The organism is Tumebacillus flagellatus, from assembly GCF_000714935.1.
Classification (GTDB): domain Bacteria; phylum Bacillota; class Bacilli; order Tumebacillales; family Tumebacillaceae; genus Tumebacillus; species Tumebacillus flagellatus.
Genome location: NZ_JMIR01000015.1, coordinates 1 through 95,110, shown reverse-complemented (window position 1 = coordinate 95,110; position 95,110 = coordinate 1). Strand labels below are relative to the sequence as shown.

General features: G+C 57.6%; 92 protein-coding genes, 1 pseudogene and 1 riboswitch. Of the genes and pseudogenes, 72 read left to right on the top strand and 21 right to left on the bottom strand.

All coding sequences use genetic code 11. The features are described 5' to 3' along the window. The 3 genes from EL26_RS11750 to EL26_RS23750 all read left to right on the top strand — a co-directional run. Window positions 1-1,627 (top strand): ABC transporter ATP-binding protein (locus EL26_RS11750; RefSeq protein WP_152559252.1); only part of this gene is annotated, 1,627 nt, incomplete at its 5' end. After that, on the top strand, window positions 1,624-2,364 hold the full coding sequence (locus EL26_RS11745; RefSeq protein WP_038088671.1) for an ECF transporter S component: 741 nt from the start codon (window positions 1,624-1,626) through the stop codon (window positions 2,362-2,364). The genes EL26_RS11750 and EL26_RS11745, both read left to right, overlap by 4 nt. Next, window positions 2,348-3,874 carry an S-layer homology domain-containing protein gene (locus EL26_RS23750; protein ID WP_052036286.1) on the top strand — a complete coding sequence of 509 codons (1,527 nt, stop codon included), beginning with the start codon at window positions 2,348-2,350 and terminating at the stop codon, window positions 3,872-3,874. Before EL26_RS11745 ends, EL26_RS23750 begins: the two co-directional genes overlap by 17 nt. Before the next feature lie 134 nt (window positions 3,875-4,008). On the opposite strand, the gene EL26_RS11735 is transcribed toward EL26_RS23750, so the two are convergent. After that, complete coding sequence (locus EL26_RS11735) at window positions 4,009-4,569, bottom strand: RsfA family transcriptional regulator (protein ID WP_038088668.1); 561 nt, start codon at window positions 4,567-4,569, stop codon at window positions 4,009-4,011. A 236-nt stretch (window positions 4,570-4,805) separates the two neighbouring features. Here EL26_RS11735 and EL26_RS11730 point away from each other — a divergent pair, with 236 nt between their 5' ends. The 11 genes from EL26_RS11730 to EL26_RS11680 all read left to right on the top strand — a co-directional run bounded on the left by EL26_RS11730 (window position 4,806) and on the right by EL26_RS11680 (window position 13,782). Continuing rightward, on the top strand, window positions 4,806-5,606 hold the full coding sequence (locus EL26_RS11730; RefSeq protein ID WP_038088665.1) for a Cof-type HAD-IIB family hydrolase: 801 nt from the start codon (window positions 4,806-4,808) through the stop codon (window positions 5,604-5,606). A gap of 80 nt (window positions 5,607-5,686) precedes the next feature. After that, window positions 5,687-6,154, top strand: coding sequence for a ferritin-like domain-containing protein (locus EL26_RS23745; RefSeq protein ID WP_052036285.1), 468 nt, complete (start codon window positions 5,687-5,689; stop codon window positions 6,152-6,154). Between the two features lie 193 nt (window positions 6,155-6,347). Further along, the gene (locus EL26_RS11720) at window positions 6,348-6,941 is read left to right on the top strand and encodes a sigma factor-like helix-turn-helix DNA-binding protein (RefSeq protein ID WP_038088663.1); all 594 of its coding nucleotides are present in this window, start codon (window positions 6,348-6,350) and stop codon (window positions 6,939-6,941) included. After that, entirely contained in the window at window positions 6,938-7,198 is a 261-nt protein-coding gene (locus EL26_RS11715) for a helix-turn-helix domain-containing protein (protein ID WP_038088661.1), read from the top strand. The genes EL26_RS11720 and EL26_RS11715 overlap by 4 nt, the downstream gene beginning before the upstream one ends. A 204-nt stretch (window positions 7,199-7,402) precedes the next feature. Next, complete coding sequence (locus EL26_RS11710) at window positions 7,403-7,984, top strand: MgtC/SapB family protein (protein WP_052036284.1); 582 nt, start codon at window positions 7,403-7,405, stop codon at window positions 7,982-7,984. A 127-nt stretch (window positions 7,985-8,111) separates the two neighbouring features. Next, complete coding sequence (locus tag EL26_RS11705; protein ID WP_081857148.1) at window positions 8,112-8,906, top strand: 6-carboxyhexanoate--CoA ligase; 795 nt, start codon at window positions 8,112-8,114, stop codon at window positions 8,904-8,906. Continuing rightward, the gene (gene bioA, locus EL26_RS11700; RefSeq protein WP_052036283.1) at window positions 8,896-10,290 is read left to right on the top strand and encodes an adenosylmethionine--8-amino-7-oxononanoate transaminase; all 1,395 of its coding nucleotides are present in this window, start codon (window positions 8,896-8,898) and stop codon (window positions 10,288-10,290) included. The genes EL26_RS11705 and bioA overlap by 11 nt, the downstream gene beginning before the upstream one ends. Then, window positions 10,280-11,530, top strand: coding sequence for an aminotransferase class I/II-fold pyridoxal phosphate-dependent enzyme (locus EL26_RS11695; RefSeq protein ID WP_038088656.1), 1,251 nt, complete (start codon window positions 10,280-10,282; stop codon window positions 11,528-11,530). Before bioA ends, EL26_RS11695 begins: the two co-directional genes overlap by 11 nt. Before the next feature lie 53 nt (window positions 11,531-11,583). Next, window positions 11,584-12,288 carry a dethiobiotin synthase gene (bioD, locus tag EL26_RS11690; RefSeq protein ID WP_038088652.1) on the top strand — a complete coding sequence of 235 codons (705 nt, stop codon included), beginning with the start codon at window positions 11,584-11,586 and terminating at the stop codon, window positions 12,286-12,288. Window positions 12,289-12,336: 48 nt separating this feature from the next. Beyond that, the gene (gene bioB, locus EL26_RS11685) at window positions 12,337-13,332 is read left to right on the top strand and encodes a biotin synthase BioB (protein ID WP_038088649.1); all 996 of its coding nucleotides are present in this window, start codon (window positions 12,337-12,339) and stop codon (window positions 13,330-13,332) included. A gap of 87 nt (window positions 13,333-13,419) precedes the next feature. Then, window positions 13,420-13,782 carry a hypothetical protein gene (locus tag EL26_RS11680; protein ID WP_038088647.1) on the top strand — a complete coding sequence of 121 codons (363 nt, stop codon included), beginning with the start codon at window positions 13,420-13,422 and terminating at the stop codon, window positions 13,780-13,782. 74 nt (window positions 13,783-13,856) lie between these two features. Here EL26_RS11680 and EL26_RS11675 read toward each other — a convergent pair whose 3' ends face one another. From EL26_RS11675 to EL26_RS11665, 3 genes are read right to left on the bottom strand one after another with little or no spacing between them, the layout of a single operon-like run. Continuing rightward, the gene (locus EL26_RS11675) at window positions 13,857-14,186 is read right to left on the bottom strand and encodes a cupin domain-containing protein (protein ID WP_038088645.1); all 330 of its coding nucleotides are present in this window, start codon (window positions 14,184-14,186) and stop codon (window positions 13,857-13,859) included. A 60-nt stretch (window positions 14,187-14,246) separates the two neighbouring features. Then, entirely contained in the window at window positions 14,247-14,966 is a 720-nt protein-coding gene (locus EL26_RS11670) for a TetR/AcrR family transcriptional regulator C-terminal domain-containing protein (RefSeq protein WP_052036282.1), read from the bottom strand. Window positions 14,967-14,972: 6 nt separating this feature from the next. Next, window positions 14,973-16,163: an FAD-dependent oxidoreductase gene (locus EL26_RS11665; RefSeq protein WP_052036281.1), complete on the bottom strand. Its 1,191-nt coding sequence runs from the start codon at window positions 16,161-16,163 to the stop codon at window positions 14,973-14,975. 141 nt (window positions 16,164-16,304) lie between these two features. Here EL26_RS11665 and EL26_RS11660 point away from each other — a divergent pair, with 141 nt between their 5' ends. The 5 genes from EL26_RS11660 to EL26_RS25505 all read left to right on the top strand — a co-directional run bounded on the left by EL26_RS11660 (window position 16,305) and on the right by EL26_RS25505 (window position 19,934). Next, a complete protein-coding gene (locus EL26_RS11660; protein WP_038088642.1) occupies window positions 16,305-16,802 on the top strand; it encodes a mismatch-specific DNA-glycosylase in 498 nt (165 codons plus the stop codon). A 34-nt stretch (window positions 16,803-16,836) separates the two neighbouring features. Then, window positions 16,837-17,787: a D-2-hydroxyacid dehydrogenase gene (locus EL26_RS11655; protein ID WP_038088639.1), complete on the top strand. Its 951-nt coding sequence runs from the start codon at window positions 16,837-16,839 to the stop codon at window positions 17,785-17,787. 40 nt (window positions 17,788-17,827) lie between these two features. Further along, window positions 17,828-18,466, top strand: a complete 639-nt coding sequence (locus EL26_RS11650; RefSeq protein ID WP_038088636.1) for a YktB family protein — start codon at window positions 17,828-17,830, stop codon at window positions 18,464-18,466. Window positions 18,467-18,663: 197 nt separating this feature from the next. Beyond that, window positions 18,664-19,755 carry a tetratricopeptide repeat protein gene (locus tag EL26_RS11645; protein ID WP_038088634.1) on the top strand — a complete coding sequence of 364 codons (1,092 nt, stop codon included), beginning with the start codon at window positions 18,664-18,666 and terminating at the stop codon, window positions 19,753-19,755. 14 nt (window positions 19,756-19,769) lie between these two features. Further along, complete coding sequence (locus tag EL26_RS25505) at window positions 19,770-19,934, top strand: hypothetical protein (protein ID WP_161780715.1); 165 nt, start codon at window positions 19,770-19,772, stop codon at window positions 19,932-19,934. Between the two features lie 76 nt (window positions 19,935-20,010). Here EL26_RS25505 and EL26_RS11640 read toward each other — a convergent pair whose 3' ends face one another. Further along, window positions 20,011-20,853, bottom strand: coding sequence for a cupin domain-containing protein (locus EL26_RS11640; protein WP_038088631.1), 843 nt, complete (start codon window positions 20,851-20,853; stop codon window positions 20,011-20,013). Window positions 20,854-20,977: 124 nt separating this feature from the next. Here EL26_RS11640 and EL26_RS25810 point away from each other — a divergent pair, with 124 nt between their 5' ends. The 3 genes from EL26_RS25810 to nth all read left to right on the top strand — a co-directional run bounded on the left by EL26_RS25810 (window position 20,978) and on the right by nth (window position 23,362). Beyond that, window positions 20,978-21,148 carry a hypothetical protein gene (locus tag EL26_RS25810; protein ID WP_162835161.1) on the top strand — a complete coding sequence of 57 codons (171 nt, stop codon included), beginning with the start codon at window positions 20,978-20,980 and terminating at the stop codon, window positions 21,146-21,148. Window positions 21,149-21,242: 94 nt separating this feature from the next. After that, window positions 21,243-22,676 carry a bifunctional metallophosphatase/5'-nucleotidase gene (locus EL26_RS11635; RefSeq protein ID WP_038088629.1) on the top strand — a complete coding sequence of 478 codons (1,434 nt, stop codon included), beginning with the start codon at window positions 21,243-21,245 and terminating at the stop codon, window positions 22,674-22,676. Next, window positions 22,673-23,362 (top strand): endonuclease III, encoded by a 690-nt coding sequence (gene nth / locus EL26_RS11630; protein ID WP_052036279.1) that lies wholly within the window; start codon window positions 22,673-22,675, stop codon window positions 23,360-23,362. Before EL26_RS11635 ends, nth begins: the two co-directional genes overlap by 4 nt. Window positions 23,363-23,415: 53 nt before the next feature. Here nth and EL26_RS11625 read toward each other — a convergent pair whose 3' ends face one another. Then, window positions 23,416-23,757 carry a DUF2614 family zinc ribbon-containing protein gene (locus EL26_RS11625; RefSeq protein ID WP_052036278.1) on the bottom strand — a complete coding sequence of 114 codons (342 nt, stop codon included), beginning with the start codon at window positions 23,755-23,757 and terminating at the stop codon, window positions 23,416-23,418. A 113-nt stretch (window positions 23,758-23,870) separates the two neighbouring features. Here EL26_RS11625 and EL26_RS11620 point away from each other — a divergent pair, with 113 nt between their 5' ends. The 4 genes from EL26_RS11620 to EL26_RS11605 all read left to right on the top strand — a co-directional run bounded on the left by EL26_RS11620 (window position 23,871) and on the right by EL26_RS11605 (window position 26,516). After that, window positions 23,871-24,470, top strand: coding sequence for a DUF2140 family protein (locus tag EL26_RS11620; protein ID WP_161780714.1), 600 nt, complete (start codon window positions 23,871-23,873; stop codon window positions 24,468-24,470). A 195-nt stretch (window positions 24,471-24,665) separates the two neighbouring features. Beyond that, window positions 24,666-25,235 carry an N-acetylmuramoyl-L-alanine amidase family protein gene (locus tag EL26_RS11615; RefSeq protein ID WP_038088623.1) on the top strand — a complete coding sequence of 190 codons (570 nt, stop codon included), beginning with the start codon at window positions 24,666-24,668 and terminating at the stop codon, window positions 25,233-25,235. A gap of 125 nt (window positions 25,236-25,360) precedes the next feature. Beyond that, window positions 25,361-26,140 carry an N-acetylmuramoyl-L-alanine amidase gene (locus EL26_RS11610; RefSeq protein ID WP_038088620.1) on the top strand — a complete coding sequence of 260 codons (780 nt, stop codon included), beginning with the start codon at window positions 25,361-25,363 and terminating at the stop codon, window positions 26,138-26,140. A gap of 7 nt (window positions 26,141-26,147) precedes the next feature. Then, window positions 26,148-26,516 (top strand): phage holin, LLH family, encoded by a 369-nt coding sequence (locus EL26_RS11605; RefSeq protein ID WP_038088617.1) that lies wholly within the window; start codon window positions 26,148-26,150, stop codon window positions 26,514-26,516. 192 nt (window positions 26,517-26,708) lie between these two features. Here EL26_RS11605 and EL26_RS11600 read toward each other — a convergent pair whose 3' ends face one another. Further along, window positions 26,709-27,422, bottom strand: coding sequence for a YhcN/YlaJ family sporulation lipoprotein (locus EL26_RS11600; RefSeq protein WP_038088613.1), 714 nt, complete (start codon window positions 27,420-27,422; stop codon window positions 26,709-26,711). A 135-nt stretch (window positions 27,423-27,557) separates the two neighbouring features. Here EL26_RS11600 and EL26_RS11595 point away from each other — a divergent pair, with 135 nt between their 5' ends. The 8 genes from EL26_RS11595 (at window position 27,558) to EL26_RS11560 (ending at window position 34,070) form a co-directional block, all read left to right on the top strand. Then, entirely contained in the window at window positions 27,558-28,469 is a 912-nt protein-coding gene (locus EL26_RS11595) for an ABC transporter ATP-binding protein (RefSeq protein WP_038088611.1), read from the top strand. Further along, the gene (locus EL26_RS11590) at window positions 28,462-29,298 is read left to right on the top strand and encodes an ABC transporter permease subunit (protein ID WP_038088609.1); all 837 of its coding nucleotides are present in this window, start codon (window positions 28,462-28,464) and stop codon (window positions 29,296-29,298) included. Before EL26_RS11595 ends, EL26_RS11590 begins: the two co-directional genes overlap by 8 nt. A gap of 158 nt (window positions 29,299-29,456) precedes the next feature. After that, on the top strand, window positions 29,457-30,617 hold the full coding sequence (locus EL26_RS11585) for a YhgE/Pip domain-containing protein (protein ID WP_038088605.1): 1,161 nt from the start codon (window positions 29,457-29,459) through the stop codon (window positions 30,615-30,617). Next, on the top strand, window positions 30,618-31,211 hold the full coding sequence (locus EL26_RS11580) for a TetR/AcrR family transcriptional regulator (protein WP_038088601.1): 594 nt from the start codon (window positions 30,618-30,620) through the stop codon (window positions 31,209-31,211). An 8-nt stretch (window positions 31,212-31,219) separates the two neighbouring features. Next, the gene (gene rnhA, locus EL26_RS11575) at window positions 31,220-31,651 is read left to right on the top strand and encodes a ribonuclease HI (RefSeq protein ID WP_081857150.1); all 432 of its coding nucleotides are present in this window, start codon (window positions 31,220-31,222) and stop codon (window positions 31,649-31,651) included. A gap of 15 nt (window positions 31,652-31,666) precedes the next feature. Further along, the gene (gene queG / locus EL26_RS11570) at window positions 31,667-32,797 is read left to right on the top strand and encodes a tRNA epoxyqueuosine(34) reductase QueG (RefSeq protein WP_038088596.1); all 1,131 of its coding nucleotides are present in this window, start codon (window positions 31,667-31,669) and stop codon (window positions 32,795-32,797) included. A 13-nt stretch (window positions 32,798-32,810) separates the two neighbouring features. Further along, a complete protein-coding gene (locus tag EL26_RS11565) occupies window positions 32,811-33,284 on the top strand; it encodes a 2-thiouracil desulfurase family protein (protein ID WP_038088593.1) in 474 nt (157 codons plus the stop codon). Between the two features lie 15 nt (window positions 33,285-33,299). Further along, window positions 33,300-34,070 carry an SDR family NAD(P)-dependent oxidoreductase gene (locus tag EL26_RS11560; protein ID WP_038088592.1) on the top strand — a complete coding sequence of 257 codons (771 nt, stop codon included), beginning with the start codon at window positions 33,300-33,302 and terminating at the stop codon, window positions 34,068-34,070. A 23-nt stretch (window positions 34,071-34,093) separates the two neighbouring features. Here EL26_RS11560 and EL26_RS11555 read toward each other — a convergent pair whose 3' ends face one another. The 5 genes from EL26_RS11555 to EL26_RS11535 all read right to left on the bottom strand — a co-directional run bounded on the left by EL26_RS11555 (window position 34,094) and on the right by EL26_RS11535 (window position 40,783). Continuing rightward, a complete protein-coding gene (locus EL26_RS11555) occupies window positions 34,094-35,527 on the bottom strand; it encodes a CotS family spore coat protein (RefSeq protein ID WP_038088590.1) in 1,434 nt (477 codons plus the stop codon). Window positions 35,528-35,585: 58 nt separating this feature from the next. After that, window positions 35,586-36,698 (bottom strand): aminopeptidase, encoded by a 1,113-nt coding sequence (locus tag EL26_RS11550; protein ID WP_038088587.1) that lies wholly within the window; start codon window positions 36,696-36,698, stop codon window positions 35,586-35,588. A 105-nt stretch (window positions 36,699-36,803) separates the two neighbouring features. Beyond that, window positions 36,804-37,883 (bottom strand): isocitrate/isopropylmalate family dehydrogenase, encoded by a 1,080-nt coding sequence (locus EL26_RS11545; protein WP_038088585.1) that lies wholly within the window; start codon window positions 37,881-37,883, stop codon window positions 36,804-36,806. Window positions 37,884-38,002: 119 nt separating this feature from the next. Further along, a complete protein-coding gene (locus EL26_RS11540) occupies window positions 38,003-39,937 on the bottom strand; it encodes an aconitate hydratase (RefSeq protein ID WP_038088582.1) in 1,935 nt (644 codons plus the stop codon). A 99-nt stretch (window positions 39,938-40,036) separates the two neighbouring features. Next, window positions 40,037-40,783: an IclR family transcriptional regulator gene (locus tag EL26_RS11535; RefSeq protein WP_038088579.1), complete on the bottom strand. Its 747-nt coding sequence runs from the start codon at window positions 40,781-40,783 to the stop codon at window positions 40,037-40,039. A 188-nt stretch (window positions 40,784-40,971) separates the two neighbouring features. Between EL26_RS11535 and EL26_RS11530 the strand changes: the two genes are divergently transcribed. The 7 genes from EL26_RS11530 to EL26_RS11500 all read left to right on the top strand — a co-directional run bounded on the left by EL26_RS11530 (window position 40,972) and on the right by EL26_RS11500 (window position 48,713). Then, a complete protein-coding gene (locus tag EL26_RS11530; protein WP_038088575.1) occupies window positions 40,972-41,955 on the top strand; it encodes an amidase domain-containing protein in 984 nt (327 codons plus the stop codon). Window positions 41,956-42,066: 111 nt separating this feature from the next. After that, complete coding sequence (locus EL26_RS26455) at window positions 42,067-42,891, top strand: HD-GYP domain-containing protein (protein WP_152559251.1); 825 nt, start codon at window positions 42,067-42,069, stop codon at window positions 42,889-42,891. Between the two features lie 157 nt (window positions 42,892-43,048). After that, window positions 43,049-43,507, top strand: a complete 459-nt coding sequence (gene trmL / locus EL26_RS11520) for a tRNA (uridine(34)/cytosine(34)/5-carboxymethylaminomethyluridine(34)-2'-O)-methyltransferase TrmL (RefSeq protein ID WP_038088572.1) — start codon at window positions 43,049-43,051, stop codon at window positions 43,505-43,507. Between the two features lie 43 nt (window positions 43,508-43,550). Continuing rightward, entirely contained in the window at window positions 43,551-44,276 is a 726-nt protein-coding gene (locus EL26_RS11515; RefSeq protein WP_038088569.1) for an HAD family hydrolase, read from the top strand. A gap of 140 nt (window positions 44,277-44,416) precedes the next feature. After that, window positions 44,417-45,709: a tetratricopeptide repeat protein gene (locus tag EL26_RS11510; protein ID WP_038088566.1), complete on the top strand. Its 1,293-nt coding sequence runs from the start codon at window positions 44,417-44,419 to the stop codon at window positions 45,707-45,709. A 158-nt stretch (window positions 45,710-45,867) separates the two neighbouring features. Continuing rightward, window positions 45,868-46,494 (top strand): ATP-binding cassette domain-containing protein, encoded by a 627-nt coding sequence (locus EL26_RS11505; RefSeq protein WP_038088562.1) that lies wholly within the window; start codon window positions 45,868-45,870, stop codon window positions 46,492-46,494. Continuing rightward, window positions 46,491-48,713 (top strand): YhgE/Pip domain-containing protein, encoded by a 2,223-nt coding sequence (locus tag EL26_RS11500; RefSeq protein ID WP_038088559.1) that lies wholly within the window; start codon window positions 46,491-46,493, stop codon window positions 48,711-48,713. The genes EL26_RS11505 and EL26_RS11500 overlap by 4 nt, the downstream gene beginning before the upstream one ends. 79 nt (window positions 48,714-48,792) lie before the next feature. On the opposite strand, the gene EL26_RS11495 is transcribed toward EL26_RS11500, so the two are convergent. Further along, a complete protein-coding gene (locus EL26_RS11495) occupies window positions 48,793-49,362 on the bottom strand; it encodes a TetR/AcrR family transcriptional regulator (protein ID WP_161780713.1) in 570 nt (189 codons plus the stop codon). A gap of 296 nt (window positions 49,363-49,658) precedes the next feature. On the opposite strand from EL26_RS11495, the gene EL26_RS11490 reads away from it, so the two are divergent. The 7 genes from EL26_RS11490 to EL26_RS11460 all read left to right on the top strand — a co-directional run bounded on the left by EL26_RS11490 (window position 49,659) and on the right by EL26_RS11460 (window position 59,119). Further along, the gene (locus EL26_RS11490; RefSeq protein WP_038088556.1) at window positions 49,659-51,557 is read left to right on the top strand and encodes a PrkA family serine protein kinase; all 1,899 of its coding nucleotides are present in this window, start codon (window positions 49,659-49,661) and stop codon (window positions 51,555-51,557) included. A gap of 67 nt (window positions 51,558-51,624) precedes the next feature. Next, the gene (yhbH, locus tag EL26_RS11485; RefSeq protein ID WP_038088553.1) at window positions 51,625-52,791 is read left to right on the top strand and encodes a sporulation protein YhbH; all 1,167 of its coding nucleotides are present in this window, start codon (window positions 51,625-51,627) and stop codon (window positions 52,789-52,791) included. 37 nt (window positions 52,792-52,828) lie between these two features. Next, window positions 52,829-54,181 (top strand): SpoVR family protein, encoded by a 1,353-nt coding sequence (locus EL26_RS11480; protein ID WP_038088552.1) that lies wholly within the window; start codon window positions 52,829-52,831, stop codon window positions 54,179-54,181. Window positions 54,182-54,330: 149 nt separating this feature from the next. Next, window positions 54,331-55,536, top strand: a complete 1,206-nt coding sequence (locus tag EL26_RS11475) for an MFS transporter (RefSeq protein WP_038088549.1) — start codon at window positions 54,331-54,333, stop codon at window positions 55,534-55,536. A 122-nt stretch (window positions 55,537-55,658) separates the two neighbouring features. Beyond that, window positions 55,659-56,381 (top strand): transglycosylase domain-containing protein, encoded by a 723-nt coding sequence (locus EL26_RS11470; protein WP_038088546.1) that lies wholly within the window; start codon window positions 55,659-55,661, stop codon window positions 56,379-56,381. Then, window positions 56,378-58,360, top strand: a complete 1,983-nt coding sequence (locus EL26_RS11465) for a penicillin-binding transpeptidase domain-containing protein (RefSeq protein ID WP_052036275.1) — start codon at window positions 56,378-56,380, stop codon at window positions 58,358-58,360. Before EL26_RS11470 ends, EL26_RS11465 begins: the two co-directional genes overlap by 4 nt. A gap of 66 nt (window positions 58,361-58,426) precedes the next feature. Further along, a complete protein-coding gene (locus tag EL26_RS11460) occupies window positions 58,427-59,119 on the top strand; it encodes an FHA domain-containing protein (RefSeq protein ID WP_038088544.1) in 693 nt (230 codons plus the stop codon). A 61-nt stretch (window positions 59,120-59,180) separates the two neighbouring features. Here EL26_RS11460 and EL26_RS11455 read toward each other — a convergent pair whose 3' ends face one another. Then, the gene (locus EL26_RS11455) at window positions 59,181-60,644 is read right to left on the bottom strand and encodes an adenylate/guanylate cyclase domain-containing protein (protein ID WP_038088541.1); all 1,464 of its coding nucleotides are present in this window, start codon (window positions 60,642-60,644) and stop codon (window positions 59,181-59,183) included. Between the two features lie 302 nt (window positions 60,645-60,946). On the opposite strand from EL26_RS11455, the gene EL26_RS11450 reads away from it, so the two are divergent. The 10 genes from EL26_RS11450 (at window position 60,947) to glgP (ending at window position 74,579) form a co-directional block, all read left to right on the top strand. Continuing rightward, on the top strand, window positions 60,947-62,242 hold the full coding sequence (locus tag EL26_RS11450) for an ABC transporter substrate-binding protein (protein ID WP_038088538.1): 1,296 nt from the start codon (window positions 60,947-60,949) through the stop codon (window positions 62,240-62,242). A gap of 79 nt (window positions 62,243-62,321) precedes the next feature. Next, on the top strand, window positions 62,322-63,626 hold the full coding sequence (locus tag EL26_RS11445) for a carbohydrate ABC transporter permease (RefSeq protein WP_038088535.1): 1,305 nt from the start codon (window positions 62,322-62,324) through the stop codon (window positions 63,624-63,626). A 12-nt stretch (window positions 63,627-63,638) separates the two neighbouring features. Beyond that, window positions 63,639-64,466, top strand: coding sequence for a carbohydrate ABC transporter permease (locus EL26_RS11440; RefSeq protein WP_038088532.1), 828 nt, complete (start codon window positions 63,639-63,641; stop codon window positions 64,464-64,466). 139 nt (window positions 64,467-64,605) lie between these two features. Then, entirely contained in the window at window positions 64,606-65,487 is an 882-nt protein-coding gene (locus EL26_RS11435; RefSeq protein WP_038088529.1) for an esterase/lipase family protein, read from the top strand. Between the two features lie 32 nt (window positions 65,488-65,519). After that, the gene (locus EL26_RS11430; protein WP_152559250.1) at window positions 65,520-66,191 is read left to right on the top strand and encodes an ABC-three component system middle component 1; all 672 of its coding nucleotides are present in this window, start codon (window positions 65,520-65,522) and stop codon (window positions 66,189-66,191) included. Beyond that, window positions 66,172-68,949 carry an AAA family ATPase gene (locus tag EL26_RS11425; protein WP_038088524.1) on the top strand — a complete coding sequence of 926 codons (2,778 nt, stop codon included), beginning with the start codon at window positions 66,172-66,174 and terminating at the stop codon, window positions 68,947-68,949. The genes EL26_RS11430 and EL26_RS11425 overlap by 20 nt, the downstream gene beginning before the upstream one ends. 195 nt (window positions 68,950-69,144) lie before the next feature. Continuing rightward, window positions 69,145-70,689, top strand: a complete 1,545-nt coding sequence (zwf, locus tag EL26_RS11420; protein ID WP_038088521.1) for a glucose-6-phosphate dehydrogenase — start codon at window positions 69,145-69,147, stop codon at window positions 70,687-70,689. 9 nt (window positions 70,690-70,698) lie between these two features. Continuing rightward, window positions 70,699-71,337 (top strand): cyclase family protein, encoded by a 639-nt coding sequence (locus EL26_RS11415; RefSeq protein WP_038088518.1) that lies wholly within the window; start codon window positions 70,699-70,701, stop codon window positions 71,335-71,337. 58 nt (window positions 71,338-71,395) lie between these two features. Further along, entirely contained in the window at window positions 71,396-72,295 is a 900-nt protein-coding gene (gnd, locus tag EL26_RS11410; protein WP_038088515.1) for a phosphogluconate dehydrogenase (NAD(+)-dependent, decarboxylating), read from the top strand. A gap of 124 nt (window positions 72,296-72,419) precedes the next feature. After that, window positions 72,420-74,579 carry an alpha-glucan family phosphorylase gene (glgP, locus tag EL26_RS11405; protein ID WP_238546098.1) on the top strand — a complete coding sequence of 720 codons (2,160 nt, stop codon included), beginning with the start codon at window positions 72,420-72,422 and terminating at the stop codon, window positions 74,577-74,579. A gap of 162 nt (window positions 74,580-74,741) precedes the next feature. On the opposite strand, the gene EL26_RS11400 is transcribed toward glgP, so the two are convergent. Further along, complete coding sequence (locus tag EL26_RS11400; protein WP_038088509.1) at window positions 74,742-75,194, bottom strand: hypothetical protein; 453 nt, start codon at window positions 75,192-75,194, stop codon at window positions 74,742-74,744. A 275-nt stretch (window positions 75,195-75,469) separates the two neighbouring features. Here EL26_RS11400 and EL26_RS26450 point away from each other — a divergent pair, with 275 nt between their 5' ends. The 7 genes and pseudogenes from EL26_RS26450 to EL26_RS11365 all read left to right on the top strand — a co-directional run bounded on the left by EL26_RS26450 (window position 75,470) and on the right by EL26_RS11365 (window position 83,721). Beyond that, window positions 75,470-75,598, top strand: a complete 129-nt coding sequence (locus tag EL26_RS26450) for a hypothetical protein (protein ID WP_274518881.1) — start codon at window positions 75,470-75,472, stop codon at window positions 75,596-75,598. A gap of 214 nt (window positions 75,599-75,812) precedes the next feature. Beyond that, on the top strand, window positions 75,813-76,799 hold the full coding sequence (locus tag EL26_RS23740; RefSeq protein ID WP_052036274.1) for a DUF4912 domain-containing protein: 987 nt from the start codon (window positions 75,813-75,815) through the stop codon (window positions 76,797-76,799). Then, window positions 76,799-79,624, top strand: a complete 2,826-nt coding sequence (locus tag EL26_RS11385) for a 1,4-alpha-glucan branching protein domain-containing protein (RefSeq protein ID WP_052036273.1) — start codon at window positions 76,799-76,801, stop codon at window positions 79,622-79,624. Before EL26_RS23740 ends, EL26_RS11385 begins: the two co-directional genes overlap by 1 nt. Before the next feature lie 115 nt (window positions 79,625-79,739). After that, window positions 79,740-80,477: pseudogene (locus EL26_RS11380) on the top strand (nucleotidyltransferase family protein); the annotation flags it as partial. A 164-nt stretch (window positions 80,478-80,641) separates the two neighbouring features. Next, window positions 80,642-80,739: riboswitch (glycine riboswitch) on the top strand. An 84-nt stretch (window positions 80,740-80,823) separates the two neighbouring features. After that, complete coding sequence (locus EL26_RS11375) at window positions 80,824-81,117, top strand: ACT domain-containing protein (protein WP_038088500.1); 294 nt, start codon at window positions 80,824-80,826, stop codon at window positions 81,115-81,117. A 74-nt stretch (window positions 81,118-81,191) separates the two neighbouring features. Further along, window positions 81,192-82,553: a PFL family protein gene (locus EL26_RS11370; RefSeq protein WP_038088497.1), complete on the top strand. Its 1,362-nt coding sequence runs from the start codon at window positions 81,192-81,194 to the stop codon at window positions 82,551-82,553. 109 nt (window positions 82,554-82,662) lie between these two features. After that, window positions 82,663-83,721 carry a glycoside hydrolase family 15 protein gene (locus tag EL26_RS11365; protein WP_152559249.1) on the top strand — a complete coding sequence of 353 codons (1,059 nt, stop codon included), beginning with the start codon at window positions 82,663-82,665 and terminating at the stop codon, window positions 83,719-83,721. A 32-nt stretch (window positions 83,722-83,753) separates the two neighbouring features. Here EL26_RS11365 and EL26_RS11360 read toward each other — a convergent pair whose 3' ends face one another. From EL26_RS11360 to EL26_RS11350, 3 genes are all read right to left on the bottom strand, one after another. Then, window positions 83,754-84,068, bottom strand: a complete 315-nt coding sequence (locus EL26_RS11360) for a hypothetical protein (RefSeq protein ID WP_038088494.1) — start codon at window positions 84,066-84,068, stop codon at window positions 83,754-83,756. 64 nt (window positions 84,069-84,132) lie between these two features. Further along, window positions 84,133-84,963, bottom strand: a complete 831-nt coding sequence (locus EL26_RS11355) for a VanW family protein (protein WP_038088489.1) — start codon at window positions 84,961-84,963, stop codon at window positions 84,133-84,135. 114 nt (window positions 84,964-85,077) lie between these two features. Further along, window positions 85,078-86,043: a glycosyltransferase family 4 protein gene (locus EL26_RS11350; RefSeq protein WP_152559248.1), complete on the bottom strand. Its 966-nt coding sequence runs from the start codon at window positions 86,041-86,043 to the stop codon at window positions 85,078-85,080. Between the two features lie 120 nt (window positions 86,044-86,163). Between EL26_RS11350 and EL26_RS11345 the strand changes: the two genes are divergently transcribed. Continuing rightward, entirely contained in the window at window positions 86,164-86,982 is an 819-nt protein-coding gene (locus EL26_RS11345; protein ID WP_038088487.1) for a DUF92 domain-containing protein, read from the top strand. A gap of 139 nt (window positions 86,983-87,121) precedes the next feature. Here EL26_RS11345 and EL26_RS11340 read toward each other — a convergent pair whose 3' ends face one another. The 3 genes from EL26_RS11340 to EL26_RS23735 all read right to left on the bottom strand — a co-directional run bounded on the left by EL26_RS11340 (window position 87,122) and on the right by EL26_RS23735 (window position 90,147). Further along, window positions 87,122-89,095 (bottom strand): DUF4910 domain-containing protein, encoded by a 1,974-nt coding sequence (locus tag EL26_RS11340; protein WP_038088484.1) that lies wholly within the window; start codon window positions 89,093-89,095, stop codon window positions 87,122-87,124. An 82-nt stretch (window positions 89,096-89,177) separates the two neighbouring features. After that, window positions 89,178-89,729, bottom strand: a complete 552-nt coding sequence (locus tag EL26_RS11335) for an ImmA/IrrE family metallo-endopeptidase (protein WP_038088481.1) — start codon at window positions 89,727-89,729, stop codon at window positions 89,178-89,180. A 1-nt stretch (window position 89,730) separates the two neighbouring features. Continuing rightward, entirely contained in the window at window positions 89,731-90,147 is a 417-nt protein-coding gene (locus EL26_RS23735) for a helix-turn-helix domain-containing protein (protein ID WP_052036272.1), read from the bottom strand. Window positions 90,148-90,283: 136 nt separating this feature from the next. Between EL26_RS23735 and EL26_RS11325 the strand changes: the two genes are divergently transcribed. The 6 genes from EL26_RS11325 to EL26_RS11300 all read left to right on the top strand — a co-directional run. After that, a complete protein-coding gene (locus EL26_RS11325) occupies window positions 90,284-90,727 on the top strand; it encodes an ArpU family phage packaging/lysis transcriptional regulator (RefSeq protein ID WP_038088478.1) in 444 nt (147 codons plus the stop codon). A 284-nt stretch (window positions 90,728-91,011) separates the two neighbouring features. Further along, a complete protein-coding gene (locus EL26_RS11320; protein WP_038088475.1) occupies window positions 91,012-91,563 on the top strand; it encodes a hypothetical protein in 552 nt (183 codons plus the stop codon). 15 nt (window positions 91,564-91,578) lie between these two features. After that, window positions 91,579-93,096 carry a phage tail sheath family protein gene (locus EL26_RS11315; protein WP_038088473.1) on the top strand — a complete coding sequence of 506 codons (1,518 nt, stop codon included), beginning with the start codon at window positions 91,579-91,581 and terminating at the stop codon, window positions 93,094-93,096. A gap of 34 nt (window positions 93,097-93,130) precedes the next feature. After that, on the top strand, window positions 93,131-93,556 hold the full coding sequence (locus EL26_RS11310; protein ID WP_038088470.1) for a hypothetical protein: 426 nt from the start codon (window positions 93,131-93,133) through the stop codon (window positions 93,554-93,556). Window positions 93,557-93,614: 58 nt separating this feature from the next. Beyond that, entirely contained in the window at window positions 93,615-94,007 is a 393-nt protein-coding gene (locus tag EL26_RS11305; protein ID WP_038088467.1) for a hypothetical protein, read from the top strand. 219 nt (window positions 94,008-94,226) lie between these two features. Further along, a partial coding sequence (locus EL26_RS11300; protein ID WP_038088464.1) for a hypothetical protein occupies window positions 94,227-95,110 on the top strand: 884 nt, incomplete at its 3' end.

Sequence of the window (95,110 nt, the reverse complement as noted above, 5' to 3'; positions counted from 1 at the left end):
GGTCGGCGGGGAGGTGCGCTTTCGGGGGAAGTTGCTCTCTGAATTCGGCAACCGCCGCATCGCCGCGCATGTCGGCATGGTGTTTCAAGACCCGGAGAAGCAGTTGGTCATGACGGAAGTGGAGCGCGAAATCGCGTTCGGCTTGGAGAACGCACAAGTGCATCCGGCGGAGATGCGCCGCCGCGTGGCGGAGGTGCTGAATTTCTTCGATCTTGCCCCGTTGCGGCACAAGCGCACCGCCGACCTCTCCGGCGGCGAAAAGCAAAAAGTCGCCATCGCTTCGGTGATGGCGTTGCAACCGGACGTGCTCTTGCTCGATGAGCCGACGTCGCAACTCGACCCCGGAGCGGCGCAAGAGATTCTCGATTTGGTGAAGCGGCTCAATGAAGAACTGGGCCTCACCGTCGTGCTGGTGGAACAGCGCCTCGACCGCGTCGTTCACCTTGCCGACCGCGTGGTGGCGCTGCATCAAGGGCGGATCGAGTACGACGGGTCGCCGACCGGGTTTGCGCGCTTCGCAGCGGATCAACGCCCGGAATTGCTCGTGCCGGTGACGAAGCTGTTTGTCGAGGGCGGTCGTGCAGAGCGCCCGTTGACGGTGAAGGAAGCGCGGCAGATCGTGCGGCGCGAAGAGGGCGCGATGCAAGCGGCGTCTGCGTCGGACGAGCCCAAGCAACGGCGCGGGCTCTCTTCCAAACTCTCGCAAGTGATGCGAAACCTGTTTGGCGGAGGGAAGCTCGACCCGGCCGACGTGTTGCTGGAAGCGCGGGACGTGCATTTCAGCTATCCCGAGGGGCAGGACGTGTTGAAAGGCTTGCGCGTGAAGATCGGGCGCGGGCAGTTCACCGCCCTGCTCGGAGCGAACGGCGCGGGAAAAAGTACGCTGTTGCGCCACTTTGCGGCGCTCGCCAAACCGGAGGAAGGCAGGGTGTTTTTTGCCGGACGGGATTTGCGGGAGGTCGATCCCGCGGAGTTGGCGGGGAAGCTCGGCTATCTGTCGCAGAATCCGAGCGACTATCTGTTCCACGAGACGTTGCGCGAGGAGTGCGAGTTTTCGCGGAAGCTGGTCGGGCTGTCGGTCGGAGATGACGAAGGAGAGCGGGTCTTGCGGGATGTGGCGGAGAGTTTGGGACTTCTGGCGCATCTGGAACGCAACCCGCGGGACCTCAGCGGGGGAGAGCGGCAACGGGCGGCGCTGATGACCGTATTGGTGCAACAGCCGCACGCGTTGCTGTTGGACGAGCCGACGCGGGGGCTTGATTTCGGGCAGAAGGAGCGGCTTGGCGATTGGCTGACGGCGTACACGGCGGCCGGCGGGACCGTCGTGCTGATCACGCACGACATCGAATTTGCCGCGGAGTACGCCGGTCGGGTCTTGCTGCTGGACGACGGTCTCGTCGTCGCGGAAGGCACTCCGCAAGAGATGCTTACGCGCGGTCTGTTCTACTCCCCGCAGACGGCACGCGTCTTCCACGGCGTCCAAGAAGGTCTCGTCACCATCCGCGACGGCGCGGAGTTTTTGAAAAAAACGCCCGCCAGCGCATCGGGGCAGCGCGGCACGCAATTGGGCTCCGCATCGAACGATCTTGCCTTGCAACAGACTTCCAACGCGGAGGACTCCCGATGAAACGCCGACTGCTTTCTTGGCTTTTCGTCCTCCTCGCCCTCGGCGGCGTCTACGTCGCGTACACGCTTCTGCCCGACGGCGACCTGAACTGGTCGGTTGCGTCGCTCGTCTTGCTCCTGCTCGGGCTCGGACTTTTCTACTTGCGCTACGAACGCTCGCACGTCTCTTCCAAGGAGATTGCCGTCATCGCGTCTCTCGCGGCGTTTGCGGTCGTCGGGCGGATCATCTTCGCGCCGTTCCCGAACTTCAAGCCGACGACGTATCTCGTCATCCTCGCGGGCTACGTGTTCGGCCCGCGCGCGGGTTTCATGGTCGGCGCCACCGCTGCCGTCGTGTCGAACATCTACTTCGGCGAAGGGGGCTGGACCCCGTGGCAGATGCTCGCGTGGGGACTCGCCGGAGCCAGCGCCGGACTGTTCGGCAAATGGCGCGGCCCGCGCGTCACCTCCTACGAACTCGCCGCATTCGGCCTCGTATGGGGCTTTCTCTTCGGCTGGATCCTGAATCTCTGGACATGGCTGTCCACCGTCTACCCGTTGACGTTCAAAACGTGGCTGCTCACCAACACCTCTTCGCTGCTCTTCGACATCTCGCACGCCGCATCGAACGTCATCTTTGCACTCTTGCTGACCCGCCGCTTCCTGCCGATTCTCTGGCGGTTCCGAAAAAAACTAACTGTCACCACCCTGCAACCACTTCAACCCTTGGAGGTGCCGCCTCATGAAAACCGCAACTAAGACCGTCGCTGTCTCTCTGCTCGCTCTGAGTCTGTTCGCGCAACCGGCGCTTGCCGCGACCGCCAACGCGGGCGACCTCTCGATCGCCGATCAGCGCAACAGCGCTCTGAACTACCTCCATGACGCCCTGCAGAAAAACTCGTTCCACTACACCGTCGGCTGGCCGTCCGTCGCCCTCTACGCGGCAGGCGAATCTGTGACCGCGTCGAAGTGGAGCAACGCAGACGGCACGAACGGCGTCACGTACCGCGATTCGGAAGTCCGCCGCAACGTCAACCTCAGCGACGCGACCACCGACTTTGAAAGCACGTTGCTCGGTCTGCTCGCCGCAAACCAAAACCCGCGCGCGTTTGGCAAAAAAGACTTCGTCCAAGCCGTGCTCTCCTCGCAACGTCCGGACGGCAAATTTGCCGACACCATCTACGGCGACGGGGAAGACCTGCTGAACGCGCACATCTACGGCATTCTCGCGCTCTACTCGGCAGGGGTCGCGATCCCGAACGCCGACAAAGCCCGCGACTATCTGCTTTCCAAACAGCACGCCGACGGCGGTTTTAACTGGTCGGCGGGGACGGGCTCCAACCCGGACACGACGGCGTTTGCTCTGATCGCCATGAAAGCGCTGGGTCTGGACGCCGCCAACCCCTCCGTCCAAAAAGCCCTGACCTACCTCAAAAACATCCAAAACCCGAGCGGCGGCTTCTCCAACGAAGCAACGGACAACCCGGACTCCGCCGCCACGGTGCTGGAAGCGTTGATCTCCTACGGCATCGACCCGAAAAGCTACTCCAAGAACGGCCGCGACCTGTTCAGCTTCTTGAAGTCGTTTCGCACCGACAACGGCGGGTTTGCGTACACGCTTGGCGGCGACGCCAACGCGATGACCACGCAGAGCGTCGTCATGGCATACTCCGATCTGCTCAACAACAAAACGGTCTTCCAAAAACTCCACGACGAGAACGCCGTGAAATCGGCAACGTGGACGCCGGCGTTCCCGGACTTGCCGTTCTCGCACCCGTACTACGCCGATGACATCAAACTCGCCAACCTCGGCGTGATGGTGGGTCACACCGACGGCACGTACGGCACGAAGGAGCCGGTCACCCGCGAGCAATTCGCGAAGATCCTCGTCTCCGGCGCGCACTTGGACGACGAAGTGGGCGCGCCGACCCAGCAATTCTCCGACGTCGACGTTAACGGCTGGGCGAACCCGTATATCGCCGTCGCGCTGAAGCACAAGCTCGTCTACGGCACGTCGACGACCACCTACAACCCGCTCGGCGAGATCACGGGGGCGGAAGTGATGGCGATCCTCGTGCGGATGCTCGGCCCGCAATACGACCAAGACGCGCAAAGCCGCCCGAAAACCAACTGGTACGACGGCTACGTCTCGATCGCCAAGGAGCACAACCTGCTCTACCCGAACTTCAACGTCGACAAGCCCGCCACGCGTGCGGAAGTGGGCTACTCGTTCGTCCGACTCTACGACGACCAACTGAAAACCCGCTAACTGACAAACCCGCGGGCAAAAAAGAGTCCGTCAGCCTCGGAGGAAAACTCTCAGTGTACCGCTTCTGCAGGAACCGTTTATTTTTCCAAAAAAAAGAGAGTCCGTCACCCTCGGGAGTGGACTCTCTTTTTCTCTCATTCCGCATGTTCCGTCTGTTCCGTTCCTTGTTGTTCCAACTCAAGAATCTTGCGCGCCCGATCCATGATTTCAAGCAGGGTTTTAGAGTCTTCGTTCAAGGGGTTTTGTCCGGTGCGAAGCGAGTGGTTTTCCTCGGCGAGTTGTTGGAGCTGCACTTCCATCTCCATCACTTTCTGCTCCAAGAGGCGGGATTTCTCCTGCAGATTGAAGTATTCGCGTTCGTGGTTTTTCAGAGCGCGGATGATGCCGTCGAGCGACGTATCATCCAAGTCTGGACCATACACCCGACGCTGTTTGGCTTGTTGGCGGATGGTGAGGCGCTCTTTCTTGGCGGTCTTCGCCTCTTTGATGCCGTCTTCGTAATGCTTGCGGACGACACCGTTCCACCGATACCCACACGCAGCAGGTGTACGGCCCAGCAAGTTGGCCGATTCCACAAACGCATTGAGTTGCGTGCTGCCTTCGCGTATATGACGCAGAACAATTTCTGCTAACTTTCGGTCATCATCCGCCGTCCAAGCGTCTGAGCGGGTGGTCCAACGTTCAACTGTTTCCATCATATCGCCTCCAAAATCGTATACTACCTGTATGTCCCGTAGTTGGGAGATTGATACACTTCCAATCGTGAAATTTAGGTGTCTACTCCATTCATATGAGAGAGTCCGCTCAATCTGACACATTTCTTTGCAGAAACACAGAAAAAGTTTTCAAAAGGGAATTCCTTGACAGAAAACGAACATCTAAGGTATCATCTCGATAATTTAGGCTTCGATTCAGGAAGGGGAGAAACGCCATGACCAAAAAACTGATCGCATTGGATCTGGACGGCACGCTTTTGAACCGGGAGAAGCAAATTTCGCCTCGCACCAAGCGTGCGGTGCAACGCGCGGTCGTTGAGGGCCATCATGTTTGCATCGCCACAGGCCGGCCGTTTCGCTCCAGCGTGCAATACTACCGCGAACTGGGTTTGACCACGCCGATGGTCAACTTCAACGGAGCGCTCGTGCACCATGCCGACGATACCACTTGGGGGACCCACCACTTCCCGATGGAACGCGAGACGGCGTTTCGCATCTTGCAAGTGTGCGAACAGTTCCAAGCGGAGAACGTGATCGTGGAAGTGAAGGACGACTATTATCTGAAACAGCATGACGACAACTTGATTCGCTTCATGGGCGACGGACATTCGCCGCTCGGGATCGGGAACATTCCGGACTTGCTCACAGACCACCCGACGTCGGTGCTGATCTACCCGCAGAAAGAAACCGTCCACGAACTGCGCGAACACTTGTCTCAATTTCACGCCGACGTGATCGAACACCGCCTCTGGGGCGCGCCGTGGCACGTGATCGAAATCGTCAAAGCGGGCGTGAACAAAGCGACCGGCCTTCAAGTGATCGCCGACTCCCTCGGAATCGAGCGCGAGCACATCATCGCGTTTGGCGACGAAGATAACGACTTGGAAATGATCGAGTACGCCGGTTACGGCGTGGCGATGGGCAACGCCAACCCGATGCTCAAGAATGTCGCCAACCACATCACCGACACCAACGACAACGACGGCATCGCGTTCGTCTTGGAAAAACTGCTCTGACCCGATTCGGTCACGGCAGTTTTTTTGTGTCACGGGAGGAACTGGGCGAATACCCTGTAGGGAAAAAGGAGGGAAAGACCATGTACGGATTCTACCCGGCGCGCATGCCGCAGCCGGCGCAACCGCCTCGTCCCCCGGCGTTTCACGACCAGAACGCGTTTTTGCAAAGCACGCTCAAAGCGATCTTCAACGAACGCCAAGCGCAACTGAACTACCGCGCCCTCTACGCGCTCGCCGCCACCCCGTTTCAGAAAAAAATGATCCAGCACGCGCTCGACGACGAAATCAAACACGAGCGCCTGCTGACCCGCGTCTACCACACCTTGACCGGCCAGAACCCGCAAGTGCCGCAGCCGCAGCGGGCGACGGTCACGCAATTCAACGCCGGGGTGCGCGCCTCGTTTGAAGACGAATTGGAAGCGGCGGAACTCTACCGCTCGATGTATGTGAACACCCTGCTGCCGTGGCTGCGCGACATCCTCTTCGAGATCATGACCGACGAAAGCGAGCATGCCCAGCGCTTCACTTACATCCAAGCGGAACTGTAAACGTCCCAACTATTTGGAAAAAACGCCCAACTTTCGCAAGTTGGGCGTTTTTTATGGGAAACTTGCGGACGAGCAGGAATGAACAGGGGGACGGGCGTATATATAAATAAAAAACTTAGACGGTATACCGACACTTATTTGCTTAAAAAGATCGTTTACCGTCGGAAAAGTTCGAAAAAAGGGAGGGAGCATCATGTCGAACACACAGTTGCCCGTCGTGCCTTTTTTCAGCAATCCGTTGTTGCACCGCTTCTTGCAGTCCGCAGAGAACCGCAGGCTGTTCACCAACGTGATTTTAACCCGCAACGAAGCGGACCGTTTGGAGTTGGAAAGGCGATTCGCCGAACACTACTTTGAAATGCGCTTCCTCGGGTTTGTCCGCAAGCACATTCATTATGAAGCTCTGCACCTCTTGAACAAGTGCCGCGCCAAGGAAAGACAGGAAGCGCTGATCTTGAACACGCCGCTTGGCGACGAATCGGGCAGCCGGGAGCGCATTGAGCTCTTGGAAGACCCGGGGCTGTCGGTTGAGGAAACGGTCGTGGAGAGTTCGGAGGAATGGGTCGATCTGACCGGCAACCCGGCGTTGCATGAAGCGATTCAGGGGTTGACGCACAAGCAGCAGACGGTGCTGTACCTCCTGTACGTCAAGGAGCGCACAGAGGCAGAGGCCGCCCAAGAGTTGGGAGTTTCCCAGCAGGCGATCAACAAACTGAAACGGGCGTCGCTGGCCGTTCTGCGCGAGAAACTGGCGCAGGCGACGAGCGGGAGGTTGGTGGGGTTATGAAAGACGAATCGTTGCGCTCGTTGATTCTGCGCGCCAAGAGAGGGGACTCGGACGCGCTGGCGGAGATCGTGGAACGCTTTCGTCCCTTGATCAAAAAGTACACGCGCCAAGCAGCCGAGAGAGACGCGCATGACCTGGAGCAAGAATTGGTGATGCGGCTGATCGTGCTGGTTCGTTCTTATCGAGAGGAGTTGCCGTATGGATTCATGGAACTTGTGGAGCGGGAATGGGAGAAAACCCGCCGCCGCTCCAAATGAAACGTGATGCGTCTCGACCGGGGGTGGGGTCGGGGCGCTTTTTTTGCGGGCTGTTTTTGGGACTACTTTTGGTGGATGAACGGGAGGTTGTTGAATATGCATAGAGGTATGTCATTGAAAGACCTGAGAGCGGGTTGTATAATAGAGGTCATTATCCGAAGTTTTGTTAAGATTTTGTAAATATAGAGGCAGGGAGGGAGCAGGGTGACGGCCATCTGGCAGGATTTGTTGAAAGAGTTGTCCGTGATCGACATCGTCGCGGTGCGGTTGATCATCGCGTTTATTGCCGGTGCGATCATGGGGATGGAACGCGAGCGAAATTTAAAAGCCTCCCACACCGGAAGTGCGACGGGCGCTGGCTTTCGCACGTATTCGTTGGTCTGCCTCGGATCGTGCATGTATGCGTTGGCGTCGGAGTTCGGGTTTCCGACGATCGGTCCGACGATGGACCCCGGCCGCGTGGCGGCACAAGTCGTCGCGGGCGTCGGTTTTCTCGGGGCGGGCACGATCATCAAAGACAAGAGCGGATTCGTTCGCGGCTTGACCACCGCCGCCGGGCTGTGGGTGGCGGCGGCGATCGGTTTGATGATCGGTGCCGGCATGTATCTGAGCGGTCTGCTGTCTTCGTTGCTGGTGTTCGTGATTCTCGACGCGCACCATCTGTTCCCGCGCTTGTTCCGCAGATGGGGCTCGGCGGATACCGGCATGAACGAGCCGAACGATCATATGGGCGATGAAGACAGTCCGGATCAACCGAGGGAACGGCGGAAGGATTGCAAAGAGTAAAAAGTAAGAGTGTGTCGCATGAAGCGGCACACTCTTTTTTTGTTTGGCAAGGCGTGGTACACTTGGAAAAGCGATTGTTAACCTTGTGCTTTGTTTGGTTGACAAACGAACGGAGGTTGGGAAACGCATGGAATGGTTTAGTGTGCGAATGCGGGCGGCGGCGGGCGGGCCGCATGAAGCGGGCGGCTCGCATATCTCCGGCGGAGAGCGCTTGGTGCCTCCTTCCGAAGTGGAGTTCCGGGTGCAAGAGCTCGTCCGGCGCGCGCTCCTGCACGAGAAGGGAGAGCCCGACTTTCTCTGCGTAACGGTGGAGCGCGTGCCGCAGGAAGCCGTGCGGAGTCTGTCGGCGCTGCCGATTTCCAAGCGCGACGTGCGCGATCTGGAAGAGGGCCGCAGCGTTGCCGTTGAGATTTTGGCGGAAGCGGGGATTTCCCGCGAGGCGGCGTTGCGTGCGGTTGCGTGGCTTGCGCAAGGACCGGCTCCGGACGGCGGCGCGATGCGCGGGGCGATCGTGATGGACGCCGACACGGGCGAGCGGCTGGAAAGCGACCCGGCGCGCGGAGTTCGCGTGTCGCGCATCGACTGGCATCCGGACGAGTTGCCCGCTTGGCAAGACGAAGTGCGGCACCTCGGGATCGCCAACGAGCGCGTGGCGGAAGCGTTGGCGCTGGCGACGAAAGTGGTGCAGACGCCGGGCACGGTCGCCGAACTTTGCTGGTCGGACGATCCTGGCTATGTCACAGGATACGTGGCGTCGAAGCGGCACGGGTATGTGCGGATTCCGTTTTTGAAAGAGCGGGGGAGCCCGCTTGGAGGCAGGGTGTTTTTTGTCAGAGGGATTTCGACTGTCGAGGAATATGAAACGGCGTTGCAGACGCCGGTGTTGCTGAGAAGAGAGGAGAAGAAGCGTCATGACGTATGAGTATCAAGAGTTGGCAGAGAAGAGCCGCAAGCATCTGTGGAATTCGTTTACGCAAATGCAGGGGTACAACGAAGACCTGCCTGTGATCATCGAGTCGGGTGACGGCGTGAAGTTGCGCGACGTGACGGGCCGCGAGTTTTACGACGGCGTTTCGTCGATCTGGCTGAACGTGCACGGGCACAACGTGCCGGAGTTGAATGACGCGATCACGGCGCAACTGGGCAAGATCGCGCACTCGACGATTCTCGGCATGGCGAACGTCCCGGCGATCTTGGTCGCGGAGAGAATCGCCAACTTGACACCGCCCGGTTTGGAAAAAGTCTTCTATTCCGACTCCGGCGCCACGTCGGTGGAGATCGCCATCAAGATGGCGTTCCAATATTGGCAGCATCGGGGCCGGCCGGAGAAGCAGGCGTTCGTCACGATGAACAACGCGTACCACGGAGACACGATCGGCGCCGTTTCCGTCGGGGCGATCGACCTCTACCACAAAGCGTACTCGAAACTGTTGTTCCAGTCCTACCGCGTGGAGTATCCGTACTGCTACCGCTGCCCGCTGGGAGAAGAGCTGTCGACTTGCGCGTTCGCCTGCCTGCAGCAAGTGGAACAATTATTGGAAGAGAAAAGTTCCGAGATCGCCGGGTTCATCATTGAACCGATCGTCCAAGGAGCGTCCGGCATCATCACGATGCCGCACGGGTTTCTCGCCCGCCTGCGCGAGTTGTGTACGAAGCATGACGTGCTGATGATCTGCGACGAAGTTGCCACGGGGTTCGGCCGCACGGGCAAGATGTTCGCCTGCGAGTACGACGGCGTGTCGCCCGACATCATGTGCATGGGCAAAGGCTTGACCGGCGGCTATCTGCCGGTGGCGGCGACGGTGACGACCGATGAGGTGTACGACGCGTTTCTCGGGAGTTACGAGAGCGCGAAGACGTTTTTCCACGGGCATTCGTTTGCCGGGAACCAGTTGGGGTGTGCGGCGGCGCTGGCGAACTTTGAGCTTTTTGAAAAAAACGACTTGGTGCGCAACGTGGCTTTGAAATCGGAGCATGCGGCGGCCAAGTTGGAGAAGTTCCGCGAGTTGAAGCATGTCGGGGATATTCGCCAGCGCGGGTTGATGATCGGAATTGAGTTGGTGCGGGACCGCGAGACGAAGGAAGAGTATGAGTTCGGGGATAAGATCGGGCTGATCGTCTCCCGCCGCGCCTGCGAGTTGGGCATGATCATCCGTCCGCTCGGCAACGTGGTGGTGTTCATGCCGCCGCTGGCTTCGACGGTGGAAGAGTTGGACGCGATGATCGACATCCTGTATGAAGCGATTGCGGACATCACGGAGCGCGGCGTGCGCGTGCGTTCGGAGAAGTTGCCGTATGGACTTTAAGCGCGAGTTGGAGGGCATTCGCGAGGCGGGGCTGTATCGGAGTTTGCGGCGGATGGAAAGCGCGTCGTCGCGGACGGTGCGGGTGGAAGGGCGCGAGATGCTGATGTGCGCGTCGAACAATTATCTGGGCTTGGCGGATCATCCGCTGTTGCAGGAGACGGCGATGGAAGCGATCCGCCGCTTCGGCACGGGGTCGGGCGGGTCGCGGTTGACGACGGGCAACACGGCGTTGCACGAGAGTCTGGAGCGCGAGTTGGCGGCGTTTAAAGGCACGGAGGCGGCGGTGCTGTTCAACACCGGGTACATGGCGAACGTCGCCGCGCTGACCGCGCTGGTCGGGGCGGGAGATTTGATTCTGAGCGACCGCCTCAACCACGCCAGCCTGATCGACGGCGCACGCCTCTCCCGTGCGGAGGTGCAGGTGTATGAGCATTGCGACCTCGATGATCTTGAAAAAAAAGTATCTTCGGCGCGTGAAGGGAGCATGTCCACACGTGAGGAGCTCACCGGAGCTACCGCCCTTGATGAAGGGGACTCTACGCGCGGTTCTCAGGGACGGTATCGCCGGATCTTGATCGTCACGGACGGTGTCTTCTCGATGGACGGAGACATCGCGCCGTTGCCTGACATCTGCGATCTTGCGGAGCGCTGGGGCGCGGACGTGATGGTCGACGATGCACACGCCACGGGCGTTTTGGGCGCCAAGGGCGCGGGCACGGCCGATCACTTCGGCTGTCAACATCGCGTGGCGGTGCAGATGGGCACGATGTCGAAAGCGCTGGGTGCCGAGGGCGGGTACATCGCGGGGAGTCGGGAGATGATCGAGTTTCTGATCAACCGGGCGCGACCGTTCATTTTTTCCACGGCGCAGAGTCCGGCTGTGATCGGCGCGGTCTTGGCGGCGTTGCAGATCGTGCAAAGCGAACCGGAGCGCCGCGAGAGCTTGTTGCGCCGGGCAACGCGTTTGCGAAACGAAATGCTGGCGGCGGGCTTTGACGTGTTGCCGGGCGAGACCCCGATTCTCGGCGTCGTGCTGGGCGAAGCAGACCGTGCGGTCGCGTTCGCCCGCGAACTGGAGGCCCAAGGCGTGTTCGCTCCCGCCATCCGCCCGCCCACCGTGCCAGCAGGCACGTCCCGTATTCGCCTGACGCTCACGGCGGCGCATACGGATGAAGACGTCGGCACCATCACAGATGCCTTCACGAACGCGCGCCAAGCGCTCTCCACACACGCGCTGTAGAAGCCCATGAGGGAAAGTTTCTTTTTTACCATCATCAAGAGGAGGCGAGAGACATGTCTCTGTTCATCACCGCCACCGACACGGGGGTCGGCAAAACGCTGATCACCGGCGGCATCGCGCATGCTTTGCGCGAGCGAGGTCTGGATGCGGGCTGCTGGAAGCCGATGCAGTCCGGCGAATTGGCGCACGACCCGGCGGGCGACGCGATGCGGCTGAAAACGCTCGGCCTGCTTCCCGACACCCCCGAGCAGATTTGCGGCTGGGCGTTCGCGGAACCGCTCGCTCCGCGCTTGGCGGCTGAGCGCGCGGGCGTGAATCTCTTCCGCCGCGACTTGCTTTCCAAGTTTGAGGAAATCAAACCGCTGCACGACCACTGGCTGATCGAAGGCGCGGGGGGAATCGCCGTCCCGCTCACGTCCGACACCCGCGTCGTCGACCTCGCCCGCGAACTGGGCGATCCCGTTCTGATCATCGCACGCGCCGGACTTGGCACCGTCAACCACACCGTGCTCACCGTCCGCTTCGCCGAACAGTGCGGCCTGCGCGTCGTCGGCGTGATTCTCTCCGGCGGCGGGCGACCGGATGCCGAAATGAGCGAGCCGTTCAACGCCGCGTACATCGAGGAATACGCAGGAGTCCCGATTCTCGGAGCCGTCCCGTGGCTCGGCGACGCGCCAACTCCCGAACTCATCCGCGAAACGGTCGAGCGCCGTGTCGACATCGACCGGCTGGCGCGGTTTCTCTTCGGCGGAGATTGATCGCCGACACACCATCATTCGTTCTAAATTGAGAGGAGTCCAAAAACCATGACCACAACCACCCAAATCAACTACCGCGAACTCGCGCATGGAGTGCTCGCAGGCCACCAACTCACCAAGGAAGAAGCGCTCGCGCTGCTGCAAGCGCCGGACGAAGACCTGCTCGACATCATGCACGCCGCTTACATCATCCGCAAGCACTACTACGGCAACAAAGTCAAATTGAACATGATCATCAACGCCAAGTCCGGCCTCTGCCCGGAAGACTGCGGCTACTGCTCGCAATCGATCGTCGCCAATACACCGGTGGAAAAATACGCGATGCTCAACAAAGAATCGATCCTCGCCGGCGCCCGAGAAGCGATTAACCGCAAAGCGGGCACGTACTGCATCGTCGCATCGGGCCGCCGCCCGTCCGACAACGAACTGGACGGCGTGATCGAAGCGATCAAAGAAATCCGCGAAACCACCCAACTGAAGATTTGCGCCTGCCTCGGCTTCCTCAGCGAAACGCACGCGGGCAAACTCGCCGACGCGGGCGTGCACCGCTACAACCACAACTTGAACACCGACCAATCGAACTATGAGAACATCTGCTCCACGCACACCTACGACGACCGCGTCGACACCGTGCAAAAAGTCAAAGCGTCCGGCATGTCGCCGTGCTCCGGCGTGATCATGGGCATGGGCGAATCGGAGCAAGAACTTGTCAACGTGGCGTTCTCCATCAAAGCGCTCGACGTCGACTCCATCCCGGTCAACTTCTTGAACTCGATCGACGGCACGCCGCTGGAGGGCGTCCAACACCTCAACCCGCGCAAATGCCTGAAAGCGGTCGCGATGTTCCGCTTCGTCAACCCGACCAAGGAGATCCGTCTCTCCGGCGGCCGCGAAATCAACTTGCGCTCTCTGCAATCGCTCGGCCTGTACGCGGCAAACTCGATCTTCGTCGGCGACTATCTGACCACGCAAGGGCAAGAACCGACGGCAGACTGGGGCATGATTTCCGACTTGGGCTTTGAAATCGAAGAATGCGCGTTGTAATCGACGGGTAACAGACTTGCATCTGCCCTTCGTATAGTCTAGTCTAAGAGTGTTACCATATCTTCGGAGGAAGAAAGGAGAGTGCACATGGAAGCTAAAGCGATTAAAACGGTCTTGGGGCTGGTCACCAACCTGATGTTCTCGACGAGAATCGGTGAAGTGGCAAGCACGATGGGCGGGCTTGTGACTCTTGTGTCGTCGAATGAGGAACTGGAGGAGAAGCTGGACATTCACCCGTCGTTGATCATCTTGGATCTGACGGCTGTGCAACCGGGTTGGAAAGAAGCGGTCGCCAAAGCGAAAGCAGCCGGAATTCCTGTGCTCGCTTACGGACCTCACGTGGATGTGGAGGCTCACGAAGCGGCAACGGAAGCCGGATGCGACGAGGTGTTTGCCAACTCGAAGTTCCGGGTCGACCTCCCGAACATCTTGAAAAAATACCTCGCCTAACCCGCGACATCAAAAACCGACCCCTTCAAGCGAAGGGCGTCGGTTTTTTCGCATCGGACATGCGTTTGATTCAATTACTGCTGCGGATGGCAGACTTCGGTGCAGATCATCTCGCCCGCCCCGCTGTTGACGATGCGGCAGGAAACGCCCGTCGGGACGTACATGATCGAGCCGGGTGCCACATCGACCACTTCTTCGGTGCCGTTGTTGAGGTGGAACTGGCCGGAGCCGGAGAGACAGACATACACTTGATCGCCCGGACGGGTGCCTTGGTAGTTCATGGCTTGTCCCGGACGGAAGTAGTATGTGTTGGTGGTCAAGTCGGCTCCGGTGAAATTGTTCACTTTGCCGACTCCTTGCTCTTCAAATGCAGGGTTGTTGAATACAGTTTCCGCGCGGTTCATAACGGTCCATCCTCCTTCAAAAAAAGCCTGTGACGGTAGTGTTTGCAGAAGTGACGGGCATTATGAACCGTTTTGTCGTTCATGATGCTCTGCTCCTTTTTCGTTTTGTGTCTGCAAAATTCCCTGTAGAATCACCTGAAGTCCCCAGCGAAAACGATCCTGTGTCGACGTGTCTCCGGAGAACAGGGTTTCTCCCAGCGCCGTAATCTGCGGATATCGGGCGGGATCGGCGGACTGGTAAGAGGCTTTGATGGAGGCCAACTGGTCGGTGCCTTGTTTTTTCCAAGAGACATGTTCAAAGGCAACAGAGGAGACGTAGAACAGAATCAAGTCCACTCCCCAGGCCGCAGCCGTCGTGCGGATGCCTCCCTCCGCCAAGGCGGAGAGAATCGTCTCGGTCAACCGAAGCGAGTGTTCTCCCATCGGGAGAGTGGTGAGAGCTAACTCCGCGAGGCCGGGATGCTCAAACAACAAGTGCAGATACGCGGTCAATACGTCAAACAACCGCTCCTGCCAAGGTACTCCTGCGCCATCGGGATAGCGCAATTCACCCATCCCGTGATCGAGCACGAACGCGCTTAATTCTTGCAGATTTTTGACGTAGACGTACAGGGAGGAAGGCCCCGTATCCAGCGCTTTGGCCACTTTGCGCATACTCATTCCCGACATGCCTTCGTCCTTGAGTAAGCGGTAGGCAGTTTGTACGATCAACTCATGACTGAGCGGCTCCTTCGCCGGTCGTGATCGGCGACTTACAACGGTACGGTTGGTATTCATCATACTTCCTTATAACACGTCGGCCGGACCTTCGACAATCGGCGGCGTTTCTTCAAATTGAGACATCATCTCGCTGAGTTTTGCGGCGGCATTGTCGGAGAAGCACAGTCTGAGGCTCTCATCTGACTGACGGGCTTTCTCGGACGAGTATGCGTACATGTTCTGCTCATAAGAAGCGACTGCCTCGGCGATCGTTTTCTGTTCGTGGATCGCATTCGCCAGCTCCGCCGCATCGAGCAGGGCGAGGTTCACGCCTTCGCCCGCAAACGGCGACATGAGGTGAGCCGCGTCTCCGATCAGCGTCACGCCCGGACGGCGTTCCCACGTATAGCCGATCGGAAGCATGTAGATTCGTCGCGGCAAAATCGTGTCTTCCGCACAGCGGATGTAGTTTTTCACTCGTTCGTCCCAGTCGTGGAACAAGTCCAACAGACGGCGTTTGGCTTCGGTCGGTTGATCAAATGGGATGCCGCAAGTCTCCAGCCAATCTTGCTGTACCTGCAAGCTGACATAGACCCGAATGCGTCCGTCTCCGTTGAGTTGTCCGATGATGCATTTGTGATCTCCCATGGCGAACATCTTTCCGCGCTTGTTGAATTCCGCGAGATCGGGATGCGTTTTAGCCGCCTCTGGAATGTGCAGCTCCACCATCGTAACTCCACTGTATTCGACTTCGGTGTCGGAGAGCAAGGCGCGAACACGGGAGAACGCGCCGTCTGCTCCCACCAGTAAATCGACTTCCTCGACAGCCCCGTTGGCAAACCTCAATTGCGTCGACCCGTTGTCGAGCGGCACCGCTTCTTCCAGTTGATGTCCGTACCGAATGCAAGAGGTGTCGAGGGACTCGAGGATCAACTTGCTCAGGATGCCGCGGTCGATTTCCGGGCGGTCCCCAGGGTTTTCGTCGTCAGCGGTCTCGTCAATGTAAAAGGTTCCGCTATTGTCCAAGACACGGAAATCTTGATCCCCATAACGGGCAAGTTCCGAAAACTTCTCGTACAATCCTGCATCTCGGAGGGCTTTCTGCCCGGATTCTTCGTGAATGTCCAACGATCCCCCGCTCTCAGCGTTCAGGTCATGGGGCGCCCGTTCGTACACGACAGGTTGAAGCCCGCGGCGTTGCAAAAGCAAAGCCAACATCAGCCCGCCGGGACCTGCGCCGATGATGGCAATGCGTTTCTGTTTCGATAAGGTCGACATGTGATACACTCCCTTCCAGATTGACGAACGGTGTTCGTTCATGTGACTGTTATACCACGAACGAACGGTGTTCGTAAAGAACGATGTTCGTTTGGCTCGGCAAACAAAGTGTGTTATTTTTGAGTCGTGAGGAGGCATTTCATGATTCCTGACTCTTTGGCTCCAGATTTGCAAATCTTATTTATCGGCTACAACCCTTCGCTTCGCTCAGGCGAAGTCGGGCATAATTACGCAGGCAAGAACAACCGCTTTTGGAAGCTGCTCCACGAAGCGGGGCTGACCGAGCGGCGCATGAGCCCGACGGAAGACCATGATCTGCTCTCCGTCGGATACGGCTTCACCAACATCGTCGCCCGCCCGACGCGCCGCGCCGACGAGATCACCAAGGACGAGTACGCCGAAGGACGGAAGTTGCTGGCGGAAAAACTGCGGACATACCGCCCGAAGATCGCCTGCTTCGTCGGCAAGGGCGTCTACGAACAATACGCGTTGCGGAAAAACATCCTCTGGGGCGTGCAACCTCAGTCCACCGTCGACGGCGTGCTCGATTTCGTCGCGCCCTCTTCCAGCGGACTCGTCCGCATGCCGTACCCGGAACTTCTGGCGATCTACCAAGAACTCAAAAAACTGATAGAATGAAGAGAAAATGTAACACACAAAGGAGATGAACTCCGTGGTTCTGCTCACCACCTGTCCCGTCAGCGACCGCCACTTGGCGGCGATTCGGGAAATCGCCCCCGACCTCGACGTTCGCGTTTTCCAAAACATCGAAGCAGCGTTCCAAGACTTGCCGGACGCTGAGATTCTGATTACATACGGTGAAGACCTCACCCCGGAGCACATCAAGCGCTGCACGAACCTCAAATGGATCATGGTGATCTCCGCCGGCCTTGAACTGATGCCGTTCCCGGAGATCGACGAGCAGAACATCCTCGTCACCAACGCCAAGGGCATCCACAAAGGCCCGATGTCCGAATACACGCTCGGGATGATCTTGATGTTCTCCCGCCGCTTCGTCACCCTCTATCAAAACCAAACGAAACAGCTCTGGGACCGCACGATCCGCATCGACGAACTGGCGGGCCAGACGCTTGGCATCATCGGCGCGGGAGCGATCGGCTCCGAGATCGCCCGCAAAGCCAAAGCGTTCGACATGCACGTCCTCGGCATGACGGCGAGCAAGCGGGAAGTGGAGGGCGTCGACGAGATGTTTGACGCCGACGGCCTCGACGAAGTGTTGAAGCGCAGTGACTACGTCGTCGTCATCGTTCCGCTTACCGAACAAACCAAGGGCATGATCGGCGCGCGCGAAATCGGGCTGATGAAGGAATCGGCCGTTCTGATCAACATCGCCCGCGGGCAAGTGGTCGACGAAGACGCGCTGCTGCAAGCGCTGCGTGAACAGAAAATCCGCGGGGCGGGCTTGGATGTTTTTGTCGAAGAACCGCTGCCGCAATCGCATCCGTTCTGGGGTTTGGACAACGTCGTGGTCACGCCGCACTTGTCTTCCCGCTCGCCGAAGTACATGGAGCGGGCGCAAGAGATCTTCCAGCACAACTTGCGCGTCTTCACCACTGGCGCCGGCGAGATGATCAACGTCATCGACACGAAGAAAGGCTATTGAGCCGAGGCAAGCAGATCCAGCACACCGAAGGAGTGACACCATGAAGTTTACCGGCTTTGAACCTCAAGACTTTGACCTGTTCGCCATCGAGGGGTTGGAGCCGCGCATGGAGGCGTTGATTGCCCATTTGCGCGTCAAACTGACCCAACTGGGCGAAGACTTTGTCCCGATTCTGTCGGAGTTGACCGGCGACGAGATGTTCGCTCATGTCGCCAAGCACGCCCGCCGCACCACCAACCCGCCGCACGACTCCTGGGTGGCGTGGAGCAAGAACAAAAAAGGGTATAAGATGTACCCGCACTTTCAGATCGGCGCGTGGCAAACGCACGCGTTCGTCCAGTTCGGCCTCATCTACGAATCTCCCATGAAGGGCGTGTTCGCCGAGCAGATGATCGAGAATTTGGACGAGATCAAAAAACAGATTCCGAACCATTATCTCTGGTACCCGGACCACATGAACCCAAGCGGGATGGTCATGTCGGAAATGGAGCAGGAGGATTATGAGCGCATCGCCCGTCGACTGGCGAATCAGAAGAACGGCGAAGTGATGATCGGCATCAAAATCCCCCGCGACGAAGCGATTCAACTGTCGCCGGAAGCGTTCACGGCGAAGGCGACGGAGACGTTCCGGACGCTGGCTCCGCTGTATCAGTTGGCGTTTTCCACCGTGCAAGCCTAAAGCAAGTTGAGGAATTTCGAGACACCGTCCAAGTGCGTGACGGTGTCTTTTTTGTCGGATGATTTGTCGAATGTAAGCGAAACCTAAGAACCTTCGTCGTATAAATTAATAGTTTTAGAATATCTATTGAAGTCTACGTGACGTCGTCCTATAGTAAGAGTCACAGAACCACTTTGAGAAGAGGAGGAGGAAACAGCGTGGAGTCAACCGTACCTGTTCGGACGATTGAAGAGTTGCACCAAGAACTGCAGAAGCTGGAGCCATTGGTGGAGTCTCAACCGGAAGAAGCTCTCGAAATGATCGGCGACGTGATCGCCGATTGGGAGAAGCTCGTACGGCAGACCAACGACTTCCCTCTAGGTCTTCGCATCGCCGAGCTGTTGGAGAAAGTCCAACATTTCTGGCTCGCACTCTCTTGGTATCACTGGTGGTTGGAAGCGCAAGACGGCACCGCCGATTCTGTCACCCAACTGCGCGTGATGCGCTCCAAAGGCCGAGTGTACATCCGGCTTGGCATGTACCAAGACGCGCTGCAAATTCTCCAAGAGGTCGAAGGGATGATCCCGACCACTCCCGGTTCGCTTGATCTGCCGGTGCTCTGGCAAAACCTCTCGATGGTGCAAAACCAACTGGGGCACTACGAATCGGCGCTTCAGTACGCGGTGGAAGCTCTCAAACAGTTCCATAGCTTAGGAGAGACACACCGGGCGAGCATCGTCGAGTTCATGATCGGCACCAACCTCAAATCGCTCAAGCGGTTCGAAGAATCATTCAGGTATCTCACGAGTTCGCGTGACGGGCTGGAGCAGCACAGAGATTATTTCCACCTCGCGCGCGCTTGGCACAATTATGCGGAATTGATGAGGGATTGGGGACGAACGGAAGAAGCGGTCGCCGCATGGCGAATGTCGCTGGAAATCAAAAAACGGACCCAAGATCACGCTGGACAGGTCAACACGCTGCTCTCCATCGCCGAATACTTTATCAGTCGGTCGGATTGGCATGCTGCCCTGCGCTACGTCACCCAAGCGTTTCCTTTGTGCCACCAACACAGACTCTACGACCAAGAAGTGACTTCCTTAGATTGTTGGGCCACGATTCTGTTTGCGCTCGGGAGGACTTCCGAGCTGGAAGTGGTGGCAACTCGTGCTGCACACCTGCGAGAAAGTGTGACCGTCAAACATCAAGTGATCATGCTGATACACAAAGTGTCCGAGTACTTTCGACAGGTCGGTCGTGATGATCTGGCCGGGCAGTATGGCAGCAAAGCAGTCCAAAACCAAAGTTGAGGGAGGAATTTCCGATGAAACTGAAAGTTTGGATGGGGATCGCAGTGTTGAGCAGTCTTCTGATCGCAGCAGCAGGCGCTGTTTTGGTGGCAGCGGATGACCATCCGCTTCCGATGTCTAGTACCAACCAAGTCGCGGCGGATGATCCGCCGCTTCCGATGGCACCCAAAGCGGGTTAATAAAAAAACAAAGCAGAAGGTCCAGACCTTCTGCTTTTTACTGTCATCACATATCATGTAAGGCGATGTCATTTTTCTAGAGCCGCAACGGTTCGGTGGACAGGAGGAGTTGATCAGCCGTATGATTCCCCAATTTTTGACGAAGACCCGAAGACAAGAGGATGGACAAGACCAAGGCGGGCTCGCGGCTGTCGATGTTGATGGCGCTGTGGACCACTTGGCCTTGGATGATGAGGCTTTGTCCGCTGCGGTACACCTTCCGCTCCGCTCCGACGGACACTTCGACTTGCCCTTGCAAAAGCACGCTGATTTCGCGCCCGCTGTGGGTGTGCGCCGAAATTTGCGTGCCGGGCTGCATTTGTAACAAGAACACTTCCGCCGTCTCGGATTCCGCAAGAAAATCAATCTCAATCCCGTGCTTTTTCAATACTTCGACAATGTTCGACGCAGAATTCGACTGCGAGGGCTCTTCGGGAGAGCCTGATTTGTTGAAGAGCACCGTAAATCGGTACAAGAGGAAGAAGATCAACCAGTCGGCGATATAGGAACAAGCGATGCTCCACCAATCTTTGTGGACCATCCATCCTTGGAAGACGAACAGCGTCTCCAAGAGGATGACGGCAAGCGTCCAAGTCATAAAGTAACGGACTTGGCGGTTTGGAGACGGCATGTATTGCAAGAACAAGTAGGCGGTCACCGGGTACACGCCGAAATCGTCGATGAGACGGATCGCCAAATACGGCATCCACCCGGTCGTATCGTGATACGTCCACAACGGATAATGGTCGGTGACCGAATCGCTCGTCAAGCTCATCACCATGGAGAGGAGTACGGCAGGCAGCAGTCTTCTCCATTGACGAAGATCTCCAAACTTCCAAAACGCCGCCCAAGATACCAAAAACAAAATCAGAAACGGCATATCGGAAACCCCTTCCTCAATTAACATCCTAAGTGGCGGTGAAGAACACTGTTATCATTGCCGAAATCGAGTCGGATATTGCATTCGCGTACAGACGATAATAGGAACGAGGAGGTGTTCCGCAATGTTAGATCATAATCGACACGAGGAACCGTCGATCGCACCCGGTCTGGAAGACGATGAACTGCAGCGGGAAGCGACGCAAGAAGAGAAAGCGCAAGGCGATACGACGATGGTGACCACGTTGTCTCTAGATGAAAACGACAACGGGTCGCGCAATTCATCGGAGTCCTAAAACCGCGCAGGTGCGCGGCTTTTTTTGTTATGGTAAGATAGAGGGTACAAATTTCTAGCAGTTGATTTAACGGAGCGGGGAGTGGGGAAGCGTCGTGAAGGTCCACTTTTTCCATACAAACGATGTGCACAGTCACTTTGAAGAATATCTGCAAGTCGCCACCCAACTGCGCCGCCACCGGGCAGACGTTGCGGCGCAAGAGGAGATCGCTTTCACGTTCGACATCGGCGACCACGCCGACCGCAAACGCATGGAGACGGAAGGGACGCTCGGCCGCACCAACGCCGCGCTGCTGCGGGCGGTGGGTTATGACGCCTGGGTGTTTGGCAACAACGAAGGTTTGATCTTGCCGAAAACCTCGTGGCCGGACTTGGTGCGTGAATCGGGCGCGCCGGTGCTGGCTGCGAATTTGTTTGATGAAGAAACGCGCGAGGCGTATCCGTTTTTTGATCCGTATCTGGTGTTTGAGCGCGGCGGATTGCGGGTAGCGGTGTTTGGCGTCACGGTTGCGTTTTCTGATTTTTACAACATGCACGGAGTGTTTGCCGAACATCCGCGCGCGACGTTTGAACGCTTGCTGCCGGAGATTCAAGCACAGGGCGCCGATCTGATCGTGTTGCTTTCTCATCTCGGTTTGGGCGCCGACCGCCAAATCGCCGAGGAAGTGCCGGGCATCGATTTGATCCTCGGCGGGCACACGCACCAAGTGACACCGGAGCCGGAATTGGTCGGCAACACGTGGATTTGTCAAGCGGGCTGTTACGGCGCGTTCTACGGCCATGTGGAGATCGAATGGGACGAAGGGACGCGCACGCTGCAAAACGTCAGCGGCGGGGCGATTCCCCGCGACCGCGAGCTGATTCCGGACGAGGACTTGACCGGCTTGCTGAGCGAGTGGCAAGAGCGGGCGGCGGAGGAATTGAGCCAAGTCGTCGTGGAGTTGCCGGAGGAGATCGGGCACCGCTTGCTGGGGAACTCGCCGCTGGCGCATCTGTTGACCGACGGAATGCGCGCGTTGTCGGGGGCGGATGTCGCGTTGCTCAACGGCGGGATGTTCAACCACGGACTGTTGCCGGGGCCGTTTACGCAGCAGGATCTGCTGACATGCTTTCCTTCGCCGTCGCTCACGTGCATCGTGGAGATCACGGGAGCGCAGTTGCTGTCGGTTCTGCGCAAATCGCTGTTGCCGGGCTACTTCGAGCAAGTCGGCAAGGGCTATGGATTCCGCGGGCACTACATCGGCGGCTTGCAGGTGTCGGGCTTGCGGATTCGCGCCGTGGAAGTCGGAGCGTATCAATTTGAGTTGCACGCCGAGCACGACGGGGTATCGATTGAAGCGGACGCGTGGTACAGCGTTGCGATCTGCGATTATCTGTACTTCTCGCCTGTGTTTGAAGAGTTTAAGCAAGGGCGTTCGGCACGCTTTCAGTTGCCGTTTTTGCGCGAGTTGTTGGCGCAGGAATTGGTGCGGCGCAGAGATCGGGAGTATGTCGAGGACCGCTGGTTTTTTGAAGAGGTGGGCGCATGACGGAAGAGAAGAAACGCCCGGCTCTGCCGCGCGTGCCGACGCGCAAGATTCTCGATACGCTGCGCGAATGCTATCCGGACGCGCATTGCGAGTTGGATTTTCGCAATCCGTTTGAGCTGCTTGTCGCGACGATTCTCTCGGCGCAGGCGACCGATAAGAAAGTCAACCAGATCACGGGTCCGCTGTTTGCGAAGTATCCCGGACCGGAGGAACTCGGCAGCCTCACGCAAGCGCAATTGGAGCAAGAGATTCGTGAAATCGGTCTCTATAAGAACAAAGCCAAAAACATCTTGGAAACCTGCCGCCTGCTGATGGATCGCCACGGAGGGGACGTGCCGGATCGAATGGAGGATTTGGTGCAATTGCCGGGTGTCGGGCGCAAGACGGCGAACGTCGTGCTCTCCAACGCGTTCGGCGTGCCGGCGATGGCGGTCGATACGCATGTGCTTCGCGTCTCCAACCGCATCGGACTGGCCGCCGGAGACGATCCGTTGGTCGTCGAACAGCAATTGACGAAGCGCATTCCGAAACGCGAGTGGTCGGATGCGCATCATTGGTTGATCTGGCATGGACGCCGCGTGTGCGACGCCCGCAATCCCAAGTGCGGAACGTGTGCGTTGACGGAGTTTTGCCGACACTATCGAGGGTTGGGGCGCGCGGGGACGAGAAAAAAGACCGGCGTCTGAATAGACCCGGTCTTTTTTCGTATACATAGTGGAGGGGGAGTTGTCTCCCCCGTTCAGCGGCGGGCGGTTTTCTTGACCGGCACTTCGCCGTTCTGGACAGCGAAGAGGTTCTCTTCGTCGTCCATTTCGATGCGGATCGGAGTGTTGCAGTACATGCACCCGTCCTCCATCCCCATCACTTTCGTCATGCGATGGCAGTTCGGGCACTCCAGCGTCGGGATCTTCATCGACATGGCGCCGACGCGGAAGTAGATGAACACGCTCACCAAGATCATGATCGTCCCGATCACCAGCGCGAAGGGGAGGATCGCAGCGGAGAACACGCCTAAGTACATGATGAAAAATGCCGCAAAGATAAGCGCGAGCGCTACGGTGCGCAAACGGTTCAGTCTCAACGTGAACCATCCTTTCTATTCGAACGATTCTCTACACATGCTACCCGATTCTCTCCCGATTGTCCAATAGGAGAGACTTTTCAGACAGGGGAAAGGAGGCGGTTCCCATCGCGTTGCGAGTAAGTGAAGCACTACGTACAAATCCTTGGCGGACGGCGTTTTGGGTGCTGACGGCGCTGGTGCTGGCGGTGCTCGCCGCCGCGATGTACTTCTGGTTTTCGATTACGTCTCCGGGAGTTTCGGAGTCGAAAGGGCTCACAAACGGTCCGCCGCCCGCCGGCGGCATTCCGATTCAAGCGACGGTGCCGCTGGCGTCGATCAACCAATTTGTCGACCGCCAGCTGCAACAGAAAGAAACGCCGCTCCAAGGGGTGCAGCTCGGGTTTGATCAGAAGTTGCTGCGCGTGGATTCGAAGCTGACGTTTTTCGGCCGCGTGATGGACATACGCATCTGGATGAAGCCGGAAGTGCAACCGAACGGCGACGTGCGCTTGGTGGCGGAAGAGTCGAAGATCGGTGATTGGTCGATTCCGCTCAAGACGCTGTTCGGCGTGCTGGAAGGCATGCCGTGGCCGCAGTGGGTGCACATCCAGCCGGAGCAGCATCTGCTGGACGTCAAGCTTTCGGAGAAGAGCGGCGGCGGACCTGTCTATCGGGTGAAGAACATCGACACGTCGGGCGGCAAGATTCAGATGGAAATTCTGCTCGACTGAGGTGCGAACAAACACGAACAAATGCGAACAAACGTTCTTGCGTAATGCGAACATATGTGCTATTCTTGGGGTACCGAAACTCCAAGACATACAGACGTCATGTCAGTCACCAGGGGATCGGTGGAGCGGCATGGCGTCTTTTTTTGATCCATTCTTATGTAAGAGACAGTCAAGGGACAAAGGGAGGCAATTGTTTTGATCGTAAGACCACGCGTAGTACTCGACCCCGGTCATGGCGGCTGGGAGAACGGGTTTGGCTCGGGAGCCATTGTAGAGAAGGACGTCAACCTCGCTGTCTGTTTGCAAGTGCGGGACTTGCTGGAGGCGGAAGGCGTGCGGGCGCTGATGACCCGCGAGGAGGACGTGGAGATGTCGGCGTTGCGCCGAATCGAATTTGCCAACGCGCAGCAAGCGGATCTGTTCGTGTCTTGGCATTGTGATTATCTGGAAGACCCCACCGTGCGCGGGCTTTCCCTGTGGGTGGAGAGCCGTTGCACCGATCCGTGGCAGATGATGATCTTTGAGCAGTTGGGCGAACGCATCTCGGGCGTGACCAACCAAATCTCGTTGGGCGTGTTCCAGATGCGGGATAAAGTGTTGAACGCGGTGGAGGCACCGTCCGTGTTGATCAAGGGCGGGTTTCTCTCGCATCCGGAGGAATTGGCCGATTGTGTGAATCCGCAGTTTCAGAAATTGCAAGCGCAAGGAGCCGCTGAAGGCATCCTCTATGTGTTGAAACAGATGCTGCCGTTGCAGCCGAGATAATTTTTTTCTAACTACGTGGGCAATCTTGTCCCTGAAACGAGTACGTTTGTGCACGGAAGTAAGTGAGTGGGTGATGGAAAGTCAGAAGAATTGAAGTCAGAACAATTGAAGGAGGAAGTTTGAACATGGCATTGTTGGTGCTGGACCCGGGTCATGGCGGGCGCGATTCTGGCGCTCTTGGTCAGAATCTTCGGGAAAGTGATGTGAATTTGCGCGTCTCGCTGTTGTTGCGCGATGCGCTGGTGCGCTCGGGCGTGCGGGTGTTGATGACCCGCGAAACCGATACGGAGCGCGTGCCGGATGTCGCGGTCGGCGTGGATTTGAAAGCGCGGGCGATGCTGGCGAACACGTATGCGGCCGATCTGTTCGTGTCGTGGCACTATGACGCGGGGAGCAACCCTGATGTGTTCGGGGTGGCGGCGTGGATTCACCCGTCGCAGAAGGACAAGCCCTGCTATCACAAGGCCGAGTTGATCGCGCAAAGCATCGCGGCAAGCAGCGGGCAGAAGAACCGCGGCGTGTACTTCGGGGATTTTCAAGTCCTGCGGGACACGATGATGGACGCGGTGTTGATCGAGGGCGGGTTTATCACGTGTCCGGCGGAAGAAGAGAAACTGGCGAGTGAAGCGTTTCTGCGCCTGCAAGCCGAGGGCGCGGCGAAAGCGCTGTGCCGGATTCTCGGTGCGGTGTATGTCGAGCCGAAAGTTGCGGGTTCTGCGGAACCGGCAACTGCGTTGGAGCCGGAAACGGTGCACGTGTTGCTCGACGGGAAGCCGTTGCATGAATTGGGGCGCTTGATCGACGGCCGGACGTACGTGCCGGTGCGGGAGATCGCCGAACTGCTCGGCTGTTCGGTGCAATGGGACGGCTCGACGCAGACGGTCAACGTGACGAAGGTGGGGTGAGGAGAGGATGGATTTGCAGTTGAACACCGTGGTGCATGATGCGCTGTTGCTGCTGTTGCAGATTGCGGTGTTTGTGGCGATTGGGTTGTTGCAGAAGTGGAAGGCGCAAGCGGTGGAGTATTACACGAAGCACAGCACGACGCAACAGCGGGAATGGTTGCGGATGGTGGGGAACGAAGCGTTCCACTATGCCGAGCGCGTGTTTGCGACGTTTGACGGGCCGGGGAAACTTAATGAGGCGGTCAAGTACGTCCTCGACCGTGCGGATTTCCACGGCATCCACGTCACGTACCCCGAAGTTCGCGCCGTGATCGAGAAGGCTTGGTCGGAGTTCCAAGTGCAACAACAGCCCGGCGGCACCGAACAAGTCGCGTAAGTTTATGTAAGGAGCGAGCCTTTCCCTGCGGGTTTGCTCGATGTGAAAGCCAGTGAGCCTCTCCCTGGGGGCTTGTTGGAGGTGAAGTCTCGCGAGCCCTTTCCTGAGGGTTTGCGGATGTGTGAGTGTACTTTGGTTTTTGGACGAATGCATGGAGAAGCGGCACGCCCGGAGGAGGGGTGCCGCTCTTTTTTATGGGTATCGGGGTTGGGAGGGGGAGATGCGGGCGTTGTTTTGCAGCTGTTGGTTTTGTTGCTCGGGCGTGCTCGTGCCAAATGATTGCCGGATGAATTGGTTAAACTCTTGCAGGTGCGCCTTCATGTTGCCGCCACGCGAGATGTAGTGTTTGTACCCGCTCAATTTTTGCACGTGATCCACATTGCCTGTGAGGTAGACATTGCGTACGCCCTTGACGTTGGCACGCACGATGGCATCGACTTTTTTCTTCGTCGCGTCGTCGATATTGCCGCTCATCGTGCTGTACGGCCCGTCATGCGTATGCGCCGGGTCGAGACCCTCCGCCTGCATCTGCTGCACCGTCATCCCGGCTGCCGATTTCGGGTTTTGCTGTGTCCCGTACGGCATGTCGTTCCAGTTATCCCCCGATTTCATCGCCGCGTCCATCTGATGCTCTTTGCCGATGTTGATCATCCCGACATACGCGTTGCCGCCCTGCACCAACACCGTCGAGTTGCGGACGCCGTTGATCGTATCGAGTTTGCGCCCGATGTCCTGGCGCACTTGCACCCCGGCGCTCTGCACGTTCGTGCGCGAGGCATCCCGTGCACTCGGTTGGTCGAGGTTGTTCACACGAGCCCCAAGGTTTGCGTGGTTGCCGCATCCGGTCAACCCGACCGCCAACGTCAACGCCGTCAGCGCCATGCCGGTCTTGCGTAGGAGTGCCATCGTTCTCCCTCCTTTTGAAAGTAGAGTGGCTCGGGGATAGTGTGTCCGAAATTCCCTTGTGTAACAGCCGATCCTGTGATATCCTCGTCTTAGATTGTTAGAGAATTGTCTAAATCTCGAAGGGTGAGGTTGCCAATGAATTCTCCCTATATCGAAGTCTCAGGAGTCTCCAAGCGTTTCGGCACACAGCAAGTGCTGGACGATATGAATTTCACCGTGCGCCGAGGCGAGATCGTCGGCTTGCTCGGGCCGAACGGCTCCGGCAAGACCACGATGATCCGCTTGCTCAACGGCGTGATTTTGCCCGACGCGGGCAGCATTTCCGTCGGCGGGCACAACCCCGCCGTCGAGGGCGACCCGATCCGCCGCAAGAGCGGGATCTTGACCGAAGGGGCGGGCATGTACCACGAATTGACCGGCTTGCAGAACTTGGAGTTTTTCGCCAAGCTCTACGGCGTGCGCGACCAGAAGCGCCTCTACGAACTGCTGGAGCAGTTCGACCTCACCGCGCACATGCACAAACTGGCGGGCACGTACTCGACCGGGATGAAGAAACGCCTCGGTCTCGCCAAAGCGCTTCTGCACCGCCCGGAGCTGCTGTTCCTCGACGAGCCGACCAACGGTCTCGACCCGGAAGGCATCCAACTGGTCATGAAGTACATCCGCGAACTGAACCGTACGGAGGGCACGACGATCTTGCTGTGCTCGCATGTGCTGCATCAGATTCAAGAGGTGTGCCACGAGTTTATCTTCATGGAGTACGGCAAAGTGATCGAGCAGGGCACGAACCGCGAGATTGAAAGCAAGTATGTGACGGAGACGGTCTTGCGCGTCGAGACGGGGTTGCAGATCAATGCCGACCGCTTCGCCGGCGTATCGGTGCGCCGCGTCGGCGATGAAGTGTTGGAATTCCGCTTGCCGAACAAGGACGGAATCTCGCCGTTGCTCCAAGCGATTTTGCAAAAATCGTGGGTGCACGAAGCGGTGATCACCAACCGCGACTTGGAAGCGCTGTACTTCAAAGTGAGGGGGGAGCAGCATGAATAAGGCCGCGGTCTGGGCGATCGCCCGCAAAGACATGCGCTCGATGACGTCGAACAAGCAAGTTTGGATCTCGATGATCATCTTGCCGCTGATTTTCGGTTTGATTTTTCCTGTTGCCGCCGTGTTTCTCGGCAAGAGCATGGACATGACGACGGAGAAGAACTTGAAGTTCTACCATACGATCACGTCGAACATGCCCGATCAACTGCAAGCGCTCTTGAACGTCAACCCGAACATGCTGCCCAACGAGCAGATCGTGTATTTCATTCTAAACTTCATGTGCCCGTCGTTTTTCCTGATGATCCCGATGGTGACCACGTCGATGATCGCCGCCAACTCGATGGTCGGGGAGAAGGAGCGGCGGACGATGGAAAGCTTGCTGTTTGCCCCGATCTCGGTGTTGGATTTGTTTGTCGGCAAAGTGCTGTCGGCGTTTCTGCCCGCGCTGGCGGTGTCGTTCGGCGCGTTCTTCGGGTTTGCCGTGATCGTGGACGCTTTGACGTACAACACGTTCCACGCGCTGATCATCCCGAACGCCAACTGGCTGATGCTGATGTTCTGGGTGATTCCGACGATCACGCTGTGCGTGATTCTGTTCAACGTCTTGATCTCCGCCCGCGTGAAGACCTTCCAAGCCGCGCAGAACCTCTCCGGCGTGGTCGTGCTCCCCGTCGTCTTGCTCATCGTCTCCAACGCCAGCGGCCTGCTGCTGTTCGGCCCGCTCCCGATGTTGATTTTCGGCATCGTCGTGCTGCTGTTGAGCCTGTTCTTCCTCTCGCGCATCGCCAAGTGGAACCAACGGCACGTGCTGTTTGAAAAACAAATCCATTGATCGTTTGCTCAGATGCAAGCGCTAAGAACCAGATGAGAAATCGTCCGGTTCTTTTTTTGTTGACACAGAGGAAAAATCCGGAATATAATCTAAACAGTTGTTTTAAACATATGTTTTAAACGTTCGTTTCGAACGAGAGATCAAAGGGGGAACGGGAAATGATACGCACGTTGAAGCTTTTTTTGCAGCAGAAAACCACAATCGTCGGCATGGTGCTGCTGTTGTTTTTCCAGTTGACGTTTGGCATCGTTTGGATGAACGCGTATGACGGCGTCTCTGATCGCATCCACGACTTGAAGATCGGAGTGGTATCCGAAGACAAGCAAATCGGGCAAACGGTCGCCGAGCAGTTGGTGAAGAATCTGCCCTTCCAGATGCAAGCAGGCTCGTCTCTGACGGAAGCGCGGGAAAAACTGAACAGCCGCGACTGGAAAGCGGCGATCGTCATTCCGGCGGACTACACCGCCAAGGTGCAGGACGTCCAACAGCAAGCCATCCTCGACGTGCTGGTCAACGAATCGAATCCGCAGCTGGTGAAAAGCATCGGGCAACAGGTATTGAGCCTCGTGACGGCGAATGTGAATACAGAGAGCACGAAACAGGCAGTTGAAGGCGTTTTGAAAAATCTGCATGTCCCCGAGCCGCAAGCGACGGCGATGGCAGCCGGAGTATCGAGCCGTGTGAACGGTCAATACCAAGCGCTGAACCCGATTTCGAACTTCTCCTACCAGATGGTTCCGATGATGCTGGTGCTTGCGTCGTACGTCGGCGCCATGTTGATGTCGATGAACTTGAATGCATCGGCGACCGCGCTGCGGGAGCAGACGACGCCGTGGAAACGCTTTGCAGCCCGCCAACTGCTTAATCTTGCGGCGACGCTCGTGGTCACGACCAGTTCCGTGTTGACGTTGAAGGCGTTCGGCGTGATGCCGGTCGAAGGGTACGGGGAAGTGTTCGGCTTGCTCTTGCTCACGTTGCTTGCGTTCGTCTCCACGGCGCAGATGTTTTTGTTCCTGTTTGGAGAAGCGGGCATGATGTTGAATATCGTCGCGCTGTCGTTGCAGTTGGTGACGTCCGGCGTGATGACGCCGCGCGAATTGCTTTCGTCCGCGTTCCAGCAGATCGGGGATTGGTTCCCGGCGACGTACGCGTCGCTTGCGTACATGAACTCGCTGTTCGGCGGAAGCGGCACGGGTGACGCGGTGCAGAAGATCTTGGTGATCACGGTGGTCACGCTGCTTCTCTCGATGATCGGGGTGGCGGTTCACAGTGCGCTCGCCAAGCGCAAACACGTATCGGAGACAAAGGTTGTGGCATAGATGAATGAAGATGTAAAAGCCCGAATTCTAGCGGCGGCGAAAAAATTGTTTGCCGAAAAAGGATATTCGGCGACCAGCATTCGCCAAATTTGCGAAGAGGCAGGGGCCAATGTGGCCCTTGTCTCCTATCATTTTGGGGGCAAGGAGAAATTGCTCGACGCCGTGTTGCGGAATTTTTTCCCTGACGAGATGCGGTATGCGGTGATGGAGCGGTTGGAGAATCCGGTCGATCGGCTGAAATTTTTGATTCGGGAGTTTCTGATCGCGATGCGGACGGACCCGGAAGTCACGCGGATCCTCATGCTGGAGATCATGCTCGGCGCGGAACGGTTGAAAACGATTCTCCCCCACACGCTGTCGTTTTGGCAGCGGTTGCGCGAGGAGATTCGCGCCGCCACGGAGCAGGGGCTGTTTGACATCGACTCGCTCGATCATGCGCTGGTGCAGACGATGGCGGTGATGATCTACCCCTTGCACTCGTCCGGCTTCCAGCCGCTGATGGAGTCGTGGCCGCCCGATTTGGAAACGGAGATCGCCCAGCGCACCCGCTTTGTCTTGCGGGGATTGGGCGCGCGCACGGAGGATGCACAATGAGCGAAATCATGAGAGAAGTGACGATCTACACCGACGGAGCTTGCTCCGGCAACCCCGGCCCCGGCGGGTGGGGCGCGGTGCTGATGTACGGGGAGCACCTGAAGGAAATCTCCGGCGGCGAGAAGACCACCACGAACAACCAGATGGAGTTGCAAGCGGTGATCGAAGCGCTCAAACTGCTGAAGTACCCGTGCAAAGTCGACGTGTACAGCGACAGTGCGTATGTGATCAACTGCTTCAAGGGAAGATGGTATGTAAATTGGGAAAAAAACGGATGGGTCAACTCCAAAAAAGAACCGGTTTCCAACAAAGAACAATGGATGGAGCTCCTCAAACTCTTCCGCCAGCATAAAATCACGTGGCACAAAGTCAAAGGCCACGCCGGCAACAAGTGGAACGAACGCTGTGACGAACTGGCACGAGGAGCCGTCCCGCGCTAGCAGGAGGGGTGCGAGATGACACACTACGAAATCGACAACGCCGCCATCCAGCGCCTCGCCGAAGAACTCGGCATCGACGGCATCGGCGTGACGACCGCCGACCCGTTTCAAGAGACGATGGAGCACTTGCAGATGTACCGCGAACACGGACACGAGTCCGGCTTTGAGCATCCGGTGATCGAGGAGCGCATCGACCCGCGCCTGACCTGGCCGAACGCCAAGTCGATCATCGCGATTGCCCTCGCCTACCGCACCGAACAAACCCAAGGCGCGAAAAAACCGGAAGGGCTGCGCGGGCAGATGTCGGTCTACGCGTGGGGGATGGACTACCATCTGGTCTTAAAGCAAAAACTCGAACTCCTCGGAGCCCGCCTCCAAGAGCTCGTCGGCCGCCCGATTGAAATCTACAACACCGTCGACACCGGCCCGCTCGTCGACCGCGCCGTCGCCCAGCGCTGCGGGATCGGCTGGCTCGGCAAAAACTGCTCGATCATCACGGAGAAGCACGGATCGTGGGTATTTCTCGGGCAATTGGTTACCGACGTGAACATTGAACCCAATGTTCCGTCACCTCCTCCGCAGTGCGGCGACTGCCCCGACCTGTGTTTGAAAGCCTGCCCGACCAAAGCATTGGTCAACCCGTTCATGACCGACTCCAGCAAGTGCCTCTCTTACATCACGCAGATGAAAGGGTTGATCCCGGAGGAGTACCGCTCGAAACTGGGGCGGCGGTTGTGGGGCTGCGACACCTGCCAAGTGGTCTGCCCGAAAAACCGGGAAGCGGCGTTTGGCACGACGGTCGAGTTTGATCCCGAGCCGGAGTTTGCGTTCCCCGACCTGATGCATTTGCTCGACCTCTCCAACAAGCAGTTCCGCCGCGAGTACGGCAACTCGGCGGCGGCGTGGCGCGGGGCGAAGGTGATGCAACGAAACGCGATCATCGCGCTTGGCAACATGCGGGAGAAGCGAGCCCTCCCGCGCCTGCTCGAACTCTTGGCGAAGGACGAACGCCCGGAGATTCGCGGCACCATCGCATGGGCGCTGAAAAAAATCGACCCCGACGCCGCTCGTGACGCTGTCAGAAACGCCTACGAGCGCGAAGAGCACCCGGAAGCCAAGCAAGAGATGGCGTGGGCGGTCGAGTAGGAGGATGTCTACAATGAAACTGATTTCTGCCTGCCTCGTCGGGTGCCATTGCCGCTATGACGGCGGAAGCAACGCTGTCGACCCGTTTGTGAAGATGGTCGAGAACGGTGAGGCTGTTTTTGTCTGTCCGGAGCAGTTGGGCGGCTTGTCCACACCGCGTCCGCCCGCGCAAATCGTCGGCGGAACCGGCGAAGACGTGTTGGACGGCAACGCCAAAGTGCTCACCGAAAGCGGGGCGGACGTGACCGCAGAATTTGTGCGCGGGGCACAAGAAGCGCTGCGCATGGCGAAGCTCGTCGGCGCCAAGGAAGCGATTCTCAAAGAGCGCAGCCCGTCGTGCGGCTCCGCGCTGATCTACGACGGCACGTTCACCAAGGGCAAGCGCCCCGGCCACGGCGTCACCGCCGCGCTGCTTGAGCGCAACGGCATCAAAGTCTGCTCGGAAGAAACGTACGAACCACCGAAAGCAAAACCAGACGACAAGTAAAAGGAGACCTGCCCCATGTACCTCCCGTCCTTTGATCTGACCGACAAAACCGCGCTCGTCACAGGCGCCGGCCGCGGCATCGGCCGTGCGTTGGCGATCGGGCTGGCGGAAGCGGGTGCCAACGTCGCGATCGTTGCCCGCACACCATCCGACTTGGAAGAAGTGGCGGCCGAAATCCGCAAGCTCGGCCGCCGCGCCTACACGGTCACCGCCGACCTGACAAAAAAAGACGACGTCGAACGCATCGTGCGCTCCGTCGTCGATCAAGCGGGCTCCCTCGACATCCTCGTCAACAACGCGGGCATGAACATCCGCTCCAAAGCGCTCGATGTGACGGAAGACGAGTGGGAGACGATCATGCAGACGAACTTGAAGTCGGCGTTCCTGCTGTCCCAAGCGGCCGCCAAGGAAATGAAAGAGTCCGGAGGCGGGCGAATCATCAACATCGCGTCGGTCGGCGGAGCGGTGGCACTGCGCACCGGCGTTGTCTACGGCGCGAGCAAAGCGGCGCTGATGCACATGACCCGCATCCTGTCTCTGGAGTGGGCGCAGTACGGCATCCGCGTCAACGCGATCGGCCCGTGGTATTTCAAAACCCCGCTGACCGAAAAACTGCTGAACGATCCGCAATACCTCGGTGAAATCCTCGACCGCACGCCGATGAAGCGCGTCGGCGAACTGCCGGACCTCGTCGGCCCGACTGTGTTCCTCGCGTCGGACGCGTCAAACTACGTGACAGGCCAAGTTCTGCTGGTGGACGGCGGGATGAGCGTGTACGGTTTCTAAAAAACGCCCTCGCCCAAGCCCCGTCACCGCCTCATCCGCTCCACCTGCTGCCCGAAGTTTTTCAAAAACGCTTGGCGTTGCTCTTCTTCCGCTTCCGCCAACTCGTAATACCCCAGATGGTGCGGGTCGTGCCCGATCTCGTAATGCTGGTAGGATATCCGCCAGAACCGATGCGGGAACACGAGCAGCGCGTAGAGCATGACATACTCCTGCACCGTCAACAGCCGCACGGCGTTGTAGTTGACCAACACATGCCGCATCACGTCTTCCTCCCACTCCGCCCGTTGCAGCGCGCGGCGCACCAGATGCGCGAGGTCGAGCGTGCGCGGGCCGAACGCGGCGAAATCGAGGTCGATCAAGCAGATTTGCCCGTTCGTGGTGTAGACCATGTTGTACGGCGTCAAGTCGAGGTGGCACAGCGGCGGATCGTCTTCTTCGTGAAGCAAGTGCGCCCGGACGGCGGGGCGCTTGAGGATCGAGAGCGCTTCGTCGCACTGTTTGATGTACGGGTCGACGAGCGCGAGGAATTTTTGATCGAGGAGGTCGGGACGGCTTTTCACTTTGGCGCGCTTTTTCCAGAGTACGAGTTCGTCGCGGCGGTCTTGGAAGCGGTCGGCGAGGTCGAAGAGCATCGCCGGGGCGTAGCCCTTGGGCTCAAACCCGCGCGACGCTTCGTGAAACTCGGCAAGCGTCCTCGCGGTCAACGCCAATTGGGGCCGCGAACGGAAATCGACTTCCTGTCCGCGCACCCATTGCGTGGCGTAATACATGTCGCCGCCGACTTGCACGTACGGCAAGCCTTCGGTGGAGAGGAGAAACGGAGCGAAGCGCGTGAACTTGCGCTCTTCCAAATAGAGAAACGACTGATGAAGGAACTGCACCTGCTTGGGTGTCAGTTCCGTTTTTTTTAGGGCGATCAGGCCTTTGGGGGTGCGCAGGCGCAAGACGGGACCGAACGGTTCGCACTTGGTCGCCGTCAAGCCGTACGCTTTGAGCACTGCGGGAGAAAATCCGTGCCGACGGATGATCGAATGGACGGTGCTCAGGGAATCGTCATGGTCGCGACCGAGATCGCTTTTGCCGTGGCCGACGGGTGTGCGGGGGGATGATTTGGACTTGGATTTCGCTTTGTTGGGAGCGTTGGATTTGGAAGTAGAGGGAGCGGGAGCGGGAGCAGGTTCGGGTGCGGATTCGATGCGGGATGTTTTCTTCGAGGGGGTGCGTTTTTGCGGGACGCCGTCGGAGGTGGACCAAGACCACCAAGAAGGAGGCTGACGCTTCTTGGGCGTGGAAGCGCCAGCCTCATTCTTTTTTCCGTCATCCTTGCCTTTTCCGGAAGATGGTTTGGACGCGTCTTTCATCCACTTCGGCGGTTTGGTCATTTCGCCCCAGAAGTGTTTGAACACGTCGCCCGGTTTGGTGCCCGGCTTGCTGGTGTTTTTGTTGTCATCTGCCACAGGAGATCACCTCCACTGCCATACTATGCGTGGGGAGGGAAGAGCAGTGACAAGGGAGTTATTTCAGGTTTTCCGGGTTCAGGGCTTCCAGTTCCGGCAGCACGAACAGGCCGTCCTTGCGGATCAGCACGTCGTCAAACCAGATTTCGCCGCCGCCGTATTCCGGGCGTTGGATCAAGACGAGATCCCAGTGCACGGCGGAACGGTTGCCGTTGTCGGCCGCTTCGTACGCGGCGCCCGGCGTGAAGTGCAGGGAACCGGCGATCTTCTCGTCAAACAGGATGTCTGCCATCGGTTCGAGGATGTACGGGTTGAAGCCGATCGCGAATTCGCCGACATAGCGCGCGCCTTCGTCGGTGTCGAAGATTTCATTGAGCTTCTCGGTGTCGTTGGCGGTCGCTTCGACGATCTTGCCGTCCTTGAAGACGAGACGGACGTTGTTGAAGGTGAAACCGCGGTTCGGAGACGGAGTGTTGTATTGAATCACGCCGTTGACCGAGTCTTTGACCGGGGCGGTGAAGCATTCGCCGTCCGGGATGTTGCGCTTGCCGTCCGCTTTCAACGTATTGATGTCCTTGATCGAGAACGTCAAGTCGGTGCCCGGCGAGATGATGCGGACGCGGTCGGTGCGGTCCATCAGTTCCTTGAGCGGTTGCATCGCGCGCGACATCTTGGCGTAGTCGAGCGTGCAAACGTTGTAGAAAAACTCTTCAAACTCTTCCGTCGACGAGTTCGCCGCTTGCGCCATCGATGCGTTCGGAACGCGGCAGATCACCCACTTTTTCTTAACGCGGGTCTCCATGTGCACCGGCACGAGGTATTTCGACGAGTGGAGGTTCAGCTTCTCAGCGGGTATGCCTTTGGTTTCATTGGTGTTGTGCAGGTACCCGACGCAAACGTACGCGTCCATTTGCTCCATGAATGCTTGGTCGTTTTCAGCCATCAGTTGGACTTGCTCTTCGGTCAGCCCTTTGAGCAATTCGCGCTGGGTGCGCGCCATGGCGTTTTTCACAAACGGAAGGCCGCCGACGGCGTACGCTTTGCGGACGAGCGCGTTGGTCAGTTCGATCTCTCCGTCATACGCTTCGATCAAAATTTTCTCGCCCGGTTGCAGCGAGCAGGAATATTCAATCAAATTTGTTGCCAGTTGTTCAATGCGCGGATCTGCCATAACTAGTGCTCCCCCTCGTGCGTTGATCGAGATCTAAATAGAAAACAGCAGGCACCGCCGCAAGGACGGAGCCTGCTGTTTCTCTAGTATACCAAAAAATTCCGTTTACGCGAGAGACTTCCACACTTCGAGTTTGGTGCGGATGCGGCGGATGACTTCGTCGGTGAAATCGGTGGTCGAAGAAGAGCCGCCGAGGTCAGCCGTGCGGGTGCCGTCTACGATCGCTTCGAGGGTGGATTCGTAGATCGCGCGCGCCGCGATGTCTGCGTCCTTGTCGCCGAAGAAAGTCAGCATGGAAGCAGCCGCGAGGATCATCGCCATCGGGTTGGCGACGTTTTTGCCAAACAGGCCCGGTGCGGTGCCGTGCGGGGCTTCTGCCATCACGGTTTGCACGTTGCCGGTTTTTTCGTCAAACGAGAGCAGGATCGATTCGGAGCCTGCGATCGTGCCGTACATTTGCAGCACGAGGTCGGAGAGGCAGTCGCCGTCGCGGTTCAGAGCCGGGATGACAAGCGGTTCGCCGGTGGTGTTCATGAGCAGCGCGTAAGTTGCGTCGATCAGTTGCGGGTCGTACTTTACGCCTGCGTATTTTTTCGCCGCTTGGTCCATTTCTTCTTTGAGCATGCCTTCGTAGACCGGGGAAACGGTGTATTTCGGGCCGCCGAAGACTTTGGCGTTCATTTTCTGCGCTTGTTGGAACGCGTATTCCGCAACACCGCGGCACACTTTGCGGGAGATCTTCTCGGTGCGGTACGCGTACTCTTCGAGGCCGTCGCCTTCACGCCATTCTTTCGCGCCGTACGCGTCGTCGACCGCCATGCGGATGACGGAGATCGGAGCGTTGATGCCTGCAACCGGGTTGATGCCCGGGATGCGGCGGCCGGTGCGGACGATGACGGTGCCGTCGATGCCTTTGCGCAGGATTGCGTTCGGAGAGCCGACGTCGCCTGCGATTTCCGGGGTGATGGTGGCTGCTTTGTAGCCGAAGCCGTGTTCTTTCATCGCTGCTGCTGCGTCATGCACGACTTGGTTTTTGGTCGCGCGGCGGTTTTCCAGCGACAGGTCGAAGCGGAGGAATTCGACGTCAATGCCCGTGACGGACGGGTCGAGGACGCGCAGGCCCTCTTCGAGCAGTTCTTGACCGGTTTGGTCGCCTTCCATAACGACGATCGTTTTCTTTTCCATGGTGTCACCTCATCTAAGTATCGGAAGAAGACTGTAAAAAAACAATTGGAGGACAAAAGGAAGGGGAGAGCATGAGCCCCCCCTTAGTGTTTGCAAAGCCGGGTCAAACCATCAAACAATTAGATTGCTTGTTGTTTGGTGTAGTTGAGCAGACCGCCGGCGAGGATGATGTCGATTTGACGGCCGGTCAGGTCGTGGGTCACGGTGAAGGTGGTGCCTTTGGTTACGTTCTTCACGGTGATCTCGTTGCCTGCTTTGATTTGTTCGGTCAGGTTGTCGATTGCGATTTCGTCGCCTTGCGCGATGGTGTCGTAATCGTTCTCGTTCACGAAGGTGAGCGGGAGCAGACCGAAGTTGATCAGGTTCGCACGGTGGATACGAGCGTAGGACTTCACGATGACAGCTTTTACGCCGAGGTACATCGGAGCGAGCGCTGCGTGTTCACGGGAAGAACCTTGGCCGTAGTTGTGGCCGCCGATGATCACGGACTTGCCGAGTTCTTTCGCGCGAGCCGGGAATTGCGGGTCAACGCGCACGTACACGTGCTCGGAGATCGCCGGGATGTTGGAACGCAGCGGCAGAACTTTTGCACCAGCCGGCATGATGTGGTCGGTGGTGATGTTGTCGCCGACTTTCAGGGAAACCGGAGCGGTCAGGACGTCAGCCAGCGCGGTGTTCACCGGAAGCGGCTTGATGTTCGGGCCGCGAACGACTTCAACGTCAGCCGGGTTTTCAGCCGGAGCGAGCACGAGGCGGTCGTCGACGAGGTATTTTTCCGGGAGGTCGATCGCCGGGAATTCGCCGAGTTCGTTCGGGTCTGCGATGTAGCCGAGAACGGCAGCAGCCGCGCAGGTTTCAACGGATGCGAGGTAAACGGACGCATCCGCGGTGCCGGAACGGCCTTCGAAGTTACGGTTGAAGGAACGGACGGAGACAGCGCCGGAGGACGGTGCTTGACCCATACCGATGCACGGACCGCAAGCGGACTCAAGCAGACGAGCGCCTGCTGCGAGGATGTCAGCCAGTGCGCCGTTGCGCGCGATCATTTCGAAGACTTGCTTGGAGCCCGGGGAGACGACGAGGGACACGTTCGGGTGAACGGTGCGGCCCTTGAGGACTTCCGCCAGACGCATCAAGTCAACGTAGGAAGAGTTGGTGCAGGAACCGACTGCAACTTGTTGAACCGGGATGCGCTTGGAAGCGAGTTCCTTCACAGCGACAACGTTGTCCGGGGAGTGCGGTTGCGCGATGTTCGGTTCGAGGGTGTTCAGGTCGATGATCAGCTCTTCGTCGTAGGTTGCGTCTGCGTCAGCAGCCAGCGGAGCGAAGTCTTCGCCGCGGCCTTGCTTTTCGAGGTAGATGCGGGTTGCTTCGTCGGACGGGAAGATCGAGGTGGTCGCGCCGAGTTCAGCACCCATGTTGGTGATGGTTGCGCGCTCCGGAACGGACAGCGATGCAACGCCTTCGCCGGTGTACTCGATGACGCGGCCCACGCCGCCCTTAACGGTCAGGTGACGGAGGACTTCGAGGATGATGTCCTTCGCAGCGGTCCACGGCTTGAGTTTGCCCTTCAGTTCAACTTTGACAACTTTCGGCATGTTCAGGTAGAACGCGCCGCCAGCCATTGCAACTGCGATGTCCAAGCCGCCTGCGCCCATTGCCAGCGAGCCCATGCCGCCTGCGGTCGGGGTGTGGGAGTCGGAACCGAGCAGGGTTTTGCCCGGCTTCGCGAAACGCTCCAGGTGAACTTGGTGGCAGATGCCGTTGCCCGGACGGGAGAAGTGGATGCCGTGTTTCGCTGCAACAGTTTGCAGGAAGCGGTGGTCGTCCGCGTTTTCGAAGCCGGATTGCAGGGTGTTGTGGTCAACGTAGGAAACGGAGAGTTCCGTTTTTACTTGCGGAACGCCCATCGCTTCGAACTGCAGGTATGCCATCGTACCGGTCGCGTCTTGGGTGAGCGTTTGGTCGATGCGGATTGCGATTTCCTTGCCAGCTACCATCTCGCCGGAAACGAGATGTGCTTCAATGATTTTCTGAGTCAGGTTCTTAGCCATCAGAAAAACCTCCTATGAAACCTATAATCAGTCTCTGCAATCTAGCCTCTCCAAAAAGGAAGGTTAGAGGTGCAGGAAAAACAAACTAGAAATAATCTGCTAGTGGGCGAGCATCTTGGTCATAATGTCCGCCGAACGCCTGACCGCTTCAATATGTACATTGAGCATGTCAGGGGTGAAACGATCCACAGGCCCGGAAACGGAAAGCGCTGCGATGACATCTCCTTGGCGGGAGAAAATCGGCGCCGCAACCGCTGCTGCACCCGGTTCGCGCTCTTCAATGGAGATCGCGTATCCTTGGGATCGCGTGGTGACCAAACTCTGCAAGAACTCCATGCGGTTGATGTCGTTCGGACAGCAATCGCGCACCAGTTCTTCGTACGAGTCCTTGGAGAACGCGAGCAAGACTTTGCCGGACGCTCCGACATGCAAGGGCAAGCGCATGCCGATATTCGCCACGCGTCGCACCGGTTGGTTGCTCTCCACCGCTTGGATGCGGATGCGTTCCGTTCCCGAGCGGACATAGAGCGAAATCGTCTCGCCGATCTGATCGCGCAGACGCGTCATCTCCGGCAGAACGATCGAAGAGAGCGCATCCGATTGGTAGACGTTGCTGACCAATTCGAGAATGCTCCAACCCAAGCGGTACTTCTCGGTCGAACTGTGCCGACGAATGAACCCCTTGCTTTCGAGGGAGGCCAACAATCGGTGCACTGTGCTCTTATGCAACCCGAGGCGCTTCGAAATGTCGGAAAGCCCGAGTTCCGCATCGCTGCCGGCGAAGCACAGCAAGATGTCCAGCGCTCGCTCGACGGCGCGCACCGTGCCTTTTTCCTGTTCAGCCACAACCCTCAACTCCCTTCGGAGGTCTTTCTTAGTGTTTCGTACGGTGAAACCCTGTTTCATTACATAGTATATCACGCGTCTCTAACGCATGGGAACCCTTTTGTCAAAAATGATTCAAATTCCGAGCAAAATGGACTTCTGCCCCGCATATAACATGTAGAACGAGCAGGAGGGAGGGGGAGTCGTAGATGGTGCAACGGGAATGGTTCCAAACAGTGGAAGCGTTTTTTCGGGAAAAAAACCGGGCATGGCTGACCGGCGATGAAGAGACGCTGTTGCATTTCTTGGCGGGCACGCCGGCGGATTGCCACTCGTGGCAAGAAGTGCGCTTGATGCGCGACGCGTCCGCCGAGCGCGAAGGCGTGAAGTTTCGCAAAGCGAAAACCTCCTTAAAAATCCACGGGGCTTCTTGGCAAAAGGAAGGCGAGCTCGCCGTGGTCGACGCTGCGGAACATGTCCGTTTTTATTATGAACAAGGCCGTGAACTTCAACACGAAGAACGAGCGGTCAGACACCGCATGACGCTGTTGATGTTCGGGGGCAAGTGGCGCGTGCTCCAAGACGAGACGATCCGCGAAGGGAGCTCCGCGAACTTCCGCCCGGAAGAAGAAGAGGCGGGCGCTGCGCTGGCGTCGGTGGACGCTTTGTCCGATGCGCCGGAGTTTCCGGAACGCTCTTTGCGCGGACGGTACGACCGCGTGCGGGCGTTTCGATATGCCGAACTCTGGTGGAACAAGTTCAATCCTGTTTTCAAAGAAATGAAGGGCAACGACTGCACGAACTTCATTTCGCAAGTGCTCTACGCGGGCGGCATGCCGCTCGTGACCGGAGGCTCGCGGTCGAACGGCTGGTGGTACGATGTGCGGACACACAATTGGAGTTACTCGTGGGCGGTGGCGCATTCGCTGAAACTCGCTCTGTCGCGCATCTTGCACGCTCAAGAAGTCGGCGATCCCCGTCAATTGAAGATCGGCGACGTGATTTGCTACGACTGGGACGGAGACGGCCGCTGGCAGCACAACACCGTCGTGACCGATTTCGATTATGCGGGTCAGCCGTACGTCAACGCGCACACAGTGGCGTCGCACCGCCGTTTCTGGACGTACCGCGATTCGTACGCGTGGACGCCGCGCACGAGATATGCGTTCTTCCATATCGCGGATCAGTTTTAGCGTGCGGACAATCTAGACAAAAGTTATAGAGGGTTTTTGACACAGATGTCGAATGTAAAAAGTGGAAATTCCGAAGTGAGTTACACTCATCAATAGAGGGGAGGGTCTCTTGTGTTCGCCTCCAGGTGGATGTATGGAAGCGTCGGCTTTTGGGTCGGGGCACTGGTGGAAACTGCAGATATCTTCATCAATGGAACCGCTCGCGGAACGCTCTTCATCTTCGAATTGATCGTGTTCGGACTTTTGGGCATGATCTTCGGGCTGGTGCTGCATCGTTCGCGGGAAAACAACCGTCGGATCGTCCGCTCGTACCATACGTCGCTGGAATCGTTGGCGAACGCAGTCGCGGCGAAGGATGACGAAACGAACGGGCACAGCAAGCGCGTCGTTCGCTACTCGGTCCTGATCGGCCGTGAGATGGGACTTCAACATCGCCTCTTGCAACAGCTCGAATGGGGCGCTCTCTTGCACGACATCGGCAAGATCGCCGTCCCCGATGCGATCCTCAAGAAACCGGGAGCGCTGACAGACGACGAATGGACGATCATGCGCGAACATCCGCAGATGGGCTATCTGATGGTCAAGAACATCGACTTTCTGAAGGAAGGCACCGATGTGGTGCTGCACCATCATGAGCGGATGGACGGCCGCGGGTATCCGCACAAGCTCGTTGGCGAGGAGATTCCGCTGCTCGCCCGCATCTTCGCCGTCGCGGACACGTTTGACGCGATCACGTCCGACCGGCCGTACCGCAAGGCGCAGTCGATCGAGCACGCCCGCGAAGAGATCGCCCGCCATGTTGACACACAATTTTGCCGCGAGTGTGTCGAGGCGTTCCTGCGTTTGGACACAGATGATTTGCTCCGCGTCCAAGAAGAAGCGAAGATACTCGATTACGAAACGGTGCAGCTGCAAAAGCTCAAGCATATTTCCTAGGAAAGTAGGAAAAGTGCAAGATCATACAGTTGTGGGAATATTCGAGGAACAACCTGTCTAGTTGCGGCAGGCTGTTCCTTTTTGTATGCTAGAGACTTAGAGCATTACTTTTTTCAATCGGTTTTTGGTAAGGTTTTTGAAAAAGGAGGACGTCGCCATGCACATCGTTTTGGTTGAACCGGAGATCCCGGCAAACACCGGCAACATTTCCCGCACCTGCTCTTGTACCGGAATCACGCTGCATCTGGTGCGTCCGCTCGGTTTTTCGGTCGACGACAAACAGTTGAAGCGGGCGGGGCTCGATTATTGGCACCTGTTGGATCTGCATTATCACGACAGCTTTGAGGAGCTGCGCGCGAAGTACCCGCAAGGACGCTTTTTTTATGCGACGACAAAAGCGGAGAAATCCTATACGGATTTTACATACGGTCCTGATGACTTCTTCGTGTTTGGCAAGGAAACCAAAGGCCTGCCCGAAGAGTTGGTAAAAGCTAATCTGGAGACGGCGATTCGCATCCCGCTCTTGCCGGACGCCCGTTCGCTCAACCTCTCGAACTCCGTGGCGATTGTGGTGTATGAAGCGCTGCGCCAACAAGGGTTCCCGAATTTGATCTAAGCTCCGACCCAAATCGATTCCGATCGAGAAAGAGGCGAATTCCATGCAAACTCTCAACACGCTGTTGTTCGACTTGGACGGCACTCTGCTTCCGATGGACAACGATCATTTCACGCGCGGCTATTTCAAAAAGCTCGTGCCGCACGTGGCGCATCTGCTACCGCCGGAAACGTTTTTGGCACAATTGATGAAATCGACGGAACACATGGTGCGCAACAACGACCCGGAATTGACCAACGAGCAAGCGTTTAAGCAGCATTTCGTAGCAGCGGTCGGCGGTTTGGAAGAGGACTTCTGGCCGGTCGTGGAAGATTTCTATGCCGGCGAGTTTGGCGAGTTGATCGAACTGTCTCAGCCGAACGCCCTCGCTCGCGAGATCTGCGAAGCGGCGGTGGCAAAAGGCTACCGCGTCGTCTTGGCGACCAACCCGCTGTTCCCGCGCGCGGCGACGGAGCACCGCATGCGCTGGGCGAACGTCCAAGACATCCCCTTTGAATTTGTCACCACGTACGAGAACAGCCATTTCTGCAAACCGAATCCAAATTACTATGCGGAGATCGTACAGAAACTCGGAGTGTCCCCCGAAAACTGTATGATGATCGGGAACGATGCCTTCGAGGATCTGATCGCAGGCACTCTTGGCATGCAAACGTACTTGGTCACCGATTGCCTCAAGGAAGGGGAAAAACAACTGCCGTTTACCCACAAGGGGACGCTTGCTGACCTTTTGATGTTTGTACGTGACGAATTGCCGCACGTGAAGTCATAAAAAGTTCGGTCTACGGAACTCTACTGAGGTATACAATGAATTAAGTGAGTTAATAATGATCGGGTAAAGGGACCTTTTTAATTAACTTCTAACTGAAAGAGATAGTGTATGATTGATCCACATCGAGAGGAGAGATTGTGATGCCAGCAACTCTTGGACAAAAGATAAAGGAATTGCGCATTCAAAAAGGCTTGACCCAGAGCGACCTCGGCGCAGGCATGGTCACACCGTCCATGATTTCGCAGATTGAGGCCGATAAAGCAAACCCGTCTCATAAACTTCTGCAGGCGATTGCCGAAAAGTTAGAAACCCCGATCGAATACTTCCTCACCGACATGCAGATGCAAATCGAGCAAATCGCCACTTATAAAGTCGCGCGCTCGATGATGGAAGCGGGTGAATTCCAACGCGCCGTTCCGATTCTGGAAGGCCTGATGGAAGATTCCGTTCCGCAACTGCACTCGGCGGAAATTCAATTCGACCTCGCGGAGTGTTTGCTGGAAGACGGCAAACTCGACGAAGCGCTGGACGGGTTTGACAAAGTGCTCTCTTCGGCGACGACCCGCAAGGACGTCTACATGCAAGTGCTCGCCCTGAAACAACTCGGCTACGTCGAGGAGAAGCGCCACAACTACCCGCTGGCGATCTACCATTGGCAGAAAGCGCTCGATTTGATGGCGAAAGTGGAAGATCACGACCCGTTCCTCGCCGCGGAAATTTTGCGTCAACTCGGCAAAGTCTACGGCTACCTCGGCGAGAAAAAAGATGCGCTGCATGCGTATGAACGCGCGCACACCTATTTGGAAGCGACCGCATCGTTCCAAAAAATCGCCGACCTCTACCGCCGCCTCGGCGAATCGTTCCGCGAACAGGGCGATTTCGACCGGGCGAGCGAATACGCGCAACACTCGATTTCGCTGTACCGCGGCTTGAAAAACATCAAGCTCGCCATCGAAGTGAAGGAAAACTTCGGCATCGTCAAGGGCGAAGAAGGAAACGCCGACGAAGCGCTGCAAACGCTGTCCGCTTGCTTGGTGGAATACCAAGAGTACGGCTACACCGAGAAAGTCGCGCACACGCACGGCGAGATGGCTCGCATCTACCTTGGCAACGGCGATTACGCCCAAGCGTCCACTCACTGCGACGAAGCGCTGAAACTCTTGGCGGAAGACTCTTTGGAGCGCGGCTTCGTCTACCGCACCTACTCGACGATTCGCAAAGAGCAAAAGCAATTTGCCGAAGCGGTCGACTTCATGGAGCAATCGGTCAAAATCTTCGAGATCGCCGACCTCCCGCGTGAAATCGCGAAGTCGTACTCGATGCTCGGCGACATCTATAAGGAACAAGGCGATCTGCAAAAAGCGATTCATTCGCTGGAGCAGATGAAGCGCGCGATGGAAAGCAACCTCAAGGAACGCGGCATCGTGCTGTAAGTTTTGCACAGCAAGAAGAGGGCCCGGTGACGGGCTCTTTTTTTATGGCTGAATTAGTGTTGACAGCGTGTCAGTGCGTTGGTAGAATGATCGAAGTGAGATTTTGTACTAAGTGGTCAGTTTATTCGTAAGTATAGGAACGAAAGGAGGGATTTCCTGTGGCAACGGTACAATTTCAAGGCGTGGAGTTGCGCGACAAGCGCAAACGTCTCTATCAGAATTTAACCTTCACGTTGGAGAGCGGGCAGATGGGTGCGGTGTACGGTCCGTCCCGCACGGGGAAGTCGTCGCTGCTCTTGTTGGCATCCGGGCATCTGCGTCCGGACAGCGGACAGGTGTTGGTCGACGGCAAACAACCGGACAAAAAGCGCGCCGGAGTCGGCCCGATTCAGGACCTCTCGCCGATGTTTGATACGTTGACGGTCCAAGAGGCGCTGGTGTTCCAAGCGCGGTTGTTCGGCGTGCGAAACGCCAAAGCGCGGGTGAAGGAACTCGTCATGAAGTACGGCCTGCAGGAAGTTTGCACATACAGAATCAAGGACGTCGGGCGCATCGAGCAATTTCGCGTCGGTTTGGTCTCGGCGTTGGTGCATCGCCCGGACGTCGTGTTGATCGACGAGCCGGAGAGCGGCTTGACCAACGAGGAATGGGAAGCGGCGTACCGCGATTTGCGGGCGTTGGCGGAGGACGGGCATGTTGTCCTCTTGACCACGGTGCTCTCGCAAGTGGCGGAGCGTTGCGACTTGGTTCTCTCGTTGCCTGATGGAGAGGTGAAAACGAAATGAACACGTTCTGGATTTTCCGGACGGAGATGCGCCGTTTGCTGCGCTCGCGTCTGGGCCGGGCCGCGATGGTGGTCGGGATCATCATCCCGCTTTTGTACAGCGGATTGTATCTCTACGCGTTTTGGGACCCGTACAACCAGATGGAGCAATATCCGGTCGCGCTGGTCAACCTCGACCAAGGCGGGACGAAAGACGGCAAGCATGTCGCGTACGGCCAAGACTTGGTCGACGAACTGGTCAAAGACCACGCCGTCGGTTGGAAAGTCGTCTCGGAGGAGGAAGCGAATCGGGGCTTGGAGGGCGAGGGTTATTATTTGAAAGTCACGATCCCTTCGACGTTCACCGAAGACGCGCTCTCCGTCACGGGCGACAACCCGAAACACGCCGTGATTCAATTCACGCAAAACGAAGGCAAAAACTACATCGCCTCCACGATCTCGAAGCGCTTGGAGACGTCTCTGCGCGAGGAAGTCGGCAACAAGTTCTCCAAGGAGTACATCAAAGGAATCTTCGACATCATCGGCGACGCGGGCGACGGTCTCTCCAAAGCGGCCGACGGCGCGAACAAGTTGGCGGACGGCGCGGGCCAAACGCACGACGGCGCTGTCAAGCTGAATGACGGCATCAACGATGCGCACAGCGGAGCGGCGAAATTGGCGGACGGCGCAAAGCAAGTTGCCGACGGCGCAGCGAAAGCGTCGACGGGCAGCGCGCAAGTCGCCAGCGGCAACCAGCAGATGCATGAAGCCCTGCAACAAGCGGACGGCGGAGCGGCGAAGCTCCAGTCGGGAGCAAACTCGCTGCAATCGGGCCTCGGGCAGCTTTCGCAAGGCGCGGCGCAACTGGCTCCGGGCCTGCAAAGTGCCAACGACGGTCTGAAAAAAATCCAATCCGGTCTCACCTCGGCAGGGGAGCAAACGGCTCAACTGCAAGGCGGACTGCAACAGATGCAAGGCGCACTCGGCACGGTTGACGCATCGGGCAACCTCACCGGCGCGAACGATTCGGCGCTGAGCTTGCTGGATTCGCTTGCCAAGCAGTACGGGTTCGCAAGCGACCCGCGCTACGTCGGCGCGATGAAAAAAATCGGCGGCGTCTCCTCCAACCTCGGAAGCACCGCCGCTCAAGTCGGCGCGTCCAAATCGGGTCTCGATCAAGCAACCGCCGGCATCGGCCAAGTCGTTGACGGGCAAGCGCAATTGATCGCCGGCGCGAACAAAGTCGCGGACGGCTCCAAGCAATTGCAAACCGGAGCGGTCGATCTCGCGAAGGGCATTACCGACTTGAAAACGGGCACGTCGACGCTGGCACAGAAATCGGGTGACCTCGCCGTCGGCGCGAAACAAGTGGCAGACGGCAACGCGCAACTGGCGACCGGCTCCCGCGATGTGGCAGACGGCAACGCGCAACTGGCGACCGGCACGGCGCAGCTCGCGGACGGGTCCAAGCAATTGTCGGACGGCACGAAACAAGTGGCAGACGGAAACCGGGAACTGGCGGGCAAACTGACGGACGCCACCAAGGACTCCACAGTCAAGAATCCGGACGCCAAAGCGGACGCGATGTCCAACCCGGTGGAAGTGGACTCCAAGCCGATTCACCCGGTTTCCACGTACGGCATGGGCTTTGCGTCGTACTTCATCCCGCTTTCTCTGTGGGTCGGAGCGGTCGTGCTGTTCTTCATGCTCTCGTGGAAGGAATACCGTTGGGTGATGGCTCCGGTCTCCACCACGTCGTTTGTGCTCGGGAAGTTCTTCACGCTCGGCGCGGTCGGGATTGCGTCCACCGTCGTCTCCGGCCTTGTGCTGACGAAGGGACTCGGCTTGCAAGTGCTGCATCCCGTCGAGTTCTACGCGATCATGATCTTGCTCTCGTTTGAATCGATTGCGATCATCGGGTTCTTGATCGCGCGCCTCGGCTCCGGGGCGGGTCGCTTCTTGGCGATCTTGATCTTGATCCTGCAGCTGACCTCGTCGGCGGGCACGTTCCCGATCGAGATGGTACCGGACTTCTTCAAAGCGATTCACCCGTTCCTGCCGATGTCGTACGGCATCGAAGGGCTGCGCGCGATCATCGCGACAGGCGACCAAGCGCTGGTGCAAAAAGACATGCTGATCCTCGGCGGCATCACCGTCGTCGTGTTGATTCTGCAAGTTCTCACCACCCGCCGCACGCTCAAAGTCGGCGACCTGCATGACAAAGACGTGCTGGCAGGATAAGTTCACAAGCCCCCATGCCGGGCACAAAAAAGTCTCTGCTCCTCGACCGGGAGCAGAGACTTTCTTTTTTGAAAAGGGGTTATTTCAGCAGGCCGCCAAGCGCCAACTGTTTGAGATCGGCGAACAGGCCTTCTTCGTTGTACTCGCCCTTGCCAAGCAGGATGTGCAGCGAAGCGATCGCGCCCATGCCGAACAGCGCGGACGAGGCGTTCTCGGCGGTGACGTCGTGGAACGAACCGTCTGCAATGCCTTCTTGGACGATTTTCTCGATGACAGACATATAAGAACGAAGCATCTTGCGGAATTCGAGTTGACGGTCTTCCGCCCCCCAGGATTCCCGAAGCAAGATGACGCAGAAATCGCGGTATTGACCAAAGAAAGCGATCTGTTCGCGCAGAATCAATTCGATCTTCTCGCGCGGCGTCATGTCATCGATCAACTTTGACTCCACGCCTTCGCGAAGCAACTCCATGCCTTCCTCCACCAAGAACAGGAACAGCTCTTCCTTGCTTTTGAAATGGTAGTAGATCGTGCCTTTGGCGACGTTCGCGCGCGCCGCGATGTCATCCATCGTCGCTTTGTCAAAGCCCTTCTCCGAAAACACATCGATGGCTGCTTGGAAGATCAAGCTGGTTTTGCTTTTGCGCAACAACATCACCTTCATTTGCTATAAAGTAGGTTTGGGCATATGAAATTAGTATAGCACAGCTTGTAAGGGTTTTCAATTTCGACGGTATGCAACAGATGACAGCCATCCGCATATCTATAAAATACGATCAGGACAATATTCACTCCACATCGACACGAAACAAAAGTTTCAGAATTTTAAATCAATATTCTCTCCCAAGGTCTAGGGCAAGCCACTGTCCGAATAAGATGAAGAAACTCAGGCACCCGGCGTCAAGCTTGGGCACGGGCCCGTACGAAAAAGGGGGATGATGACACATGGATTTCCTGAACCGTTTAACCGCTTACCGGGCTCAAGAGGAAAAGCTTCGGTGGGAGGGGACTTTTCTCGACTACCTGGAGGTCGTTCGCAGCAACCCCAAAGTCGCCCAGACTTCACACTCCCGAATTTATGACATGATCGCATCGGCGGGGATCAAGACCGACGAAGCCGGGCGCAAAGAGTACTTGTTTTTCAGCAATGAACTGTTTGGGTTGAATGACTCCATCGAGCGTTTGGTCGAAGAGTACTTCCACTCGGCGGCCCGCCGATTGGACGTCCGCAAGCGGATTCTGCTCCTGATGGGGCCGGTCTCCGGCGGCAAATCGACACTCGTCACGATGTTGAAAAAAGGCTTGGAGCGTTACTCGCGCACGGAAGACGGCGCCCTGTACGCGATCAAAGGCTGCCCGATGCATGAAGAGCCGCTGCATCTGATCCCGGATGAGTTGCGCGGAGACTTTGAGAAAGAGATCGGCGTGCGCATCGAGGGCAACCTCTGCCCGCACTGCCGGATGCGCCTGCAAACGGAGTGGGGCGGCCAGATCGAGAGCGTTCCGGTCGAGCGCATCTTGCTCTCCGAAGACGAGCGCGTCGGCGTGGGCACGTTCTCGCCGTCCGACCCGAAATCGCAGGACATCGCCGACCTGACCGGCTCGATCGACTTCTCGACGATCGCCGAGTTCGGTTCGGAGTCCGACCCGCGCGCCTACCGCTTCGACGGGGAGCTGAACAAAGCCAACCGCGGTCTGATGGAATTTCAAGAGATGCTGAAGTGCGACGAGAAATTCCTCTGGCACTTGCTCTCGCTGACCCAGGAAGGCAACTTCAAAGCCGGTCGTTTCGCGCTGATCTCGGCGGATGAAATGATCGTCGCCCACACCAATGAAACGGAGTACAAATCGTTCATCGCCAACAAGAAGAACGAAGCGCTCCAATCGCGGATGATCGTCATGCCGATTCCGTACAACTTGAAAGTTTCCGAGGAAGTGAAGATCTACGAGAAGCTCGTCAAGCAGTCCGACATGCGCCACGTGCACATCGCGCCGCACGCGCTGAAGACCGCGTCGTTTTTCTCGATCCTCACCCGCCTCAAGGAATCCAAGAAGAACGGCGTCGACTTGTTGAAAAAACTCAAGCTCTACGACGGGGCCACCGTCGAGGGATTCAAAGACAAAGACATTCAAGAACTGCGCACGGAGTCCCCGGATGAAGGGATGTTCGGAGTCGACCCGCGCTATGTCATCAACCGCATTTCGTCCGCCCTCATCCGCCGCGACACCAACTGCATCAACGCGCTCGATGTGCTGCGCGCGATCAAGGAAGGACTCGATCAGCACGCGTCGATCACCAAGGAAGACAAAGAGCGCCTGATGAACTACATCGGCATCGCCCGCAAAGAGTACGACGAAGAGGCGAAAAAAGAAGTTCAGAAAGCGTTCGTCTACTCCTACGAGGAGTCGGCGAAAACCCTGCTGGAAAACTACCTCGACAACGTCGAAGCGTACTGCAACTGGCAGAAAATTAAAGACCCGATCACCGGGGAAGAAGTCGATCCGGATGAAAAGCTGATGCGCTCCATCGAAGAGCAGATCGGCATCTCCGAGAACGCGAAAAAAGCGTTCCGCGAAGAGATCCTCATCCGCATCTCCACCTACGCCCGCAAAGGCAGAAAGTTTGAATACAACTCCCACGAACGCTTGCGGGAAGCGATCGAGAAGAAGTTGTTTGCCGACCTCAAGGACGTCGTCAAGATCACGACCTCGTCCAAGACACCGGATGCGCAACAATTGCGCAAGATCAACGAAGTGACCTCGCGCCTGATCGACGAACACGGCTATTGCCCGGTCTGCGCCAACGAGCTGTTGCGCTACACCGGCAGCCTCTTGAATCGTTAATACGCACGCCGAGGGACAGGAGGAGAATGCCTGTCCCTTTTTCCAAAAGAAGAAAGGAGGAGCCGCGATGATCCATCGACCGTCCTTCATCCTGTCGCGCGAAGACTGGTCGCTCCATCGCAAGGGGGAGCAGGACCAACAGCGCCACCAAGAGAAAGTCCGGGAAGCGATCAAGAAGAACTTGGCCGATCTCGTCACGGAAGAGAGCTTGATCATGCACGACGGGCGGCAGATCGTCAAAGTGCCGATCCGCTCGCTTGACGAGTATCGGTTCCGCTACAACTACGGCAAAGGCCAGCACGGCGGCCAAGGCGACGGCGATTCGCAAGTCGGCGACGTGCTCGGCAAAGACCCGTCCGCCAAACAAGCGGCAGGCCCCGGCAAAGGCGAAGGGGCGGGGGAGCAGCCGGGCATCGATTATTACGAAGCGGAAGTGTCGCTTCAAGAGATCGAAAACATGCTGTTTGCCGACTTGGAGCTGCCAAACCTGCAACGCAAGCAGCACGACGAAGTGACGACGACCGACGTGCGCTTCAACGACATCCGCAAAAAAGGACTCGCCGGCAACATCGACAAGAAACGCACGCTCATCGAAGCGATCCGCCGCAATTCGTTGGCGGGCAATCCGGGGCTGCACAACATCACCAACGACGACCTGCGCTACAAAACGTGGGAGGAGATCCAGACCCCGCACTCGCAAGCGGTGGTGCTGGCGATGATGGACACCTCCGGGTCGATGGGGCAGTTTGAGAAGTACATCGCGCGCAGTTTCTTTTTTTGGATGACGCGGTTTCTCAAAACGAAGTACGAGCATGTGGACATCCAGTTCATCGCGCACCACACGGAAGCGAAACTGGTGACGGAGCACGAGTTTTTCACCAAGGGAGAGAGCGGCGGGACGATCTGTTCCAGCGCGTACAAGTTGGCGCTCGACCTGGTCAACTCCAAGTACAACCCCGACCGCTACAACATCTACCCGTTCCACTTCTCCGACGGCGACAACTTGACCAGCGACAACGACAAGTGCATCAAGCTGATCAAGCAGTTGATGGAGGTGTCGAATATTTTTGGGTATGGGGAAGTCAATCAGTATAACCGTTCTTCAAGCCTCATGAACGCGTACAAGAACATCCAAGACGAGAAGTTCAAGTACTCGATCATTCGGGAAAAAAGTGAAGTGTACAAAGCCCTCTGCCACTTCTTCACCGCCAAGGACAAGATTCGGGCCTCGTAGGGGCCCTTCCCTTTTTTTTTGAGAGAGGAGGATTGGCATGACGAACGACGAGATGCAGCAGTTGGAAGCCGCGATTGAGGAGATTACGATGCTCGCCCGCGACTTTGGACTGGATTTTTACGACATGCGCTATGAGGTTTGCCCGAGCGAGATCATCTACACGTTCGGGGCGTACGGGATGCCGACACGGTTCAGCCATTGGTCTTTCGGAAAATCCTTCCACAAAATGAAGATGCAATATGACTTCGGCTTGTCAAAAATCTACGAGCTCGTCATCAACTCCGACCCGTGCTACGCGTTTTTGCTGGACGGCAATACGCTGTTGCAGAACAAGTTGATCGTGGCGCACGTGTTGGGGCACTGTGACTTTTTCAAAAACAACAGCCGCTTTGCCAACACGTCGCGCTACATGGTCGACTCGATGGCGGCGTCGGCGGAGCGGATTCGCCAGTACGAGGGAGAGCACGGGAAGCTGGCGGTGGAGGAGTTTATCGACTCGGTGCTGGCGATCCAAGAGCACATCGACCCGACGTATGTGGGACGCAAGCTGCGAGCGCGCCAAAATGAAGGGCCGATCGAACCGGCGACCGCGCCCGATCCGTACGCCGACGTGTTTGAGTGGACGGAGAAGAAAAAGGAGGAGCCCAAACCCGCCCCCCGCTTTCCGGCGCACCCGGAGAAAGATCTGCTGTTGTTCATCTTGCAAAACGCCAAAGGGATGCCGGAGTGGCAGCGGGATATCCTCACGATCATGCGCGAGGAGATGCTGTACTTCTGGCCGCAGATCGAGACGAAGATCATGAACGAAGGCTGGGCGACGTACTGGCACTTGCGGATCATGCGCGAGTTGGACTTGGATGAGGGCGAGACGATCGAGTTTGCCAAGATGAACGCGGGCGTCATCATGCCGTCCCGGACGTCGTTGAACCCGTACCATGTGGGGCTGAAGATCTGGGAAGATATCGAGAAGCGGTATGGACGGGAGCGGATGTGGGAGATTCGGGAGTACGACTCGGACAGCTCGTTTTTGCGGAATTACTTGACCCGGGACTTGGTTGAGGAGATGGATTTGTACTTGTACGGGAAGCAAGGCGACGAGTGGAAGGTGATGGAGAAGGACTGGGAGAAAGTGCGCGACCAGCTGTGCGCCTCGCGGGTGAACGGCGGGTTCCCGGTGCTGTTGGTGCATGACGGCGACTACTTGAAAAACGGCGAGCTCTACCTCAAGCACCAATTCGAAGGCCAAGAACTCGACGTCAAATACCTCGAAAAAACCCTCCCCCACGTCTACAACCTCTGGGGCCGGACGACGCATCTCGAAACCATGCTGGATAACCGGGCGGTGGTGTTTACGTTCGACGGGAAGAAGAGCCATCGGCGGTTTGTGTAAGGCAAGTGGGAAAAAAAGCAACGAACGCGAACTCTCTCTGTTCTGCAGAGGGAGTTTTTTTGCATGGGACGGCAAGGGATTTCCTTTTGTATCCAGAAGAAGGTAGACAGTAGAATTTGCATTCCTTGCCAAGAAAGCGTGTGATTGGAATGAACAAAAACTTCGCCCTCTATCTCTTGGGGACGAAAGTACAGGACTTTCTCGCTTCTTCGATGAGTTTTACGTTTTTGTTGGTGATCTATCAGATTTCAAATTCCGCTTTGTATTCGGGCTTTCTAACGGCGACCACGGTGGCGGGGTCACGGATTTTGATGTTTTATTTGGTGCCGGTCTGCAAACCGTTCTCTCCGTTCAAGGTCGTCTCCAGCATGAGTTTTACCGTGACCGTCGTTTCACTGTTGGCTGTTTTGGGCTCCCTGTTTTGGGGGGATTCCATCTTGTTTTACTTCGTTTGTTCCATCCTGTTTGCGATCTTGCAAGAGATGCGGACTTCGTTTGCGTCCTCGATCATCCCGCGTCTGGTGGACAAGGAGTATCTGTTCAAGGCGAATTCTGTGAGCAGCATCTTCTTGAACGTGTCGATGATTTTGGCGCCGTTGGTGAGTTATCTGTTTACAGCCCGCAACATCTCGGTGTTTTTTGTGTTCTATGCGGCGGTGAGCTGCGGAGGGGGTCTCTTGGTCAGATACTTGACACGTCTCACCGGAGACGAGCGTCCGGAAGCCCCGGCTGCTCCTGCGAAGAAAAAAATGAAGTTTTTCTCCGATCATTGGGTGGTTACGATTCGGATGATCGGTGGCAACCAGACGATTTTGTACTGCATCTCGATCGGCGTATTGATCAACATCGTGTTCGCCGGAATCAACGGACCGTTTTTGCTCAAGGAAGGTCATGGAAGTCTCGGGTCCACGCTGATCAAAATCTGTTTGTCGGGAGGCTCCTTGCTCGGTGTGTACGGCGCGTATGCGCTCAAAGTCAAAGAGCACTACAAACGCTATTTGAACATTTCGATTGCGGGCATCGTCTTGGCTTTGCTCGTGCCGGTTTTCGTCGAGAACCTGTATGTGCTGTTGGTGTGCATGGTGTTTTTGACTCTGTTTGTGATGTTTATGATGAACACGACGGGAACGCTCTTGCAGTTGGCGACTCCGTTGCCGGAATTGCCCGCCGTCTATGAAATTCGATCAACTTTATACGCGGTTGTGGTTCCGCTTTCGTATATTGTGATCGGATGGGTGCTGGAGCGCTGGGGGTACAAACCCTATTTTCTGGCGGGGGCCGTCCTGCTCTTCGTCTGCAGTTTTGCGGTTCGCAGGAAGACGGGAACTCCGACTCCCGAAACCGCCGCCCTGTAAAAAGAGCAAGGACGTACACCTCCTGTACGCCTTGCGCTTTTCGTTTTTTATCAGAAACTTGATACTCCGCTATCATGGTATCCACACTCTCCCAGCCGTACACTTTTCATGAGGTGAGTGTTATGATACGCAAACTGCTGCGGGGACTGGCTCTGGGAGCCGTGTTGATCCTGTTGGTGGGGTGCACCCTGCAAGAACATGCCAAATCCATGATGGAAAATCACGAACATACACAGACCATTCCGGAAAATCAAGCCGCACTGCAAGACATCCCCAACTCGCTCAAGATGGCGATCCTTGATGTGGAGGACGTCCGTTTTTATGAACACGGCGGGCTCGATCTCTACGGCATCGGGCGGGCGGTGTACAACGATGTCACCACGAGGAGCGCCGCGGAGGGCGCAAGCACCTTGACCCAGCAACTGGCCCGCAGCGTCTATCTCTCGCAAGACCGCACCATGACCCGCAAACTCAACGAGATCGTGCTCGCATTCGAACTCGAACACAACTACAGCAAAGACGACATCCTCACGATGTATCTCAACAACGTCTACTTCGGCAACGGCGCAACCGGCATCCGTGCCGCCGCCGACACGTACTTCGGCAAGGGGCAAGACTTGAAAAAACTCACCCTCGCCGAATCCGCTCTGCTCGCCGGACTCCCCAACGCCCCGTCGGCGCTGAACCCGTGGATTCCGGAGAACGTCCCGAACGCCATCGAACGCCGCAACCACGTGCTGGACGCGATGTATAAGAACGGCGATATCACGCAAGATCAACTGACCCAAGCCAAGAACGAACCCCTGAAACTCTTCGGCCAAGGAGAAGGGAGTGACACCCCGTGACCAAAACCAAAAAGCCCCGGAAAAAACGAATCTGGCTCCTCCTCGCTCTCGTCTTGACCGCCGGCTCCGCCGGCACCGTCTACGCCGTCACCGGAGACTCCGAACAAGCAGCCGTTCAGAGCTTCCTCCAAAACTGGCAAACCGGGCAGTACGCCGCGATGTACCAAGCCCTCTCTTCCGACTCCAAACAGTCGATGACCGAAGAGCAGTTTACCACCCGCTACACGTCGATCTACGACGGGATTGAAGCCAAAAACCTGCAAGCCAGCCTGCTCTCGATGAAGGACGCCTCCTTCACGTTCCACCTCCGGATGGATTCGCTCGCCGGTCCGGTCGAGTCCACGGAAACCGCTTCCGCCGTCAAAGAAGGCCGCCATTGGATGATTCAATGGACGCCGTCGCTGCTCTTCCCGGACTTGAAACCGGGCGAGAAAGTCCGCGCCCAAGTGCTGCACGCCGAACGCGGGCAACTCTTCGACCGCAACGGCGCAGGCTTGGCGATCAACGAAGAACAATTCAGCATCGGCCTCGTTCCGCAAGACATAACCGACGCCACGCTCCCGCAGATGGCAACGCTTTTACATATGAACAAGCAAAGCATCGAAGACAAACTCCACGCCTCTTGGGTGCGTCCCGACACGTTCGTCCCGGTCAAAACCCTGCCGAAAACCGACACGCTCGTGAAGAAGCTGACCGCCCTCCCCGGCGTGACCACCCAACCGCAAAAAGTCCGCGCCTATCCGCTCGCCAACGCCGCCGCGCATCTGATCGGCTACACGGGAGACGACGGCCAAGGCAAAACCGGTCTCGAAAACCTGCTCAACGACCGCTTGAGCGGACGAGACGGCGGGCGCATCGACATCGTCAACGCCGAAGGAAAAGTCCGGCAGACGGTCGCCGAGAAAAAACCGATCAACGGCGACGCGATCCAACTGACCCTCGACGCCAAGCTTCAACAAAACGTCTACGAACAACTCCAGCACGAATCCGGCGCCGGCGTCGCTCTCCACCCGCTGACAGGCGAAGTGCTGGCGATGGTCTCCACGCCGAGTTTCGACCCCAACGAGATGGCGCACGGCGTTTCGGATGAGCAGTGGAAGGCGTGGAACGACGACCCGAACCATCCGTTCCAAAACCGCTTCGCCGATGTCTACCCGCCGGGCTCGGCGTTCAAACCGCTCACCGCCGCGATGGCGCTCGACACCCGGACGATCACGCCGCAGGACGTGCACGAGATTTCCGGTCTCAAGTGGCAAGCCGACGCCGCTTGGGGCGGCTACTACGTTACCCGCGTCTCGGACACCTACAAGTCCGTCGATCTGGAAAAAGCGTTGATCGCTTCCGACAACATCTATTTCGCCCAAACCGCGCTCAAGATGGGCGCGCAACGCTTCACCACGGAAGCGGCGAAGTTCGGCTTCGGTGAAAAACTGCCGTTTCCGTATCCGGTCGACACGCCCACACTCTCCAACGACGGCCAAGGTCCGACCCGCGACATCCAATTGGCGGATTCCGGCTACGGGCAGGGTGAAGTGCTGATGAGCCCGCTGCACGTCGCCGCTGCCTACACCGCGTTCACCAACGGAGGCGACATCCTCGCTCCGCAAATATTAAAGGAAGAAAAGGGAGCCCATGCAGCCGTCGCCGCCAAAACGGTCTGGAAATCCCGCGCCCTCACGCCCGAAACCGCCAACTTGCTCACCTCCGACATGGTGCACGTGATCGACAACCCGAACGGCACGGGCCACGGTGCCAAGATCGACGGTTTGCAACTCGCCGGGAAAACCGGCACCGCCGAGTTGAAGCAGGCGCAAAACACGACAGGCAAAGAACTGGGCTGGTTCGTCGCGTACGACATCGAGAGCCCGCATCTGCTGCTGACGCTTTTGGTGGAAAACGTGCAGGGACGAGGGGGAAGTCACCTGCTCGGGTCGAAGATGCGGACGCTTTTTCAAGAGGCACAAGGGCTGCCCCACTAGCCTCAACTCCCATTTTCAGTTAAGATGTGCTTGAAGGTTTGTACGAGATATGAGAGGAGAATCTCGGTGGTACCTTTTGCCTGTCTCTATGTTGAAAAGGGAGAGCCCTATCACGCCGGTTCGTGCCTGCTCTTGGAAGCGGACGAAACCGTGGTCGGCCGCGCGACCCAGCATGAGGTGCCGGACATCGCGTTTCAGAACGTGTTTGTCTCGCGCCGCCATCTGAGCATCCAAAACGTAAACGGCAAGGCAGTGTTGCAAGACCTCGGCTCAAAGACCGGCACCTACATCGGCGACCGCAAGCTTGAAGCGCACGTTCCCTACGAGTTGCAAAACCTCGATATCATCCGGCTTGCGGGCGGTATGGTGTCGTTGCGTTTTTCTTATGAACTGACGGAGATGACGCTCGAACTCGATTTGAACGCGTTGCCGATCGACGACATCTCCGACTTGCGCATCGACCGCGAAAAACGCGTGGCTTGGGTCGGCGCAGATTGCGTCACGATGTCCGACAAGGAGTGGCGTCTGTTCCTCATGCTCTACGAACACGCCGGGTCGCTCGTCTCGTTTGAAACGATCAAGCGGACCGTGTGGCCGGAGCGCGCCCTCGATGAGCACGGCGTGCCGGACGTGGGCAACGACGAACTGAGCTCGCTCGTCTACCGCATTCGCAAAAAACTGCATCACAGCCGTTATACCATCTCGACCGTGCGCGGAACCGGGTTCATTTTCGAACCGAAAGAGGGCAGCGAGAGATGAAAAAAGGAGCCTGTTGGACAACAGGCTCCTTTTTTGTTGCGTTTTTTATGCTGGATGCACATCAGGCGGTGACGCAGCGGTAGATGGTCGAAGGCGAGTTGACGCCCTTGAGCGTCACGGTGTGCTTCTCCGCGCGGCAGCCGTTTGCCGCGAGCACGTCTTGGACGGCGGGGTCGGATTGAATGGCTTCGGAAATCCACACTTCGCCCGCTTCCGCCTGTCCTTGCACGCGGGCGGCGAGGTTGACTGTTTGTCCAAAGAAGTCGATCGTCTCGTTCGCTTTGACCGCCAGCGCAGGTCCCGTGTGCAAGCCGATCTTCAACTCCAGCGTCGTGTCGAGATCGACGATGGAGTCGTTGAGCGCCTTCATCTCCCGCACCATCGCGAGCGCCGCCGTCACCGCGTCGCCCGGCGTGGAGAACGACGCCATGATCGCGTCGCCCATCGTCTTGACGGTCGCCCCGTCATGTTGCGACACCACGTCGGTCAAGAGGCGGAAGTGGTCTTGGACGAGGCGGTACGCTTCGACGTCGCCCGTTTTTTCGTAGAGAGAGGTGGAGCCTTTGAGATCGGTGAAGAGGATCGTCAAGTTGGAGATCTTCAGGTTCATGCCGTTGGGCAAGTTCTCCACGAGGAAGCTCTCACGGAATTTCTGGTTGTTCAAGAGCATCTTGCCGGAGAGAAACGGTTTGACTTCCATCAAGGAGTTGCCCGCTTCGCAATTCAAAAGCGACGAGAGGTGCTCCCAATCGGAAAGCATCAGCGCAAACGCCGTCTCCTGCGCGTCTTGGTTGGTGACGCGGATCTCCAGCGGACCGGAACCGATTTCGATTTCCGTGGGGCGCAGTCCGTTCGACCCGGCTTGCAGGTCCACCGTGTGCAGCGCGGTACGGACTTCGTCGGTGAATTGAACGGTGGCGACCGAATGTTTGTCGAGGGAAATCAAGCGGTAATGCTCGCCCGGTTTCCCGTTGATCGTCAACGTTACAGAGCCGTTCGGCGGGAGGGGGGCAAATTGTTTGATCGATTGATGCAGGAGGTAATCGACAAACGCTTGCGGGCGGACGAAGTTCTGCGAGAAGAAGTACCGGAAGTACGAGTCTTGATCGGCAAACGGATGGATGTCCAACTCCCGAACTTGCGGAGAGAGGTTGAAGGAGACTTCCACGAAGTTGTCGAGCTCCGTTTCGATATGCTCGTCGCACAGCGTGCAGTAAAACGTGTCGCCCATCGCGATTTGGTTCAGCGAATCATACGTGTGCTCGACACAGCCGCACATCGGGCAAATCAAGTTCCAATCCAACTCGAACAGGCCGGCTTTGGTTCCGTAGATGAACAGGTTGACCGTCTGCGTGGCGTCCAGCCCGTGACGGGCCGCAAAGCGCAGCGGGTTGATGCGAAACGAGTCCCAATCGCTTTGTTCCTCCACGAGTTTGCCGAACGTGTTCGCCAGTTCGCGGTCCACCGCAAACTGCGCTTGCAGCTCCTCGATTTTGTTCCACAGATTCGTTGCCGTAGCTTTCATGGCCGACATCTCCCTTACCCCAGGTAATACTTAAAATCTTACCTTGTTTTTGCATGTCTTTCCAGAGGTCACTTTTCGGGGGCTGTGCTTGGGAATTGTAAACGAGTATGCCGCTTAATAAAAATACAATACTTACTGCTTAGCTGTAATCTACTTACTAATTGCTTGACAATTCAGAAGAACGGATAGTATGATTTGGGTGGAAAAAGCGTGAAATCGTTTGCATATCTATCTGGTAGGAACCAACTGCAACGCAACGATAGGAGCAGAAAACAGAGAAATGAGAGGGGACATGTGATCCAATGAAAGGCTGGAAGAAGGTCACTACGGCAGGTCTTGTCACGATGATGGCAGTCACGATGGTAGGTTGCTCGAGCAATAACACCGCCGACAACAACAAATCCACAGACACCGGCTCCAAGGATGAGAAGGTCAAATTGGTTTTTGCACGCGGCAAAGACACCACCGCCGCCTCGAACCACATCGTCGAGGAATTCAACAAAACCCATCCGAACATCCAAGTCGAACTGCGCGAAATGCCGTCTGACACCGGCCAATCGCACGACCAGTACGTGACGATGTTCTCCGCCAAATCGTCCGAGATCGACGTGTTCGACCTCGACGTCATCTGGCCGGCAGAGTTTGCGCAAGCGGGCTATCTGCTGCCTCTCGACCGCTTCATTCAGCAAGACAGCATCAACATGAACGACTACATCCAAGGCGCTGTCCAAGCCGGCAACTTCAACGGCCAACAATGGACGATGCCGAAGTTTATCGATACCGGTCTGCTGTTCTACCGCACCGACCTCGTCAAAGAAGTTCCGAAGACGTGGGATGACTTGATCGCGCAAGCCAAAGCGACCAAGGGCCAAGGCGGCACCCAATTCGGCTACTTGATGCAAGCGAAGCAATACGAAGGACTCGTCTGCAACTTCGTCGAGTTCGCGGCTGCGTACGGCGGCAAGATCCTCGACGACAAAGGCCAAGTTGTCATCAACAACCCGGGCACCGTCAAAGGTCTGAAGAAGATGATCGAAGTGGTCAAATCCGACTTCGTACCGTCGAACATCACCACGTTCACCGAAACCGAATCGGCGACCGCGTTCCAAGAAGGCCAATCGGCGTTCATCCGCAACTGGCCGTACCAGTTCGCCGCGGCGAATGACACCAAGCAATCGAAGATCGCCGGCAAAGTCGCGCTCGCTCCGCTTCCGGCAGGCGACGCAGGCTCCGCGGCGACGCTCGGCGGCTGGCTGTCCGGCATCAACAAGAACTCCAAGCATCCGAAGGAAGCGTGGGAGTTCCTGAAGTACCTGACCGGCAAAGAAGGTCAAAAAATCACCGCGGTCGACGGCGGTTCCGCCCCGACCCTGCTCCCGGAATACGACGACGCCGACGTGCAAAAAGCGTCTCCGCTGTTTGCGAACAAGGACTTCGTCAACGGGATCTCCAAAGCGGTGCCGCGCCCGACTTCGCCGCAATATCCGAAGATCTCCGACATCATGCAAATCGAGATCTCCAAAGCGATCGCAGGCCAAGAGACCGCGGAAGAAGCGGTTCAAAACATGGATGCCAAGATGAAGGAAGTCGTGAAGTAAAACTAGATCCTAAACAGCCTGGGTGCTCCTCTGCGAATAACGGAGGAGCATTCATGGTATGTGGAAGTGGTGAGAGAACATGGCAAAAAGCAAACGCCGGATGTCGGAGAAACAAGCCGGCTATCTGATGGTGTTCCCTGCGCTGCTGATCATCCTCGTGATCGCGATTTGGCCGGTCGTCCGCTCGTTCTGGATCTCGCTCTACGACGTGCGGCTCAACGACCCGACCAAGTCGCAAATTCACAGCGCGTACGGGATCGATATGGAACGGTACGCCAACGGGCTGCCGCTTCTGAAGTCGAACATCGCCAACGAGAAGAAACAAGTCGAAGCCCCCGCCGCAGGAGAACTGGACGCAGTTCTGCAATCGGTTCTGGCGGTGGACAAAGAGTTGAACCAAGACCCGAAATTTACCGACCGCTACACCCAAGTGGACGACCTGCTGAACAACATGCAGCCCGTCCCGGACGACGTGAAGTTTCTCGACGCAGAGCAAGTCCAAGCGCAGAAACTCAAAGACACGCTCCAAGACGCGGAGAAAAAAGTCCTCGCGCTTTCCAACGACAAACAGCTGAAAACGGAAAACGTGCTCGGCATCGTGCGCGGGCTGGAGGGCTCGGTCATCGAGCCGAACTTCGTGGGCTTGGCGTATTACAAGCAATATCTCACCGACTCCCGGATGTGGGCGTCGCTTGGCAACACCGTGCTGTTCACCGTCCTCTCCGTCGTCTGTGAACTGGTGCTCGGACTCTGGATTGCCGTGTTGATCAACAAGCAGTTTATCGGACGCGGATTGGTGCGCGCCGCCGTCTTGATCCCGTGGGCGATCCCGACGGTCATCTCGGCGCTCATGTGGAAATTCATGTACGACGGGCAAAACGGCATCTTGGCGCACGTGTTCTGGAAGATCGGATTGATCTCCGATCCGGGCGTGCTGCTGACGACGAAGTGGGGCGCGATGTTCTCCACGATCTTCGCCGACGTGTGGAAGACCACGCCGTTCATGGCGCTGCTCCTGTTTGCGGGGCTCCAGACGATTCCGGAGTCGCTGTACGAAGCGGCGGAAGTGGACGGGGCGACGAAACGCCAGCAGTTTTTCCGCATCACGTTGCCGATGCTCAAAACCTCGATTTTGGTTGCGCTGTTGTTCCGAACTTTGGACGCGTTCCGCGTGTTCGACCTCGTGTATGTGCTGACCGGCGGCGGCCCTGCCAACTCCACGGAGACGATTTCGATCTACGCGTACAAGACGATGTTTGCTCAGATGAACTTCGGCGCGGGCTCCGCGCTGTCTGTCCTCGTCTTCCTCTGCGTCGCGCTGATCTCGATGGGCTATATCAAAATCCTCGGCGCCGATTTGATCGGCGAAAACAGCGGGAAGTAGGGGGGAAGGACGATGCAGAAAAAAGCCGGGCCGCTGTTTTACGTATTCCTGATTTTGTTCCTGTTCGCCGTCATGTTCCCGTTTCTGTGGCAGATGCTGGCTTCCTTCAAACCGCCGGGCGAGCTGTTCGGTGAGAGCGCGTTTTCCATCGCGATCAAGGAACCGACGTTCAACAACTACAACCTCGTGTTCACGGAGCGGCCGTTTGGCACGTATCTCTGGAATTCGCTGGCCGTCGCAACGCTGACCACCGTGTACGCGATCGTCGTGTCGGTGTTTGCTTCCTACGCGATCGCGTGGCTGAACTTCAAAGGCAAGACGGTGATCCTCGGCATCGTGCTCGCCGTCTCGATGTTCCCGCAGATCGCGACGATCTCGCCGATCTTCATGTTCTTGCAATCGGTGGGGCTGACGAACTCGTGGCTCGGTCTGATCATTCCGTACACGACGTTCGCCCTGCCGCTGGCGGTGTGGAACTTGACGATCTTCTTCCGCAAGTTGCCGCTCGATTTGGCGGAAGCGGCGAAGATGGACGGCGCTTCGATCTGGCAGACGCTGACCAAAGTCTTCCTGCCGCTGGCGATGCCGGGCGTGTTCACCACGGCGATCCTCGTGTTCATCGCGGCGTGGAACGAGTTCCTGTTCGCGCTGACGATCAACACGGAAGAATCGATGAAGACCGTTCCGGTCGGGATTGCGATGTTCCAAGGGCAGTTTACGATCCCGTGGGCGGAAATCTCCGCCGCTTCGATCGTCGTCACCGTGCCGCTGGTCGTCATGGTGCTGATCTTCCAACGCCGCATCGTCTCCGGGTTGACGTCCGGTGCGGTGAAAGAGTAGTTTTTTCCTTACTAGGTGTAAAAAAAGTCTCCGTTGCGCTGTGGCGTGCGGGGGCTTTTTTTGTTGGGGGAGTTTAAGCGTGTGTAAGGAAAGGAAACCTGTTAAAAGAGACAAGAATCTGAAAAAAGGAGGGACTGCCATGAGTTTGCGATTGCACACATCCCGTCGAGAGGAGACGGGCAAAGGCAGAATTCTGGCTGTGTTGATCCACGGTCTCGGCGCGCCGGAAACATGGGAGCCGTGGAAAGAGTTGCTCTTGCAAGACCCGCATTTGCGAGGTGTTGATGTCGCCCTCGCCCGTTTTGATACCGCGCATCTCGTCAACGGATTGATCGGCGGGGTGACCGGCGTGCTGCGCTTGTTTAAGCGCGAACTGAAAGTCAGTCGGGAGAACGTGACCGATATCGCGACATTGGCGGCGGAGTTGAAGTTTGAACTCGATTCGCGCGAGTACCGCGATTATGACAAAGTGGTTCTAATTGGACACAGCATGGGCGGTTTGGTCGGCATTCATTATCTGTTGCAGGAGATGGAAGCCAACGTCCCGTTGCGGGTGGGCGGCTACATCTCGCTTGCCACTCCATTTAACGGGGCTGCGTTGGCACAGTACAACAAACTGTTGGAATGGGCGAACCACAATCAGCAGATCCAAGAATTGCGTCCGAACGGCAAGTTTTTGGACGATACGATCCGATTGTGGACGAAGCATAAGGACAATTCCGCGTTGGAGAACGTGCGGTTCCGGTTCTGCTACGGGCAGACCGATGAGATCGTGGAACGTACGTCGGCGCTTCCGCACGTGGTTCACTCGTTCTGGCGGGACAGTGTCCCGTTGCCGGGCGATCACAGCGGAATACTCGACGTGGCGGACGGGGCGCAAAGCGTCGCCTACATCCGCGTGCGCGATCACATCTTGGATGTGCTCGACCAGTTGGAAGCGGTGCAAAGCCAAAGCGAGACTCCCAAGCAGTACAACGTCATCTCTCTGCTCGACTCGTTTCCCTTCCAAGCAAACCCCTGATCGTCCCATCGGAGTCCTTGGACACCGAACCGATGGGACCGCATCAGGTGTCTGATCGGGCGGAGTTGGTGGAGCAAGTTCGCCAGATGATGCGACCGCGGGTCAAGAAGCTGTTGAACGAATTGCATGATTTTTTTCAAAGCAGGACGAATTTGGTGTTGCTGGATCGCCTGATATACCGCCATATTCAAGCGGTGTATGGCTCGCCTCAACAACTGTTCGCCGTTTCGTGTTATGAGAAGGAGGCCGAACTTTGGCACAATTGGCAACGAGCGGCCCATCAACTCGGCTATAAAGTGCGGAACCATCTGCCGGTGGAACTGGACGCGTTGCGCCATGATTTGTACCTACTGCTGGTTGTGGATGCAGACCGGGTCTCGACGGAGCTTCGCAAACAGATCGAAAACAACCGTGTCGGGTTTCGCATCTACGTGCTGACCCGCGCTGATCTTCAGCATCCCGACCGTCTGTTGGAACGGCTCCCGTTTGGCAACGGGTTGCATCGTGCGGGTGCTCGATCGCCGGAAGCGTGGTTTCAAGAGGGACACTTTTTGCGGAGGTTGCAAGAAACGGTGGAGGAGCGGGCTGCGGCGAAGCTGACACCGGATTTTTTTGCAAACGGTGCAGCCGATGTGCAAGGGTTGTTGCGCTTGTTGGGAGAGCCGATGACGGGAGGTGTGGAAGATGCGCTTGCAAGCGATTGAGATCGAGGCGTTTCGCGGGTTTGGCGAGACGTTTTCGTTTTCCTTTCAAGATGCCGATGTGCTGGTGCTGTACGGACCGAACGGGCACGGCAAGACGTCTTTTTTCGATGCGATCGAGTGGGCGCTGACAGGGAAACTGTTTCGCTACGAGGAGGAAGAGACGCAGGAACGCAAGCAATACCGCTATGTCGGCAACAAGTTTCATCAAGCCCGCAACCCCCGAGTGCGCCTGGAGGCAGGCATGGAAGACGGGCAGGTCGTGGTTTTGACGCGGACGGGCACCGCCAAGCCCACTGACACGACCGACGCGGAAAAAAGCAGCTTGGTGCTGACCGTGGACGAAGTGTCTTATACAGGCGAAGAGGCGGAAGTTCAACTTCGCGACCTGTTGGTGCATCGCGGTTGGCAAGAGGTGATGACAGATGTGGGGAAGGGGCTTTTTCTGACCCATCTGTTGAGCCAAGAACGGATGAACCGGTTTCTACGCGGCATGAAGGAAAGCGAGCGGTACGAGAATGTGTCCATGGTGTTTGGGACGGAGCCTTACAACAATCGATACCGGAACTTGTTTCAAGAAGCGAAAAAGGTAATGGAACGCAGGCTGGGTGATTTGGAAGCTCAAAAGCAATCGTTGCTGGCGGAACACCGAGCGCTTCAACCGCAACTTGCGGAACTCGCTTCCTTGGTCGCGGATGTCCTTCCGGAACAGAGCCAACTTTCAGCGGTGGAAGACCTTTCTGTCGAACGAATTCACGAAGAACGGCGGGCTCTGCAACAGGAGCAAGAGAAGTTGCAGGGAGTTCAGGTCAAACTCACGCGGGCACGTCAGGCGTACAACGAGTGGCAGGAACGGAAGCCTGTCTATGAAGCGAACCTGCAAGAACTCAAACGATACCAGAGCCTTGAGGAACTCGACACCCGACTGCGAAAATTGGAATGGCTGCAACAGCGCGTGCCGGAGTATGAAAAAAACGGCAACCGCCAGGCGGAGCTGGTGCAGAACAGGGCAATACGAGAGCAGTCCGTCCAAGATTTGCGAGAAGAACAAGCGACAGCCGAACACGTCTTCAACTTGTTGAAAAAAGCAGGACTCTCGCCTGAGCCAGCCGCTCGCATCGAATGGCTCGCTCACTTGCGGAGGACGGTCGTGGACGATCTTCGCGCCGAATCGGCGTGGGCTCCATGGAAACGATTCGCGGCTCTTGTGCAAAGCATGGAGCAAGCCGCCATGCAATCGATTCAGTTGCAGAGGTTGCGGAAGCAAGCGCACTGCGGGAGGGAGGACGCGCAGTCCGCGCTGACAGCCTACCGGTCCGTGCAAGAGCAGTACAACAGGTTGCTCATCTCTTTGCGGGATCATGTCAACGGGCACCAAGATCTCCAGGCATGTCCCGCCTGCGGAACATCGGGAATCACCGCCGCGCACATCCTCGCCCATGTCCAACACCAACAGGAACAAGTAGACCCGCAGCTGATGCAATTTCAAGAGCGGTTGGATCAAGCGGCGCACCGCTTGCAAACGGTTCAAGCGGAATGGGAAGCGGCGGAGGCGTTTTTTCAAACGCAATACGGGCAGTTTGCCAAGGAACTGGAAAGTTGGCAGGCACAACTTCTGCAAAGCCAGAGCGAGATGAAACGCCAGCAACAGACGGCGAATCTTGAACAAGCGGAACTGTCCGAGTTGGAACAGTCCTTGGCCGATTTTCAACACCGCGCGCAATCCCTCGGACTTCAAGCGACAGGAGCGGATCTTGGGGAGGAAATCCAACAGCAGCTCCGGCAAACCCGTCAGCAATGGGTCGATTTGGCGGCAGAGGAACGGAACACGTGGCGCGAGTCCTGCGAATCTTGCAAGCAAACTGTCCTGCAAGCGAAAGAAATCCGCCACGCGCTGAAGGAATCCTTGCAAGCACTTGCCTTACACCCGAAGGAAGCGGAAGCGGCGTCGTTGCTGTTGGAGGGAGCCGAACAGGAGTACCAAGCCCGCCAAACCGATTTGATTTCCCGCATGATACAGGTCGATTCCCTTTTGCATCAGTTGGAAACCGTTTCTGCACTGCGTCGCTACCGGCAACTTTTGCAGCAAGAACAAGCCTTGCAAGCCCGACTCCAAGCGGTGGAATCCCGTGTTGGCGAACTGACGGAGCGAATTGAAGTGGTGAAGTCTGTGCGCAACAAAGTTCCGGAGGCTGTCGCGAAGATGAACAACGAAGTGATGGAAGGGCTGTTTTCCACGATGCGCTCGATTTTCCTGAAACTCAATTCGCACCCGTTGTTTTGCGAACTCGATCACGACACCGTGAAAAAACGCAACCTCAACCATCTGTTCCTGACCGTCTTGACAGGGGAGCAGAGCGGCGAACTTGTGGAAGCCAACCCTTCCTACATTTTCAGTTCCGCGCAAGTCAACGCGGTGGCCTTGTCGTTTTTCCTCGCGATGGCGTTGCAACAACAATGGTCGCCGTTGCAACTGATCGCGCTCGACGACCCGGTGCAGAGCATGGATGATCTCAATGTCCTGGCGTTGATCGACCTGATCCGCAACCTGTTGCAGGACCCGTCGAACACGCGCCGCCAATTCATCATCTCCACGCATGACAGCTCGTTCTATGAATGGATGCTCAAGAAGTTCCGTTTTCTGCGCGTCGGGTTTATCGAATATGAAAGCTATTCGGAAAAAGGCCCGCAGACGTACCGCGATGTCGTGCCGCCGCTCCACTCGGATTTCGACATCCGCACGGCAGCCTGGAAGTCGTGAGATAAGACACCCGCCCCCGTCGCAGGTGTCTTTTTCTCATGGACAACGCATTCCCGAAGCAGCCTCAAAAATTTTTCCTCTCCATTCGACGATTTTGTACATTTTTGGCAGGAGATCAGGGAAAAAATAAGCTATACTAGTAGATGTTGTGTTTTCGGACTTGTAAAAACAGGCTGATGGGAGTGCGTCTAGAGTATGCGAGAGAGTAAGCAGCCGTTTGTGATGGTCTTGTTTGGAGCGACGGGCGACCTTGCGAAACGCAAGTTGTTTCCCGCCCTCTACGCGTTGGTGCGCGACGGGTTGATTCATGAACAATTCGCCGTCGTCGGCGTCGGTCGTTCGGAAATGGACACCGCCGATTTTCGCCAGATGGTGCAGGAGGCGATTCGTGAAAACAGCCGCTTGTCTATCCAAGAAGGACAGCAGTGGCAAAACTTCATCAACTCCATCGACTATGTCGCCATCGATGTCACCAAATCGGATACATACGGAAAACTGAAAACCGTCGTCGACGGCCGTGAGAAACTGATGGACGGGTCGTCGAACCGCCTGTTCTACCTGTCGCTCGCTCCGGAGTTGTTCGGCACCGTGGCGACCAACCTCCGCCTCGGCGGGCTGACCCAGAACCAAGGCTGGAAACGACTGATCATCGAGAAGCCGTTTGGCAAGGACCTCGAATCCGCCCAAGCGCTCAACGAAGTGATCTCGCAATCGTTCAAGGAAGAAGAGGTCTACCGCATCGACCACTATCTCGGCAAAGAGATGGTGCAGAACATCGAAATTCTGCGCTTCACCAACATGCTCTTTGAACCGGTGTGGAACAACCGCTACATCGACAACGTGCAAATCACCGCCAGCGAAACGCTCGGCGTCGAGGACCGCGCTTCCTACTACGAACACTCCGGCGCGCTGCGCGACATGGTGCAAAACCACATGCTGCAAATGCTCATGATGGTTTGCATGGAACCGCCCTCCAAGTTCGAGACGGAAGCGATCCGCGACGAGAAAGTCAAAGTTCTGCGCTCGCTGCGCCGCTACGGAGAGGACGAAGTTTCGCAATACGTCGTCCGCGGCCAATACTCCGCCGGCCAGATGAAAAACCAACCGGTGCTCGGCTACCGCGACGAACCGAATGTGGCACCGGACTCCGACACGGAGACGTTTGTGGCGGCGAAGCTCTTCGTGAACAACTTCCGCTGGTCGGGCGTGCCGTTTTTCATCCGCACCGGCAAGCGCATGCCGAAGAAAACCACCGAAATCGTCATCCAGTTCAAAGAAGTGCCGACCCTGAACAACTTCCACCACGGCGGCAACATCGGACCGAACTTGCTCGTCATCAACATCAACCCGTCGGAAGGCATGACGCTCTATCTGAACGCCAAAAAACCCGGCACCGACGACGAAGTCGTCACGATCGCGATGGACTTCTGCAACAACTGCGAAATCGAAGGCGGCTCGCCGGAAGCGTACGAACGCCTGATCAACGACGCCATCCACGGCGACTCCACGTTCTTCACCCGCTGGGATGAAGTGTCGCTCGCGTGGAAATTCGTCGACCCGATCCGCCGCGCCTGGGACAAAAACCTCGTGCCCCTGCACGAGTACCAAGCCGGCACCTGGGGTCCGAAAGCGGTCAACTACCTGCTCTCCGAAGACAACACGCAATGGTGGTATGTCAACGAGAAGGAAGCGTTCACGCTGCCGGCGCAGATGCAGGACGGCGTTTTTTCAAGGAGGTAATCAGCCCGCATGATCCCCACCCACTACAAAGTGTTTGACGTGTCCATGCCGATCTTCAACGGCATGCCCGTCTACAAGGACAAACCGGCCAAGCAGCCGAACATCTCCGTCGTGCAGGATTTCGACACGGCAACCGCCCGCGAATCGCGTCTCGACATGGACGTGCACTGCGGAACGCACATCGACTCGCCGTTGCACATGGTGCCCGGCGGCGGCACGATGGAAGTCATTCCGGTGGAAACGCTGGTCGGCCCCTGCCGCGTGCTCGACATGACGCACGTGGAGGGCGGCATCTCCCGCGCCGACCTCGAAACCCAAAACATCCAGCAGGGCGAATTCCTGCTTTTGAAAACCAAAAACTCCGCCGAGAGCGTCTTCAACCTCGAATTTGTATATCTCGCCGTCGATGGAGCCGAATACTTGGTGGAGCGAGGCATTCGCGGCGTCGGCATCGACGCGCTGGGCATCGAACGCGCACAGACGGGCCACCCGACGCACAAAACGCTGTTCCAATCGAACATCGTAATCATGGAAGGACTGCGCCTCGCCGACGTCCAGGCGGGCGACTACTTCCTGTGCGGCGCACCGATCAAAGTGCTGGAGACGGAAGCGGCTCCGGCGCGCGTCTTGCTGTTGCAATTCAGCTAACCCCCGCTGCACCCCTGAAAAAACAGAGACAGAACACACAACGAGGAGTGACCAGAACATGAAGCTCGGACTGATCGGTCTTGGCAAGATGGGCTACAACTTGGCGCAAAACCTGCTCGACCACAACCACAGCGTCGTCGGCTACGACGTGAACGCTCAAGCGGCGAAAGAACTGCAAGGCTACAACGCGAACGCCATCCCGGCGGACAGCATCGAAGACCTCGTCCAAAAACTCGAAACGCCGCGCATCGTCTGGGTGATGGTTCCGCACAACATCGTCGACAACGTGCTGGAAACGCTGACCCCGCTGCTCTCCGAAGGCGACATCGTCATCGAAGGCGGCAACTCGCACTACAAAGAATCGGTCGAGCGCGGCGAACGCCTCGGTCAACACCGCATCTACTACTACGATGTCGGCACGTCCGGCGGCACGGAAGGCGCGCGCCACGGCGCCTGCTTCATGATCGGCGGCAACGCGGACGTGTTCCCGACGATCGAACCGCTCTTCCGCGACCTCTCCGTGGAAAAAGGCTACCTCTACGCGGGCGAAGTCGGCGCGGGCCACTTCCTCAAGATGGTGCACAACGGCATCGAGTACGGCATGATGCAAGCGATCGCCGAGGGCTTTGAAGTGCTTGAGAAGTCCAAGTACGACTACAACTACGAAGACGTCGCCCGCGTCTGGGCAAACGGCTCCGTCATCCGCTCTTGGCTGATGGACCTCACCGAGCGCGCGTTCTCCAAAGACCCGAAACTCGAAGGTCTGCGCGGCGTGATGCAGTCGTCCGGCGAAGGCAAATGGACCGTCGAAACCGCGCTGGAACTGCAAGCGAACGCGCCGGTCATCGCGATGTCGCTGTTCATGCGCTATCGTTCGCTGGAAGACGACACCTTCCACGGCAAAGTCGTCGCCGCTCTGCGCAACGAGTTCGGCGGACATGCCGTCGTCAAAAAATAATACATCGCCCAAAAAGGAACCGTCCTGCACAGACCGCGTGCGGGACGGTTGCTTTTTTTTGTCGAGAAAAATGACTTCAAAGTGCAATCGGTTTCACATAGTCTTTCTTATAAAGAGTGGAGAGGTGAGCCGATTGCAACCGAAAGTTGCGTATTTTTCTGCGGAGTTTGGCTTGAGCGAGTCCCTGCCGATCTATTCCGGAGGTCTGGGCATCTTGGCGGGCGATCATGTGAAAGCCGCCAACGATTTGGGACTTCCGCTGGTCGGGGTCGGAGTGCTGTATCGCCGGGGGTATTTTCAACAGCGCATTCAGGAGGACGGCGCGCAAGAAGCGCTGTATCCGCCGATGAACCCGGAAGAGTTGCCCGTTCAGCCGGTGCTCGATGCTTACGGGCAGCCGTTGTTCGTCGACGTGCCGATCGGCAAACGCATCGTGCACCTGCGTGTCTGGCAAGCGAATGCGGGCAACGTGCCGGTCTATCTCATGGACGCGGACAACGACCGGAACAATGATCACGACCGCCGCTTGACCGACCGCCTCTACGGAGGCGACCAAGAGACGCGCATCGCTCACGAGATCATCCTCGGCATCGGCGGCGTGCGCGTGCTGCGGGCGGTGGGGTTTGAGCCGGACGTCTGGCACATGAACGAAGGGCATGTTGCGTTTCTCGCGCTGGAGCGCATTCGCGAGTATTCGGCGGAAGGGTTTCCGTTTGAAACCGCGCTCGAAGCGGTGAAAGCGAGCACGGTGTTTACCACGCACACGCCGGTTCCGGCGGGGCACGACCAGTTCAGTTTTGAGCTGATGGACCGCTACTTGGGCGATTACTTCTGGCAACTGGGGTCGGATCGCGACAACATCCTCGGTCTCGGCCGCCACAACGACAAATTCAACATGACCCGCCTCGCCGTGCAGACCTCCTCGAAGGTCAACGGCGTATCGAAATTGCATGCGGAAGTGACCAAGGAGCTTTTTCATAAATGGAGCCCGGACATCCCGCCGCAAGACGTTCCGGTCGATGCGGTGACCAACGGCGTGCACACGGAGACGTGGCTGTCTCCGGAGCTGCGCGAGCTGTACGACCAGCATCTCGTCTACAATTGGACACGCGAAGTGGCGAACCCGGAGACGTGGACGAAAGTGGAACAGATTCCCGACGAGAAGATCTGGGAGGCACACCAAGCGGCGAAGCAGCGCATGACCGACCGGTTGTCGCTGCCGAATCTGCAAGACGTGCTGACGATCGGGTTCGCCCGCCGCTTTGCGACGTATAAGCGGGCGTATCTGCTGTTTCAAGACTTGGAGCGGCTGGAGCGGATCGTCCATCATCCGGAGCGGCCGGTTGCGTTCGTTTTTGCCGGCAAAGCGCATCCGGCTGACGGGCCGGGGCAAGACTTGATCCGGCGCATCGTGGAAGTGTCGAAGATGGAGAGCTTCCGGGGCAAGGTCTTCCTCGTGGAGAACTACGACATGAACATCGGCCGTCACTTGGTGCAGGGCGTGGACGTGTGGCTGAACACGCCCGTCAAGCCGATGGAAGCGAGCGGCACTTCCGGGATCAAAGCCGCCATCAACGGCGTGCCGAACTGCTCGGTGCTCGACGGTTGGTGGGATGAGGGGTACAACGGCGAAAACGGTTGGGGCATTGAAGGAAAAACGGACGGCGGGCGCGGTTACCAAGACTGGGTCGACGGCGAAACGCTGTACAACGTGCTGGAAGGGGAAATCGCGCCGCTGTACTACGAACGGGACGACGACGGCGTGCCCTGCGAGTGGGTCGCAGTGATGAAACACTCGATCCGCTCGATCACTCCGGAATTCAGCACAGCACGGATGGTCGGCGAGTATTGGCGCAACGCGTACGTGCCGGTGGCGGAGCGGGGCCGACGTTTTGCCGCGAATCGGCTGGAAGTGGCACAGCGGGTCGGCGCGTATAAAAAATTCGTGCGCAATTCCTGGGACAACGTGTATGTGCAAGAGATCAAACTCCAGCCGCATGAAGACGGCACACGGGTGCAAGCGAGCATCCGGCTCGGATGTATCTGGCATGCGGACGTGCGTGTGGAAGCGGTGGGGTCGGACGGACACGGCGGCATCTGGAAGTTGGAGTTGCGTCCGGTGACGGAGTTTTTGACGGGGGAGTATCTGTATGAGGGCGTGTACCCCGACCGCATGGAAGTGTGGAGGCGCTCGAACGCCAACGTGCGCGTGGTGCCGGTCTCACCGGACTTCTGCAACGAGTTCGAGTTGGAGCTGACCTGCTGGGGGACGCATTGGCGATAAGGGTTTTTTGAAAAAAGTGACGGGGCCGAGCGGGGTTCATATCCCTCTGGGCCCACCATCCACTCTGTGACGTTGTTTTGTAGAAGGTTCACGATTTCGGTAATTTGTCTACACGCTTAGACGTCCTCTCCCGGGGGAGAGGACGTCTATGGTCAGACAGGATCAATTGTAGTTGAGGGACAAGAGGTAGTAGGAAGAAGCGCTGTATCCGGAATACGAGTACACTTTCGCGTAATATGTGGCACCGGGGACGATCGGAAATTTGACCGTTTCATCGGTATTGCCGGCGTTCGTCGATATGCCGACCAGTTTGTTGTTTTGATCGTATACCATGAGGTCGTAGTCCTTGCCGCTCGGAATGTTGCTCAACGTGAACGTTGCGGTCGGCGAGGTTTGCAAAGAGCCGATCGTCAAGAAGTACCAGTCGACATCGTCAGCCGTGCTGATCGTGCCCATGCGTTGGCTGACGGAGTCAATACGTGTCGCGCTGGACATGGTGTCATTCGGTTCGCTTTCCATCTTGATGTCTTCGGTGCTGACGCTGGCGGAAGAGGCCGTCGGAACCAACATAACCGTCAAAGCCAGTGCAGAAAACAGAGTCGCAAATTTTTTCATAATGATCATCTCCTAATTCTATGATTTCCAATCTATGTAATTATTTTATGAAAATAGAAATTGGTATAACAATAGTAATTTGTTTAAAATTTTAACAGAAAATCGGGATATTTTACCTTTTTTTGCTGTTTTGGACGTTTTCATCTGTTTTTTTTTAGGAAATAGGAACTAGTTCGTTCGATTCATTTTTAAATATACCCACTGACGATCTGTCCACAAACGCCAAGCTCAATCTTCCGGCGATCGATTCGCCGGTCAAACGGAGTTTTGGAGTCATGGACCTCCGTGCCGTCGGCGATGGAAACGAGAATTTCATCGAGGCTTACCCGGCGGTTTATGACCAAATGACAAACATCGGCGGGTGTTTTAACGAGATCATGGAACGCGAAGCATTTGATGGATGATTTTTTTCGTGTCGAATGGGAGAAAGTTTCTCTTTTTCTCGTGCGGATTCGACAGGGAATGCGAGGGGAGTTGGAAATGGCTGGAGATGGGAGCGGATTCACGTGTCGAGCGCTGTCTGGTGGAGGCGGAGGGCGTGATTTTTGTCAGAAAGGAATCGGGTGAGAAGGCGCGAAACTTAGCACTACCAAGAGAACTTTCACGCTGGAGGAAAACATGAACGGAAACCAAGAACACGCAATGTGGATGGAGATCATTCAACGACTCCAAGCGGGCGAGATGCAGTCCGAAGTGGCTCGGGCGTACCGCATGTCCCGCGGGAAGTTCAGATATCGTTTGGCTAAATTTATGGAACAAGCCGGCATCGCCGAAATCGCCGTGACACGCTCTACGCTGGAAGAAGAGCAGGAGCCGACGGTACAGGAGCATGGAGAAAGAGCACCGGGTGTAGAGGCATCGGCTTCTGAGGAAGCGCTAGGTTCCGAGGAAGCTGTGGTTTCCGAGGAAGCTGTGGTTTCTGAGGAAGCTGTGGTTTCTGAGGAAGTCGCCGTTTCTCAGGAAACTTCGCCTTCGTCTGAAAAACGGACTCCGACCCAAGTCGCGCTCCACCTCGACACTCCGCTCATCGACCTGTCCCTTCGTGACGCTTCGCTCGTCGACGAAACGTGGCACCGCAATCACGGGCTGAACCGCCTCGTCGCGATGGTCAAAGAACCGCGCACGCTGTTCGCCTACTGGGAGGTCAACGAATCGCGCAAACACCTGATCCAAGAGCACTTCCGCGCCGACTGGAACCAACTGCCGTTCTGCCTGCTGGTTCACGACGTCACCGACCTGCACTTCAACGGCTCGAACGCGCATCACACGATCCGCATCGACGTCAACCCGCGCGCCGAAAGCTGGTACATCCACGGCGTCACGCCGGGCCGCCGTTATCAGATCGACTTCTGCACGCAGACGATCACCGGACAACCGTTCGCGATCCTGCGCTCGAACATCGTCGAGACTCCGCCGCTCCCCAAACCGGGGAGCGAAGAGCCGCAGCTGAAATTCGGCACCCTGCACCAAGAAACGCCGGACTTCCTGCGCGCCAAGGACGCCGAACTCGCGCCGTCCGCCTTGCACCAAGAACCGTGGCACGACCAGTTCACCGGCTACAACCTCACGGAAACGCAAGCTTCCGGGGAAGGAGACAAGCTCTAATGGTAAAAGGCTACCTCGCACTCGTCCTGCACGCCCACTTGCCGTTCGTCCGTCACCCGGAAAGCGAGGCGTACTTGGAAGAGCGCTGGCTGTTCGAAGCGATCACCGAGACCTACATCCCGCTCTTGCAGGTCTACCAAGGACTGCTCGCCGACGGCGTGGAATTCCGCGTCACCATGTCGATCACGCCGACTTTGCTGTCGATGTTGACCGACCCGCTTTTGCAAAAGCGCTACCTCAAACACATCACGAAGCTGATTGAACTCGCGGAAAAAGAAGTCCTGCGCACCGAAGCGCAAGACCCGCAGTTCAACGGTCTCGCGTTCAAATACCTGAACCGCTTCACCACCCTGCGCGAGTTCTACCTGCGCTATCACGGCAACTTGATCACCGCGTTTCGTGAACTGCAAGACCTCGGGAAGCTGGAGATCATCACGTGTGCCGCCACGCATGCTTTCCTCCCGAACGTGATGACGGAGGAAGCGATCCGCGCGCAACTGCAAACGGCTGTCGACTTGCACACCCGCCACTTCGGCCGTGCTCCGCAAGGCATCTGGCTGCCGGAGTGCGGATACGTGCCGGAACTCGACGCGCTCTTAAAAGAAGTCGGCCTGCGCTTTTTCTTCACCGACGCGCACGGCGTGACGACCGTCGAACCGGCTCCGGTGTTTGGCACCTGTTCTCCGGTGTTGACTCCGCACGGCGTGGCGGCGTTCCCGCGCGACATGGAGTCGTCCAATCAAGTTTGGAGCACCCAAGAAGGCTACCCCGGCGATTTCAACTACCGCGAATACTACCGTGACATCGGCTTCGACTTGCCGTTTGAAGACGTGCGCGACTACATCCATCCGGACGGCATCCGCATCAGCACCGGCGTCAAGTATTTCCGCATCACGGGCAAAACAGGCGAGAAGGAACCGTACAACCCGCAATGGGCGCGAGAAAAAGCTGCCGAACACGCCGGCAACTTCCTGTTCAATCGGGAGCGGCAAATCGAGCATGCGTCCGCGCACATGGGCCGCCGACCGATCATCGTCGCGCCCTACGACGCGGAATTGCTCGGCCACTGGTGGTACGAGGGCCCGATCTGGCTGGACATGCTGTTGCGCAAACTGCACTTCGACCAGACGACCGTGCAAACGATCACGCCGTCCGAATATCTCGGGCTCTACCCGGATTTCCAAGTGTGCCGTCTGCCGATGTCGTCGTGGGGGAGAGGCGGGTATGCGGATGTTTGGCTGCGCGGAGAAAACGACTGGATCTATCCGGCGCTGCACCGTATGGAACGCCGCATGATCGACCTCGCCGACTCCTTCCCGCAGCCGTCGGAGCTGCAACGCCGCGCCTTGAACCAAGCGGCGCGCGAGTTGATGTTGGCGCAATGCAGCGACTGGGCGTTCATCATGGACAACAAAACGATGGTCGAATACGCCGTCAAACGCACCAAGCACCACGTCAACCGCTTTGACGCGCTGGACGGGATGCTCTGCAAAGGCAACATCAACGAGATGTGGCTCGCGAAGGTCGAATGCCACGACAATATTTTCCCGGAAATAAATTTCGAAGCGTACCGTTCCCGCCATGAACGTCGCCGTTTCGCTCCGGCTGCGCGTCCGCGCGTGCTCGTCCTCTCGTGGGAGTTCCCGCCGATGACCGTCGGCGGTCTGTCGCGCCACGTCTACGATCTCACCCGCTACTTGGTGAAAAACGGCTGGGACGTGCACGTCGTAACCACGGAAGCGGAAGGGGCTCCCTATGAAGAAGTGGTCGAGGGCGTGCATGTGCACCGCGCGCACGTGTTGAAACCGGACGGAGCGGAGTTTGTGCACTGGGCGTTCCAGCTCAACTTGATGATGATCGACACCGTGCAGGGATTGCTCGACGCGGGCCTGACATTCGACTTGATTCACGCGCACGACTGGCTGGTTTCGTACGCCGCCGAATCTCTAAAAAAACAAACGGGCACCCCGTTGGTCTCGACGATCCACGCGACGGAGCACGGGCGCAACCACGGCATTCATACGGACTTGCAGCGCTATATCCACGAATTGGAGTGGAAGCTGACGTACGAATCAAAGCGCGTGATCCTCTGCTCGACGTACATGAAGCGGGAAGCGGAGCAGGTGTTTGAACTGCCATCGGACAAGCTCGACGTGATCCCGAACGGCGTCGACCCGGAGCTGTTGCAACCAGTCGGGACGGCGGAGGGAGGCAAGTGTGTTTTTGCCCGAGAAGGCGAGCGCTTGGTGATGTTCGTCGGACGTCTGGTGCGGGAGAAGGGCGTGCACACGCTGTTGAACGCCGTCCCGATGATCCTCGACGAATTCCCGAACGCGCGGTTTGTCATCGCGGGCAAAGGCCCGGCGATGGAGTCCCTCCAAGAACAAGCCCGCGCGATGGGGATCGCGGATCGGGTGCGTTTTACGGGATTCATCTCGGACGAAGAGCGCAACACGCTGTTCCAAGAAGCGGATGCGGCCGTTTTTCCGAGCCTGTACGAGCCGTTTGGCATCGTGGCGCTGGAAGCGATGGCGGCGAACACGCCGGTGGTCGTGTCGGACGTCGGCGGGCTTGGTGATGTCGTGCAGCACGGGCACAACGGGCTGAAGATGTACGCCGACGACGCGTATTCGCTCTCGTTGCAAGTGCGGGATTTATTGCGCGACCCGGCGTATGGAGAACGTCTGGCGAGAACGGCGTTGGAAGAGATCGACCGCTACAACTGGCATGCGATCGCAGAGCAGACGATTGCGGTGTATCGCAGGGTGTTGGGATTGGAAGTCCGGGTGCCGCACGTGCTGGAAGCGGCGGCGGCCTTGGAGTAGAGAGAAGAGAATATGTGAGGGAGGCCGTCTGCAGGGAGAGCGGCGGTCCAACAGCTACCGGATGTGACAGTTGTTTTTTTCGGAAAAAACGAACATCGAGGAGGAGCAGACCCGCATGAAAGCTGTGATCATGGCCGGCGGCAAGGGAACCCGCCTGCAACCGTTGACGAACCGAATGCCAAAGCCGATGGTGCCGTTGTTGGAGCGGCCGTGTATGGAGTATATTGTGGACTTGCTCAAGCGCCACGGCATCACCGACATCGCCGTCACTTTGCAATACTTGCCGGACGTGATCAAGCAGCACTTCGGCGACGGTTCTGCGCATGGAGTGCGTCTGCACTACTTCGAAGAGCACACTCCGCTCGGGACAGCGGGCAGTGTGAAAAACGCCTCCGACTTCCTCGATGAGACGTTTTTGGTGATCAGCGGCGACGCGCTGACCGACTTCGACTTGACGAATGCGATCCGCTTCCACAGAGAGAGGGAAGCGCTCGGCACGATGGTGCTCACCGAAGTGGACGACCCTACACGCTTTGGCGTCGTCACCACCGACGAGTTCGGACGCATCGTCCGGTTTCAAGAGAAACCGAGTCGGGACGAAGTGTTCAGCCACACCGTGAACACCGGAATATATGTGCTGGAGCCGGAGATTTTGACTTTCTTCGAGCAAGGTCAAGAGTACGATTTCAGCAAACAGCTCTTCCCGCAGGTGCTGGAGCAGGGACTTCCGCTCTACGGCTGCGTGGGCGAGGGATACTGGTCGGACATCGGCACGCCGGATCAGTACCGGGAGACGCAGGTGGATATGATCTACGGGCGGGTGCAGGTGCAGGTGGAGACCAACCTCGTGGCTCGAACGGGTTGAAAAAAGAAACCGCCCGTCTCCTCGGAGGCGGGCAGTTTTCTTTTTGAGCACCACGGGATGGCATGCCCCAATTGACATTCCTCAGTTTTTTGATACTGTAGTACTAAGTTCATATCCGTCGGATGAAGCTGCGGGAATCAACAACCGTACGTGGACGACACTCTGGAGAGACCCGTATCGTGCGGGCGCCGAAGGGGCAAACAGATGGTGTATCTGTGAAACTCTCAGGCAAAAGGACAGAGTCAGGCAAGGGATGTTTTTTTCCAATGACTCTGTCCATTTCTCGTGTTGAGAAATGGGCTTTTTTATTTTTTCCCAATGGAGGGGACGCAACATGAACAACACAAACCAGCAACGCAAACAGGGGATCGTCACCGTCGTCGGCATCGACCGCATCGGGATCATCGCAACGGTCAGCGCCGCACTTGCCGAGTACAAGCTGAACATCGTGGACATTCGGCAGACTGTCATGAACGAGTTTTTCACCATGATCATGGTCGTCGATCTCGCCCAAGCCGCACACACCCTCAAGGATCTGCAAAGCAAACTCGCCGAGATCGGAACCGAGCAGAATCTGCAAATCACCTTGCAAAGCGAAGAAATCTTCCACGTCATGCACCGCATCTAGTTCACGAAGCATTACCCGGCATCAACCAGCACCAACCAGCACCAACCAGCACCAACCAGACAGGAGAGGTCAATATGTCCTACAGCAACCAAGAGATCCTCGAAACGCTCGCGATGATTCAGATGGAAAACCTGGACATCCGCACGGTGACGATGGGCATCCACATCGCCGATTGCCGCCGCGACTCCCTGCAAGCCACGCTCGACGAACTGACGAAAAAAATCACCCGCTACGCCGGCCGCCACGTCCAAACCTGCCAAACCATCGAGCAGGAACTGGGCATTCCCATCGTCAACAAACGCCTGTCGATCACGCCGGTCGCGCTGGCGTTGCCCGGTTTCTCCTCCGAGGAGTACGTGCAAATCGCCGTCCGTCTCGATCAGATCGCCAAAGACTTGGGTGTGGATTTCGTCGGAGGCTTCTCCGCACTCGTGCACAAAGGGTTTACAAACGCCGACCACGCCCTGATCCAAGCGCTGCCGGAAGCGCTCTCCGTCACGGAGCGCGTCTGTGCGTCCGTCTCCGTCGCGTCCACCCGCGCCGGCATCAACATGGACGCCGTCGAGTTGATGGGACGCATCATCCGCGAAACGGCGGAGAAAACGGGAGAGCGCTTCGGCATCGGCGCCGCCAAACTCGTCGTGTTCTGCAACCCCGTCGAGGACAACCCGTTCATGGCAGGCGCGTTTCACGGACCGAGCGAACCGGAAGTGGTCGTGCATGTCGGAGTCAGCGGCCCCGGCGTCGTGCTCGCCGCGCTGAAAAACCACCCCGACGCCACATTTGACGAGATCTCCGAAATCATCAAGCGCACCGCATTCAAGATCACCCGCGCCGGACATCTCGTCGGCCGCATCGCCGCCGAACGCCTCCAAGTACCGTTTGGCATCGTCGACCTCTCGCTTGCGCCGACGAACGCCATCGGAGACAGCGTGGCGGAAATTTTGGAATGCATGGGCCTTGAACATTGCGGCGCGCACGGCACGACCGCCGCACTCGCCCTGCTCAACGACGCCGTCAAAAAAGGCGGCGCGATGGCGACCACTTCCGCAGGCGGCTTGTCCGGGGCGTTCATCCCGGTCAGCGAAGACAACGGCATGATCGCCGCCATCGAAGCAGGCGCGCTCTCCCTCGCCAAACTCGAAGCGATGACCGCCGTCTGCTCCGTCGGCCTCGACATGATCGCCGTGCCGGGCAGCACTCCGGCTGAAACGCTCTCCGCGCTGATCGCCGACGAGATGGCGATCGGCATGATCAACAAAAAAACGACCGCCGTCCGCGTCATTCCCGTTCCCGGCGCAAGCGTCGGCGATCACGTGGAATTCGGCGGCTTGCTCGGCCGCACCCCGATCTTGGAAGTCAGTCCGTTTTCTTCTGCGAAATTCATGCAGCGCGGCGGACGCATCCCGGCGCCGATTCAGTCTTTGACGAACTAGGCAGATCAACCTGATCTCGTACAGGCACCAATCCGCCCTCTGCCGCTTATCATGAGGTTATCCACCCCAAACCCCGTCAAGAATGGTCGTAGAAGGGAGAGATGACCCCATGAAAGCTCTGCATGACTTGTTGGAGGCGATGCGCCTGCCCAATGGGGCCTATGTCGCCAGCCCCTCCAACGACTATTCCTACGTTTGGATTCGTGATATCGCCTACACCGTGCTCCCGTACTTGCACACCGACTGCGGACGGTATGAAGCCGCGTATCATGCCTTGCTGGACTTGTTTCGCCAGTACGAGTGGAAGATCGACATCCACACCCGCCAGAAACCGGTGCTTCAATATGAATACATCCACGCCCGTTATTCGGTAGACCTCCGCGAAGTGCCCGATCCGTGGGGCCATGCCCAAAACGACTCCATCGGCCTGTTCCTCTGGGGGCTCGGCCAGGGCGTCCGCCATGGAAAGCGCCTCCTCCGCGACCGGCGCGACCAAGACATCGTGCAAAAACTCGTCTACTACCTCGGCTGTCTCCAGTACTGGCAAGAACCGGACAACGGCATCTGGGAAGAGTACGTCGAACTTCACGCGTCTTCCGTCGGCGCGTGCGTCGCCGGGCTCAAAGCGGTTTCGCTGCTCGTCAACGTTCCGCAGGAATGGATTGCCCGCGGCGAGGAGACGCTCAAACAACTCCTCCCGCGAGAAAGCGCCACCAAAGAAACCGACCTGGCGCTGCTCTCGCTGATCTACCCCTACGAAGTCGTCAACCGCGCCACCGCGCTGCGCATTCTCGGCGATGTCACGCAAAAACTGGAGCGCACGCACGGCGTGATCCGCTACGCCGGCGACCGCTACTACAACGAAGGCAGCGAAGCCGAGTGGTGCTTCGGCTTCCCGTGGCTCGGCCTCTGCTACGCACAACTGGGCGACCGTCAAAAAGTCCGGCACTACTGGAAAAAAACCGCCGCCCTGCTCGACGCCAACCACGGCAACATGCCTGAACTCTACATCGGCGGCACGGGGCAACCGAACCCAAACAACCCGCTTGCGTGGGCCGTGTCGATGACCCTGCTCCTTCACGAGCAGACCGACCCGGAAACGAAAACGGAAGCCGCCCGGAATGTGCAACCCGCGGCCCACTACGAAAAAAAGGGGACAAGCGCCTAAGCGCCGTCCCCTTTCTTGTGGTATTTCATGAATTACTCGACGATTCCTTGCTCGCTGTCTTCCGTCACTTCCAGCCATTCGTCGAGCACCTTTTTGTCCAGTACGCGCGCGGTGATCATCGCTTCTTGCTTTGCGTTGAACAGGTGTTTCCAATCCGCCTCCGCACCTTCCGCAATCCGAACCGCCATCAAGAGACCCGCCCACGCCGCATGACGCTTATACCAAAAGAATGTCTGTTGCTCCATCATGTACGGATATAAGTCGTCAAACGCGGTATGCTTGCAGGCAAGCGTTCTGTCCAACTCTTCTTTTGCCTCCGAAACGTACTTTAAAACGTCAAATGACATGGGTTCTCCCTCCTTTGCTTCTGTCTCCATCATACCCCATGCAGGGCCTCCTCGAAAAGCCTCTTCAATTTCCGCCGGCCGCCGCTTCCGGCAACAACGGCGCATACATCATGATCGCATGGTTCTCCGTCACAAATTCCTGCCGCCGCTCTTCGCCGTCTTCGCCCAACACTCTTCGCCAGATCTGGTTGTGCCGCGTGTATCCGCCCCACGCTTCCTGCCGAAACGCATGCTCCCGCTCAAACACCTCGTACCGCTCCGTTTGCGGCTCTTCCGTCCGCCATTCGCCGACCAAGTGCGTCTCCGTCAAAAAAAGATGCAACACGTACGTCCGCTCCGTGTCATTGCGAATCTGCAAATCCACATAATTGTACGCGCACGTCGCGCCGCTGCCAAACGGCTGCGTGCGGTTGGAGTCGGGAAACACATCGTACTGGTGCCGATACCGCTCCGTCACCGTCAGCGGCGTATGCAGCGTCATCCAGTAGATCAAGTTCGACAACTGGCACAGCCCGCCGCCCGTCTCCGCACGGAACCCGCCTTCATGAAGCACCATGCCCGGCAGATACCCTTTCGCTTTCGTGGGATTGCCGATCAACTTCCAATAGCTCATCGTGTCGCCAGGCCGCAGGACGAGCCCGTTCAAGCGGGGAATGGCGAGGGTGAGGTTGTGGACTTTGTTGTGCTGGAGCCACATGTCGACATGGCGAAGTTTGCGCAGCAACAGCGTGCGGTGCGTAAACGCCACATGCCGGTAGGGTGTTTTTTCCCACGGAGTTTGTACTTGTTCAGAAGTGTATCGCACGCGCGAGAACGTCCATTGCAGACGGCGGCGCATGCGGAAATAGAGCATGCCAAGCTGCAAGTGCAGCCAACTTCTCTTTTTTGGTTTCATGTGAAATCGAACCCCCTTCTGGCTATTAGTGGGGGGGACCTTCCAAAATGTTACACCCGCTCTGAAAAAAAGAAACCGCCGCCCGAGGGCGACGGCATCTTGGCATCCGATTGTTTAAATCAAGGTCAGCACCAAGGACGAAAGCCCGAGGCACGTTGCGATCAAGTACAGGAACACAACCGCTTGCTTTTGGTTCAGACCGCGGTCCATCAAACGGTGATGGGCGTGCGTGCGGTCCGGCGAGTAGATCGGTTTGCCGTTGATCGCGCGGCGGATCGTCACATAGAACGCGTCAAAAATCGGCAGGCCCAGCGCCACGACCGGAACGAGGACGGAGGCGATGGTGATCGACTTGAACGCGCCGAGAATCGAGATCGCGGCGAGCATGTAGCCGAGGAACATCGAGCCGGTGTCGCCCATGATGATCTTGGCGGGGAAGAAGTTGTGACGCAGATAGCCAAGCGTCGTGCCGACCAGCGTCGCGGTCAACAGCGCCGTAGTGGTTTGTCCCATCAAGAGCGTGACGACCAGCAGCGTGCCGCCCGCAATGGCCGCGACCCCGCCCGCCAAACCGTCGATGCCGTCGAGGAAGTTGAACGCGTTGATCACGCCGACCACCCAGAGGACGGTGAGGATTTGACCGAGAATCGGGTGGAACGTGACGTACCCGATGTCGCCAAACGGAATGTTCACGCCGTGCACGACCGTGCCCGACAGAATCAAGCAGTAGGTGGCGACGATTTGGCCGATAAATTTCGGCAGGGCGGGGAAGTCCTTGCCCCGCGTCTTGAAGTAGTCGTCGAGAAACCCGACGAGCACGAGCACGCCGATCCCGGCGAGGATGCCCCAGAGGGTCAAGTCATCGTCCGGAGTATCGCCGTAGCGGTAGATGAAAAAGCTCACGAACAGAACGAACACCACGATCATGCCGAGTCCGCCCAGCATCGGGAGCGGTTCTTTTTGTTTCTTTCGTGCGTTGGGCTTGTCCACGTAGCCGTAGCGGATCGCGATCTTGCGGAACAGCGCGACGCTTAGGAAACTGCACAACGCGGCAGCCAACATCACCCAAAGGACCGTCACAGGGAGTCCCTCCCAAAATGGATTTTATCTCTCCTTATTGTCGTCCCGACTGTCGAAAGCTGTCAAGAGGAAAGTATGGTAAAGTAGAGGAAGCAGAGGCAAATGACAGGAGGTTGAAACATGACTCTCTCCAGTTGGATCATCGGTTTGCTCGGGGCCGCCGTGATCGCCGGGCTTGCGTACTGGAAGCGCTCGTTGTCGGCGAGCGGCTTTGCGGCGGCGGTGATCGCGGGGACTGTGCTGTACGCCGTCGGGAGTTTGGCGTGGTTCGGGACGTTGATCGCGTTTTTCGTTTCGTCGTCGTTGCTCTCGAAGTGTAAGCAGAAAGCGAAGTCCGCCGCCGAATCCACGTATGAAAAAACCGGACGCCGCGACGCCGGACAAGTGTTTGCCAACGGAGGCATCGCGGTGATTCTCTGTTTGCTGAACGCGCTGTTCCCGCACTTTCTCTGGTGGGCGGCGTTTGTCGGCGTGCTCGCGACGGTGAACGCCGACACGTGGGCGACGGAAATCGGCGGGCTCTCGTCGTCGGAACCGCGCTCGATCCTCACATTGAAAAAAGTCCCGACCGGCACGTCCGGCGGCATCTCGCTTGCGGGTACGCTGGCGACGATGGCGGGCGGGTTGTTTATCGGGCTGTGCGCGTGGCTGTTTTCCTTGGGCAGCGGCAGTGCGGCGCTGCACGTGTCGTTTGGGTGGTTGTTGTGGACCGGCCTCGTCGCGGGCACGATCGGGTCGTTGACCGATTCGGTGATCGGCGCGAAGTGGCAATGGATGCGGCGCTGCGTCGTCTGCGGCAAGGATGTCGAAGCCGCAACGCATTGCAGCACGAAGACCAGCTACTTGCGCGGAGAGAAATGGATGAACAACGATGCGGTCAACATGATCGCGTCGCTCGCGGGGGCGGTCATCGCAGTCCTTGCCACCGCGAGTTTGTAAAAAAGGAACCAGCGCCCACGGCCTGTTCTTCGGGAGGCAACAGCCAACTTCACGACACCTGGTAAGTGAAAAGCCAGCGCCCACGGCGTTTTGGACATGAAAAGCCAACATCCACGAGCGTGGTGTTGGCTTTTTTTAGTTATTCAGCTGTGACTTCCTCGATCAGATCGAGGCGTTGCAGCAGTCGAATAAACGCCAGCGAGAACGGGACGTCCTTCTTATCCGTTTCCAGCTCCGCAAGCTTGAGTATTTCCGCGAGCGTGCGCTTGCCGTCCATATAATATTGAACAAAAACGCCGGTGTCGTGAAGCGCGTCGTCTTGCGCGCGCACCCACGCCTCCCGCTCCTCCGGCGTCAACTGCCGCAGAAAGCCGTTCAGGTCGAGCGGCCCGATCCCGCGTCGACGGAACACTTTCTGCAAGAGCGGGTCGGCCGCTTCCGCCGTCGTCGCCGCAACTTCCGCCAGCGTCTGCGCGGACGCTTGCAACAGGCTTTCCAACTCGGCGGCAAAGTGCTCGCAGACCGCTTCGACGAAGGTGATTTTTTTTGCGAGGTCGCTTTGGAATCGCTCTTCGTCCTCTGCAAGGACGAGGCGCTGCAAGGAGCGAAGGTCGGCGATCTTGCAGTCCTTCAGCCACAGCAGGCGCTCGGCCGCGAGCGCGCCTTCAATCAACCCTTCGCGCACGCTTCGAACTTGCACTTCCAACTCTTGCGCCAAGTTTGCCGCCATGCGGGACGCGAGCGCGAGGAGGTCCGGCAGTTCGGCGTTGGACACCCAATACAAGTACGCCGCCGCCGTGGACGCGACCCGTCCCATCATCTGCGGGCTCAAGTTGTCGACCGTGTCAAACGACGTATGGTAAAACTTATCCGGCCACGTGATCATCATCGGACAGGGAATGCCCACCGTCGGGTCGGCGAGGATGTAATGGTCGCTGCCCGGCGAGAACGGCGTCAGCAAGTGGTTCGTCAGCGAATACCCGAACGTGCGGTTAAAATCGCGGCAATCTTCCGCCGCCAGCTCCCAGATCCCGTACGCCAACTCGGCGGTATAAGAAGGAAGCGAACGCGACGATTTCACGACGGTCAACGGCCCCCCGCTTTTCGCCGGATCGGCGCCGACCATGTCGAGGTTGAGCGCCGCCACTGTCCGCGCCAGCCGTTCTTGGCGGTGGTTGATGTGCGCATGCGTCCCCGTAAATTCCGGCATCAGCAAAAAACGAATCCCCCGCCGCGGCTTTGCCACCCGCCCTTCCCGGATCAGCCGCTGCAGCGTGCGGGCGGTTTCCAGCAAGACGCTCGGCCCGGACGCGTTGTCGTTGCCGCCCGGTTTCGGGTGGCAGAGGTGCGAGACGAGGAGGACTTCTTCGTCGGTCTCGCCCGGGATGAACGCTTCCACGTTCTCGATCTGCCCTTCCAGAAGTTGTGCTTCGACGCGAGCCCGGACGGTGACAGGGCCTTTTTTGCAAAGGGCGCGCAGTTCGTCGCCGACGCGGGGGGAGACGGCGAATCCAAACGACGTCAGCGACTCGTCATACCACCAAAACGACGTGTACTGCACGGCGTCCGCCAAATCCTCGCGCGTGCGCAAGGGCGGAAACGCCGTCATGTTGTCGGTCACAATCCCGAGCGCGCCGAATTTCTCGACGGCGAGTTGGTGGATGCGCATCTGCGAGCCGCGCGCGAGGACGAGTTTGCCGCGCACGTCGATGCCTTGATAGCCCGCTTCTTCCACCGCGTTCTCCACCAGCACGAGTTCGGCCGTCACGCCCTCGGGCGGCGTGGCGGTGCTGCGCTGGATGACGGAAAGCTCCATTTCGGTATAGCGCGCAAGACGCTTGGACACCGGGTGAAGCAGTTGGAGTTCCGCTTCTTGGCAGCGCCACTCCCGAAACGAGCGGGAGTTTCCGAAGTAGACGTCCGGCGTGGCCGGGTAGCTGACGATCTCGGCGTCGAGGCCGTACTCGCGCAGGCGGTTGACGCAATACTGCGCCGCCTCGCGATAGCCCGGCGAGGCTTGGATGCGGTGGTGGGTGGAGATCACGCGGGCATGGTTCAGGGCCGCTTCGCCCGAGGCTTCCGCTTGGAAGGGAGCAAGCCATTTGTTCAGCATCTCAGAGTTCCCCCTTGTCTGGTTGTTTAGTTTGAATATATAGTTTTTTGCGAAAAAAAGCACGCGACTGTCTCGCGTGCTTTCATTCCAACCATTGCACATATCCAAACCGGCCCTTCGCGCGGGCGATGGCATCGACGCGATCCGGGAAGAGCAGGGAGAGACGGTAATACACAAATTCCTCGGAGACCAGAAATTCCTCCGCCAACTGGGAGATGTCGACCGCTTGGTCGTAGGACAGCAGGACTTCCTCCATCATTTGCAGCGGCATGTAGAGGTAGGTGGAGAAATCCTTGGCTTGGCGCTCTTGCTTGGCGTGCAGGTGTTTGGTCGTCTCGGTCTGCGAGATCGTGTGCAGGTAGAGATGCGCAAACTCTTCGCCGCAGAGTTCCTTGAACTGCAGGTAGTCGACGCCCTTCTGAATGTAGATGTATCCCTTGCGAAAACCCGTGCAGACCGAAAACGTCAGGTCTGGCTCTGTGGAAGCGCGGATCTTGATTTTGTAGTAGTCGCAGATTTCACGGATGTCGATCTGGTCCGGGTATTTGAAATCAAATCGGGTCAGTAGATGGTTGGCGCGGTCTTCCATCATCGACGGCACACGGCAGCCGGGTACGAGTTTTGCGAATTTCACGTTAGGAATCAGGCTCCTCGTCATCGTCGTTCTCAAGATCTTCCTTGATGATGTCCCACATGCGAATCAACTTGCGCAGCTTGTCCTGCGGTGCAACCGACAAGTCATGGAAAAAAGCCCGAAACCCTTCGTGCCGTCTCATCTCTTGCAACACGGCGAGCTCCTCCGGCGCGAGATGCTTCGCGATCGGGTCGTCCGCCCCGGCCGCGGGCTCGGGCATGCGTCCGAGCAACAGAAAGTCGGCCGGCACGTCAAAAGCTTGCGCGAGGTTTGCGATGTCGTCCGTATCCGGCGTCGAATACTCCCGCTCCCAGTTGGAGACGACTTGCGGGGAAACGTGGCTTTTCTGGGCCAGGTCTTTCTGCGTCCAGCCCTTCTGCTTGCGAAGGTCGCGAATGCGCTTTGCGACCGTGGTCATGTGCAGACCCCCTCCTTTTCTGTCTCCTAGTATATTACATCTTGACACTAACGGGAAGCGTTATTATGATGTGAGTACGATAAATTAACGGATTTCGTTAGGACGAAAGCTGTGAACTTGAGGAGAGTGGTTGACGATGAAGCAGACCCTGGACGATTTGAACATTGAACCCAAGAAAACCCGCGCCCGCGTGGAGGGAATTTTGGAATCTTGCCGACTGTATATGCAGATCGGCTACCATCCCGGACACGAAACCCGCACGACCGCACGCTACAGCCTCACGCCGTCAAGCGTTACGAACACGTTTCACAGCAGCACGGAAAGCATCGCGCAGAAGAACGTCGACGAAGAACGCCGCCGCCGCGAGCTGGTCGAGAGCGTTTGGGCGGCGGTGGAGATGCTTAACGACGTGGAGAAGCAAATCGTGAAGATGCGGTATTTGGAAGATGACGATGCGCTGGACTACATTGTGTTCGGCGAATTGAACCTCAGCGAACGCAAGTACTACCGGGTGAAAGCGAGAGCGTTTCTGAAATTGGCGTTGGCGATGGGAGTCGCCGTGTATAAGGAAGCTGTTTGATCATAGAGAGCATGAAAAACCGCCGTGGAAGCCGGCGGTTTTTTTCTGAAATCAATTGGCAGAAATTTGGCAGTAACGGGACAGGTTAGTTTCCTTAGGCCGTGCTACTATGTTAGTAAGCCAATCAAGGCAAAGCACCAAAACCACCACAACCCCACACCACCCACGCTTTTTTGAAAAGCCGCCAGAGCATCCGACTGGCGGCTTTTGATTTGAAGGAGGTGAGTTGCATGTAGTTTTAACACGCGGAGCCGTGAAACGGACTGCTGAAAGGAGGGAACAGAATGACCGTTCAACAAACGGACCCCTTGCAGTCGATCACGCAGACGTTGCGCACGCTCACGACCCCGATGGGAGTGGTCACGGTCAGCCAAAGCTGGCCCGACCCGAACGTGACGTCGGTGGAAACAAACTTGCCCTGTCTCTTCGTCTACCCTGTGCGGGAGCGGGGCACGTACATCGGAAGCGTCAACACCGTGTTCGCCACGGTGAAAAACGCCGATGATACCACCGCCACGATCTATCGGGAGAAGCAGCGCAAAACGTACGAACTCCGGCTTACCTTGGTCACCGCAACGGCTGACGAATTGAGCCGGATCGGGTGGAAGATCGAACAGGCGCTGAACACCAACACGCGTCTGAACACCGGCAATCCGCTGGTGGACATTGTGACATTCACGTACTTCGGGCAATACAACGCCCCGCCGAGCGACGCCGGCGCGCATCAGCGCGACATGACGTTCAACGTCTCTGTCCGCGTGCTCGACGCCGAAACCGTCTATCTGCTCAAAAAACTGTCGCTGTCCGAAGACAGCGATCTGGAATCCAACTTATAAGGAGTGTTGAAGACGATGCAATTTGTACAGAACCTCAACAACTTGATCCTGGACGATCAGTACTTCCTCGAAGTTCCGACCGCTGAAGGCAGCGCTTCCGCCCCGACCGGCAACATCGGTCTCGTCGGCACGTTCTCCCGCGGTCCGCTGAACACCCCGACGCTGGTGACTTCGTATCCGGACCTCGTCAAAAAATTCGGTGACGTCGACCCGGAATTCGCTTTGACCGGCACCCTGACCGCACGCGGGATCTTCAAGCAAGGCAACGCGAACGTCTACGTGGTTCGCGTCTCTTCTTCGACCGCTCCGGCTGCACAAGCCCAAGTCGAGGTCCAAGATGCGGAAGGCACCGCCGTCCTCACGCTTAAAGCCAAAACCCCGGGCACTTGGGGCAACGCGCTCTCCGCTGCGATCTCGGCGGGCACCAAGTCCGGCACGATCAAAGTTGAACTGCAATACGGCAGCGAGTTTGAATCTTGGGACAACGTCCTGTTGGTCAAACCGGCTGCGCCGATCGCCGGGACCTTGCTTGCCTCGTCCGTTTTTGGCGAGAAGGGAGCTTCGCAGTTGGCGGAGATGGAGATTCTTGCAACCGACGCGGCCGATCAGCCGAAGTTTGACACCTACTACCTCGCAGGCGGCACCGACGGTGCGGATGCGAAAGCGGCCGACTACAAAGGCTCCGCTTCCGGCACGACCAAAACCGGTCTGCACGCGCTCGATTCCGCGCCGATCAACTTGATCTTGGCGGCAGAGCAAGGCGATGACGACATCAACCAAGCGCTGATTGAAAACGCCGAAGGGATCACGCAAAACGGCGGTCTTCCGCGCATTGCGCTGATCACGTTCCCGCGCGCAACGTCCGTGTCGTCTCTGGGGAACTTGACCAAGCCGCAGGACACGGATCGTGCGATCGCCGTGTTCCCGTGGGTGCACATCAGCGATTCCGCAACGGGCACCACGCTGACCGTCTCGCCGGTCGGCTATTTTGCAGGCGTGCTCGCCGGACTCCAACCGCACCTCTCCACCGGCAACAAAAAAGTATCGGGCATCCTCGGCACCGATCCGAACCAAAACATCGGCCCGTCCGAACTGGTCGCGATGGTACAAGCGCGCGTCAACGCGATCGGCGTGCAAACCCCGGCCGGCCAAATCGGCATCCGCGGTTCCTTCACGCTCTCGCAAGAAGAAGCGCAATCGCAAATCCACGTGCGCCGCATGCAGGACTACATCAACCAACTGGTCTCCCAAGTGGGCGGTCAATTCGTGGATCAGCCGATCACCGATGACCTGATGCGCCAAGTCTACCACTGTGTGGACAACCTCTTGCAACCGATGAAAGCTCCGATCTCCCCGGCGGATCAGATGATCGCCGACTACAAAGTCGTCTGCGATGCTTCCAACAACCCGGCGTCGAGCATCGCGCAAAACCGCCTGATCTGCGATTACGGCGTCAAACTGCTCAACGTGAACCGCTTCATGATCTTCCGCACCCAAATCGGGACCGGCGTCGTCATCACCAAGCAGTCCTAATCTCATCTAAAATTCCAGAAGGAGTGACCTACCCATGTCTAAAGACCGTATCCTTGGTTCTTCCGCGAAAATTGAGCTGTACACCGACCGTGGTGTCATGACCATCGAGGTGGACGGCTTCTCGAAAAACCAAAAGCACGAAGTGAAAGCGCGCAACCCGCTCGGCAACATCGGCGAACATCACCAAGTCATCTACAAAGGCTGGGAGCTGGACTTCAAACTCGGCAAAGTGGACGGCCAAGTGGCTGAATTCTTCCAAACGATCGACGATGCGCTGCTGGCGGGCAAATCGACCCCGCGCGTGCGTGTCGTGGAAACCGTCAAACACTTTGACGGCCAAAACGAAGTGTGGGTGTATCCGGACACCGTGCTGTTCGGGTACAAATCGGACGCGGCGAACGCGGCGGACGAAATCAAGGAAGAGTTCAAGGGCGCTTGCAACAAGCGTCTGCGCGGCTAATCGTTTTTTTTCAATCGGTTTGATCTAAACTCTACACAATTCAAGGAGGGCTCACCCCATGCAAGCACAAGAATTCAACCCGCAAGTCGTCGTCGAAACCACCCCGGACGCACCGGTCTCCGTGCCGGTTCCGACCTCGCAAGAACTTCCGTTCAACCAAGTCCGCCTCTCGGACGGCCGACTTGTCGAGATGCGCGAGATGATCGGTTCCGACGAGATGATCGTCGCGGGTCAACTCGGCGGCGTGTTTGAACCGAACGGCGCGGGCGCCGTCATCTTCCAAAGCTGCCTGATCGTGCGCACCATCGTGAAAGTGGACGGCATGGAACCGCCGCGCTTCCGCAATTACGAAGGCGTCCGTGATTTCCTCGCCGGCTTCAAAGGCAAGGACTACACCAAGATCAAGAAGCTGTTTGAAAAGCTGAACGGCGACGGTGAGGGAAACGCCTAAGGGCCAAAATCGAAGCCCTGAAAAAATCCCCTGCCTTTGTGCAATGCCTGGCGTTGGCGCAGCGGCACATCTCGTTTGAGGAGTCGCAGCGCTGGCCGGCATACATGAGGGTGGCCGCCCTCGAATTGTTCGAAGAGGCTGATCAAAAAGAGAGCCGCCCTGGATAGGGGCGGTCTCTTTTTTTAGGCTGAGCATTTCCCAAGGAAAGGAGGTTGGGCGATGGATGATTTTTTATTGAAGAGCGTTGAGGATTCCATGGTGTTTATTCGACAGTACATGGAATTGGCGACGGGCTATATGGATTTGATGGTCGAGGACGTTCTGGAGATGGTTGACGGGTTTGGCCGTGTGACAGATGAAGCGGCGAAGGCGGTCAAGGAATTTGACAAGTTGCCCAAGCAGATTGCGACGACCGTCAAGGAATTCGACAAACTGCCCAAAATCGCATCCGAAACCGTCAAAGAGCTGTGCAAGACGACCAAGATCGCTGAGTCGGTGGTGGCGGAGTACTGCAAAGTGACCAAGATTGCGACCGCGGTTGTGATGGAGTTCAGCCGCACTGTCAAAAGCGCTGTCAGCGTGGCGTTGGAGTTCAACACGACGGCGAACTATGCGGCGAAAGTGACGCAAGAGTTGTCGATTGCTGCGAAGATCACCGCGCAGATTGCGGCAGGGTTCGGGCTGACGGCGAAATTCGCCGCGACGATCGGAGCGGAACTGTCGCTGGCTGCCAAAATTGCGGCGCAGGTCGGAATGCAGATCGGCATGGCGGCGAAGCTGGCCGGGCGAGTGAGTTTGGAGTTTGCGCTGGCGGCGAAACTGGCGGCGCAAGTTTCCGCCACGTTTGGCTTGGTGGGCAACATCGGGCTCAAAGTGCAGGTGCAGTTTGGCGAGATCGGCAAGCTGATCGCCCAGGCGGTGCTCGACTTTGGATTGATTCCGAAAGCGGTGGCCCAGGTAATCAAGCAGTTTGAGCTGATCCCGAAAGCGATTGCCGACGCCGTGAAGCAGTTCGGCGCGATCCCGAAGGCAGCCGCCCACGTGATCAAGCAGTTTGGATTGATCCCGCAGGCGATTGCAGGCGTGGTCAAACAGTTCGCCGC

Excerpts from the sequence above, each read along its gene's own strand:
- EL26_RS11745 (WP_038088671.1), top strand. The coding sequence starts at position 1,624 with ATGAAACGCCGACTGCTTTCTTGGCTTTTCGTCCTCCTCGCCCTCGGC.
- EL26_RS23750 (WP_052036286.1), top strand. The coding sequence starts at position 2,348 with ATGAAAACCGCAACTAAGACCGTCGCTGTCTCTCTGCTCGCTCTGAGT.
- EL26_RS11735 (WP_038088668.1), bottom strand. The coding sequence starts at position 4,569 with ATGGAAACAGTTGAACGTTGGACCACCCGCTCAGACGCTTGGACGGCG.
- EL26_RS11730 (WP_038088665.1), top strand. The coding sequence starts at position 4,806 with ATGACCAAAAAACTGATCGCATTGGATCTGGACGGCACGCTTTTGAAC.
- EL26_RS23745 (WP_052036285.1), top strand. The coding sequence starts at position 5,687 with ATGTACGGATTCTACCCGGCGCGCATGCCGCAGCCGGCGCAACCGCCT.
- EL26_RS11720 (WP_038088663.1), top strand. The coding sequence starts at position 6,348 with ATGTCGAACACACAGTTGCCCGTCGTGCCTTTTTTCAGCAATCCGTTG.
- EL26_RS11715 (WP_038088661.1), top strand. The coding sequence starts at position 6,938 with ATGAAAGACGAATCGTTGCGCTCGTTGATTCTGCGCGCCAAGAGAGGG.
- EL26_RS11705 (WP_081857148.1), top strand. The coding sequence starts at position 8,112 with ATGGAATGGTTTAGTGTGCGAATGCGGGCGGCGGCGGGCGGGCCGCAT.
- bioA (WP_052036283.1), top strand. The coding sequence starts at position 8,896 with ATGACGTATGAGTATCAAGAGTTGGCAGAGAAGAGCCGCAAGCATCTG.
- EL26_RS11695 (WP_038088656.1), top strand. The coding sequence starts at position 10,280 with ATGGACTTTAAGCGCGAGTTGGAGGGCATTCGCGAGGCGGGGCTGTAT.
- bioD (WP_038088652.1), top strand. The coding sequence starts at position 11,584 with ATGTCTCTGTTCATCACCGCCACCGACACGGGGGTCGGCAAAACGCTG.
- bioB (WP_038088649.1), top strand. The coding sequence starts at position 12,337 with ATGACCACAACCACCCAAATCAACTACCGCGAACTCGCGCATGGAGTG.
- EL26_RS11680 (WP_038088647.1), top strand. The coding sequence starts at position 13,420 with ATGGAAGCTAAAGCGATTAAAACGGTCTTGGGGCTGGTCACCAACCTG.
- EL26_RS11675 (WP_038088645.1), bottom strand. The coding sequence starts at position 14,186 with ATGAACCGCGCGGAAACTGTATTCAACAACCCTGCATTTGAAGAGCAA.
- EL26_RS11670 (WP_052036282.1), bottom strand. The coding sequence starts at position 14,966 with ATGATGAATACCAACCGTACCGTTGTAAGTCGCCGATCACGACCGGCG.
- EL26_RS11665 (WP_052036281.1), bottom strand. The coding sequence starts at position 16,163 with ATGTCGACCTTATCGAAACAGAAACGCATTGCCATCATCGGCGCAGGT.
- EL26_RS11660 (WP_038088642.1), top strand. The coding sequence starts at position 16,305 with ATGATTCCTGACTCTTTGGCTCCAGATTTGCAAATCTTATTTATCGGC.
- EL26_RS11650 (WP_038088636.1), top strand. The coding sequence starts at position 17,828 with ATGAAGTTTACCGGCTTTGAACCTCAAGACTTTGACCTGTTCGCCATC.
- EL26_RS25505 (WP_161780715.1), top strand. The coding sequence starts at position 19,770 with ATGAAACTGAAAGTTTGGATGGGGATCGCAGTGTTGAGCAGTCTTCTG.
- EL26_RS11640 (WP_038088631.1), bottom strand. The coding sequence starts at position 20,853 with ATGCCGTTTCTGATTTTGTTTTTGGTATCTTGGGCGGCGTTTTGGAAG.
- EL26_RS25810 (WP_162835161.1), top strand. The coding sequence starts at position 20,978 with ATGTTAGATCATAATCGACACGAGGAACCGTCGATCGCACCCGGTCTG.
- nth (WP_052036279.1), top strand. The coding sequence starts at position 22,673 with ATGACGGAAGAGAAGAAACGCCCGGCTCTGCCGCGCGTGCCGACGCGC.
- EL26_RS11610 (WP_038088620.1), top strand. The coding sequence starts at position 25,361 with ATGGCATTGTTGGTGCTGGACCCGGGTCATGGCGGGCGCGATTCTGGC.
- EL26_RS11605 (WP_038088617.1), top strand. The coding sequence starts at position 26,148 with ATGGATTTGCAGTTGAACACCGTGGTGCATGATGCGCTGTTGCTGCTG.
- EL26_RS11600 (WP_038088613.1), bottom strand. The coding sequence starts at position 27,422 with ATGGCACTCCTACGCAAGACCGGCATGGCGCTGACGGCGTTGACGTTG.
- EL26_RS11595 (WP_038088611.1), top strand. The coding sequence starts at position 27,558 with ATGAATTCTCCCTATATCGAAGTCTCAGGAGTCTCCAAGCGTTTCGGC.
- EL26_RS11590 (WP_038088609.1), top strand. The coding sequence starts at position 28,462 with ATGAATAAGGCCGCGGTCTGGGCGATCGCCCGCAAAGACATGCGCTCG.
- EL26_RS11585 (WP_038088605.1), top strand. The coding sequence starts at position 29,457 with ATGATACGCACGTTGAAGCTTTTTTTGCAGCAGAAAACCACAATCGTC.
- EL26_RS11580 (WP_038088601.1), top strand. The coding sequence starts at position 30,618 with ATGAATGAAGATGTAAAAGCCCGAATTCTAGCGGCGGCGAAAAAATTG.
- rnhA (WP_081857150.1), top strand. The coding sequence starts at position 31,220 with ATGAGAGAAGTGACGATCTACACCGACGGAGCTTGCTCCGGCAACCCC.
- queG (WP_038088596.1), top strand. The coding sequence starts at position 31,667 with ATGACACACTACGAAATCGACAACGCCGCCATCCAGCGCCTCGCCGAA.
- EL26_RS11565 (WP_038088593.1), top strand. The coding sequence starts at position 32,811 with ATGAAACTGATTTCTGCCTGCCTCGTCGGGTGCCATTGCCGCTATGAC.
- EL26_RS11560 (WP_038088592.1), top strand. The coding sequence starts at position 33,300 with ATGTACCTCCCGTCCTTTGATCTGACCGACAAAACCGCGCTCGTCACA.
- EL26_RS11550 (WP_038088587.1), bottom strand. The coding sequence starts at position 36,698 with ATGGCAGATCCGCGCATTGAACAACTGGCAACAAATTTGATTGAATAT.
- EL26_RS11545 (WP_038088585.1), bottom strand. The coding sequence starts at position 37,883 with ATGGAAAAGAAAACGATCGTCGTTATGGAAGGCGACCAAACCGGTCAA.
- EL26_RS11540 (WP_038088582.1), bottom strand. The coding sequence starts at position 39,937 with ATGGCTAAGAACCTGACTCAGAAAATCATTGAAGCACATCTCGTTTCC.
- EL26_RS11530 (WP_038088575.1), top strand. The coding sequence starts at position 40,972 with ATGGTGCAACGGGAATGGTTCCAAACAGTGGAAGCGTTTTTTCGGGAA.
- trmL (WP_038088572.1), top strand. The coding sequence starts at position 43,049 with ATGCACATCGTTTTGGTTGAACCGGAGATCCCGGCAAACACCGGCAAC.
- EL26_RS11515 (WP_038088569.1), top strand. The coding sequence starts at position 43,551 with ATGCAAACTCTCAACACGCTGTTGTTCGACTTGGACGGCACTCTGCTT.
- EL26_RS11510 (WP_038088566.1), top strand. The coding sequence starts at position 44,417 with ATGCCAGCAACTCTTGGACAAAAGATAAAGGAATTGCGCATTCAAAAA.
- EL26_RS11500 (WP_038088559.1), top strand. The coding sequence starts at position 46,491 with ATGAACACGTTCTGGATTTTCCGGACGGAGATGCGCCGTTTGCTGCGC.
- EL26_RS11490 (WP_038088556.1), top strand. The coding sequence starts at position 49,659 with ATGGATTTCCTGAACCGTTTAACCGCTTACCGGGCTCAAGAGGAAAAG.
- yhbH (WP_038088553.1), top strand. The coding sequence starts at position 51,625 with ATGATCCATCGACCGTCCTTCATCCTGTCGCGCGAAGACTGGTCGCTC.
- EL26_RS11480 (WP_038088552.1), top strand. The coding sequence starts at position 52,829 with ATGACGAACGACGAGATGCAGCAGTTGGAAGCCGCGATTGAGGAGATT.
- EL26_RS11475 (WP_038088549.1), top strand. The coding sequence starts at position 54,331 with ATGAACAAAAACTTCGCCCTCTATCTCTTGGGGACGAAAGTACAGGAC.
- EL26_RS11470 (WP_038088546.1), top strand. The coding sequence starts at position 55,659 with ATGATACGCAAACTGCTGCGGGGACTGGCTCTGGGAGCCGTGTTGATC.
- EL26_RS11455 (WP_038088541.1), bottom strand. The coding sequence starts at position 60,644 with ATGAAAGCTACGGCAACGAATCTGTGGAACAAAATCGAGGAGCTGCAA.
- EL26_RS11450 (WP_038088538.1), top strand. The coding sequence starts at position 60,947 with ATGAAAGGCTGGAAGAAGGTCACTACGGCAGGTCTTGTCACGATGATG.
- EL26_RS11445 (WP_038088535.1), top strand. The coding sequence starts at position 62,322 with ATGGCAAAAAGCAAACGCCGGATGTCGGAGAAACAAGCCGGCTATCTG.
- EL26_RS11440 (WP_038088532.1), top strand. The coding sequence starts at position 63,639 with ATGCAGAAAAAAGCCGGGCCGCTGTTTTACGTATTCCTGATTTTGTTC.
- EL26_RS11435 (WP_038088529.1), top strand. The coding sequence starts at position 64,606 with ATGAGTTTGCGATTGCACACATCCCGTCGAGAGGAGACGGGCAAAGGC.
- EL26_RS11430 (WP_152559250.1), top strand. The coding sequence starts at position 65,520 with ATGGGACCGCATCAGGTGTCTGATCGGGCGGAGTTGGTGGAGCAAGTT.
- EL26_RS11425 (WP_038088524.1), top strand. The coding sequence starts at position 66,172 with ATGCGCTTGCAAGCGATTGAGATCGAGGCGTTTCGCGGGTTTGGCGAG.
- zwf (WP_038088521.1), top strand. The coding sequence starts at position 69,145 with ATGCGAGAGAGTAAGCAGCCGTTTGTGATGGTCTTGTTTGGAGCGACG.
- EL26_RS11415 (WP_038088518.1), top strand. The coding sequence starts at position 70,699 with ATGATCCCCACCCACTACAAAGTGTTTGACGTGTCCATGCCGATCTTC.
- gnd (WP_038088515.1), top strand. The coding sequence starts at position 71,396 with ATGAAGCTCGGACTGATCGGTCTTGGCAAGATGGGCTACAACTTGGCG.
- EL26_RS11400 (WP_038088509.1), bottom strand. The coding sequence starts at position 75,194 with ATGAAAAAATTTGCGACTCTGTTTTCTGCACTGGCTTTGACGGTTATG.
- EL26_RS26450 (WP_274518881.1), top strand. The coding sequence starts at position 75,470 with ATGGACCTCCGTGCCGTCGGCGATGGAAACGAGAATTTCATCGAGGCT.
- EL26_RS23740 (WP_052036274.1), top strand. The coding sequence starts at position 75,813 with ATGAACGGAAACCAAGAACACGCAATGTGGATGGAGATCATTCAACGA.
- EL26_RS11385 (WP_052036273.1), top strand. The coding sequence starts at position 76,799 with ATGGTAAAAGGCTACCTCGCACTCGTCCTGCACGCCCACTTGCCGTTC.
- EL26_RS11375 (WP_038088500.1), top strand. The coding sequence starts at position 80,824 with ATGAACAACACAAACCAGCAACGCAAACAGGGGATCGTCACCGTCGTC.
- EL26_RS11370 (WP_038088497.1), top strand. The coding sequence starts at position 81,192 with ATGTCCTACAGCAACCAAGAGATCCTCGAAACGCTCGCGATGATTCAG.
- EL26_RS11365 (WP_152559249.1), top strand. The coding sequence starts at position 82,663 with ATGAAAGCTCTGCATGACTTGTTGGAGGCGATGCGCCTGCCCAATGGG.
- EL26_RS11360 (WP_038088494.1), bottom strand. The coding sequence starts at position 84,068 with ATGTCATTTGACGTTTTAAAGTACGTTTCGGAGGCAAAAGAAGAGTTG.
- EL26_RS11355 (WP_038088489.1), bottom strand. The coding sequence starts at position 84,963 with ATGAAACCAAAAAAGAGAAGTTGGCTGCACTTGCAGCTTGGCATGCTC.
- EL26_RS11345 (WP_038088487.1), top strand. The coding sequence starts at position 86,164 with ATGACTCTCTCCAGTTGGATCATCGGTTTGCTCGGGGCCGCCGTGATC.
- EL26_RS11340 (WP_038088484.1), bottom strand. The coding sequence starts at position 89,095 with ATGCTGAACAAATGGCTTGCTCCCTTCCAAGCGGAAGCCTCGGGCGAA.
- EL26_RS23735 (WP_052036272.1), bottom strand. The coding sequence starts at position 90,147 with ATGACCACGGTCGCAAAGCGCATTCGCGACCTTCGCAAGCAGAAGGGC.
- EL26_RS11325 (WP_038088478.1), top strand. The coding sequence starts at position 90,284 with ATGAAGCAGACCCTGGACGATTTGAACATTGAACCCAAGAAAACCCGC.
- EL26_RS11320 (WP_038088475.1), top strand. The coding sequence starts at position 91,012 with ATGACCGTTCAACAAACGGACCCCTTGCAGTCGATCACGCAGACGTTG.
- EL26_RS11315 (WP_038088473.1), top strand. The coding sequence starts at position 91,579 with ATGCAATTTGTACAGAACCTCAACAACTTGATCCTGGACGATCAGTAC.
- EL26_RS11310 (WP_038088470.1), top strand. The coding sequence starts at position 93,131 with ATGTCTAAAGACCGTATCCTTGGTTCTTCCGCGAAAATTGAGCTGTAC.
- EL26_RS11305 (WP_038088467.1), top strand. The coding sequence starts at position 93,615 with ATGCAAGCACAAGAATTCAACCCGCAAGTCGTCGTCGAAACCACCCCG.